The following is a 115343-nucleotide window of genomic DNA, read 5'->3' on the forward strand; positions in this document are numbered from 1 at the left end:
TTTTTTAAAAAATCATTCTCCACTTTAAGCTCCCCAATGACTTTAAGAAGCTGGTCTTTCTTTTCCTCTGCTTCCGATTTTTTTGATTTTTCACCCTTGGAAAAAACAGTATCGGCCTCCTTTAGGAAATCGCGTTTCCAGGTGCCTATTTGCTGAGGGGTGATTTCAAATTTTTGTGCAAGCTCCTTGACAGTTTGCCGCTCCTTCAAGGCTTCAAGGACTACTTTCGTTTTAAACTTGGATGTGAATTTTCTTCGTGTCATAATACAGTAAAATTAAGGTTATTTTTGAACTTAACTTACTGTCCTAATTTTTGGGGGATGATCAGACTCAACTCAGACCTCTTTCAAGCTATTGACCAAAGTAGACAAAGACGAAATAAAGTTATGGATTAGAGGAAATAGATTTGGAAGCAAGCAATTGTATTTTCCAACAACTCAGGGAAATGGTAGATACGTAGCTAAAGATTTTTTTGGCCCACAACAAGTTCTAAAAGAAAATTCAAAAGAGCCATTTCAATTGATGTCAGTAATAACACCAAATAGATCTGAAGACGGTTCAGGATCTTATTGCAGAGTGGCACAATCTGAAATTAATCCGGAGCAGTTCGGAAAGGTTTTTAATATTCCTCATTACTTCTTAATTGAAATAGAATTTACCGAATAAACTTGTACCACCAAACCTCCCTCTAATAAGCAATAATTTCAAATAAAAAAATGCGGTTTATACTATTAATCCTTTTAGGTCTATTTTTTATCTCTGTTTCAACTCAGGAATTCCGCTCCAATCCAGGAATATAGGCAGCAAATAAATTAAATAGCAAAGTCCGGTTGAAACCTACAAAATCCAAATCTTATGAAAGCACCCAATTTAATTCTATTTCTTCTTATTCCAATAATCAGTTTTTCTCAAAATTTCAAGCTAAATGGCGAATTTTCAGGTCAAAAAATTGACGAACTTGTTTTAAGATATATTGATATTGATGGGAAACGTATAAGTGACACTTTGGAAATAGAAAATAATAAATTTCAAGCTACTGGGAATTTAGAAGGGGTACAGAAAGTTCTTCTAACTGGCAATATACAATCTGGAGGAATGGAAGATCCTAATCTTGGGTATTTCTTTATTGAACCGGGAAATATAGAGGTACAGGTAGAAGAAGATAATTTTAAAGAAATTAAAATAGTAGGTTCAAACTCGCAAAAAGAATTCGAGAAAGTTGAAAGTAAAACGAAACCGATACGCCTGAAACTCGATAGTATTTCTAATAATAGATCAGCAAACTCAGTTGATTTACTCATTGCGGGTAATGAAAAAATTCAAAAGATAAAATTGAGTTATGCTATTGAAAACCCGGAATCCAGCTTAAGTCCGTATTTTCTTACTTCCTATCAAAGAAGTATTCCTATGGATTCTGTACAAAACATTTTTAGCTCATTTTCAACTGAAAATAAACAATCAATTTATGGTAAAAACATTCATAGCTTTTTAAAAAAGATGATTGTAAAGGTAGATGATGCTGCTCCAGATTTTAATGTAGTTGATATTTCAGGAAATAAATTATCACTTGATTCTTTTAAAGGCAAATACTTACTTATTGATTTCTGAGCAGACTGGTGTAAGCCCTGTATTGCGAAATTTCCGGAAGTAAAGGTACTCATTAATGAATATTCTGATAAAGGCCTGGAAGTACTATTTGTTTCTTTTGATGAAACTGAAGATGACTGGAAAAAAGGTGTAAAAAAGTATGATCTAAATAATTGGGATCACACATTCGTAGGTTTCAAAAATATTGATTCTAAGGAATCAATAGGATATCAATTTGACATAAAACCCATACCGGCATATATTTTAATAGATACAAATGGAAAAATTATTGGGCGATATGCCTCGGCTTCTAAAGAAGGTAAAACTCTTATTGACTTAAAAGAAAAATTAGAAACTTTATTAAATTAAAGGACTTAAAGTTATGAATGAGCAAATTAATAGTAAATAGAAGGTCTGAATGGGCTAATCGAGCAAGAGCCATCGGGTTATATCTTGATGGACAGAAAATCGGTACAATCAAAAATGGCGAATCGAAGGAATTTGACCTGAAACCGGGCAACTATGAGCTAAAGGCCAAAATTGACTGGTGCGGGAGCCAGGTAAATGATTTTGAAATTAAAGAGAATGAGGATACAAAAATTGAATTAACTGGTTTTAGTAAAAATAAGTGGATTCTGCCGTTATTAATTATAATTCAAATAAGCCTACTTATTTTATCCACCTATTTTGAGGTCCCTGATGTTATAATGATCACATTTTCAACATGTGTATTAATTTATATTCTTTTCCCAATAAGCTTCGGCCGAAACTATTATTTAAAGCTTAATGAGATCTAACAGATAAATTTTTATTAGGAAAAGAAGCTATGAATAAAATAAGGATTATTGGTTTAATAATATTCGTAATTGGAATTATTGTATTCCTTTTTATGGAATGGGAGATAGTAAGGATGGCTGCAGCTACACTTGTAGGACTTGGAGTTGGCTTACTATTAACCGGTGGTTTGAAAATCAGTAAATAAGAAGTAAAATAAAAATTAAGGTAGAAATATGTGAATAAAGGTTTTAGCTTATATTGTTTTGTTTGCTGGCATAGGGCTCTTAATATGGAATATTTTTCATCTGAATTTTGATAAACCCGAAAAAGTTTCAATAATGATTATTATTTCAAATATTTTAATTATTGTAGCGATGATTCTCACGATAATCGGTCAGAAGTAAAACCAAAAATTAACTAGATCAATACCAAACTTGAAAATTAGATGAATAAAATTAGAATAACCGGTATCGCGATACTGCTTTTTACATTTGTATCGAGATATTATTTGGAAACCGATGCTTACGATTTCTGGTACGGTGCTGCAGGCGGAGTAGGAGGAATGCTGGCCATAATTGGGAGAATTAAAAGACCAGCGTGAGAATACTTTTTTAATTAGAAATTCATTCCAAAACTACGCCAACTCCAACCTTACCCAGCAAATACGGGTTATGATCAATAATGAGAATATCATTGGCTTTGCCCAGTTTTTTGAGTATAGCATATAATAGATCTATATCGGCATAATGAAGTCCTGTGCTGGGTTCGTCTAAAATATAAAGCACATCGTTAGCTTTAGCCTGTAGCCAATTCAACAATAATAATCGTTGTTTCTCCCCGGAAGAAAGTGATTGCACCGGCTGGTCTAATCTAAGATGCGCCAACCCGATTTCCTCTAAATGATCCAGGAAGTCCTGGGTTTTAGGATTTACAGTAAGCTTATTCAGCCATTCTTTTAATTCTATGATATTTAGGGCAAGTACTTCTGCTATATTTTTCTTTTCAACAGAATGAGCCAATATATGCGCCTGATAGCGTTGCCCTTTACATACTTCACATTTTTCAATGGCATTGGCTGCAATATCAAGACTGGTCTCCACATAGCCTTTTCCTTTACAGTTTGGGCACTGACTGCTCTTAGTTTTATAGGAGAATTCTTTAGCTTTTAGGCCGGTTTCAGCTGAAAATATTTTACTTACGTCTTTTAAAATATCCAGGTAGGAAATCAATAAAGTGGCCGCGTGAGTATTAAGTTTTTTAGGCTCAAAATAATGCACGCCTGAATAATTTTTTGGGAAATTTATGCTCTTACAATTCACCGGCTGTCCGGTCTCAATGCTGGGCACCAGGATATCTTTCACCAGGGTAGTTTTCCCAATACCAGATTTTCCTGTTAGTGCAGTAATGCCCCCAATAGGCAGGGATAATGAATCCCTTACAAAAGTATGCCTGGCTAGGTTACTAAAACTAATGTACTTTTTCCCTTCTTTAAGTTTTATCGTTTGGGTAGGTGCTTTCAAAAATGGGTGGCAATCGGCTTGTTGCAATAAACCTTCGGTGCTGCCTTCATAAGTGATATAGCCACCTAAATTGCCGGCTTTAGGTCCAATTTGTACTATATGATCTGCCTCATGTATGATGGCCTTGTTGTGTTCAATGACCACAACCGTATTTCCTTTTTCAATAAGCTCTTTTAAGATTTGAATCAGATCCGGAATATTATCATTAGACAAACCAGCTGAAGGTTCATCTAACAAATAGGTGATGCCTTTAAGCGGACTATTTAATTGTTTGATAAGCTCTACCCTTTGATTTTCTCCACCTGAAAGTGTAGGCGATTTTCGGTTTAGTTGCAGGTAATCAATATGTAATTGCTTCGCTCTAAGAATAGTGTTAATTAAATGGGGTTCAATCTTGGTGAGTAGTTTTCCATCTACATCTTTCCTAGTGGCATTTTCTGCTAGCCATAGATCAAGCTCTTTAAAATCCATTGATTTAATTTCGTGAATGGATTTTCCCGCTATTTCAAAAGCTAATCGTTCGGGTTTTAATCCACTTCCCTCACAATGGCTACATTCTCTATGAGAAAAAAGGGTAGTTAGCTGACTTATATTTTTATTCTTTCGGGTCTTGAAATATTCGTCTTGCAAATAGTGGTAGAGGCCTTCCCATTTCATACTTAAGGCTTGCTTACCTTCCCTTGTCTTAGTTTTGTATAGCCAATTGGCTTTCCATACCTTTTCACCTGCTCCGTTCAGTAATATTTCTTTGTGCGAATTGCTCAGTTCTTCAAAAGGGGTTTCCAGAGTAAAACCATATTCTTTACCAACTTCTTTTAAGATCGCCATATGCTTCCCTGCCGGATTGCCGTAATACCCTATTACTTTATTGTGTGCGAAAAGTCCCTGAGCAATGCTTTTATTTTCATCCAGAACAAGTTTGTTGAGATCGGGTAGCAGTTCTTCGCCAATGCCTTCACAAACCGCACATTTTCCTAATTCGTGATTATTAGAAAAATGACTGGCTGATAATTCTTGTCCTCCATACTGCGCCTTTCTGGAAAAGGCAAAGCGTAAAATTTTATCAATTCCCGTTTGCTTTGCAATATCTGAACGTTGAGAATAATTCTTTTGCTTTCTGGTGATACAAATAGTAGGAGTAAGTCCTTCAATATGATTAACCTCTAACTGAAAATTCACGCCCACTCTTGACTGCTGATAACTTGAAAACTGTTTGGTCATTTCTTGTAGCCCAAAACCGTGCAGCGTATCAATTACCAATGAAGATTTCCCGGAACCGGAAATTCCAGTGACTACCGTTAATTGATGCTTGGGCAAATCTAAGTTTAGATCTTTTAGAGAATGCGTACGCGCACCCTGAATGGAAATTTTATCCCTTTGCTGTAGGGGCTCTTCTTTCACTTTAATAGGTTGAACTTCCAGCGCATTGTCCACTAAGGCATCACATTGAGATTGAAAAAGGGAATGATTTTCAAAACAGATAATGCCTGCAGTTTGTTGCTTGAGTTGGTGCAATGCATCCAGCAACTGACTCACATTTTTCTGATGCAATCCTATACTGGGTTCTTCAAGTAAGAGGAGCGTCTTTTTTGATTTTTTGGTGAAATGTTTAGTGAGTTTAATACGCTGCGCCTCGCCACCTGATAAGGTATTGGAGGGCTGTCCCAGTTTGATATAGCCAAGTCCTAATTTCAGCATTAAAGACAGAATTTCTTTGATTTTCTTTTCCTCGGAAAAGAAATCATAAGCTTCTTCAATACTTAGATTATAGAGATCTGCAATATTCTTTTCATTCCAATGAACACGAAGTACTTCCGGCTTAAAACGTTTGCGATTACAGGTAGGACAAACCTGGTTGATACTACCAAGTGCACTCATAGAGAGGGTGATTACGCCAGCCCCTTCACAGGCTTCACATCTACCGGTTTTGTTATTAAATGAAAAGGCTCCTTTGGATAAATTCGATGTTTTCGCTTCAGGAGTTTTTGCTAGTAAATCCCTTATTTTATCTGCTAAGCCTGTATATGTAGCCGGGTTACTTCTAGGAGTTTTACCTATAGGTTGATCGTTTACAGTAAGAAGATTTAGATTTTCCTCCTCAGAAAGTTGGGTAATGCTTTCAATAATTTGAGGCGTTTTGCGGCTCACAACTGTTAGCTCCATGTTGCCTGGTTGAAAGGCTTCCACCGAGACCTTTTTTGGTTGGTTTTTAGATGATTTATCATTTCCGGCTTCTTTCAATGCCTTTAAAGTTGGGCTACTTAGTTCTTTTGCATTTAGAAAATTATTGATGGGACCGTTAAAAACCACTTCGCCGCCGTGTATCCCCGCTTCGGGGCCTAGTTCTACTATCCAATCTGCCGACTTTATAAAATCTAAGTCGTGCTCCACCACCATAACCGTATTTCCCCGGCGAATGAGTCGGTTTAGAATATGAAGCAGATATTTTTGATAATCTTTAGACAAACCGATGGAAGGTTCATCGAATACATATAAAATACCTTGCAGCTTACTATTTACCTGGTTAATGAGTTTGATTCTTTGCCCATCACCAGAGGAAATCTCCATACTTGGTGTGCTTAGCCGGTATTCTTCCATACCCAGCCTAATCAAGTCATATAATTGAGTGCAGATCTTATCTACCAAAACTTGTTCTCCGGTTGTGAATTGCTGAAACTTCAGTTTTTCATATAATTCGCTTAAGGAAAGCTCCATCCATTCTTGAAAATTAAGTCCTTTCCACTTATATTTTAAATGTTCTGCTTTAATGCGCGCACCTTTACAATCAGGGCAAATTTTGGAGCTGGCAAATTTTAAGATATTAGGATTTCTATCACGTCTTAAAATATCCTGCATAATAGGAAGCATTCCTTTATAGAATCCTTCTTCACGAGGCTTGGCTTTAATTCCTTTCCACCTAAGCCTAGACTCCAGGCCGTGTTTACCAAAAAATACTTTGAGGCGATCACTTCCGTTTAAAACCACGTCTTGTTGCTCTTCTGTGAGTTCCTTCCAGGGTATATCTACATTAAAACCGTGCGTCTCACACACTTTATTTAATTCCTCTACGGTTATTTGGGAATAGACGATATAGCCATTGGGCAGGGTAGTGGTAATCGCCCCTTCTCTAAGCGTCTTATTTTTATCTCCTACTAATTTGTTAAGGTCAATATATTCTGCTTCTCCAATACCACGACATACCTCGCAGGCTCCTCTAGGGTGATTAAAAGAAAATAGCGACTTACTCATAGTTTCAGCAGCCGAATAGCGGGCAAATAAAATTCTGAAGACAGAAGCAAGCTCAGAGAGCGTTCCAAAAGTAGTATTGATAGACTGGAAGCGCTTCGATTGTTCTACCTTAATTACCGGGGGAAGGTCTTTTATATCATCTACTTCAGCAGTAGGGATTAACTGACTGTTTTGTTGGTTGTATGCAGGGAGACTCTCTAAAAAATATCGGTAACCCTCATTCGCGATAACACCCATTGCAAGGGAAGATTTCCCCGAACCAGATAGACCAGTCACTACAATCAATTGATTTTCAGGAATACTTAAATCAATATTTTTGAGATTATTTTGATGGGCATTAATTATGTGCATAAAGGCTTACTGTTTCTCTTTTAAAAAAAATAAATATAGAAAGATATTAAGGCTTAGAAGGGGTTTTTCGGGAAAACAAAGCATAAAATTTCTCTTGTGTCCAGATGAATAAAACAATGGTTGATTAACGATAGTTTATCGGTGTAAGACAATGTTTGTTATATATTTATATAAAAAAGAAAATGTTCGGATTATTCATGAAAAAGTCAGAAGTTGAAAAGCTGGAAGTGAAATACAAAAAGCTTCTGGAGGAAGCTCATCAACTCTCCACTACTAATCGTAGTAAAAGTGATGAAAAAATGTATGAAGCAAATGAGGTTTTAAAACAAATCGATCTGATTAAAAAATCGGAAGAAGCTAAATAATGAATTTTGAGATTTTAGGATATTTTCTTAAAAATAGAAATTCAGTATTCGTTTTTCGGAATTTATCTTTTTACATACAATAAAAAAGGGAAGCTAAAAACTTCCCTTTTTCTATTTTAATATAAATCTTCTATGATTATCCACGGGTAAGCCAACCTCTCTTACTTGCGGTAGCAATAGCGTAGGGAGTGATCCAGAATAGCCCAAAGGTATAAAGGATACTATAGGAATACGCCCAGAAAGATTCCGATAAATTATATCGCTTCGCATAGAAAAGTACCGGGAAACTAGACCATATCAGAATACTGAGTAAGGTTGAACTTAAGAATAAAACTGGATCCATAGAGATGAAGAAAAGCATCATCAAGATTGTTGGATAACTCATCACTAATTTCAATACCTGGTTGATGAACAGAAGTCGAGATCCGGCTTTAGAGCTTTCCCTGAAATCTGTGAAAACATATTTCGCCATCGCAATATTCTCACGAACGTTACTTCTTCCCCACCTGATAAACATTTTATAGAGTCCGGTATATTTTTCGGGTACGTTGGTATAAGCGAAAGCATTTCTTTGAAAGAGTACGTGATACCCCTGTTTAAGAATCATATTAGTCATTGCACGATCTTCGCCGATATCTGAAGCCTTACCCATAAAAGTCTGGTTAATCCATTCTTCCAGGCAGCCAAAGACAGCTTTTTTCCTGTAAGCCGCAAGCGCGCCAGGGGTACAAAGCACCGATTCCAGACTACTTTCCGCAGAACGAATAAATTCGAAACTAAGTACAAAGCTTACATCCAGCATCTTAGGCAGCATAGCCTTTTTCTCGTTGTTTAGCACACGAATATTTCCTGCTACAGCGCCGCATTTTTCGTTAACTACAAAAGGACTTACAAGGTTACGCAGTGTGTCTTTAGTAACCTCAGAATCACTATCTACGGTCACAAGAACTTCTCCGGTACTCAAATTGAATCCGCGGTAAAGCGCGTGTCTTTTTCCTTTGTTTTCTGGTTGCTGGTAGATGCTCAATTGATCGCCAAGCTCCTTTTTAGCCTTTAGCATCCAGTCCCAGGTGTCATCTTTACTTCCGTCATCTATTGCCAGAAGCTGTATTTTATGATTTGGGTAATCACTTGTAGCAAGGCTTTTAAGGGTTGCCCAAACCTGTTTTCCTTCATTGTAAGCTGGAACTATTACCGTACAGGTTGGTAACTCTTCATTGCTTACAGAATTAATTGGCTTATATCTAAGGTAGAGGTAAAGGTTATAGAAGAAGAATCCGGCTCTGAATAAAAGCAAAGAACCAGTAATTGCTAAAAATGCTAATTCCCAGGTTGAATCCAGGCCATTAAGATTATAGCGGTTAAAATCACCCTGCAAGACATATACCAGGTATGCAGCGCCAAAAAGCAAAGCCAGGCTGCTTGCACGTACCAAAATTCCTCTTAGATCCCTGGACTTATTCCTTTGATTGTTAATAGAAGATTTTTCAGCAGAAGAAACTGATTGATTTGAAGCTATATTATTTTTCATTTTAATTTCTATTTTAAATTTGATCTTAAAAGTTTAGGTTATTCCTTTAAGACTCCTATTTGGATAGCTTAGCAATCCACGTACCAACTAATTAAAATGCTTATAAAGAGACTTATTTTTAGAAGCTTCAGAAAAAAACTGTAGATTTTTTCTACATTAAGTTTTCAATTCTGCCCCATTCCCGGTTTTTAAGCGTAAAACCGTATTTCTTTTGGAGTTATTTATGGCAAATTAAAAAAGGGTTCAACGCTAAAGTCAAACCCTTCTATGATATTAAAATGAAATAGTTTGAAGTTCTTAAACTTCCTGGGCTTCTGTTTCTTCTGAAACTTCTTCCTTTTGAGTTTCATCTGAATCAAGAACATTAAATTTTTCTAATTGTTCTTCCTCACCGGTAAAATATGGGAATACATCCAGAATTGGAGATTCTGTAATAGATGGAATATTATAATCGCCCATAGTTTCTTCCATCGCCGTGGTAGTATTCTCGAAAGCCTCTTTTACATCGTTGGCCTGAACAAGCAAGTAAATATTTGTCTTTTTTTCCTTTCCGCTTTCCTCATCCATAGCCACCAGGGAAACCTTTGATTTAAACCAACGATCGGAATTCTCAAAAGGATGAACTTCTGAAAAATTCGCAACTTTTATATTCATTATTCTAAAGTCTTCACTAGTATAAGCTGTCATTTCCTTAGTGATTCTCGCTTCGGCTTCTGTGAAAGATACTGCATCAAGTAGGTAGGTATCTGTAGTCATTTTCTGCTCGCCTGTTTCGTGTGTTTTTTTGTATTTCACCTTACATTCAAACCAAGTTACGCTCATATCTTTATTTTTTAGGGAGTCAAAAATAGGGTTTATAACGAGTCTCGAGGACAAAACAAGAGATAGATATTCACAATTTTCTACTTGCTACTTAACCAGATAATTAGTTTCAAAAAACAGGATTTTTATTCAATTAAAATTAAAATCTATAGTAATTATAAATGAATTTTTAATGTTTTCTTTTACTATCTTTATCGGGTTAATTATTAAATAATCAAAGATTATGGCAAAAGAAAAATCACCCTCAAAAAACTCGGCCAGGAAGGAGCCGGTTTTGAGCTTAAAGGAAAAGCGCGCTGCGAAAGCCGCCAAGAAAAAGAACAGAACTTAATGAATGTTTTAAATAAAAATCCCGCTAATTAGCGGGATTTTCTTTTTTAAGTGATATCAATTGTATAGGCCGCCTGAAAATCTTTCCCTGCTGCCAGTGTTTCAATTCCTTCTTTGGTTTTTAGGTTTTGATCTGTGCCTTCAACATCGGCAATTCCCAGCCAGGGTTCAATGCATACGTAAGGTGCTCCCGGTTTCGCCCAAATTCCCAGGTTTTTAAAATCTTTATATTCAACGCTTAAAATGCTACCTGAGTTTTTACTTTTTAGTACCACTTTTTTTGAGGGAATATTCTTGAAAATCAATGCGTCTTTGGCGAAAAGCTCTTTATGTAGTCTAATTTTATCTTCGTTGTCTAATATTCCTTCGGTGGTATCTCTAACCAGCCCTTCTTCGCTTAAAATGTAAGTTCTTAGATCCATTTTTCGATCAAACTCAAGATAATAATCTTCGTAAACTTCATTTTTGCTAATAGGAGCATTAAACGCAGGATGTCCACCTAATGAAAAATATAAAGGTTTATCGTCTAAATTAGAAATTTGATGATGTACAGTGAGCGATTTTTTATTTAATTGGAAAGAAATTTCAAAACGGAATTTAAATGGATAGATCTTCAGAGTTTCTGCTGAATAATCCAATTGAAAAACCAATTTATCATCTGTTTTTTCTTTTAACCGAATATGTTCGTTATGCCTAACAAAACCGTGTTTAGGCATTTGGTATTCTTTATCTTCAAAAATGAATTTCCCTTCTTTTAAAACACCAATTACCGGAAACAAATTAGGCGCCTGGCTTGCCCAGAATTCCGGGTTTCCCTGCCATAAATGTTCAATATCGGTTTCCAGGCTTTTAAGGCTGGATAATTCTGCGCCAATGGGATTTACTTTTATACTTAAGAATTCGTTCTGTAACTCGTGCATCTCAAAAATTATTTTTTCTTTCTTCTGTTCGCATTTTTATCCCCGCGAGTTTTTGGCTTTTTATACTTTTTGGCAATTTCCCTTCGGTAAGATCCACCCAGATTTTCTTTCCTGTTTTTTTCTTTTTTCTCGTGAAAAGCAGGGCCGGGAGCATTTTCGTCTTTATTCTTTCCCGGGTTATTGATTTCAAAAACCTTAGGTTGTTCTTCCGGAATTAATTCTGACGAAATTTCTATTTCCGCCGGTAATTCTTCCTGCGGAACTTCCATTTTCATCAAAGCTTCAATTCTTTCAAGGTATTCCAATTCAGCTTCGGTAGTCATTAATATCGAATTCCCTTCTTTTTCGGCCCTTCCGGTACGGCCAATTCGGTGCATATAATTTTCAGGATATTTTGGAGTATCAAAATTGATCACGTGGCTTACCGATTCAATATCAAGTCCACGCGCCATCACATCGGTTGCAACTAAAATTCGGCAAAATCCGCTGCCAAATTGTTTGATACTACGTAAACGATAATTTTGGGTTTTATTGGAGTGAATTACCGTGCATTCATCCTGAAAATACTGCTCTAATTCCGCGTAGAGTCGGTCGGCCATTCTTTTATAAGCCACAAAGATCAAAACCTTTGAGTAGGTTTCCTTATCGGCTAAAATATGTCTTAACAAATTTACTTTAGTATAGAAATTTGGGATTCTATAACCGGTTTGTTTAATATTATCAAGAGGCGTTCCGCTGGCAGCTACAGAAATAGTTTGCGGACTTTTAAAATTAGCCTCGATTAGATTTTCAACATTTTCAGTGATTGTCGCAGAAAACATAATGTTTTGTCGGTTCTGCGGAAGCAATTCAAAGATATTATTTATCTGAAATTTAAAACCCAGATCTAACATCACATCTACTTCATCTATCACTAATTTCTGAATTGATTTTAACTGAAGCGCGCGCCTAAGCACAAGATCATATAATCTTCCGGGAGTTGCTACTACAATATCCTGGCCCTGTAAAAGCGATTGATGTTGAGTATTCATATTTACGCCACCATAAATACCGGCGATACGAACATTCATATAAGCGGTTAGTTTTTCAATTTCTTCAACTACCTGCACCACAAGTTCTCTGGTTGGCACCAAAACTAGTACCCGCGGATTTTTTTGTTCCGAATATTTAAGCATTCGTAATATTGGAAGCATATAAGCAAAGGTTTTTCCGGTACCGGTTTGCGCGATTCCTACCATATCTTTCCCAGACATAATTGTAGAAAAAGATTCCTCTTGAATAGGTGTAGGCGTGTTAATGCCAATATCTTCCAGCGCGTTGCGCAGGGGAGTGGTAATATTTAAATCCTGAAAAGTCACTAAATGAAGTTTTTATGAACTTGCAAAGTTAGTGAAACTCTAATTTAAAATTGCTCCTGGCAATTTTAAATTAGTTAGTTGAACTAATCCCGCCGCAGGGCGGTAAATAATTTTAACGATCCTGAATTAATTTATTCTTCAAAAACCGTCATGCTGAACTTGTTTCAGCATCTAAGATGAATAAATGTAAAATTCAACTTAGGCGTCCGATAGAAATCGGAGCAGACTCTGAAACTAGTTCAGGGTGACGATGAATTACAAACTAAGAAGAAATGAAAGTTCACAAGTTTTTCAATTCTATCAATAAGGAATCATTTCATTTATTTCGGTATTTTTGATAAAAATCATTTAGATGAAAAAGATCTTAGCCTTTGCCGGTTCTAATAGTAGTACTTCCATTAATTTTCAGTTATTAACACACGTAGCCAATCGCATACAGGGGCACGAAGTGAAAATTCAGGATTTTACCCAGTATGAATTACCTATTTATAGCGCCGATAGGGAAAAGGAAAGAGGTATTCCCGTAAGCGCTAAAATAATTAATAAGATCATCCACGAGCACGAGGCTTTGATAATTGCGGTAAATGAGCATAATGGCAATGTTTCAGCTTACTTTAAAAATATAATCGACTGGCTTTCCCGATTAGACCGTAATTTCCTTGAAGGAAAAAAGATTTTATTGATCAGTACTTCTTCCGGCAAGCGTGGAGCCGCATCAGCTTTAGAATATACTAAGGGAATTTTACCAAGATTTGGCGGCGAGATTATAGAAAGCTTTAGCTTACCTTCTTTTAATGATAATTTTAAAGACGGGAAGGTGCTAAACGAAGTGCTGGATATGGGTATAGAAGATGTGTTAACTACTTTTTCTCATCAATTGGAATCCGGTAACTCAATTTAATTTGCTTTTTTCACTTTAGGGCTGAATTCTTCGTTGGCCTTTCCAATATTGCTTAATTCGGTTTCGGTTTTACCAGTGATTCCCATATCTGCTTTATGCTTGTCAACGGGGCTTCCGAATAAAATAAGCCAGGCTTCTTTTAATGATTTTGCCTTCCAGATATCTTTCCCAACTTCAATCCATTCGTGGAAAACGAGGAAAAAAGGATTGTAGGAGTTTACCGGTTTGGTGATTCCATAACGGGGTTTTTCATCTTCTTCCTGGAAAGTTCCAAAAATGCGATCCCAGAATATAAAAGTAGAGCCATAATTTTTATCCAGATATCTTTCATTTACCGAATGGTGTACCCGGTGATGCGATGGCGTAGTAAAGATATACTCGATTGGTCGCGGTAATTTTTTTATTAATTCGGTATGTATCCAAAATTGATAAAGCACTTCCAGTTGATGCACAATAAAGAATACTAAAGGATGAAAGCCCAACAAAACTACCGGTAAAAAGAAGATGATCTTTAAATTCTGTGTCCAGGATAATCTAAAAGAAGTTGATAAATTATAATGTTCAGAAGAATGATGAACCACGTGTGTAGACCACCAAAAACGTTGTTCGTGGGCAAATCTATGTGCCCAATACCTGCTAAAATCCAATAATATTAAACACAAAACATAAGACCACCAGGTATGTGGTATTTTAAACGGCGCCAGATTGAAAAAGAAAAGGAAAACCATAAAGACTCCTATCTTCATAAACCCGTTTAGGATTAAATTACCAATACCGATAGCTGTAGACGCTAGAAAATCTTTACCCGAATAAAGGTTTTTGTATTTTTTTCTTCCTATTAAAAATTCAAGTAAGACAAAAAAGAACATTAGCGGAGCTACAACCCAGATAACGGTAGTGAAATCAAGGTTTTCTATATCGGCTAATGTAAGTTTTTCAGTATCTGTAAACATTGGTAATATTTGGCTCTTAATCATAAAATGGCGCAGAAAAGCGCATGTTGTATAATTAAGATTTTTTTCTCAGAAATACAAGAAGCATCACCACCTAATTTCTCCAAATTTTGAAAATCCCGATTTAAAGGGTTTTCGAGATAAATTGCAGAAGAATTAAAATAGGCGCTACGTCAAATTGTTTTTACCTTTGCGCTCCAAATTACAAGCAAGGTGCGCACAAAAATTACTTATACTTTAAAGGAGCAATTGAAATTCAAACAGCAACTCTTGCAATGGAGTAAGCAGTTTGAAGAAATTGCCTGGCTGGACAGCAATAATTATCACCAGGATTACGGCGAATTTGATGCTTTACTTGCTGTGGGTGCATTTACCGCTATAAAAACCGATTACCACCAGGCTTTTGCCAAGCTGCAAGAGTATCAGCAAACTACCAAAGACTGGATTTTCGGCTATCTTTCTTATGATCTTAAAAATGATGTAGAAAGACTTTCTTCTAAAAACCACGACGGATTGGACTTCCCGGATCTCTATTTTTTTCAGCCACAAAAACTATTCTTGCTCAAGGGAGACCAGTTGGAAATGCATTATTTAAATATGCTGGATGATGAAATTGAGGAAGATTTTACCGAGATTTCAAATCTGCCAATAAACCAGATTGAGACCAGACAACTGGAAACCGAAAACTCGAAATCAAAAATACAAGCCCGAATCTCTAAGGAAGAATACCTTCAAAAAGTCGGAAAAATGCTCGCTTATATTCAGCGTGGTGATATTTATGAAGCAAATTTCTGCCAGGAATTTTTTGCTGAAAATAGAGAGATTGAGCCTTTTAAAGTTTTTCAGGATCTTAATGAACTCTCGGGCCCTCCGTTTGCGACTTTTCTCAAACTGGAAGAACATTATTTACTTTCGGCTTCACCGGAGCGATATTTAAAAAAATCTGGGGTAAAATTAATTTCCCAGCCTATAAAGGGAACAGCCAGGCGCTCGCAAAATCCAGAAGAAGATCTTGAAATTGCGGAGGAGCTTTCTAATGACCCGAAGGAGCAATCTGAAAACGTGATGATTGTAGACCTGGTGAGAAACGATCTTTCTAAAATTGCGAAAAAGGCCAGTGTGAATGTAGATGAACTTTGCAAGGTTTATTCCTTTAAACAAGTGCATCAAATGATTTCTACAATTTCTGCTGAACTTGATGACGGCATTCCGCCGGTAGAAGCTTTACGGGCAACATTTCCTATGGGAAGTATGACGGGTGCGCCAAAGATTTCAGCAATGAAAATTATCGAAGAACTGGAAGAAACAAAACGCGGACTCTACAGTGGCGCCGTAGGTTATTTTACTCCAAACGGCGATTTCGATTTTAATGTGGTTATACGCAGTATTTTATATAATTCGGCTAAAAAACATGTGTCTTTTTCAGTAGGCGGGGCAATTACTGCCGGTTCTAAACCAGAGAAAGAATATGAAGAATGCCTGCTAAAGGCAGCCGCAATGCGGCAGGCTTTAAAATAATTTTTTCGGATTAAAATTTCGCAAACTGCCAACTGAAACACTGCCAACTGTTTTCGTATCTTTGGTTTTCTATGGAAAAAGCTTTCAAAAACGAGATCAAATCCCAGTTTCCCTACCTCTCTAACAGTAAAATTTTACTTGCGGTAAGTGGAGGTGTAGATAGTGTTGTGCTGGCACATTTATGCAAAATAGCCAAACTGGATTTTACTTTGGCGCATTGTAATTTTAACCTTCGGGACGAAGAAAGTGACGCCGATGAGGATTTTGTGGCAGCCCTTGCCAAAAAAATGAAAGTAGCGCTTTTTGTAGAAAATTTTGATACCGAGCAATACGCTAAAGATAACAGTCTGTCTATTCAAATGGCGGCACGCGATCTTAGGTATGACTGGTTTGAAGAGCTTCGGCTAAAACATCAATTCGATTTTATCTTAACCGCGCACCACGCCAATGATAGCCTGGAAACTTTTTTTATTAATCTAATACGAGGCACCGGTTTGGAAGGTTTAAGCGGGATAAATGCCGATAGTAATTACATTATAAGGCCTCTATTAAATTTTTCCCGGAAAGAAATTTTGGCTTATGCTGAAGAAAATAAGATTTCGTGGAGAGAAGATAGCACTAATGCATCTACAAAATATCTTCGCAATAAAATAAGACACGAGCTTGTACCTGTTTTAGAAGAAATAAATCCGCAGTTTTTAGAGACTTTTCTAAAAACCCAATCACATTTAAAAGAAAACGAAGAATTAATAGAGGATTATTTGAGCTTGCTCTATCCAAAAATTATTGGTAAAACAGAGTACGGCTACAGCCTGGATATAAATTACCTTAAAAAGGTACCTAATAGTTCTGCAATTCTATACCAATTGCTAAAGTCTTTTGGATTTACCGAGTGGAACGATGTTTACCGTTTATTAGATGCACAACCCGGTAAAATGGTTTTTTCAACCTCACACAGACTAATAAAAGATCGGGATTATTTGCTGCTTACAGAAATTGACAAAACCGAAGACAAAGTCTATAAAATCGCAAAAAATGAAGATTTTGCGATGCTTCCTATGGGAACCTTTTCATTTTCAGAAGTAAAGGAAATAAACGATAAAAGATCAAACTGCATTTATATAAACCCGGAAAAACTGGAATTTCCACTCACCGTTAGAAAATGGCAGCAGGGAGATATATTTTATCCTTTTGGAATGAAAGGAAAAAAGAAGTTAAGCGACTTCTTTAAAGACAAAAAATTATCTTTGCCCGAGAAAGAAAACAGCTGGTTGCTGTGCTCTGGCGAAAAAATTGTTTGGGTGATCAATCAGCGGGCCGATAGGCGTTTTTCGATAACTTCATCTGATCAAAAAATTATAAAAATCACTTTCAGTTTATGAAATATCTGGCGAGTCTGCTCTTATTTTTTATTCCATTTATCCAGTTACAGGCACAATATTTTAACGATGGGAGCGAAGAATCCCAAATGGATGATCCCATTACCTGGGAGGCTTCTGTAGAAAAAGAAAACGACAGCATATTTAATCTGGTTTTTACGGCCACCCTGGAAGATGGCTGGCATTTATATTCGCAAAAGGAAGCAGATATTGATATTGCGCCTATTGCCACGACTTTCTCTTATAATAATGCTGAAGAAAATTTTAAGCTCATTGGTGAAACTTCAGAGCCAGATATAGAACCTATCTACGATCAGGTTTTTGAAGCCGATATCACTTATTTTGAGGAAGAAGCAGTTTTTACCCAGCAAATAAAAGTACAACCCGGAAGTAATCCCGGAATTGTTGCCGAGATCTATTTCTCTGTTTGTGATGATGAAAAATGTTTGCCTCCGGAAACCGAACGTTTTAATATTTCTCTTCAGGACAATGAAATAACCGAAGGTTTTACCGACCTGGAAATTTCAGAAAAAGATAAAGAACTTACCGAAGCATTAAATATCAATGTTTCAGGGATGGAAAAATTTGCGCCTGAAGAGGAGGAAGGCAATAACTTCCTGAGTATTTTCTTACTAGGTTTCGTGGGTGGTTTAATCGCTCTTTTAACGCCTTGTGTATTTCCTATGATTCCGCTAACAGTTTCCTTCTTTACTAAAGGAGCTAAAAACCGGCAAAAAGGCCTGGTAAATGCCATACTTTATGGTGTTTTTATATTTGCCATTTATCTTTTACTTAGTTTACCTTTCCACCTGCTAGACAGCGTAAATCCTGAAATTCTCAATAATATTTCAACTAATGTAACGCTGAATATTATTTTCTTCGTCATTTTCATCATTTTCGCTTTCTCCTTTTTTGGGTATTACGAGATCACTTTGCCAAGTTCCTGGAGTAATAAGATGGATGATAAAGCTTCAAGTGTAGGTGGTATTGTGGGTATCTTTTTTATGGCTCTTACTTTAGCTTTAGTTTCTTTTTCCTGTACCGGCCCTATTTTAGGTTCACTGCTTGGTGGATCGCTTACCAGCGATGGTGGTGCGATGCAACTTTCTATGGGAATGGGTGGCTTTGGTCTTGCCCTGGCGCTTCCTTTTGCACTTTTCGCTTTATTCCCCAATTGGCTTAATTCTTTGCCAAAAAGCGGTGGGTGGTTAAATACAGTTAAAGTTACGCTAGGTTTTATAGAATTAGGACTGGCCTTTAAATTCCTTTCTAATGCCGATCTTGTGGAGCATTGGGGACTTTTAAAACGTGAAATTTTCCTCGGAATTTGGATCCTTATAGGTTTAGGTCTTATGGCTTATTTATTTGGTCAAATTCGTTTTCCGCACGATGGCCCTAAACAAAGAATTAGTAAAGCCAGGTTTGGTGTAGGGGTGATAACTTTCTTCTTTGTACTTTATTTAATTCCCGGTTTAACCAATACTTCGGCGGCGAATCTTAAGCTGCTTAGTGGATTTCCACCACCATTGTTTTACAGTATCTATGATAAAGGTACCGAAGCTCCTTTAGGTCTGGAAGCTTATAAAGACTGGGATAAAGGTCTGGAAGCAGCAAGAGAACAAAATAAACCCATAATCCTCGATTTTACAGGTTGGGCTTGTGTTAATTGTCGAAAAATGGAAGAACAGGTGTGGAGTGAACCCGAGGTTTTTGAGATACTTAACGAAGAATATATACTTATTTCCCTGTATGTAGATGATAGAAAAGAACTGCCGGAAGAAGCGCAATTCAATTATATGAAACCAAAGGGGGGAATAAAACCTATTGAAACCATTGGCGATAAATGGGCTACTTTTCAAACCCTGAACTTTAAGAATAATTCACAGCCTTTCTATGTGCTTTTAGATAACGAGGTAAATCTACTTAACGAGCCTGTGGGTTACACCCCAAAAGCTTCAGAATATCTGGACTGGTTAAAGGAAGGTCTTGCCAAGTTTCAGGGAACAGAGAAATAAAATACTTCATAATTCGTGAGACATTTACTGATGAAATATTATTAAAATAAGACTTAAGCTTAGTAGTATTTAATTCTGGATTATTAACATGAATTATTCCTTGTCAAACTTAGAAGGGATTAATTAGAATTCGTCTTTAATTTAGAAACAAGCCCTGATTCATTTAAATCTCGATTATCGAGTAAAATTCTTTTAGGTTTATCGGTGTAATTTCTATCTTAGGGGGCTTAAAATCTCCCTTAACTATGAAATTATTCCGTTTTAGTGTTATCCTTTTGTTTTTGAGTTTCTTACCTGTTCAAATTATTGCGCAGGAAGAATATGATGTTAAAAAACATTATAACAAAACAGAAGTAGATATCCCAATGCGTGACGGCACTAAGCTGCATACTACTATTTATTCCCCAAAAGATACTTCTAAAGAATATCCAATTCTCATGCAACGAACCCCATATAGCTCCAGGCCGTATGGTGAAGATCAGTTTCGTTCGCTTATTGGGCCCAACGAATATTTAATGAAAGAAGGTAATATTGTTGTTTACCAGGATGTTCGTGGCCGTTGGATGAGTGAAGGGAAATACGACAACATGCGTGCGATAATCCCGAATAAGAAAGGCGATGAATTTGATGAGTCTAGTGATACTTTCGATACCATTGAATGGCTTATTAATAATGTAGAAAATAACAATGGTAGGGTAGGAACCTGGGGTATTTCTTATCCCGGTCATTATGCGGTTGCTTCCCTGGTAGATGCGCATCCAGCCTTAAAAGCTGCCTCACCACAGGCAGGAATCGGAGATTTCTTTTTTGACGATTTTCATCATAATGGCGCTTATTTACTAAGTTACTGGAGAGCTACAGCACTTTTTGGCTACGATAAAACCGGCCCAACTACAGAAAGCTGGTACGATTTACCAGATCTTGGAACACAAGATCAATATCAGTTCTTTTTGGATGTGGGACCTCTTAGTAATTTGGACGAATATTACGGCGAAGACAATATATTCTGGCAACAGCTAAAAGAACATCCTAATTATGATGAATTTTGGCAGTCTCGCGGTATTATTCAGCATTTAGAGGATATTAAACCAGCGGTAATGGTTGTGGGCGGATTGTTTGATGCTGAAGATCTTTATGGTCCTTTTAATACCTACAAAAAAATTGAAGAAACCAGCGATAACCATAATATTATGGTTTTTGGTCCCTGGAGTCACGGCGACTGGGCTAGACAAACCGAAAGACAAGCCGTAGGGAATGTATATTTTGGAGATAATATTTCGGAAGATTACCAGAGAAATGTTGAAACTACTTTCTTTAATCACTTTCTAAAGAAAGGCGGAGAAGGTGATTTAGATCTTGCTGAAGCTTATGTTTATGATACCGGTGCAAGAAAATGGAATTCCTACGAAGCCTGGCCTCCAAAAGAAGCAGAAGCTAAGGTATTTTACCTGGGAGATGAGCAGAAATTAACCGATGAAGCTACCGATAATAAAGAAAGCTTTGTAAGTGATCCTGCGAAACCTGTTTCTTATAATAATGAAATTAAGGCGGTGTTCACCCCAAGAGAATATATGACAGGGGACCAGCGTTTTGCCGCAAGGAGGCCAGATGTTTTGGTTTTTGAAACAGAAGTATTGAAAGAAGATATGAAACTAGCCGGTGAAATTGAAGCACGCTTAAATGTAGCAACAACAGGAACCGCGGCAGATTGGGTTGTGAAAGTAATAGATGTTTATCCTCCAGATGCTGAAGATTATGAAGAAACTATGGAGCATTTAGATATGGATAATTATCATATGATGGTGCGTAGTGAGGTAATGCGCGGCCGGTTTAGAAACAGTTTTGAAAACCCGGAGCCATTTGAACCGAATAAAAAAACTTCTGTAAATATTACCCTTCAGGATATTAACCATACTTTTAAAAAAGGTCATAAATTACAAATTCAGGTTCAAAGCACCTGGTTTCCACTTATAGACAGGAATCCACAAACCTATGTGCCTAATATTTTTGAAGCTGAAGAAGAAGATTTTCAGCAACAAACCCACACTGTTTTTGGAGATTCTGCAATAGAATTTTCAGTAATTAAAGAATAGTTTATGCACATCAGATTTATTCATAAAACGCTCTATTTAGGTCTTCTGGTCTTAGTTATTTCCTGTAATCAAAAAAGCGAAAGTTATTCCGAAGAAGAAATAAAGGAGCATTCGGCTGAATTGAACGAATATTTTGAAGAGGAATTTCAAAAGGATGTCGAAGAATCGCCTATGATGCAAACCAGGCTTGGGCAAAAAACCAATTATGGCAAATGGGACGATTTTTCTCATTTAAAATATGTAGAAGATCGCAATAAAGCAAAGAGACGCCTGGAACATCTAAAAAAAATAGATCCTTCATCGCTGGATGAAGATACTCGATTAAGTTACGATCTGTACCTCCAGAAACAGGAAAATCAATTAGAAGATTATGATTTTAGGTTTTACAATTACCCGGTAAACCAGATGTTTGGCTATCATGCAGAGCTGCCAGCCTTTTTAATCAATATGCACCGCATAGATTCAATAAGTGATGCAGAAGCCTATATTTCGAGGTTAAAGGGAATTCCTAAGGTGATGGAAGATGTTATAGGGAATTTAAAAATAAGGGAGCAAAATGGCATAATGCCTCCAATTTTTGTCTTTGATAGGGTTCTGGAATCCAGTAGAAATGTAATTAAGGGTAAACCTTTCGGGAAATCTGTGGAGAATAGTGCCCTGCTGGAAGATTTTAAATCGAAAATAGACGATTTAGAAATTTCTCAGAGAAAGAAGAAGGAACTTATCTCAAAAGCCGAAACTGCTCTTACTAAAGAAGTGAAACCGGCTTACCAAAATTTAATTGTGTTTCTCGAAACTCAGCAAAAGCGTGCAAACAGCGAGGCCGGGGCGTGGAAGTTTCCGAAAGGGGAAGAGTTTTATGCGAATGCTTTAAAAAGAACTACCACTACTAATCTTTCGGCGAATGAAATTCACGAAATTGGGTTAAGTGAAGTTGCGCGTATTCACGCTGAAATGGAAAAGATCAAAAAAAAGGTTGGTTTTAAAGGGACACTTCAGGATTTCTTTGAATTTATGCGGAAAGATAAACAGTTCTATTATGCCAATGATTCTACCGGAAGAAAAAAATACCTTACAGAAGCCAAGACTATCATCAATACGATGAAAGATGATTTGGATAAACTTTTTCTAACCAAACCAGAGGCAGAATTAATCGTAAAAGCGGTAGAGCCTTTTAGAGAAAAAAATGCCGGGAAGGCTTTTTATCAGCAGCCGGCAAAAGATGGATCAAGACCAGGAACTTATTACGCCAATTTATACGACATGTCTGCAATGCCAACTTATCAAATGGAAGCTTTGGCATATCACGAAGGTATCCCGGGGCATCATATGCAAATTGCTATCGCCCAGGAATTAGAGGAAATTCCGCAGTTTAGGAAATTTAGTTTTTATACTGCTTACGTAGAAGGTTGGGGGCTTTATAGTGAATTGTTGCCTAAAGAAATAGGATATTATCAAGATCCATATTCAGATTTTGGAAGATTAGCCATGGAACTTTGGCGTTCTTGCAGGCTGGTTGTAGATACCGGAATTCACGCCAAAAAATGGACTCGTGAAGAGGGAATTGCTTATTATAAGGAAAACACTCCAAACGCTGAAAGTGATTGTATTAAAATGGTAGAACGGCATATAGTAATGCCCAGCCAGGCTACAGCCTACAAAATAGGAATGAATAAAATCCTGGAATTAAGAGAAAACGCGAAGGAAGAATTGGGGCCGGATTTTGATATTAGGGAATTCCATGATGTGATTCTTCTTGATGGAGCCGTACCTTTGAATATTCTGGAAGAAAAAGTTGATAACTGGATTTCAGAAGAAAACATTTAAAAAAAGAGAACTTGAATAGTATAAAAAAAGAAGATCTAAAAACCATAAGCCTTGTAAATAACAAAGGTAGCGAACTCGAGGTTCTTAATTACGGGGCTGCGGTGCTTAGCTTTAAGATTAAAGATAAAAGGGAGAACCCGGTAAATGTAGTGGTTAGTCCGTGGGCAGAAGATTTTATAACTTCGGTCTACAAAGAACATAACAAATGTTTTGGCGCTTCGGTGGGCCGTTACGCAGGCAGAATTTCCAAAGGAGAATTTAAATTGGATGAGACCACGTATAAACTCTTTGAAAAAGATGATGTGCACTTGCACGGCGGAAAAGAAGGTTTTCAGTATAAAATTTGGGAAATTAAAGAAGAGACCACAGCGCCTAATCCATCTGTGACATTAACTTACCTCAGTAAAGATAATGAAGAACATTACCCGGGAAACCTTGAGGTTGAAGTTAAATATACCCTTACCGAGGATAATGAAGTACAAATAGAATATACCGCACAAACCGATAAAAAAACGGTGATTAATCTTACCAATCATACTTATTTTAATCTAAATGGCGGCGGCAGTATTAGCGACCACTTTTTAAAGATTGAGGCGGAAAAAATTCTAGAGGTTGATGAAAAATTATTGCCTACCGGAAATTTGACAAAACTAAAGAAGCATCCCAAAAACTTTAGTGAGAGTAAATTGATTGGCAACCGAAACCTCGATGATACCTTTGTATTAAAATCTGAGGAAGATGAAGTTGCAGCTAGACTTTTTGCTCCTTTAACCGGAATAAAAATGGAGGTGAAAACCAATCAGAAAGCATTGGTGGCCTACGCTCCAGAAAGCCTTCCAGACGATCTAAATTATCAAACCGAAATTGCTGAAGAATATCCTTCTATCTGTTTAGAGGCACAAAATTTTCCTGATGCACCTAATTTCAGGAATTTCCCTGAGGCCGTATTAAAGCCGGGAGAAAAATATTATAACAGAATTTCATATAATTTTTCGGTTGGTGGTAAATAGGAAGATTAAGAGCTGATGAGGCAATAACTCCCAATTAAAATTTTATATTTAACAAAATTTTATATTAAGCTATGGTTGGAATTTTATCATTCGTTGGTTTCACGCTTTTGGTAGCTATAATTGCCTATTTAGCAACCCGAAAAACCGATGAAAGTACAAGTGATGGATATTTTTTAGGAGGAAGAAGCTTAACTGCAGGAGTAATTGCCGGTTCGGTTTTATTAACCAATTTATCTACTGAGCAAATTGTAGGATTAAATGGCCAGGCTTTTAGTGAAGGTATTTTAGTGATGGCCTGGGAAACCCTAGCAGCCATTGCCATAGTAATTACCGCATTATTCTTATTACCACGCTATTTAAAGGGAGGTTTAACCACCGTACCTCAATTCCTGGAAAAACGATTTGATAAAGGGACTAAAACCCTGGTTTCGGCGCTATTCCTATCTGGCTATATGATTATTTTTCTGCCGATTGTGCTATATTCTGGAGCATTGGCGATTAGCACCATGTTCGGTATTCCTGAAATGTTGAATGTAAGTTCAAGCACAGCCTTATGGTTAACGGTGTGGGGCATTGGTATCATCGGGTCTATTTATGCTATTTTCGGTGGTTTAAAAGCGGTTGCAGTATCAGATACGATTAATGCGATTGGACTGCTGATAGGAGGTTTGCTAATTCCAGTATTCGGACTTATGGCTATTGGAGATGGTGGAATAATCAATGGATTAGAAACTTTAGTAGATGCTAATCCGGAAAAATTTAATTCCATTGGAGGGCCAGATGCTTCGGTACCATTTTCCACAATATTTACAGGGATGATGCTGGTACAATTGTTCTATTGGGGAACCAACCAGGCGATTATTCAGCGGGCTTTGGCTGCTAAAAACCTTCGGGAAGGACAAAAAGGATTAATGCTGGCAGCATTTATTAAGATTTTGGGACCAATAATCGTGGTTTTACCAGGTATTATTGCCTGGCATATGTTCCAGGGCGACCTGGAAAATGCCGACCAGGCTTATCCCGCACTTGTAAATGCAGTGCTTCCACCGGTACTAACCGGATTCTTTGCGGCGGTTCTTTTTGGTGCGATCTTAAGTTCTTTTAATTCGGCTTTAAATAGTTCTGTTACCCTTTTTGGAATAGATATTTATAAACAATATTTCAACCCGGAAGCCAGTGAGGCAAAAGTGGTAAAACAAGGGAAACGCTTTGGTATTTTCCTGGCCATTGGTGCTATGCTTATAGCGCCTTTTATTGCAAATGCTCCACAAGGTCTTTTTGGCTATTTGCAGGAAGTAAACGGTAGTTATAGTATTCCTATTCTCACAATTGTAATTGTAGGTTACCTTACGAAAAGAATTCCGGCAATCGCTGCTAAAGTTGCTATATTTAGTGGTGTTGGTTTCTATCTTATTTATTTAGGTCTTAAATATTTTGTTGTGGGAGAAGATGCCCTGCCACACTATCTTCACGTAATGGCTATTTTATTTGTGTTGAATGTGATCATTATGTTTGTGATCGGGAAATGGAAACCGAGAATTGAACCTTTTATTCTAGATTATACAAGGCAGGTAGATATTCAACCCTGGAAACTGGTAAAACCAGTTGGCCTTGGGATCGTTGTGCTTGTAGTTTTTATCTATGCTTATTTTGCCCAGTAATTTCTGATTAATTTTATTTCGATTTTCTATACTTATGCCTGAACATACTTTAGATTATTACAGTAAGAACGACAAAATGTATGTCGCTACCGACTGTATTATCTTTGGTTTTGATGAAGGAAAACTCAAGTTATTAATCTTTAAAAGACGTGTGGAGCCTCTTAAAGATTCCTGGTCTTTAATTGGAAGTTTTGTAAAGTTAGATGAAGACGTAGATCAGGCGGCAAAACGTGTTCTTAGTGAGATTACCGGTTTGGAGAGCGTATTTATGGAAGAGCTTAAAAGCTATGGGAAAGCTGAAAGAGATCCAGGATATCGTACAATTTCTATTGCTCAATATGCGCTAATCAGGTTAGAAGCATACGATAAAGAACTGGTAGAAAAACACGGGGCGCACTGGTATGAGATTGAAGCATTGCCAAATTTAGTTTTAGATCACAATCAGATGGTAAATGACGCCCTTGGCCGCATAAAACGCGAAGCAAGGTATAAACCTATTGGCTTTGAGTTACTGCCGGAGAAATTTACAATACCACAACTACAACAACTTTACGAAGCTATTTATCAAAAGGAATTGGACGCAAGAAACTTTCGAAAAAAAGTGCTGTCTTTAAATGTTCTGGTGAAATTGGACGAAAAAGATAAGTCTACTTCCCGCCGAGGAGCCTTCCTCTATAAATTTGATTATAAAAATTACCAAAAACTTCTGGAGTCAGGATATAATTTTGAAATCGCTTAATAATCGTTCCTAATTTCAGAACTAATGTTAAGAAAAAACAAAAAAATTATAGCTAAAAAAATTTTTTTTCTAGATAATAATTGTAAAATTTACGTTTATTGAAATTGCTTAACTGATTGTAAAGCGATAGGGATAATTTAGACAACCAACAGTGGAGGTTTCACTGTATCTAGTTAACTCCTAAAAGTTTTGACCAACCTAAAAATTAACAATTATGTATAAAAAGTTTTCAAGAAGGGATGCTTTAAAAAGTATTGCCATAGGTTCAGGAATTTTGAGTATTGGTGGCGTGGCATCTTCTTTTGCTGCTATGAATTATATAGATGAAAATACCCTGCCAGCCAGCCAGAAGAATAATATTAAGCATTCGGTTTGTCGTTGGTGTTTTCAGGATATTCCCTTAGACCAATTTGCCAGGACCTGCGCGAATTTGGGAATTCAGGCTATAGATCTTCTAAAACCTTCAGAATGGGAGACAGTTGAAAAATATGGGTTGGTTTGTTCAATGGCTACAGATGTTTTCGCCGATATTGAAAATGGATTTAATGAACCTAAAAATCATAAAGATCTACAGGAAAAATATAAGGGGTTAATTGATAAAGCTTCAAAACATAATATAAAAAACGTAATTGTTTTCTCCGGAAATCGCCGCGGAATGGACGAGCAAACCGGAATTAAAAATTGTTCAAAAGGTCTAAAACCGCTGCTTAATTACGCGAAAAAGAAAAATGTGACTTTGGTTATGGAGTTACTTAACAGTAAAGTTGATCATCCAGATTATATGGCAGATCATACCGAATGGGGTGTTGCCCTGGCTGAAGAAATGGAAGCTGATAACTTTAAATTGCTTTACGATATCTACCATATGCAGGTAATGGAAGGCGATATTATTGCCACTATTAAGAAGCACCACAAACATATTAATCATTACCATACTGCCGGAGTTCCGGGGCGAAATGAAATTGATGATACTCAGGAACTTTTTTATCCTGCAATTATGAGAGCCATTGTAGAAACCGGTTTTGAAGGTTTTGTTGCGCAAGAGTTTATTCCTACCAATCCAGATGAACTTGCTTCATTAAAGAAAGCGATTGAAATTTGCGATGTTTAAAAGTTGTTTATGAAGAAGATTTTTTATTTAAGCCTGTTAATTAGTCTCGTAACTTTTTTCGGACAAGCCCAGGGAAAAGAAGATGTTTACGTAGATGATAACGGCTTAATGCGTTGGGGTCATAACAACGAAGAAGTCAAAGGTTTTGGAGTGAATTATTCGGTGCCTTTTGCACATGCTTATCGCAGCGGGCAGAAATTAAATATAGATCTAAAAGAAGCTATAGATAAGGATGTTTATCATTTTTCAAGATTGGGCTTTGATCTTTACCGAATTCACGTTTGGGATACTGAAATTAGTGATGAAGAAGGCAATTTAATAGAAAACGAAAATCTTGAATTATTCGATTATTTATTAAAGAAACTAAAGGAACGTGACATAAATTTCGTGATTACGCCCATTGCTTATTGGGGAAATGGCTGGCCGGAGCCCGATGAAGATACCCCGGGATTTTCTAATAAATATGGAAAAGCTGGAAGTCTTATTAAACCTGGCGCTATTAAAGCCCAGCAAAATTATTTGAAGCAATTCTTAAATCATGTGAATCCGCATACGGGTGTAGCTTATAAAAATGAGCCCAACCTTATTGCTTTTGAAATCAGTAACGAGCCGCACCATAAGGGAGAGCCTGAAGAAGTGCAGGAATTTATAGAAAAAATGGTTTCGGCTATGAAAAGTACCGGTTCTGAGAAACCAATTTTCTATAATGTAAGTCATAGTATTCACCTTGCCGAATCTTATTTTGATGCTGGAATAGACGGCGGAACTTTCCAATGGTACCCAACCGGACTCGGATTTCAAAAGGAACTGGAAGGCAATCTTTTACCAAATGTAAACGATTATCATATTCCTTTTAATGATGTAATTGAAGAAAATAACGCGGCAAAGTTGGTGTACGAATTTGATGCTGCCGATGTTATGAAATCTTATATCTATCCGGCGATGGCCAGGAGTTTTAGGGAGGCCGGAATTCAGATAGGAACTCACTTCGCTTACGATCCTACTTATTTGGCGTTTGGAAATACCGAATACAACACGCATTATATGAACCTGGCCTACACGCCCCAAAAAGCCCTGGCTTTAATGATCGCGGGAGAAATTTTTCACCAGGTTCCTGTAAATAGTGATTTTGGTGTTTATCCAAAAAACCTGGAATTTCAGGATTTTGAGATCGATTATGAAAAAGATCTGGCGGTATTGAATTCTGAAGAAAAATTCATTTATACGGATGCGAATAAAATTCAGCCAAAATTCTTAAGGAACCTGAAGCAAGTTGCTGGTTTTGGGAATTCTGAAGTGGTTAAATATGAAGGAAAAGGCGCGTATTTTCTGGATAAATTAGAAGATGGAGTTTGGCGGTTAGAAGTAATGCCCGATGCTATTTTGGTAGATAATCCTTTTGGGAGCAACAGCCTTGAAAAAACCCTTGCGGTGATCAAGTGGAATGAATGGAAAATGAGTTTAGAGCTTGCCGGTTTAGCCGATAATTTCACTTTAGAGGCTTTAAACAAAGACAATGAGTTTATTCCGGAAATTGAAGGTAAATCCTTTAAAATTCGTCCGGGAACTTATCTATTGAAAAATAAGGATACTGAATTTGATAAAAATTCAAAGCTGGATCTAAGATTTGACCTGGAAGAATTCACCGCTCCTGAAACAACAGTAGAAAAAACCTATGTTTTGCATGAGCCTATAAATGAAATCACTGAAAATTCTTTAGCAGAAATCACTGCAGAGATCGTTTCAGATAAAGCAATTGAAAAAGTAGAAGCCTGGTTGCAAAATGGGAATACTTATGAAGCTATTGAGCTTAAGAATAACAGCGTTTACAACTATTTGGCAGAAATTCCCGAAAGTGTATTGAAAAATGGCTTTTTGGAGTATCGAATTATCGTTACTACTAATAAAGGAAAAGAAACTTTCCCTGGCGAAGTTAACGGCAGCCCTGAAGACTGGGATTTTTATTCCGAAGAGGTATATAAGACACAGATTGTAAAAGAGATTAAACCACTTTATATTTTTAACGTTGCAGAAGACGAAGATTATATAGTAGGCGAGTGGAGCCCTGAGAATAAGCTAGTGCCAACTGATAAACCCGGCGAGGCAGAATACCAGGTAAAAGTGGAAAAACTCTTTCAGGAAGATGTTGAAAACCCGAAGGCAGAACCTATTTACGATTATTCGTTTCGCTATAATTTCAGCAGAAAAATTGAGGGACGTAAACCGGAATTGTCATCAAAAGATAAAATTATAATTAAGGCGAGAGCGCTAACTGAAAGCACTGATAAATTGCAACTTGCATTTGTGATGAAAAACGGGGCATCTTTTGGAACTCAAATTGATTTAGATTCGGAAATGAAAACTTACGAAATCGAACTTTCCTCTTTAAAACCGGTTAAAACAGTAAGCTTACCAAGACCTTATCCTTCATTTTTACCTTATTATTTTGAGCATTCTTACGATGGGGATTTTGAGTTGGAAAATGCCGAAGCACTGCAATTTTCTATCGGCCCGGGAATTGAAGATAAGGAGTTGGAAAATCCGCACGGTGTGGGGATTATTTCGGTGAGTTTGGAATAGAGAGATCTTTAAGATAGACTAAAAGTCTTATAATCCGTCATCCTGAATTTATTTCGGGATCTAAGATGAGTATAATCAATTCATGTTAGAAGCTGAAACAAGTTCAGCTTGACGAAGCTAAGGAACATTTTCCTTTCCTACAAACAAAAATGCCTTTTGAAAATTTTCAAAAGGCATTTTTTATCTAATCTAAACAAGAGACTATCCGCATTTGGAAGAGCCGCAATCCTGACAGGTAAGGCAGCCTTCCTGATAGATAAGATTAGAAGAATTACAATTTGTACATTTTTGTTTCTTGGCAACGGTACCATCGGCGATGAAGCGTTTTAGCGCTCTCGCAACTCCGTTTTTCCAGGTGTTTATAGATTCACTGTCTAACTGCAGACTGCTTATTAAATCTACTACCTTTTCAATTGGCATACCGTGTCTAAGCGTGGTAGAGATCAATTTGGCATAATTCCAGTATTCCGGGTTGAATTTATGCGATAAGCCTTCTATAGTTGTTTTGTAACCTCGTTTGTTTTCATATTGGAAATCGTAACGAGAAGTTCCATCTTCATTTCTGGCTTTAATAATAGTCCCTTCAGTCACCCAACGCGGAAGCAAAATTCCTTCTTCATCATCTGCAAAACCAGTAAAGATCTCGTAAGGTCTATCGTCTATTAAGCCAATAAATGCAATCCATTTGTCCTTATTATTCTGGAAACGAACCACATCTGCGGTTAAGCTTTGCGGACGAGTAGTTGGGAATGGCGTATTGTTTTCTTCTTCAGCCTCTTCTTTTTTCTCTTCGTTAGAAATTAGAACTCCAGAACGAGAACCATCACGATACACGGTAACTCCTTTACAACCCGCCTGCCAGGCTTCTAAATATAGTTGGCCAACCAATTCTTCGGTAGCATCATTTGGTAAATTAATAGTCACACTAATAGAGTGATCTACCCATTTTTGTACCGCTCCCTGCATTCTTACTTTACTAAGCCAGTCAACATCGTTAGAAGTGGCTTTGTAGTAAGGAGAAGCTTTTACAAGTTTATCTAGTTCGGCTTGTGTATAATCATCGGTTATTTCGTGGCCGTTTACCTTCATCCATTCTTTAAATCGATGGTGGAAAACCACGTATTCTTCCCAGGAATCGCCAACTTCATCTACAAAATCTACACGGGAATCTTTATCGTTAGGATTTACTTTTCTTCTTCGCTTGTAAACCGGCATAAATACCGGCTCAATTCCAGAACTGGTTTGCGTCATTAAACTGGTAGTTCCAGTAGGGGCAATGGTAAGTAAAGCAATATTACGACGGCCGTATTCCAGCATATCGTAATACAATTTTTCATCGGCCTCTTTAAGTCGAAGAATAAAAGGATTTTCTTTTTCTCTTTCTGAATCAAAAATTCCGAAAGCTCCTCTTTCTTTTGCTGCGTAAACTGAAGCTCTGTAAGCTTCAATAGCGATGTGCTTATGGATTTTTACTGAAAAATCTACACCTTCATCACTTCCGTATTTAATACCTAAAGCGGCAAGCATATCACCTTCAGCAGTGATGCCAATTCCGGTTCTTCTACCTTCTTTTGCTTTGGTTTGAATGTTTTTCCAAAGATTATATTCTACGCCTTTAATTTCATCTCCTTCAGGATCTGCTTCAATTTTAGCAAGAATCGCATCGATTTTTTCTAATTCAAGATCAATGATATCGTCCATAATGCGCTGTGCAGCGGCAATATGTTTTTTGAAAAGTTCGAAATTGAAAGAAGCCTCTTTAGTAAACGGATTTTCAACGTAAGAAAATAAGTTTATAGCTAAAAGCCTACATGAATCATAAGGACAAAGCGGAATCTCCCCACATGGGTTGGTAGAAACCGTTTTATAACCAAGATCTGCATAACAATCTGGCACCGATTCGTTAATTACGGTGTCCCAGAAAAGAATTCCCGGCTCAGCCGATTTCCAGGCGTTATGTACTATTTTTTTCCAAAGCTTATTAGCTTCAATTTCCTTTGTTTTTTTCGGATTTTCGCTAAAAATTGGATATTTCTGAACATAATTGCGATCTTCTTTAACCGAACGCATAAATTCATCATCAATTCTTACAGATACATTGGCACCGGTTACTTTACCCTGCTCCATTTTTGCATCTATAAAATCTTCAGAATCTGGGTGATTAATAGAAACAGAAAGCATTAGTGCTCCACGACGCCCATCCTGGGCAACTTCACGAGTAGAGTTGGAATAACGTTCCATAAAAGGAACAATACCGGTAGAAGTAAGGGCAGAGTTTTTTACGGCAGAACCTTTTGGGCGAATGTGGGAAAGGTCATGCCCAACACCACCACGGCGTTTCATAAGCTGTACCTGTTCCTGGTCTATTTTCATGATCCCTCCATAAGAATCTGAATCGCCATCGTTACCAATTACGAAACAGTTAGAAAGGGAAGCTATTTGGTAAGGGTTACCTATACCAGCCATTGGGCTACCTTGAGGGACAATATATTTAAAGTCTTTAATAAGGTCAAAAACCTCATCTTCACTCATTGGGTTTGGGTAGCGTTGCTCTACACGGGAAATTTCTTTTGCAATTCTACGATGCATATCGTTTGGCGTAAGCTCATAAATATTCCCCTGGGAATCTTTAAGCGCATACTTATTTACCCACACCCGTGCGGCTAAATCATCTCCTTTAAAATACTCCAGGGAAGCTTTAAAAGCCTCATCCTGGCTATACGTCTTAGGAGCGGCGGTAGTAGTGTTCACACCCATATTAATTTTAGATTTTGGATTAGTAATAGTTTCAAGCGGAATGTAAATATAGACAAAGATGTAGAAGAATATAAAATCTTGTTAAAAAAAGTTATCAAACAAAAATTGTTAATAAGCTTATTATCAGTTGAATATGAATTTATCAACATTCGAAAGTTGACAAATTTGTAAAAAAAGAGAATTAAAGTTTGTGCAGGAGTAAATTGCTGAAGCTGAAGTAGAGAAAACTATTTTCTATAGATAACACCGGTAGTTCTCGATTATTTTTCGATTGAATCTGCAAAAATTGTAGAAGATATCTAAGTCTGAAAGTAATGAGAAATTGAAGCTAATCGAAATTATTTTGAAGCGAAAAAGTCGAATTAGTATAAAAAAAAGAGGCTGGTTGAATTAACAACCAGCCAGTCTTTGAATTAACACCTATGAAAATTCAAAATAAAACCTATTTCGTGATGGAATATATTGAATATCCATTCGCCGGAGCTTCAATTGTTACCATTCCGTTTTCATCGGAGGTAGGGGTGTATGTTGAGTTGCCACTGTAATCTAACAGGGTAACGTTATTCCAATTAGTTTGAACGTTTCTACGCTTTGTAGTACTTCCGGTGCTAATATATAGAATTAATCCGGGGTTTTCAGCATTCCCTTCTCTTTTCATTAAATATTCGTCATTATCTACATGAAGTACTTCTACATCACCCACAGCCAGACTGTTATGAATCTCGATTAACTGCTTAATTTCTTCTTTAAAAGCTTCATTTTCGTAATCTGAGTAGAATATTGTAGGATATCCATCGTGTGTTAAAATATAGGCATAAGCCTTCATTTTATTTTCTGTAGCGATGCGATTGTCTTCATTTTCGTCTTTTTCGGTGTCATGATTGGCTACAAAAGTCACAGCTTTATCGGGATTAACCTTACGAAGTGTATTTCCGTCTAAATAATTTAGGTCATCAAAACGATCAAAAGCTTCTTCCATTTTATAGAAAGCAGCAAAATCGAAAGCTGAAACTCCAGTGGCATCAACCCAGTCTACTAAAACATCTGCATTTCCATCAAAATTTTCTCCAACGGCAAATCCGCCAACTTCGTTCATCCAGTCTTCAATTACCCAGGTTCCAAAACCTTTTACGTAATCAAATCGCCAGCCGTCAAAGCCCATTTCATTTTTGTAATATTTCGCGACAGAATTATCATTCTTCCACAGCCAATCCTGTACATAAGGAACATCGTGATCTACATCCTGTTCAGAAAAGAAAAGATCGCCATCATCACTTTGGCTCACATCATTTGGATGAAAATGTTCGTAATTCCTATTGAACATTCCCGAGGCATTTCCATTTTCTTCGTTGAATAGGGTGTAGGTATCCTTTTCGCGATATGGATTGTATTCCAGACCGCCACCCGAATTATGATTTAATACGATATCTGCAATTACTTCCAGGCCAAGGTCGTGAGATTTTGAGATAAGATTTTCCAGCTCTTCGCGAGTTCCAAAACGTGTAGGAACAGTGCCATGCTGATGGTATTCTCCAAAATCAAAATAATCTGAAGGGTCGTAACCCATGGAGTAACCACCAGATTGGCCTTTGGTAGCTACGGGAAGCCATATTCTATCTATACCGGCCTCTGCCCAGCCTTCAACTTTATCTGAAAGGTTATTCCACCATTCAAAACGTGGTTCTACATCCCAGTAGAAAGTTTGCATCAAAACTTTTTGCCCGCTGGAATATTGCGAAAGGTCTAAGGCTTCAGGATCATCAGGAGTTGCTTCAGGTTCTTCTCCACCGGTAATATCATCTGTTCCATCAACAACTTCGTCATCGTCTTTAGAGCAACCTGATACTACTAACAGTAAGCTAAAAAGAAAAGGAAATAAAATTTTAGTTTTTTTCATAATAAATAAGAATTAAAAAGGGCTGTCTGAAAGGTTGCATTTGCGTCAAGCTGAACTGGTTTCAGCTTCTAATATGTTTTGATAATCAAAAACTTAGATTCTGAAATTAATTCAGAATGACGATTTAATAACCTTCCAGGCAGCCCTTAAGTTATGGAGTCTTTATTCTTCTACCTGTGGGATAAAAGTATAACGACCATCAAGAGTGTTGAACCAAACATCGTAAGTTCCTGCGGTTACCGGAATATCTGGTCCGCCAGATGTGGTTTGTCCGCTTACCGGAGTTTCTGACCCCCAGTTAATGTCCCAGGCATCATTAGCTCTAAACTTAGCGAAACCATCAACTAGTTCAATTCCCTGGATATACCAGATATGAGGATTGAATTCAGATTGTGTCATATTCGTATCAGCATCCCATCCGTCAGGAGTTGAATCTCCAATTATTCCAATATTTGTTTGAACATCTGCTGCGCTTTCATCTATTGCTTCCCAGGTATAGGTCATTTCATCAACATTTACCATTAAAGAATAATAAGCATCATCTTCTACCGGGAATGCATTAGGATCTTCACCTAAGATGTCACTATTAGTAAGTTCACCATTAGATAATCCCCATTGTGGTTGCCACTCTGTAGTTTGTAGAAATTTGAAACCTTCTACGTCTGCACCTCCGGCAAAACGGCCCTGGAAGTAGTAGATGTTTTCGTTTTCACCATCTCTAAACAAAGGGGTGTTGTTGTTAGCAGGATCCCAACCGGCTGCGGTGGCATCTCCTACAAGATAAAGTTCCATTTTAGGGGCTTCACCTTCTTCTTCAGCTTCAGGAAGTTCTACATTAACACTTAAGATCTCAGAAAATTCTTCCAAAGCATTTCCTTCACCTTCACCGGCAAAAGCACGTACCTTAAAGTAAATGGTACCTGTATTTGGCATTTCGGTTTCAGGATCGTTATCTAAACCTGCTTCTTCTGCAAGATCCAGCATTTGGCCAATAGTTACACCAAGGTTGTTACTTCCAGTGCTTCCTATTACCATATAGCTATCAAAAGCTTCAGAGGCAGATCCCTGAAGTTCGTAAGAGATCGTGGTAGGAGCTTCAAAGTCTACTTCATTCCAAACAAATCTTTCGGCAAGATTATCTGGATTCCCAGATGGTAACACATAGGTGTTTTGCAAAGAATTGCTAAACTGAATTCCTTCAGGGTCTGGTTGTGCAACGAATACAATATCGTCGTCTTGTGTACACGCGTTAAAACTTAGTAGCGCGACAAATGCTAATAATAAAATTGAAAATTTTTTCATTTTAATTCTTTTATAAAATTAATATCCTGGATTTTGTTCTAAGTTGGTGTTTACTCCTAAATCTGAAGCCGGAATAGGCATTAGGTTTCTATAACTTTCGGTTGTGGTTCCCTGGGGAACATTACCTTTCCACGGCCAAACACCATTTTCAGTAAATTGGTTGAATCTAATAAGATCTGATCTTCTATGTGCTTCCCAATATAGTTCACGGGCACGCTCACTTAGAATGAAGTCCAGGTTTAAGTCTGAACTACCAATTTGATTGGCATCAGCTCGCTCTCTTAATTCGTTCACATATCCTAAAGCAGCCGCCTGGCTACCACCGCCACCTCTTAAGTGTGCTTCTGCATACATTAAGTAAGCATCTGCAAGTCTAAACATTGGGAAATCGGTATCAGGAAATTCTCCGGTATCATCAGATCCCTGTTCTCCATTTACAGTTACGTTTTTGAATTTGGTAATTGCAAACCCATCATTAAAGCTGGAAATATCCTCGATTTCTTTTGTTTGTCCTTCAGTAAAGAATAATGCTCTGTTATCTTCAGAATCTGCTCCATCAGGGAATTTATTTACTAATGCAGAAGTAGTTCTAAGTCCGGCCCAGCCGCTGCTTACACCAAAAGCTTCAGGATCCATATCTCCACCAATGGAGGCGTGGATAATAAATGCCATTCCACCGTAAGACTGTGTTTCCTGCCCATCAAAAGTGATAGGGAAGATAACTTCAGATTGTGCTCCATTAGAGTCATTATCCGCAAGGAACAGTTTCTGGTAATCATCAGCTAAAGAATAGTTAGCATTAATTACTCTTTCAGAATAATCTAAAGCTTCAGTATAGTGATCTTCGCCAGTATAAACTTCAGCATTTAGGTAAAGTTTTGAAAGTAACATCCAAACTGCAGCCTGGTCTGCACGACCATATTCATTAGAATTTGCGCTAACAATTTCACTTTCTATAGCTAGAAGTTCGCTTTCTACGTAATCAAATAACTCCGGTCTCTTAATTTGCTGCGGAAGAAATGCACCTACGGCATCCTCTTCGGTTACAAATGGTACGTTACCAAATAGATCTAAAGCGTGGTAATAATGTAAAGCTCTTAGAAATCTAGCTTCTGCTCGGTAACGAGCTATATTTTCTCTTTCTTCAGCAGCAAGGCCTCTGGATTCTAAAAGCTCTGGTGTACTCTGCCTTAAGAATTCGTTGGTTAAAGCCACCTGGTACATAATTCTGGAATACATAGTTCTAATAAACTCGTTTCCTGCAGTCCAGTTTTGGCCGTGTAGATCCTGAATAGTTCCATCGTTCCAGCCAATTACAGCTTCATCTGTAGTAAGTTCCTGCATAGACCAGTATAATCTTAAATACTGGGAGAAACCTTCGTCAAGACCTATAAGGTCTGGATCTCCGGCAGGGCCTTCCTGGCCACTAACCGCAAGACTGGCATAAAGTTTAGCTAAAAACTGCTTGTAAGATTCTGGATCTTCAAAAGTAGTTTCTGCCGTGAGCCTGTTATCTTCAGGCTGCAAATCTAAATCGTCTTCACAAGCCCAGAAGAAACCTGCGCTTATAAAAAGGATAAAGAATGGTTTTATTGTTTTTAACATAACTAATTTATTAAATATTATTTCTTAAAATGAAAGATTTAAGCCAAGTACAACCGTAGTTGATCTTGGATAAAAATTATTGTCAATACCGTTAGAAATTTCAGGATCTAAGCCTTCGTAGTTGGTTATGGTCCATACATTGGTAGCGGTAAGTGAAGTTCTAACATCCAAATCTTCTCCCGGGAATAAATATCCTACAGAGATGTTATCCAATTTCACGAAATCTGCACTCTGGATGTAATAATCTGAAAAGAACTGGTTGTTATTGAAGTTACTTTCTAAAACATTGCTGTTAAAATTAGAATAGTAAGGTTGCGGTGTTACCGTACCTGCTCCAACAAATCCGTTTCCAGACTGCGTGTTATTATACATGTAATTCCCAAAGTTACCTCTGAAGGTAAAGCTGAAATCAAAGTTTTTATAGTTTACCGTATTGGTTAGACCCATAAAGTAATCTGGGGTGGCCTTTTTGTAAGGAACACGATCTTCTTCAGTAATTTCGTTATCACCATTTACATCTACATAAGCACCTTCAATTGGCTGCCCATCTTCATTGTAAACCTGGCGGAACACATTAAAAGTTGTTGGATCGTAACCTTCTTTCCAAAGCTGAATGTTGTTACCAACACCTCCGCTTATTCCACCTTGTGGAATTTCAAAATCTGGATTCTCACCTAAAGTAAGGTTGGTGATCTCCAGGTCCTGGAAAGTGATGTTATAATTTACATCCCAGTTAAAATCTTCCTGCTGAATAATAGCACCGTTAATTGCAAATTCTAAACCTTTACTTACTGTACTACCTACGTTAGTAACCAAAAGGTCGGTAAGGTTAGCTCCTGCAGGTACCGGTACTGTTGCTAGAAGATCTTCGGTTTCACGGTAATAAGCTTCTACCGTACCTGAAATCCTATTGTTGAATAAACCATAGTCAATACCAACGTTATAAGTTTTTAATTCTTCCCATTTCAGGTCAGAGTCAAAAGCTTCAGGACGTAAAGTATTATAGAATTGATCACCAAACTGGTAACGCACTCCACCTACACTAGGGTTGTAAACCCCGAAGTAACCATAATTAGGTCCAATCTCCTGGTTCCCGGTAACCCCGAAACCTGCACGAAGTTTTAACTGGTTTATTACGTTAGAACTTGATAGGAAGTTTTCATTTTGTAATTTCCAGCCTGCAGAAACCGCCGGGAAAATACTCCATTTATTATCGCCTCCAAATCTTGAAGAACCATCTCTACGGATACTACCAGAAAGTAAATACTTATCGGCAATATCAAAGCTTGCTCTCGCAAAATAAGATTCTAAGGCATTACGATTGGTCTCTCTAGGGAAATCCTGGATATCGTTAGAGATCGTTTCAATTCTTTTACTGGTAATATAGAATTCCTGGTAAGAATGTCCTGCAGTAAGATCTAATTCGGTGTTTAGAAAATCTATATCATTTTTATAGTTGAAATAGAAATCAAGCAGTGTGTTTCTGTTGAATCCGCCATAGTCTTCAAAATAGGCAATATCTTGATTATTTGCTGCAGAAGTTAAAGGTCTTCTATTGTAACCATCATTTTCTGAATAATCAAAACCAGCATTGACATTAAACTTCAATTCCGGAAGAAAATGAAATTTATACTCAGCATTTAGGTTTGTGATATTTCTCTTAGTAGTACCACGTCCATCTAATTGCTCTAAAAGCGCTAATGGATTACGGGTAGCCTGTATTTGCTGTTGCTGTGGAGAGGTAGTGAATTCATAATATCCATCAAAATAACTTCCCTCCTGGTAAACCGGCTGCGTAGGATCAAAAGCTACAGCAGAGCCAATAGCACCTTGATCAGCAAAACGGTTTTCATCTACGATCCCTTTAGAAGACAAGGTCAATTTTAAGTGATTATCAAACAAATCCTGATTAAGAGCTATGTTTAACGCATTTCTTTCGTAAACATCGGTTTTTAAAACCCCTGTTTGAGAAGTGTGGTTAAAATTAACACGGTAAGAGAAATTCTCGAAACCTTGTGTTGCTGTAAAGTTATGAATTGCTCCTACAGAAGTTTGGTAAATTTGGTCCTGCCAGTCGGTGCTGGTATCTCCTAATAAAGAAGGATCTGTACCCGGAGTGTTTTCAATTAAGGTTCTGAATTGCTCTGCGTTAAGAACATCCACTTTATCGATAATTCTTCCGGCAGAAACTTTAAGATCATAAGTTAAAGAAAGAGGACTATCCTTTTTACCTTTTTTAGTAGTAATTAAAATAACCCCGTTAGAAGCCCTTGAACCGTAAATAGAAGTTGCTGCGGCATCTTTTAAAACTATAAAATCTTCAATTTCATTCGGGTTAATAGAATTCAACTGGTTTCTTACACCCTGAACTCCTCTTTGGTCTAATGGGATCCCATCTACTACAATAAGCGGCGAGTTATTTCCTGAAAGAGAAGATCCGCCACGAATTCTAATTTCAGATCCACCACCTGGTTCACCGCTTCCGGGAGTAATTCTAACCCCGGCCGATTTACCTGCAATTAATTGCTCTGGTGAAACTACTGCTCCCTGGTTAAAGCTTTCCGAAGAGATTTTTTCTACAGATCCAGTAGCATCCTGTTCTGAGGTACTACCATAACCAATAAGCACTACTTCTTCTAAAGTAGCCTGATCTTCGTCTAGTTGAACATCTAAAGTTTCCTGTCCTGCATATGGGATTTCCTCTGTAGCAAAACCCAGGAACGAAAAGACAAGAATGTCGTCTTCGCTTACATTAGTAATGGTATAATTACCATCAAAATCTGTAACGGCACCATTAGTTGTTCCTTTAACAATAACGTTTGCGCCCGGAATCGGAAGACCGGTTGCGCTTTCGCTAACAACACCGCTCACGGTTTCCTGTGCAAAAAAGCTCATTGGCAGCATAAAGAGCAACATCAACGTGCTTTTAAATAGTGTTTTCATAAATTTTTCTATTGATTTTTACTAAAAATTAAGCTTATATTTTTACTTCCTGAGGTTAAATGTATGTAAATAGAATGTGAAGAAATAGGATCTTCGTTAACACTATTTTGCGAAAACGTTTGAGTGTTGAAAACTTTTGTATTTTAAGGCTTTCACGTAATTTTTGTGGTATTTTTACGACATCTTAAAAATAATACTTCGGTTATTTCTAAATAATAGTTTTATATGAGGCCAAAATTAACTTTAAAGCAAATTGCAAGAGAATTAGATGTTTCAATTTCTACGGTTTCGAAAGCATTAAGGGATAGTTCTGAAATTGGAGAGGAGACCAAGAAAAAAATCAAAGCTTTTGCGAAACTTTATAACTATAGGCCTAATAATATTGCTTTAAGTCTCAAAAACCGAAAAACAAAAACTATTGGAATAATTATTCCTGAAATAGTTCATTATTTCTTTACTACAGTGATTAGCGGAGTTGAGCAAGTGGCCAACGAAAAAGGTTATAATGTAATTGTATGTCTCTCTAATAACTCTTTCGATAAAGAAGTACTCAATATGGAGCTGCTAGCCAATGGTAGTACAGATGGTTTTATTATGTCTATGGCTAAAGAGACCCTTCAAAAAGAAGATTACCATCACCTTACCGAAGTGACTAACCAGGGAATGCCGCTGGTTTTGTTTGATCGTGTAATAGATGAGGTTCATTGCGATAAAGTAATTATAGACGATGTAATTGGTGCTAAAAAAGCGGTGCAATACCTAATAGATAAAGGAGCAAAAAAAATAGGTCTGGTTTCTACCGTAGATTATGTTAGTGTAGGAAAACTTAGAACCCGTGGGTATCTTGAGATTTTAAGAGAAAATAACGTTGAAATTGATGAAAACCTTATCCTTAAAATAGAGGATATGGATCACAGTGAGGCCGAAATAAAAGATTTTATCAATAAAAATGACTTGGATGCGGTATTTGCCGTAAACGAACATTTTGCCATCCACGCCATAAAGGCCGTTCAGGAAAAAGGATTAAAAGTGCCTGACGATGTTTCGGTAATAGGCTTTACAGACGGAGAGCTTTCTAAACGTTTTATCCCGAGTCTTACCACGGTAAGTCAGCACGGCGAGCGAATGGGAGCCGAAGCTGCTCGCTTATTAATTGATAAACTGGAAAGAAAACCAGAGGAGGAGGAATCGTATAAAACCGTAATTGTTGAAACGAGTTTAATAGAAAGAAATTCCACCAAATTGTAAACTACACTTGAATCAAGTGTACAGGCTATTAAGTGATTTTTTTGAGTGTTGAAACAATCCTTATAGTATTTAACTCTAGATTATCGAGTAATTTTGAAGTCTCAGCTTTAAAATTTTGTATATATTTACCGCAGCTTAATTAATTTATCAGAACTTATATTTTTACTTCCTACCTAAAATAAGTTTTGATAAGCCTTACGCTTATCGTAAACGTTAATTGTACGATATGCAAAAACGTAGATTAAGTTTCTGGGAGATCTGGAACATGAGTTTTGGTTTTCTTGGAATTCAGATGGGGTTTGCACTCCAAAATGCCAACGCAAGTAGAATTTTACAAATCTTTGGTGCTGATATTCACGAACTTTCGTGGTTTTGGTTGGTTGCGCCGGTTACCGGTTTAATCGTTCAGCCTATTATAGGCTACTATAGCGACAGAACCTGGACCAGCCTTGGCCGTAGGCGACCATTCTTTCTAACTGGAGCAATTTTAGCGGCAATAGGCCTTATTTTAATGCCTAATGCCGATTGGTTTATCGCCATTTTACCTTCCCTTTGGGTGGGTGCCGGGATGCTCTTTATTATGGATGCCTCCTTTAATGTAGCGATGGAACCCTTTCGCGCCCTGGTGGCAGATAAATTACCTTCAGATCAAAGAACCCTTGGCTTTAGTGTACAAACTGTTTTAATAGGAATTGGGGCCGTAATTGGTTCCTGGTTGCCTTATGTATTGACCAACTGGTTTGATATTAGCAATAGAGCGGTGATAGGGGAAGCTCCGCTAAACCTTCTGCTTTCTTTTGTAATTGGAGCAGCTATCCTGGTTGGGAGTATTCTGGTAACGGTGATTACAACCAAAGAATATTCTCCCGAAGAACTGGAAAAAATGGACGACCACGTTGAAGAACCGGTCGATGAAAAGGAAAAATCCAGTTTGCTGGATATCTTTTCAGATTTTGCTAAAATGCCTCATACTATGCGGCAGCTTAGCTGGGTACAATTCTTTTCCTGGTTTGGGCTTTTTGGAATGTGGGTTTTTTCAACTCCCGCAATTGCTCACCATATTTATGGATTACCACTTTCAGATAGTAGCAGTGAAACCTATCAGGATGCCGGAGACTGGGTTGGTGTACTATTCGGGGTTTACAATGCTGTTTCAGCGGTTTTCGCATTTTTTCTTCCGGCTATTGCCTTAAAAATTGGAAGAAAAAGTACCCATATTATGTCACTATTTATTGGCGCGCTGGGGATGCTTTCCATTTATATTATGCCTAATGAATATTGGCTACTGCTTTCTATGTTTGCTATTGGTATTGGTTGGGCCAGTATTTTAGCAATGCCCTACGCAATTCTTGCCGGATCAATTCCACCGAAAAAAATGGGGGTTTATATGGGGATCTTCAACTTTTTTATTGTGATCCCACAAATTGTAAATGCACTTGTTGGCGGGCTAATGGTAAAATATCTTTACGACGGAAACCCAATCTACGCTTTAGTCACCAGCGGAATTGCCTTTTTAATAGCGGCTATTCTTACTTTTAGAATAGATGATGTGGATGAACCCGTTAAAGCATAAGAATGTCAGTTCGAGTAGATTTGATGAAACATAGTGAAATCAAAACGTATCGAGAACTTCTCGATAAAATCCCGATAATAATCGGGATCACTCGAAGTGACAGTATAAAATAGGATGCAAGTTCTATTAGCAAATGATAATACTACATATTAAACACAGATTGAGAGATAATTTAAAATGATGGAGACAAATAAAGGAGTAATATTCGATTTAGACGGGGTAATTGTCGATACCGCGAAATTTCATTTTTTGGCCTGGCGAAAACTAGCCAATGATTTGGGATTCGATTTTACCAAAGAGCAAAACGAGCAGCTTAAAGGTGTAAGTCGCGAAGACTCATTAAAGAAAATATTAGATTGGGGAGAACTTGAACTTTCTAAAACAGAGTTTAAACGCCAAATGGCGCTTAAAAATGAAAATTACCTCTCTTATGTTGCTAAAATGGACGAGGACGAAATTCTGCCCGGCGTTCAAGAAGTAATTGATTATTTAATTGAAAATAATGTTCCTTTCGCTTTAGGATCGGCAAGTAAAAATGCGCGAAATATTCTAAAAAAGATCAACTTACTGGACAAGTTTGATGCGATAGTGGATGGGACAGATGTAAGCAAAGCAAAACCCGATCCTGAGGTTTTTCTAATCGCTGCAGAAGCACTAAATATTAAACCTGAAAACAGCATCGTATTTGAAGATTCGGTTGCAGGAGTGCAGGCCGCAAATAATGCAAATATGATAAGCATAGGAATTGGGGAACAAAAAACATTGGGCGAAGCCAATTATGTGTTTACCGATTTCACCGAAATAGATATAGAATTTATAAAGAAATTACTCACTAAGTAAGATTTTTTAAAATATTAGAATTTGCACCTTACGGCCTTGTGCCGGTGTTATTTAAATAGAAACGAGACAGAAATAAAGCAATGAACCAAGATTATATACAACCTAACGAGTGGTCCATTCTGGAAGAAGGATTTGATGTAGAACGCGTAAAATCGTCTGAAAGCCTTTTTAGTATAGGTAACGGCGTTATGGGCCAGCGAGCCAATTTTGAAGAAAATTATTCCGGGCCAAGTTTCCAGGGAAGCTACATTGGCGGGGTTTATTATCCCGATAAAACCAAAGTTGGCTGGTGGAAAAACGGCTATCCAGAATATTTTGCGAAAGTACTTAACGCACCCAACTGGATTGGGATTAACGTTTTTATAAACGATGAAGCTTTAGACCTTTTTACCTGTAAAAAAGTAGAAGATTTTAAGCGCGAGCTTAATATGAAAGAAGGTTTTCACCGACGTAGTTTTATAGCCACGCTTCCAAACGACATCGAAATTTCGGTAAAAGCAACGCGTTTTCTTTCTATTGTTGAAGATGAACTTGGTGCGATAGATTTTGAAATTGAAGTTTTGAATAGTGATGCTGAGGTTCGTTTTGAGCCTTATCTAGATGGCGGAATCACAAATACAGATGCCAACTGGGAAGAACGATTCTGGAAAACTTTAGAGGTGAAATCTGAAGGCGACAAAGGTTTTGTACTCTCTAAAACCCTAAAAACCGAATTCCATGTGAATACCTATATGCAATCTGAAGTTTTGCTAGATGGGCAAAAACAAGATGCAGATTTTACTAAAACGAAAACTGAAGATAAACTTACTTTTTCCTATTCAATTAATGCTGAAAAGGGACAAAAAGTAAGTCTTAGAAAATACGCCGGCTACGTGACCGATATGAACCATAAGCGTTCGGATCTCGTGGAAGCGGCTAGTAAAGTATTAGATTACGCCACTAAAGCAGGGTTTTCCAAATTGCTTCAGGAGCAAAAAGAAGCCTGGGAGAAAATTTGGGAAATGGCCGATATCACTATTGAAGGTGATGTAAAAGCCCAACAGGGAATTCGCTTTAATATTTTTCAGCTAAATCAAACTTATTTAGGAAAAGATGAGCGTTTAAATATTGGTCCAAAAGGCTTTACCGGCGAGAAATACGGCGGAAGCACTTATTGGGATACCGAAGCCTATTGTATTCCTTTTTATATGGCAACCAAAGATCAGCAGGTAGCCAGAAATTTATTGACCTATCGTTATAATCATTTGGATAAAGCGATTGAGAATGCCGAAAAACTTGGATTTACCAATGGCGCGGCGTTATATCCAATGGTTACCATGAATGGCGAAGAAAGCCATAACGAATGGGAAATTACCTTTGAGGAAATTCATAGAAATGGCGCGATGGTTTATGCCATTTATAATTACGTACGCTACACGGGCGATTTCGATTATATTCCGGAAAAAGGCCTGGAAGTAATGATCGCGATTGCAAGATTTTGGCAGCAACGAGTGAATTTCAGCGAACAGAAAAATAAATACGTAATGCTTGGTGTTACCGGGCCAAACGAGTACGAAAATAACGTGCATAATAACTGGTACACTAACTATTTAGCGAAATGGTGTATTGAATATTGCTTGGAAACCATTGAAAAGGTTAAGGAATCTCATATTGAAGATTACGAACGGGTAATGGGCAAAACTAAGCTCAATGAAGGCGAAATGGCAAAGTGGAGAGAAGTTGCTGAGAATATGTATTTCCCATATTCTGAAAAGCATGAGGTTTTCCTTCAGCAGGATGGATTTTTAGATAAAGAGATCGTCCCAATCGCCGAATTAGACAAATCTCAGCGCCCAATTAACCAGAAATGGAGCTGGGACAGGATTCTACGTTCCTGTTACATTAAACAAGCTGATGTTTTACAGGGCTTCTACTTTTTTGAAGATCACTTCAGCAAAAAAGAGCTTGAAAAGCATTTTGATTATTACGAACCTATTACCGTTCACGAATCATCGCTTTCTCCTTGTGTACACAGCATCCAGGCAGCACTTTTAGGTAGAACAAAACAGGCTTACGAGTTCTATTTGAGAACTTCAAGATTGGATTTAGATGATTATAACAAAGAAGTAGAGCAGGGATGCCATATTACCAGTATGGCCGGAACCTGGATGAGTATTGTAGAAGGTTTTGGTGGAATGCGAGTGAAAGAGGATCAACTTTCTTTTAATCCTACAATTCCGGAAGACTGGAAAACCTATTCTTTTAAAGTGAATTTTAGAGATCAGATTTTAAAAGTAAAAGTTACTGCAGATAAAACGGTTTTCTTCCTGGAAGGCGATAACGCGATTGAAATTAATGTAAATGGGAAAGTTATAGAAGTGCAACCCAATCAGGAGTGTGTGGTTTAATACGTCCTCCTGAACTTGTTTCAGGATCTAAGTCTAAATAATCGTCATTACGAACGGAGTGAAGTAATCTCTTCCTAATAACAAAAGATTGCTTCTCCCGATAAAAATCGGGATCGCAATGACGAGGATATTGAGAATACAATAATTTAAACAAAAAATCATGAAAAAAATATTAATCACTTTAATTCTCTTCACCGGTTTAACCGGGTTTGCGCAAATAGAACGCGTAGAGCCGCCAAACTGGTGGGTGGGTTTTGAAGAAACCGAACTCCAGTTAATGGTTTATGGCGAAAATATTGGAAATGCCATCCCGAATATCGATTATCCCGGAGTTAGCATTGAAAATGTTGAAAAAGCCGATAGCCCGAATTACCTGTTTATCGATTTGAAAATCGGGGAAGCAAAACCGGGAACTTTTGAACTCACTTTTCAGCTTGAAGACGGTTTAGAAGAAGTGTATGAATATGAATTGAAAAGTCGGGAAAAGCCTGCGTCAGATTACGTGGGTTTTGATAATTCTGACGCGATCTATTTAATCACTCCAGATCGTTTTTCCAACGGAGATAAAGCTAACGATAGCTTTGATTATCTGAATGAAAAAACCAAAGACCGAGACGACGATTATGGGCGACATGGTGGTGATATTCGTGGGATTATAAATCATTTGGATTATATAGAGGAAATGGGCTTTACCGCTATTTGGCCTTCCCCTTTGGTAATTAACGATATGAAATCGGGTTCTTATCACGGGTACGCAATGACCGATTTTTATAAGGTAGATCCGCGGTTTGGAACTTTGGAAGAATACAGAGAATTAGCAGATAAAGCTGCCAATCGTGGAATTAAACTGGTTATGGACCAGGTGGCTAACCACGCCGGAGTGGAGCATTGGTGGATGGATGATCTTCCTTTTGACAATTGGATCAACTATCAGGAGAAATTTGAAAACGGCGAAGATTTGGTGTATTCCAATCATCGTAGAACGACCAACCAGGATTTATACGCTTCAGAAACCGATAAAAAAGGAATGACTGAAGGTTGGTTCGTAGAAACTATGCCAGATCTAAACCAGGAAAATCCGTTTATGGCCAAATATCTTATTCAGAATAGTATTTGGTGGATTGAAACTCTTGGTTTAGGAGGAATTCGCCAGGATACTTATCCATATCCCGATAAGGAATTTATGAGCGAATGGGCCGGCGCGATTATGAGAGAATATCCAAACTTCAATATAGTAGGTGAGGAATGGAGTTTGAATCCCTTGCTTATTCGCTACTGGCAGGATGGCGTGGATAATGGTTATGATTCTAACCTGAAATCTACGATGGATTTCGCGATGCAGGAAAAAATTGTAACCGGTTTAAAAGCCGAAGAAACCTGGGGCACCGGGTTGGTTGAAATCTATGAAGCGCTGGCCAATGATTTCGCTTATGCCGATCCTGAAAACATTATGATTTTCCCCGATAACCACGATAAAAGCCGAATCTACACCCAACTTGGAGAAGACGTAGCCAAAACCAAAATGACGGTGGCTTATATGGCCGTTTTGCCAAGAATTTTCCAAATGTATTACGGTACCGAAATTTTAATGGACGATACCGAAAATCCTGGTGATCATGGTTTAATTAGAACCGAATTTCCCGGTGGTTGGGACGATAGTGAAGTGAATGCTTTTACGGGTGAAGGACTTTCAGAAGAAAAAGCTGGTATGCAGGAATTTGTTAAAAAAGTGATGAATTATCGCAAAAACAGCGAGGCAATCCATTCAGGAGAAACTAAACATTTCGCCCCGGAAGATGGTACCTACTTAATTACCCGAAAAGCCGGAGATGAGGTAATAGTGCTTATTCTTAGTAAAAATAAAGAAGCAGTTACTTTAGACCTTGAACGTTTCAGCGAATTAAATTTAGAAGGAAAAAGCTTTAAAAATCTTATTTCAGAAGAAACATTTCAGTGGGAAGATTCTTTAGAATTACCTGAAGAAGGCGTTTATTTTTTTACTACTAAAATGGAGTAACCTAAATCCTGCGAGGTTTTCAAAACCTCGTAGGTATGTAAAAAAAGGAAAACCTACAAGGTTTTAGAAACCTTGCAGGAGGAAAAATATAGTGCACGTCAAGCTGAACCTGCCCGTCCATTCAGGCGGGCTTGTTTCAGACTTTATCCCGAATTTACTTCGGGGTTCTAATATGATTTTAAATTCAAACATGTTAGATCCTGAAACGAGTTCAGGATGACGTTTAAAGAAAGACTAATGGAAAAACTAAATTTCAACTAAAATAAATAAAAATGAAAAAACCATTAATAATGCTGCTGGCCTTTACGGCCTTGTTTTCCTGTAAAGAAAACGAAACACAAGAGCAGCCAAAACGTGAAGAAGAACAAGCAATCGCACCGGTATCTAACGATGCGTTGGAATCGGCGGTGATTTATGAAGCGAATATTCGCCAGTATTCTCCCGAAGGAACTTTTGATGCTTTTACTGAAGATATTCCGCAATTAAAGGAACTAGGTGTAAAAGTGATTTGGCTAATGCCTATTTACCCGATTTCTATGAAAAATAGAAAGGCCACCGGCGATCTTTCAGTAGAAGATATTGAGGATCCGGAAGAAAGAAAAAAATACCTGGGAAGTTATTATGCAATTTCAGATTATACCGATGTTAATCCTGAATTTGGAAACTTTGAGGATTTTGAAGAACTGGTGGAGACCGCCCACGAAAACGGAATGTATGTAATTCTGGATTGGGTTGCTAACCATACCGGCTGGGACCATAAATGGATTGAGGAAAAGCCTGAATATTATCATAAAAATGACAAAGGCGAAGTTACAGACCCTATAAATCCTGCAACCGGGGAATCCTGGGGATGGACAGATGTAGCTCATCTAAATTTTGAAAACGAAGAACTACATGAAGCTATGGGTGAAGAAATGAAGTTTTGGGTAGAAAAGTACAATGTAGACGGTTTTAGAGCCGATGTTGCGGGAGAAGTACCTACCGAATTTTGGGAAAGCATTGTTCCTCAATTAAAAGAAATAAAACCGGTTTTCATGTTAGCCGAGTCAGAAGACAAGGATCTTTTTGAAAATGCATTTGATATGGGTTACAACTGGGAAGGTCACCATATTATGAACGAGATGGCGCAGGGTAAAAAGACCGCGAAAGATTGGGACGCATATATGCAGAAAATCGATACTACTTATCAGGATGACGATTATTTGATGAATTTCGTGACGAATCACGATGAGAATTCCTGGAACGGGACGGTAAAGGAGAGAATGGGAGATGCTTCAGAAACTATGATGGCGCTTACTTACACTTTACCGGGAATGCCGCTAATTTACAGCGGGCAGGAGTATGATATGGATAAAAGGCTTTTATTTTTTGAAAAAGATACTATTCCGAAGGAAAAAGGAAAGGTTTGGCCATTATTGGAGAAACTTGGAGAGTTAAAAAATGAGAATAAAGCCCTACACGGTGGAAAAGAAGCGGCTTCTTATGAGAATATTGAAACTTCAGAAGAAGAAAAAGTTTTGGCCTTTAAAAGGGAAAAAGATGGTGCTGAGTTAATTTATATTGCTAATATGAGTGATGAGAGTACCAATTTCAGCATAAAAATAGAAGGGAATTTTGAAGACTATTTATCGGGTGAAATGATAGAAATTTCCGAAGATAAAAATATGGATTTGAAACCCTGGCAGTTCTTTATCTTAATAAATAAGTAATAAATTTACTAAAATAGTAAAAACAGCCCTCTCAAAAGGGCTGTTTTTGTTAGTTATTAACCGAAAACGTTTTAGTTTTTTAGTAAATTAGGTTATATTGTAGAATTAAAATAGCTTTGGCCTAATGGCGAAGAAAATTAATAAAATTGCAGTCTTAACATCCGGTGGTGATGCACCCGGAATGAACGCCGCTATAAGGGCGGTTGTTAGATCCTGTTCATATTATAACCTGGAGTGCGTTGGTGTTTACCGCGGCTACCAGGGACTTATAGAAGGAGATTTTGAAGATCTTACTGCAAGATCTGTTAGAAATATCATTAATAAAGGAGGAACTTTCCTAAAATCTTCCCGATCTGAAGAATTTAAAACCGAAGAAGGACGAGCAAAAGCTCATGAGAAACTTACCGATGCCGGTGTAGATGCTTTGGTGGTGATTGGTGGAGATGGAACTTTTACCGGAGGCCTTTACTTTAATAGAGAATTTGATTTTCCTATTGTGGGAATTCCCGCAACTATAGATAACGATATTAACGGTACCGATTATACCCTTGGTTATGACACCGCTTTAAATACGGTGGTAGAAGCCATAGACAAGATTCGGGATACCGCAAGTTCTCATAACCGTTTGTTTTTAATTGAGGTTATGGGTCGGGATGCAGGTGATATTGCTTTAAATAGTGGTATTGGTGCAGGAGCCGAAGAAATATTACTTCCGGAAGAAGACCAGGGAATTCAGCGTATGATGGATTCTTTGGAAAAAAGTAAGAAATCCGGAAAAACCTCCAGTATTATAGTGGTGGCTGAAGGTGAAAAGAGCGGAAAGAATATTTTTCAGTTAGCTGAATTTATCTCGCAAAGCCACAAAGAATATGACATTAGAGTCTCTGTGCTGGGTCATATTCAAAGAGGAGGTTCTCCAAGTTGTTTTGATCGCGTTCTGGCCAGTAAACTTGGTGTTGGTGCGGTTGAAGCATTAACCGATGGTAAAACCAACATCATGGTAGGTGTACATCATCAAAAAGTGGTGCACGTACCTTTGGAAACTGCTTTAAAAGAAGACAGGGAATTTGATCAAGAATTGAGAAGGGTGGCAAACATCACTTCCGTGTAAAATTTTTAAAATTTAAATTATGAGTACAAAAATTGGAATTAATGGTTTTGGCCGAATTGGACGTATCGCGTTTAGAATCGCGGCTGAAAAGAGTGACGTAGAAGTTGTAGCAATAAACGATTTACTGGATGTTGATCATTTGGCTTATTTGCTGAAGTATGATTCTGTTCACGGTAGATTTAAAGGAGATGTTTCTGTTAAAGACGGAAATCTTGTAGTGAATGGTAAAAACATTCGTATTACTGCAGAGAAAAATCCGGAAGACCTTAAGTGGGGAGATGTTGGAGTAGACGTTGTGGTAGATTGTACCGGAATTTTCAAAGAAAAAGATAGCGCTAGCGCACACCTTAAAGCAGGAGCTAAGAAAGTTGTAATTTCTGCACCTTCTAAAACTGCACCTATGTTTGTAATGGGTGTGAATCACCAGGACGTAAAACCAGAAGATACGATAGTTTCTAACGCTTCTTGTACAACCAACTGTCTTGCACCACTTGCGAAAGTGATAGATGATGAGTTCGGACTTGTGGAAGGTTTAATGACCACGGTTCACGCAACTACGGCTACTCAGCTTACCGTAGATGGCCCATCAGCAAAAGATTTTAGAGGAGGAAGAAGTGCTCTTATGAATATTATCCCTTCTTCAACCGGGGCAGCTGTAGCTGTAGGTAAAGTAATCCCTAAATTAGATGGTAAACTTACCGGGATGGCTTTTAGAGTACCAACTGCTGATGTTTCTGTAGTAGACCTTACGGTTAAGACAGAAAAGTCTGTAAGTTATGACGATGTAAAAGCTGCATTCAAAAAAGCTTCTGAAGGTTCTTATAAAGGAGTGATTTCTTATACAGATGATGCGGTGGTTTCTCAGGATTTCGTATCAGATGCACATACTTGTAATTTTGATGCTGATGCTGGAATCGCACTTAATGATAACTTTTTCAAATTAATTGCGTGGTATGATAACGAATATGGTTATTCTGCTAAGCTTTTAGAATTGGCAGCACACGTTAATTCAATTTAATATTTTATTTTAGAGCCTGAAGAAAGTTACGCTTAGGTTATTTTAATCTTTTAGCGCTTTCCTCAGGCTTTTTAATTTAAACCATATTCACACACATGATATTAATAGCGGACGGTGGATCAACAAAATGTGACTGGATCTTACTTAGTGCAACAGGGGAAGAATTACTTAGAACCCGCACTAAAGGATTAAATCCGGCAGTATTTCCTGAAGTAGTACTGGAGCAACGTGTTGAAGAGAATGCCGATTTAAGGGAAGTAAAAGATAAAGTAGAACGGGTGCATTTTTATGGTGCCGGTTGTGGTACCGAAACTCCTAAAAAACTATTGGAAGGGATTTTCACTAATTTCTTTACCAATGTAGAAGAAGTCATTATTTTGGAAGATATGGTTGCTGCCGTTTATGCTGCTACCACAGAGCCCGGAATTGTTTGTATTCTTGGTACCGGATCTAACAGTTGTTACTTTGACGGTAAAGATATACATCAAGCCGTGCATTCCCTGGGATATATTCTAATGGATGAGGCCAGCGGGAATTACTTCGGAAAAAGGCTAATAAGAGATTATTACTATAAAAGAATGCCTCCGGAACTTTCCGAAGAATTTGGCAAGATATATAATATGGAATCTGATGAGATTAAGAAAAATCTTTATCGTAAAGAGAATCCAAATACTTACCTCGCTTCTTTTGCTGAATTTATTTTTTCTAATGAACGTAATGGGTATTTCTACAAATTAGTACACGAAGGAATTACCGATTTTATGCATTCTCGTGTAATGTGCTATAAACAAGCACAAAATACACCGGTGCATTTTATAGGAACCATCGCTTATTTTAGCGAAGATATCATTCGAGCTGTAGCGCAACCTTACGGGATAGAAATTGGAAATATTGTTCGTAGGCCAATTGATTCCTTGATAGAATATTATAGAAAAGAAGTGCTTATCGATAAATAATTATATTTTTTCATAATTTTTAGTACATTTAAGAAATTCAAGGCTTAGATGTTGACAAAAGTTTATGGAAGTGCCGTATTTGGGGTGAAGGCTACTACAATTACCATAGAGGTAAATGTAGCAACCGGCATAGGTTACCATCTGGTAGGTCTGCCCGATAACGCGGTGAGGGAAAGCAGTTTTAGAATTGCAGCTGCCCTTCAGAATAACGCTTATAAATTTCCGGGTAAAAAAATTATCGTCAATATGGCGCCAGCCGACCTTAGAAAAGAAGGTTCGGCTTACGATCTTAGTTTAAGTCTCGGGATTCTGGCCGCTTCAGGCCAAATTAAAGCAGATAATATATCAGAATATCTTATTATGGGTGAGCTTTCGCTAGACGGAAGCTTGCAACCCATAAAGGGCGCCTTACCCATTGCTATTAAAGCTAAAGAAGAAGGTTTTAAAGGTTTTATTCTTCCGAAGCAAAACGCTAAAGAAGCCGCCATTGTAAGCGGAATCGAAGTTTACGGAGTCGAAAACATCACAGAAGTAATCAATTTTTTTGATAAAGATGAAGCTTTAGAGCGAACTATTATCAATACCCGCGAAGAATTCTACAAAAACCTGGATCACCCTGAACATGATTTTGCCGATGTTAAAGGCCAGGAATCTATAAAACGTTGTATGGAAATTGCCGCTGCGGGCGGTCATAATATTATTCTAATTGGTCCGCCGGGAGCCGGTAAAACCATGCTTGCCAAACGCCTACCCAGCATTTTACCACCAATGACTTTACATGAAGCCCTGGAAACTACAAAAATTCACAGTGTAGTTGGTCGTGTTAAGGAACACGTGGGTTTAATGTCTCAAAGGCCTTTTAGGAGTCCGCATCACACAATTTCAGATGTCGCACTTGTCGGTGGCGGGGCTTATCCGCAACCGGGAGAGATTTCCCTTTCGCATAACGGTGTTTTATTTCTCGATGAACTCCCGGAATTTAAACGTGGCGTTTTAGAAGTAATGCGTCAACCTTTAGAAGATAGGGAAGTAACTATTTCCAGGGCTAAATTTACGGTAACCTATCCATCAAGTTTTATGTTGGTGGCCAGTATGAACCCCAGCCCAAGCGGCTATTTTAATGATCCCGATGCGCCAGCAAGTTCGTCCCCGGCAGAAATGCAACGCTATTTAAGTAAAATTAGTGGCCCATTATTAGATAGGATAGATATTCATATTGAAGTCACTCCTGTGCCATTTGAAAAATTGAGTGAAGAACGCCGGGGAGAAAGCAGCGTTGAAATTAGAAAAAGAGTTACAAAGGCACGCCAATTTCAGACCGAACGCTTCGCAGATTCTGATTCTGTGCATTATAATGCGCAAATGAGTGTACGGCAAATTCGAAAATTTTGTGCACTTGATGATGCTTCAAAAGCTTTACTTAAAACCGCAATGGAACGTTTAAACCTATCTGCTCGTGCTTACGATCGCATTCTTAAAGTTTCCAGGACTATCGCCGATTTAGAGAATTCAGAAAACATTAAAGGTAACCATATAAGCGAAGCTATTCAGTATAGAAGTCTGGACCGCGATGGCTGGTTGGGATAATTTTCTTCTCTTTTAAGTTAATTTTGATATTTTTGAAAACCTTAGAGGTTTAAATATGTCAACTTTTAAATTTATATTTACTCGATAATCTAGATTGAATGCTCCGAGGCTTGCCTCGAAATCAAATTATTTTTCCAATATTAATGCTTCGCGAGCTTGTTCCGAAGTTGTTTACTCACTTTGGAAATAATAGAATCAAAAATATTATATTTCGTTTCCGGGCTGAGTTTAATAAGACCAAACTATGATGAAGAGAAGTTTATCCTTACTAATATTAGTTTTTATAGTTGCGTGTAAAGGCGATCCTGAAGTTAAAGAAGTTTCAGAAATGGAAAGCGATAGTATTAAAGAGAAGAGTATATTAAGCGGGGAATTGCTTGGGGAAGATCGGGTAGAATTTACTGTTAAGCAAGCGAATAGCCTGGCTGAGCTTCCGTTAAATTGTATTAATACTCAATATCCTAACAAACTGGGCCAAACGCTGGAAAACAAAGAGGCTATAGGTGAGCCTTCAGAATTACACCCGGCATTTTATGGTTGTTTTGATTGGCACTCTTCGGTACACGCACATTGGTCTCTGGTAAGTTTATTAAAACAGTTTCCTGATCTTAAAAAAGCCGAAACTATTAGAGGAAAATTAAAGGAATCTCTTTCTGCGGAAAATATTCAGGGTGAGATCGATTACTTTAAAAGGGAGCAAAGCGATTCTTTTGAACGTACTTACGGTTGGGCCTGGTTGCTGAAACTGGCGGAAGAAATTGAAACCTGGAATGATCCCCTGGCCGTGGAACTTGGTCAGAATTTAGCCCCTTTAGCCGATCTTATAGTTAAGAAATACATAGAATTCCTACCAAAATTAAATTATCCGATAAGGGTAGGGGAGCACGCAAACACGGCCTTCGGACTTAGCTTCGCTTACGATTATGCGGTTGCAGCAGAACACACGGAATTGAAAGAACTTATTTCAAAACGTGCGAAAGACTTTTATTTAAAGGATGATGATTGTCCTTTAACCTGGGAGCCTAGCGGGTTCGATTTTCTTTCACCTTGTTTAGAGGAGGTGAGTATTATGAGCCGTGTTTTGCCAAAGAATGCCTTTGAAATGTGGCTGGAAGACTTTCTTCCACAGTTGAAATCTGAAGATTTTGATATGGAAGTAGGAGAGGTGTCAGATAGAACCGATGGAAAACTGGTACACCTTGATGGACTTAACTTTAGTCGTGCCTGGGTTTTCTACGGACTTATAAATCAATACCCTGAGAAATTCTCGCATTTACAGGAAATTGCCGATAGGCACGTGGCTTATTCTTTTCCTAATTTGGTAGGAGATAGTTACGAAGGCGGCCATTGGTTAGGCACATTTGCTATTTATGCTTTGCAGGAATCTAAAGATATGTAGTGCGAAATTTCTTGAAAAACCTTGGGCCGGGAATCCTGGTTTCGGCGGCATTTATTGGTCCGGGAACGGTTACGGTTTGTACGCTCGCCGGGGTTGAATTTGGTTATAGCCTGCTTTGGGCTTTAGTGCTTTCCATATTTTCATGTATAATTTTACAGGAAATGGCAGCCAGGCTGGGCGTAGTCTCTCAAAAGGATTTAAGTGATGTTATTCGGGAAGAGATCAAAAAACCGATTTTCAGGGTTTTAGCGATTATCCTTATTTTTTCAGCCATAGTTATTGGGAATGCTGCTTACGAAGCAGGTAATATTACCGGCGCTGTTCTTGGAGCCGAAGCTATCTTCGGAATTCAAAATCTGCAAATTGGCGATTTTAAGCTTAATTTATGGAGTATTTTTATTGGCGCAGTCGCGTTTGTACTTTTATTCACCGGAAGCTACAAAACCCTCGAAAAGATCTTTATTGGCCTGGTTTTGTTAATGAGTATAAGTTTTGTGCTAACTGCTATTCTAACCAAACCTGATATTTTAGAAATTTTAAGTGGACTTGTCCCAACAAGCAATGCTGCCGGATTGCTTACGGTGATGGCTATTGTAGGGACTACGGTTGTTCCTTACAATTTGTTTCTACACGCTTCTCTCGTTAGTGAAAAGTGGAAAGAAGCTTCTTATTTGCCAATTGCCAGGAAAGAACTAATAGTTTCTATAATCCTTGGTGGTACAGTTTCTATGGCAATTCTAATTAGTGCTGCTTCTTCCGGCTTAACTAATGTGAATTCTGCAGCTGATATGGCGGTAAGCCTAGAGCCACTTTTTGGGAAATTTGCTACCTGGTTTATGTCTTTGGGACTTTTGGCTGCCGGGATCACTTCTTCTATTACCGCTCCTTTAGCCGCAGCTTACGTAGTAAAAGGCTGCTTTGGTTGGGAAGGCGGAATGAAGTCAGCGAAATTTAAAACTGTCTGGGCCGTGGTTCTTATTTTGGGTGTGTTCTTCTCTTCCCTGCAAATTAATCCTATTGAGATTATACGCTTTGCCCAAATCGCTAACGGAATCCTCTTGCCGGTAATTGCTATTTTCTTATTTTGGGTAGTCAATAAAGCTTCGGTACTGGGTAAACACCGCAATTCTAAGCTTCAAAATGTATTGGGAATACTTGTTATTGCACTTTCCGTATTTTTAGGAATTAAAGCGATTCTAAGCGTTTTACAAAGCTTTTAATATATCTACTCTATTTTCCTGCAAGGTTTCTAAAACCTTGTAGGTATAAAGTTCCTGATATTGTATAGAAGTTTAATTAGTAGAAAGTTGCATAACTTAAAATAAAAAAGATGAAAAAAATCCATATAAACTGCGATTTAGGTGAAGGTGGCGATTTTGATGCAGATCTAATGCCGCATATTTCTGCCTGTAATATTGCTTGTGGCGGCCACGCCGGAAACCTTGAAACCATGCAGCAAACGATTAAACTTGCTGTGGAACATGGAGTAGAAATAGGAGCGCATCCTTCTTATCCCGATAAGGAGAATTTTGGAAGAAAAACTATGAAGATTTCTGCGGAAGAATTGCAGCGTTCCATTGTTGCGCAAATTTTAAGTTTAAAACAATTGGCGGAAGCAGAAGGGATAAAACTCACCCATGTAAAACCTCATGGAGCACTTTATAATGAAGCCGCAAAAGATGAAAAAACAGCTCAAATTATCATAGATTCTTTACTGGAATTCGATCAAAATTTAGCGCTTTTTTGTCCGTTAAATTCGGTAATTTCTAAACTTGCGAAAGGGAGGATTCCGATCGTTTTTGAAGCTTTTGCCGACCGTAATTATAACCCCGATTACAGCCTGGTTTCGCGTTCAAAATCCAATGCTTTAATAAGCGAAAAAGAAGCCGTTTTTGAACATCTTTTTTCTATGTTTTCTGAAGGGAAAATTACCTGTGAAAATGAAGCTAAAATTAGTTGCAGCGCCACTACTTTTTGCCTGCACAGTGACACGCCAAATTCAGTTGAAATTATGAGTTTTTTACAGCAGAAATTTGCTGAGCATAATATTAAAATTAAGAATGCAAAATGAATGATTTTCCTAAAATAACACCGATGGGAGAGCGGGGAATTCTGATAGAATTTGAGCCTGAAATCAGTGAAAAGCTTCTCGGAAAACTCCTTTTTTATAAAGATAAACTAGAAGAATTTTACGATGAAGTAAATGTTGAGGTGATCAATACATATAACTCGTTATTAATTAGTTATATGTTCAGTATAGAAAACGTCTATAATGAGATTTCAGCAATTAAAGAGCTGTTTGGAGAGGCTAAGATAGGAAAAACAAATAACCAACAAATTTTCCATTTACCTGTTTGCTATGAGGAGGAATTCGGTTGGGATCTGGAATACATTTCCAAAGAAAAAAAACTCTCAAAAGAAGAAATTGTCGAGCTGCATACCAAACCATTTTATACCGTATTTTTCACAGGTTTTTTACCCGGATTTTTATACCTGGGAGGGCTTGACGAAAAGCTACAAATTTCGCGTAAAGATCAACCCCGAATGAAGATCGAAAAAGGGGCTGTTGGAATAGGCGAAAACCAGACTGGGATTTACCCGAAATCAAGTCCCGGCGGATGGCAAATTTTAGGCAACTGTCCGGTTCAATTTTTTGATAAAAATAACGATCCGCCTTGTGAGATTTCGGCGGGTGATAAAGTGAAATTTTATTCGGTTTCTAAAGAAGAATTTGAAGAAATTTCGGAGCAAATTTCCGAAGGAACTTTTCAACTAAAAAAAGAAAATTATGAAGGCTGAAGTTGAAATTTTATATCCGGGATTATTTTCCACCATCCAGGATTTTGGTCGTCGTGGATTTCAAAAATATGGGGTTCCTTTAGGTGGAGTGATGGATAGGATCGCTTTAAAAACCGCCAACCTTATTTTGCAAAATCAGGCCGATGCCGCGGTGATGGAAATTACCCAAATGGGACCAAAACTTAAATTTTCGGCAGCGACAAAAATAGCCATTAGCGGAGCACATCTTTCTCCAAAACTAAACGATACTGAAATTGACAATAATGAAGTGGTAAAAATTCATGAAGGTGATATTTTATCTTTTGGAAGACCGGAATACGGAATGCGTTCCTATCTAGCAATCCTTGACGGATTTAAAACGGAAAAGGTTCTGGGAAGCCGTAGTTGGTACGAAGATATTACCAGCCACGAAAAGCTAGAGAAAGGGATGAAACTTCAATACGAAGCTTCTGAGGAGGAAAAATATGAGACTCACGCCGCGATAAAATTTGATGAGGAATATTTGAATTCTGAAGAAATAGAAGTTTTTCCCGGCCCTGAATTTGAAAAACTGCCTGAAACTTTAAAAAGTCATTTAAGACAAAGTAAGTTTAGTATTGATAAAAATAATAATAGAATGGCGATTCAGCTGAGTGAGATCTTAGAAAACGAACTGGAGCCAATTATTACCGGCCCGGTGCTTCCCGGAACCATTCAACTTACTCCCGGCGGAAAGTTAATCGTGCTAATGCGCGATTGTCAAACCACGGGTGGTTATCCACGGGTTTTGCAATTAAGCGAGAAAGGAATTAATATGATGGCACAGAAAAAGGCGGGGGATAAAATTAGGTTTAAAAGCCCCCCGACCCCCAAAGGGGGAGAAGCATTATCCTAAAAAAGTTGTGTTATACTTTTCTTTATACTTACGTCAACCTGAACTTGTTTCAGGTTCTAACACGATAAACATTCGAATAAAGTTCATTTTGAAGAATTATTTTAAGCAAAGAGGGTGAAAAATTCCCCCTTTGGGGGCTAGGGGGCTTTTGTCCCGATGTGAAATCGGGATTAGTTCGCTCTAATATTTTAAATGAGGCCGGAGGCCTTTTTAAAAATAGGCTCACTAAAAATAAAAAAGTGCCGCCTTGGTTACGAGAAGCTTGATTACCCTACCAATCAAACTCCTCACCGTTGACGACACTTTTTTGCCCCAAAACACTTTAGCTAACTAAAATGACTATGTCAAAAGTAGAAGATAAGTACGCTCGTCACAAGGGGAAAAATCCCCTTTCTAATGAGATCGCATTTTTAAAAGCCGAAGGCGCTTAAAAAATGCTGATCGAATTATCCCGACTTCAGTCGGGATCTTCATTAACGTCATCGCGATTGAGCCGTCACGTTGGCTATCGAATGGTTCTCGATAAAGCCTTATTTTCGCTCGCGCTCAAATAAAGTCACTCGAATTGACAACTATAACCCACAACCGAGAACTCATCCAGAACAGATTACCACGTCGGCTACCGCTTCCCCGCAATGACGCTGCTTTTTCTTTCCGTCATCGCGAACGAGGAACGAGTGCGGCGATCTTTTGTTTGGAGGTCCCCGTCACTTCAAGTGTTCCGACCGACAACCGAAAACTCATTACCCACAACCGAGAACTCATCCAGAACAGATTACCACGTCGGCTAACGCTTCCTCGAATTGACAAAACAAAAAATATTAGTGTATTCGTGGCGAAAAACAACAAACCTCAAACAATAAACACCAGACTGCCACTTAACCCGATTAACCAAAAAACAGGTAACTCACAGCTGAGAACCGATAACCGAAAAACAACTGACAACCAAAGATTTGCCAAAATGAAAAATTCTCCTAAATTTACCTTAACAAAAAATTAAGTTTTTAACCAACCAGCTTAAAAATGAAAAAACCAAAAAAATGCATTAGCGTTGAAGAAGCGCGTAAGGAACAGGACGAATGGGTGAAGACCCGTGGAAAAGATATTAGGGAAGCCGAGGGTTATGAAGATACCCGCGAATTCTGGTATAGCCTGGACGAATTACAGGAATACCTGGATTATGTTCGCGAGAAATCTAAGGAGCAGGGAGTAGAAAAACCGGGGATTCGGTTTTATTTAGGGGCTTACCCTAAAACCAAAGAGAAAAAAAGTTATACTACCATGTTTCTCTCACCTACCAAAGAAGCCCAGGGAGACACAGAAAGTGCCGGGGAAGACTCTGACCCTAATAATTATGAAATTGAGCCAATGAATATTATCCAGGGTGGTGAGCCTCCAATGAATTATTAATGCAAATTCTTATTTTTTTAATAATTCTACTTGAAGGTTTTGCTGCAATTTCCGGATTATATTATTATCAGAAAAAGCCGACTGATAAAGCGGTCGGTTTTTTTTCCTATTTTTTATTACTTACTTTTTTTGTAGAAGCGCTAGCTGCAATCCCCAAAATAATTTATTGGAATGAGCCATTACATTTTCTAAAAGAAACTTTTCTTTACAATAATTTCTGGATTTATAATCCTTATTTGATTATCAGTTTTGTGATTTATATTCTATACTTTACCTGGAATATTTCGAATAAAAAAATAAGACGGATTATCAATCATTGTTTGATTTTATATGTTATAATCTGTATTGCCAATTTATTATTTTCAGATGTATTTTTTCAAAGTCATTCTGTAATAACTTATATGCTAGGAAGTTTTTTGCTGTTAGGAGTAATTTTCTATTATTATTTTGAAATTTTATTGAGTTCAAAAATACTGAGTATAAAAAGGGAGATCAGTTTCTATATTTCCTTTGCTGCCCTCCTGTTTTTTTTAACTACTACTCCTATTTTAATTTACTATAACTATTATACTACTCAAAGTCCGGAATTTGTTGAACTTAGTAGATCTGTTCTAATTGGGTTGAATATTTTAATGTATAGTTCCTACAGTTTTGCCTTTTTAAGCCTGGCCAATAAGAAAAAACCGTCTACTAAGAATTTAAAAAATGCTTTCTAAAGAAGAAATTTTACTTATTATCTACTTTGTGGTAGTGATCCTGTTGTTAACAGCTTTTGTGATCGTTTTTTTTGTGGTGTACCAAAGGCGCAAGAATAAAATGCTACAGGAACAATTTGAAGCTAAACAGCGCTTTGAACGGGAAATTGCGAATTCGCGTTTAGAAATGCAGGAACAAACCTTAAAAAACGTGGGCTGGGAGTTGCACGATAATATTGGTCAGTTACTTTCAGTAGCCAATATGCAGCTTAATATTTTCTCTAAAAATGTTTCAGAAACCGAAAAAAACTCAGCTTTAGAAATTAAAGAAACCGTGGCGAATTCACTTCAGGAAGTGCGTTCGCTCTCAAAGTCCTTAAACAACCAGGTAATTGGTTATGCCGGTTTGGTGGTTTCAGTAGAAAATGAACTGGCTAGGTTTCAGCGTATGGGCGTTATTGAAACCCACTTGGAAATAACCGGAGAAAAACAGGAAATTCCGCAGCAACACAGTATAATTTTATTCAGGATACTTCAGGAATTCTTTTCTAACGTGATCAAACACGCGAAAGCTTCAGCATTAAGTGTTCATATTAGTTTTACTTCCGAAGAAATTATTATAACCGCAAAAGATAACGGGCAGGGATTTGATATGGAAGCGGTAAAGAAGAATTCGGGATTGTTCAATATGGAAAGCAGGGCAGCGCTGATACAGGCAAAGTTTGAACTGGAAACTTCTATAGGCGCAGGAACTTCCTTATCTTTACGCTATTCTTTAATGAGGCAACAAGATGAATAATACCGTAGCAATTGTAGACGATCACACTTTATTTTCACAATCGTTAAAAAACCTGGTGAATTCTTTTGAGAATTACGAGGTTAATGGCGTGTATAAAAACGGGCAGGAACTGGTGACTAAATTTAAAGCTAACCAGCCTAAACCCGATTTGGTGTTGTTGGATATTAGAATGCCTATAATGGATGGTCCTGAAACGATGGCCTGGCTTAAAGAGAATTATCCTGACCAAAAAGTTTTGGCGCTTACTATGGAAGACGATGAGGAAACCGTGCCTTTTATGGTGAAGTTGGGTTGTCGCGGGTATTTGCTAAAAGATATAGATCCAGATGAGTTTAAGTTTGCCATGGATGAGGTGATAAAGGAAGGCTTTTTCTATAGCGATGCGGTTTCTGAAGCCATTAAAAATAAGGATAAAGAAAATAAACTTGCAAACCTTACTAAACGCGAACTGGAATTTCTTAGCCTGGCCTGTTCTGAAATGACCTATAAAGAAGTGGCGAACGAAATGAATCTTAGCCCAAAAACCATAGACGGATATCGAGAAAGTTTGTTTCAAAAACTAAACGTAAGAAGCCGTACCGGTTTGGTGCTTTATGCGATTAAGCACAGGATTTTGTTGTTGTAAGGCCCCCCAGCCCCCAAAGGGGGAGTTACGGAAATTTTAAACAGAATTAAGATTATTTGGATCTGTTTCTAATAATTCTGATCTTATCATAGAACGTCATGCTGAACTTGTTTCAGCATCTAAGATGAAGAGCACTTAAGATTAGCTTAGACCCTGAAACGAGTTCAGGGTGACGATAGCTCGAACAATGATTAAAATTATAAAATGTAACAATTCCGAAAAACTATTCGCGAATTCGAGCCAAATCACTTTCTCATTTTTAATAGATAACTTTCTGCTGTATCTTCGCAATCTCAAAAAAATAATGTCGTGAACGAAACTCCCAAAATTGAACTTCGAAATTTAAAACTAAAAGATTATCAGGAACTCAAAGTTTCTATGATAAAGAGCTACCAGAAAATGCCAGAGGAATACTGGAGTAAAGATGAAATTAGGAACCTGGTCAATAAGTTTCCCGAAGGACAATTCTGTATTATTATAGATAATAAAATTGCGGGCTGTGCGCTTTCTATCATTATAGATTCAAAAAAGTTTGATGAAGATCATACTTATGATGAAATAATTGGCGGCGAAAACTTTTCTACACATACTAAAAACGGTGATATTTTATACGGAATAGATGTTTTTATTCATCCAGATTACCGCGGAATGCGCCTGGGTAGACGTTTATACGAAGCCCGAAAAGAGGTTTGTGAACAGCTTAATCTAAAATCTATTGTGTTTGGTGGGCGTATTCCTAATTACGCGACATATTCTAAAGAACTCACGCCTAAAAAATATATTGAAAAAGTAAAACTTCAGGAAATTCATGATCCTGTTTTGTCTTTTCAGCTTTCTAACGACTTTCACGTAAAAAAAGTGATTAAAGGCTATTTGCCCGGCGATGCCGAAAGCAAGGAATATGCGGTGTTAATGGAGTGGAATAATATTTACTACACCAAAACCACCAAATTGATCGATACACCTAAAACCGTGGTTCGCCTTGGTTTGGTGCAATGGCAAATGCGACTTTTTAAGGATTATGACGCGCTGGTTTCCCAAATTGAATTCTTTGTAGATGCGGTAAGTGATTATCAGAGTGATTTTATCCTTTTTCCTGAATTATTCAATGCGCCACTTATGGCCGAATTCAATGAATTAACTGAACCTGAAGCCATCCGCGGACTTTCTACCTATACCGAACGTTTGTTGGAAACCTTCCAGCAGTTCGCGGTGAATTACAATATAAATATCATCACCGGAAGTATGCCTATGGTTATCGGCGAGCATATGTATAACGTGGGCTTTTTATGTCGTCGCGACGGAAGTTATGAGCGTTATGAAAAATTACATATTACTCCGGCTGAAGAATCCGCCTGGGGAATGAAGGGCGGTAGCAAACTCCAAACCTTTGATACCGACTGTGGGAAAATAGGTGTACTAATTTGTTATGACATTGAATTCCCTGAAGTAGGCCGAATTTTAGCCGAAGAAGGAATGAATATTCTTTTTGTTCCGTTTATGACCGATACCCAAAACGGTTATTCCCGCGTAAAAATTTGCGCGCAGGCCAGGGCGGTAGAAAATGAATGTTATGTGGCTATTGCGGGGTCTGTTGGGAACTTACCTAAAGTGAATAATATGGATATTCAATATGCGCAAAGCGCGGTATTAACGCCATCAGATTTCGCATTTCCCGTAAACGGAATAAAAGCCGAAGCTACGCCAAATACTGAAAGTACATTATTGGTTGATGTAGACCTGGATCTGCTAAAAGAACTACACGCTTTTGGAAGTGTAAGAAATATGAAAGATAGAAGGAAGGATTTGTATTCTTTAAAAAAGAAAAAGTAGATTTCAGTAAGCAGTCTCAGTTATCAGTTGGAAGTATTTGCGATAGGGACCTTACATTAACTTGTTTTTCATCCTTGCGAGGCCTCAGGCCGTGGCAATCTTTTCTAAAATGTGAATTATTTCGAGAACCTAGTATAATTATCAAATTATTAGAAACTTCGCTTAAAACACTCAAAAAACAAAAATTACCTCAATAAATTAAGAATTTTTCAAAAGCCCGAAATTCCACCAATTTCGGGCTTTTTCTTGCTATAATTTTTCTTCTTCAAAATGACTTTTCAGGTATCGTAATTAAAACACAGTTAAAATACTGTAAAACAGTTATTTAGGTAAATTGTTTTTATTCCGAAAGTAGTGCTTTCTATACTGCAACTTACCTGTTGAATTCTTATCGGCTTACTTTTAATCTTTAAATCACACGAAGAAGAATAAGTAATGCATAATAAATTCAGTAAAGTTTTAACACAAAGCGATTCGCAACCGGCATCACAGGCCATGTTGCACGCCATAGGTTTAACCAAAGAAGATTTTAAAAAACCATTTGTGGGTATTGCCAGTACAGGTTACGAGGGCAATCCTTGTAATATGCACCTTAACGATTTGGCCAAATTGGTTAAAAAGGGCGCTAATGAGAATGAACTTGTTGGTTTAATTTTTAATACCATTGGCGTAAGCGACGGGATTTCTATGGGAACCCCGGGAATGCGTTATTCGTTGCCATCCCGTGATATTATAGCCGATTCTATGGAAACGGTAATTCATGCGATGTCTTATGATGCGTTGATCACCGTGGTAGGATGCGATAAAAATATGCCGGGTGCACTTATGGCAATGCTGCGAATTAACCGTCCGGCAATTCTGGTTTATGGCGGTACAATTGCTTCCGGTTGCCATAACGGTAAAAAACTCGATGTGGTTTCCGCTTTTGAAGCTTGGGGCGCAAAAACTGCCGGGGATATAGACAAAGAGGAATACGATAGTATTATAGAAAAAGCCTGTCCGGGTGCAGGTGCCTGCGGTGGAATGTACACCGCGAATACTATGGCTTCTGCAATTGAAGCTTTGGGAATGGCCTTGCCTTATAATTCTTCAAACCCTGCGGTGGGAGAAGAAAAGAAAACTGAAAGTGAAGAAGCCGGAAAAGCGGTGCGTTTGCTAATTGAAAAAGATATAAAGCCTCGTGATATTGTAAATCGTAAATCGCTAGAAAATGCCATTCGATTACTTACGGTGCTAGGTGGTTCTACCAATGCAGTATTACACTTTTTGGCCATTGCGAAATCGGCCGAAGTTGATTTTAGCTTAACCGATTTTGAAAAAGTATGCGATAGCACTCCGTTTTTAGCCGATCTAAAACCAAGCGGAAAGTATGCGATGGAAGATGTGCATAGAATAGGCGGAATTCCTGCGGTTCTAAAATATATGTTGAAAAACGATATGCTTCACGGCGATTGTTTGACTGTAACCGGAAAAACCTTAGCCGAAAATCTTGCTGATGTTCCAGATATGGAAGAAGGCCAGGATGTGTTCAGGCCTTTGGATAACCCAATCAAGAAAACAGGGCATATCAGGATCCTCTACGGGAATCTTGCTGAAGGAGGATCGGTAGCAAAAATCACCGGAAAGGAAGGTTTGCAATTTACCGGAACAGCAAAAGTATTTAATAGTGAATATGATGCTAATGATGGGATTTCAGAAGGAAAAGTAAGAAAGGGTGATGTCGTCGTCATTCGGTATGAAGGGCCAAAAGGTGGTCCGGGAATGCCGGAAATGCTGAAACCAACTTCAGCAATAATGGGAGCAAAACTCGGTAAAGATGTGGCTTTAATTACTGACGGAAGGTTTTCTGGAGGAACCCACGGTTTTGTCGTCGGGCACATTACGCCGGAAGCCCAGGAAGGTGGTTTGCTGGCATTTCTGAAAGATGGAGACCAGATTACCATAAACGCTGAAACCAATAAAATTGAAGTCGCGCTTTCAGCAGAAGAAATAGAGAAAAGAAAAGAAAACTGGAAAGCCCCCGCTTTAAAATTTAATAAGGGTGTGCTTTACAAATATGCAAGAACGGTTTCTTCGGCCTCACAAGGTTGTGTTACCGACGAATTTTAATAAGGTGAATTATGGAAGTTAAAACAGCTAGTTTCGAAAAAACGGCTTCCCCAAAAGCAACCACGGTTTCAGGAGCTGAAGCAGTGATAAAATGTTTGCTGGAGGAAGGGGTGGATACGCTTTACGGCTATCCCGGCGGAGCAATTATGCCCGTTTATGATGAATTGTATAAATATCAGAAACAAATTCACCACGTCCTCACCCGTCACGAACAGGGTGCAACCCACGCTGCACAGGGTTATGCCAGAGTTAGTGGAAAAGTAGGGGTAGCGATGGCAACATCGGGTCCCGGAGCCACGAATTTGGTAACAGGAATTGCCGATGCACAAATAGATTCTACACCTATGGTGTGTATCACCGGGCAGGTAGGCTCGCATTTGCTGGGAAGTGATGCTTTTCAGGAAACCGATATTATTGGTATTTCAACGCCTATTACTAAATGGAATTATCAAATTACAAAAGCTGAAGAAATCCCGGAAATCTTGGCAAAAGCTTTTTTTATCGCCCGTTCAGGAAGACCGGGTCCGGTTTTAATAGATATTACCAAAGATGCACAATTTGCTTCGCTGGATTTTACTTATAAAAAATGTTCAGGGATTAGAAGTTATAAACCTACTCCTGAAATAAATTTAATAGAAGTTGAAAGAGCTGCTGAAGCGATCAACAATGCTAAAAAACCAATGATCGTTTTTGGGCAGGGAGTGATTTTAGGTGGCGCCGAAGAATTATTTAAGCAGGTAGTAGAGAAATCTGGCGTGCCGGCTGCCTGGACTATTTTAGGACTTTCAGCAATGCCAACCGATCATCCACTTAATGTTGGAATGGTTGGAATGCACGGGAATTATGGCCCAAACGTGTTAACCAACGAATGCGATGTGTTGATCGCTATAGGAATGCGTTTTGACGACCGGGTAACCGGAAATTTGGAGAAATATGCAAAACAGGCCAAAGTGATCCATTTTGAAATAGATCCGGCTGAAATTAATAAAAACGTTTATGCCGATATTCCGGTTCTGGGAAATGTAAACGAAACGCTTAAAGTCTTATTAGAACTTTTGAAACCAAACAAGCACGAAGCCTGGCATCAAAAATTTAAAAATCATCATCAAATAGAGTTTGATAAGATCATTAAAAATGATTTGAACGCTGAACGCGGTAAAATTGGAATGGCGGAAGTTATTGATGAGATCAATAAATGCTCTAAAGGAGACGCGGTAATTGTTTCAGATGTTGGTCAGCATCAAATGGTGGCTTGCCGTTATTCAAAATTCAATCAAACCCGGAGTAATGTAACTTCAGGTGGACTCGGAACGATGGGATTTGCGCTTCCGGCAGCTATTGGCGCTAAAATGGGCGCACCAGATCGGGATGTTGTAGCTGTAATTGGTGATGGCGGTTATCAAATGACCATACAGGAATTAGGAACTATTTTTCAGACTAAAGTTCCTGTGAAAATTGTTGTTTTAAATAACGATTTCCTAGGAATGGTGCGGCAATGGCAGCAATTATTTTTTGAGAAACGATATGCTTCCACAGAAATGATAAACCCCGATTTTATAACAATTGCCAAAGGATATCATATTAAGGCAAAACAGGTTAGTAAGCGGGAGGATTTAAAAGAAGCAGTTACCGAAATGATGCAATCTAATGAGGCATATTTCCTTGAAGTAAAAGTTGAACAGGAAGAAAATGTTTTCCCAATGGTTCCTACCGGGGCTTCAGTTTCTGATATAAGATTAGAGTAATGGAAAAGAAAAATTTTACGGTTTCGGTGTATACCGAAAACAACATAGGTTTGTTGAGCCGAATTGCGGCTATTTTTCAGAAAAGGCACATCAACATAGAGAGCATCACCGCTTCCAGAAGTGAAGTGAACGGAGTGATGCGCTTTATAATCGTGGTGCAGGTTACCGAAGAGCAGATTAAAAAAGTCGCTGGGCAAATAGAAAAGCAAATTGAAGTAATTAAAGCTTTTTATCATACCGATGATGAAATGATCTACCAGGAAACGGCGCTTTACAAGATAAATTCAGCCGATTTTGTTGAAGATCTTAATATCCAGGATTTTATAAAGGAATCTAATGCGCGCATTGTCACGGTTACTCCAAAGTTTTTTGTGATTGAAAAAACCGGAAAACGACATGAAACCGATAGTCTTTACGAAAAATTAAAACCTTATGGATTGATGCAGTTTGTACGTTCGGGCACTATTGCAGTGACTAAGAACGAAATGCCAATCTCGAACATTTTAGAACAATTTGATACAACCAATTAAATAAAAGTGATGACGAATTATTTTAACAGTCTTTCTTTACGTGAACAATTAGCCCAATTAGGAACCTGTAGGTTTATGGGTAGTGATGAATTCAGCGACGGAGTGGCTGCTTTAAAAGGAAAAAAGATAGTGATTGTGGGCTGCGGCGCTCAAGGCCTTAACCAGGGCTTGAATATGCGAGATAGCGGCCTTGATATTTCTTATGCGCTTCGGGATGGAGCTATTAAGGAAAGGCGCCAATCTTATAAAAACGCTTCAGAAAATAATTTTAAAGTCGGGACTTACGAAGAATTGATTCCCACAGCTGATCTGGTAATTAACCTAACGCCAGATAAACAACATACTTCGGTAATAAAAGCGATTCAGCCGCACATCAAAAAAGACGCGGTGCTTTCTTACTCTCACGGTTTTAATATGGTGGAAGAAGGAATGAAAATTCGGGAAGATATTACCGTAATTATGGTGGCGCCAAAGTGCCCCGGAAGTGAAGTTAGAGAAGAATATAAAAGAGGTTTTGGAGTGCCGACTTTAATTGCCGTACATCCAGAAAACGATCCACATGGAATTGGTTTTGAATGGGCTAAAGCTTATGCCGTATCCACTGGTGGTGACCGTGCCGGAGTTTTGGAATCTTCTTTTGTTGCTGAAGTAAAATCAGATCTTATGGGTGAGCAAACCATATTATGTGGAGTGCTGCAAACCGGGTCTATTTTGAGTTTTGATAAAATGGTGGCTGAAGGTGTGGAGCCTTCTTATGCTTCAAAATTGATTCAATATGGTTGGGAAACCATCACCGAAGCCTTAAAACACGGCGGAATCACCAATATGATGGATAGGCTATCAAATCCTGCCAAGATAAAAGCTGATGCGATTTCCGAAGAATTAAAGCAGATATTGCGTCCGCTTTTTCAAAAGCATATGGACGATATTATTTCGGGAGAATTTAGTAGCCGAATGATGCGCGATTGGGAAAATAATGACAAAGAATTACTGGAATGGCGTGCCGCAACCGGAGAAACCGCTTTTGAAAAATCTGAAGCCACTTCTAAAGAAATAAAAGAACAGGAATATTTTGATAAAGGTGTATTGTTAGTAGCTTTTGTGAAATCCGGTGTAGAACTGGCTTTTGAAACTATGGTAGAGGCAGGCATTGTGGCAGATTCGGCTTATTACGAATCGTTGCACGAAACTCCTTTAATTGCCAATACCATAGCCAGAAAGAAATTGTTCGAGATGAACAGGATAATTTCTGATACGGCAGAATACGGTTGTTATTTATTTGATCATTCGGCGAAACCACTTATTAAAGATTATGTGAACGGCTTACCAAAAGAGGTGATAGGCCATTCTTTTGGAACCGATTATACCGGAGTTGATAATCAGCAGTTAATAGCCGTGAATGATGAAATTAGACAACATCCGGTAGAAAAAGTAGGCGGAAGGTTACGAAAAGCGATGACCGCAATGAAAAAAATACAGGAATAAAATGGATACTTTGCTGGCAGATAAAAAAATATACAAACCTCAAGTTGAAGCTGTAAAGGAAGCGGCTGAGCGAATTTCTAAAGTGGTGGTAAAAACACCGCTTATGCAATCTTTTACTTATACTAACAAATTTTCAGCTAATGTGATGTTGAAAAGAGAAGATTTGCAACAGGTTCGTTCTTATAAAATTCGTGGGGCTTTTAATAAGATTTCAAGCCTACCACAAGAACAACTTAATAAAGGGGTTATTTGTGCCAGCGCCGGAAATCACGCGCAAGGTGTAGCTTTTGCCTGCAATAAACTGCAGGCAAAAGGCGTGATCTATATGCCAATTACCACTCCCAGGCAAAAAGTGGAACAAACAAAAATGTTTGGCGGAGAATGGGTTGAGGTAGTTTTAAAAGGGGACACTTTTGATGATTCTTTTAAAAGCTCGATGAAGCACGCCGAGAAATTCGGATTGGTTTTTATTCATCCTTTTGACGATGAAAAGGTAATTGAAGGCCAGGCTACTATTGGTTTAGAAATTCTGGAACAGGCAAACGAACCTATAGATTATGTTTTTGCTCCTCTTGGAGGTGGCGGACTGTTAGCCGGAATATCTTCTATGTTCAAAGAGCTTTCTCCCAATACTAAAATAATTGGCGTAGAGCCCGAGGGTGCCGCGTCCATGACCTCTTCTTTGAAAGAAGGGAAACTGGTAGAATTAAAATCTATAGAGCGATTTGTAGATGGCGCTGCCGTGCAAAAAGTAGGTAGTCGCAACTTCGAGATTTGTAAAGAAAATCTTGATAAAATGATTACGGTTCCTGAGGGTAAAATTTGCCAAACCATTCTTGATCTTTATAACCAGGATGCTATTGTGGTAGAACCCGCCGGGGCAATGGCCATAAGTGCGCTCGATTTTTTTGCTGAAGAAATTAAAGGTAAAAATGTTGTGTGCATCGTTAGCGGAAGTAATAATGATATCACCAGAACAGCTGAAATTAAAGAACGTGCTTTATTGTATGCAGGCTTAAAACATTATTTTGTAATAAGCTTTCCGCAACGGGCAGGTGCATTAAAAGATTTTCTGGAAAAAGTTTTGGGACCAAAAGACGATATTACTCATTTTGAATATTCTAAAAAGCATCATAGGGAAAACGCTCCCGCGGTTGTGGGTATAGAAATAAACGATCCGGCAGATTTTGAGCCATTAGTTGATAGGATGAAAGCGAATAATTTTTACGGGGAATATCTTAACGATAAGCCTAATTTGTTTCAGTATTTAGTATAAATATTTTGTTGGTTAAAATAATTATGTACATTTACAACATGCTTTCAATGAGACAAATAGTATTTCCCGTTTTTCGCTTCTTCCCGCGCCGCCGCAGGTAAGAAAAACACCCTTATTTTCTTTTTTTAATATTATTTGATTTTAATTATAATTTGAAAGATTCACAAAACATACCGTCCAATTTAGATTTCAGAATTACTTCTGAAATCACACCTATTCGCCGCCGCTACCCGCGTCGCACGTTTGTGCGTGTATAATTTATATGGAACTTAGGTGAGTCCGGTTCCCCTTTCAAAAAGACCAAATCAAATTTTATTTTCTCATTAATTTCTTAGCAAATGAAGATTATCATTGCTAATAAATCTCACGCTCCATATGCTGAGATTATTTGTACAACTATAGAAGAATCTGCAAAGGTTCGAGGCACGGGTATTGCCCGCCGAACTCCCGAATATATCATTGGTAAAATGGAAAAAGGGAATGCGGTTATTGCTTTAGACGGTGAAAAATTTGCCGGCTTCTGCTATATCGAAACCTGGAGCCACGATAGGTATGTGGCAAACTCAGGCCTAATTGTACACCCCGATTTCAGGAACCAGGGTTTAGCTAAAGAGATCAAAGAAGTGGTTTTTAATCATTCCAGAAAAATGTATCCCAACGCAAAGATCTTTGGGATCACTACCGGTTTGGCTGTGATGAAAATAAATTATGAGTTGGGCTATCAACCCGTCCCTTTTTCTGAATTAACCGATGATGACGCTTTTTGGAAAGGTTGCCAAACCTGCAAAAATTACGATATCCTTACCAGGACTGAACGTAATATGTGCCTTTGCACCGGGATGATGTATGATCCTGAGAGAAAAAAGGACACTAAGAAAACACAGAAAAAGGAAAGTTTAAATGATAAAGCTTTTAAAAGGCTGAAGAATATTAAACAAACCCTGTTTTACAAAAAGGAGAAAAACGAGAATTGAATAGTTCCTTCCCTTTCAAGGGAAGGTGGCAGGCGAAAGCCTAACGGAAGGGTTCAACCACCCCGCAAGCCTTTCAGGGAGGAGAAATATAAAATATTAGTGAATTCGTGGCGAACCCCACGTTTTAAATTTAAAAAATGAAAAAAGTAGTTATAGCATATAGTGGAGGTTTAGATACTTCCTACTGCGCAAAATATTTATCTAAAGAAGAAAATTTTGAAGTCCACGCGGTAAGTGTGAATACCGGAGGATTTTCAGAAGAAGAAGTGAAGAAAATTGGAGAAAACGCACAAAAAATAGGGGCAAAGACCTATAAGAATATCGATGCAGTTTCCTCATTTTACCATAAAGTGGTGAAGTACCTAATCTTCGGAAATGTTTTAAAGAACAATACCTATCCACTATCGGTTAGTGCTGAAAGAATTGTACAGGCCATAGAGATCGTGAATTACGCAAAAAGTATTGATGCTAAATATATTGCTCACGGTAGTACAGGAGCGGGAAACGACCAGGTGCGTTTTGATATGATCTTTCAAATTATTGCTCCGGAAATTGAGATTATTACGCCAATCAGGGATAAGCAACTCAGTAGACAGGAAGAAATTGAATACCTTAAGCAGAATGGCGTGGAAATGAATTGGGAAAAGTCAAAATATTCAGTGAATAAAGGTCTTTGGGGCACCAGTGTTGGTGGAGCCGAAACTTTGACGTCAGAAAAACCTTTGCCCGAATCGGCCTTTCCTTCCCAGCTTCAGGAGGAAGAACCGAAACAAATCAGCTTGACATTTTCACAAGGTGAACTTTCCGCGGTAAATGGAAAAGATAATTCTCCTGAGAAGAATATTGAGATCCTGGAAAATATCGCTTCCAAGTATGCAATTGGGCGAGACATCCACGTAGGTGATACAATTATTGGAATTAAAGGTAGAGTGGGGTTTGAAGCTGCCGCAGCCTTAATTACTATTAAAGCGCACCATTTACTGGAAAAACATACGCTAAGTAAATGGCAATTGCAACATAAAGATTATTTGGCTAACTGGTATGGTACGCATTTGCACGAAGGCCAGTATTTAGAACCTGTAATGCGAGATTTGGAGGCTTTTTTAGAAAGTTCACAAAAGCAGGTTAGCGGAGAAGTTTTTATCACTTTGCATCCTTACAGATTCACTTTAGACGGAATTAAATCTGAAAACGATTTAATGAATTCCGGATTTGGAAATTATGGTGAAGAAAATAAAGCCTGGACCGCCGATGATGCTAAAGGATTTATAAAGATTCTATCGAATGCGGGAAAGATCTATCAACACGTTAATGCAGAAAAATGATAAAAGCAGGAATAATAGGTGGCGCCGGTTATACGGCCGGAGAACTCATCAGGATCTTAATAAATCATCCAGAGGTAGATCTGGACTTTGTGTATAGCACCTCCCAACCGGGGAAACCTGTTGCAGGTGTTCATCAGGATTTACTGGGTGAGATCGATCTGCAGTTCAGCGGAGAGATCAATAAAAATGCAGACGTGGTTTTTCTATGTCTGGGACACGGAAATTCGATAAAATTCCTTGCTGAAAATCAGTTTTCAGAAAAAACAAAAATTGTAGATCTAAGTACCGATTATCGAATGAATGGCGAACATGCTTTTGTTTACGGTTTACCTGAATTCAATAAAGAAAAGATCAAAAAAGCTGATTTTATAGCTAATCCCGGATGTTTTGCCACGGCTATCAGTTTAGCAATTTTGCCACTTGCGAAAGCCGGATTGTTGCAGGATGAAGTGCATATCAATGCGGTAACCGGAGCAACCGGAGCGGGAACTTCACTTTCGGCTACTACGCATTTTACCTGGAGAGATAATAATTTTTCCAGTTACAAAGCTTTTGAACATCAGCATTTAAATGAAATAGGGCAGAGCTTAAAGCTACTTCAGAATAACAAACTCCCGGAAATTAATTTTATTCCAAATAGGGGGAATTTTTCTAGGGGAATCCACGCAACTGCATATACAATGTTTGAAGGAAGCCTGGAGGAAGCCAAGGCGATTTATTCTGAAGCCTATAAAGATTCGGTATTTACGTTTGTGGTAGAGGAAGAGCTGCATTTAAAACAAGTAGTAAACACCAATAAATGCCTGCTGAAATTACAGAAATTCGGTAATAAGATTTTAATAACCAGTGTAATTGATAATTTACTGAAAGGCGCTTCCGGGCAGGCAGTTCAAAATATGAACTTGATGTTTGGTTTTGAGGAAACTACCGGATTAAAATTAAAAGCGAGTTATTTTTAATGAGATATGCCACTAATACACAAATATAATTGATCGAATAAAAATGAAAGGCGTCATCCTGAACTTGTTTCAGGATCTAATTCCCTTAGGAACCGGAATTAAAACCTGTAAGGTTTCATAAATATTCGTGAATTCGTGGCAAACCAACTAAAACCAAAAATATGAAAATAGCCATCATAGGAGCCGGAAACCTTGGACTTTCCATAGCCAAAGGACTTATTGTGAACAATGCGTTTACCACGCTTTACCTCACAAAACGAAAGATCGAGGAGCTTCAGGAGTACGAAGAATATTCAAAAGTTACGGTAACTAAAGATAATCGGGAAGCCATTCAAAATTCCGATATCCTTGTTTTTGCGGTTCAACCTATGCAAATGGAGCGCATTTTGGAAGAGATTAAAGATCAGCTTACCGAGAAACATGTTCTTATTTCTACCGTCACAGGCTTTAAGATCGCTGCTATGGAAGCTATTGTTGGCAGGGATCAGTTTATTGTGCGTTCTATGCCCAACACGGCAATTGCCGTGGGTAAATCAATGACCTGTCTTTGCAGCAACGAAAAAGGTGAAAAACGCATCGCGATCGCTGAGGCTATTTTTAATCGATTGGGCACAAGTATTATTATTCCGGAAAACAAAATGCAGGCTGCTACGGTGATTTGCGCCAGTGGAGTCGCTTTTTGGATGCGACTGATTCGCGCTACCACCCAGGGCGCTGTGCAACTTGGTTTTGATGCTAAAGATGCGCAGCAACTGGCTATGCAAACCTGTTTGGGTGCTTCCAGCTTGCTTATTGAATCTGGAAAACATCCCGAAGAGGAAATCGATAAAGTAACTACGCCACGAGGTTGCACTATAGAAGGCTTAAACGAAATGGAACACAACGGACTTAGTTCTTCACTGATAAAAGGAATCCAGGCTTCCTTCAAGAAAATAAACACCATTACAACCGACTAACTATGGAATTATTTGATGTTTATCCGCTTTACGATATCACCCCGGTGAAGGGCAAGGGCGCTTTTGTTTATGATAAAGAAGGAAATAAATACCTCGACCTTTATGGCGGTCACGCGGTAATTTCTATTGGTCATTCTCATCCTGCTTATGTGAATTCAATTTCTAAACAGGTTTCAGAACTGGGTTTTTATTCAAATTCGGTCAAAAATCCTTTGCAAAATAAACTTGCCGATAAGCTGGAAAAACTTTCAGGAATAGAAGATTACAGTCTGTTTTTATGTAATTCGGGGGCTGAAGCAAATGAAAATGCGCTCAAAGTTGCTTCTTTTCATACCGGGAAAGACCGCGTGATTTATTTTAAAAATGCTTTTCACGGAAGAACTTCTGGAGTGGTTTCGGTGACTGACAATGAAAAGATTAAAGCACCCTTCAATCAAAATCATAGAGCGACGAAAATAGCTTTTGAAGATTCTGAAGCGCTTGAAAATGAGTTGAAAAAAGGCGATGTGGCCGCAGTTATTTTTGAAGTGATCCAGGGCGTTGGTGGCCTGGACGAGGCTTCTTCCGAATTTTATCAAAAAACAGCTGAATTATGTGAAAAATATAATTCAGTTCTAATTGCAGACGAGGTGCAGTCCGGTTACGGTAGGACTGGTGATTTTTTCGCCTTTCAGAAGCACGAAATTCGACCTGATATCATTTCCGTCGCCAAAGGAATGGGGAATGGATTTCCAATTGGCGGTGTTTTAATCGATAAAGCTATTGAAGCAAAACGCGGAATGCTGGGAACTACTTTTGGTGGAAACCATTTGGCTTGTGCCGCGGGGATTGCGGTTTTGGAGGTTATTGAAAAAGAAAATCTTTTAAAGAATGCTGCTGAATTATTTGAATATGTAAAGCAGAAAGCGTCTGATATTCCACAGATCAAAAAGATCAAAGGACGTGGATTAATGATTGGTTTAGAATTCGATTTTGAGATCGCACAATTGAGAAAAGAGTTGTTGTATAAACATCAAATTTTTACCGGTGCTTCTGCCAACAAAAAACTACTGCGGATTTTACCGCCTTTAAATATTAAAAAAGAGCATTTTGATGAGTTATTTAAAGCTTTGAAAATTGTTTTAAATTGAACAACTACCACGTCGAACAAAGGCGAGATTTAGTTAATTAAGTGATTTCAGTATTAAAAGAATCACTTTCAAAAAAATCGTCAAGCTGAACTTGTTTCAGCTTCTAATATGTTCGATCCTGAAATAAATTCAGGATGACGAGATTGAGAACTTTTAGATTGCATCAAAAGAAAGAAAATAGAATGAAAAATTACACTGAATTATCAGACATAGAAGATTTACAGCAATTAATTACTGAAGCGCTAGAGCTGAAAAAAAGCACATCTACTTTAGAAATTGGTAAAGGGAAGACCCTGGGAATGCTGTTTTTCAATCCCAGTTTACGTACGCGTTTAAGTACCGAAAAAGCCGCGAAATTGTTGGGGATGGAAGTGATGGTAATGAATGCAGGAAGTGATAGCTGGAAGCTGGAGTTTGAGGATGGGGCAATAATGGATTCTGATAAAGCTGAACATATTAAAGAAGCAGCCGCCGTATTATCACAATATTGTGATATTATCGCAGTACGGGCGTTTCCTGATTTAAAGGACAAAGAAAAAGATGAGGCTGAAACGGTATTGAATAGTTTTAAAAAATATGCTTCTGTACCTGTTGTAAATCTGGAAAGTGCTACCGGACACCCATTGCAGGCACTTACCGATGCGATTACTATTTCAGAATTAAAGAAAAAAGACAGACCAAAAGTTGTGCTTAGCTGGGCTCCACATCCAAAAACTTTACCGCAAAGTGTACCCAATTCTTTTGCTGAAATTATGCAAAAACTGGATGCCGATTTTGTGATCACCAATCCGGAAGACTATGATTTGAACCCAAAAATCACTAAAAATATTCCAGTTATGCACGATCAGGCTGAGGCTTTAAAAGATGCCGATTTTGTGTATGTAAAAAACTGGAGCAGTTATGAAAGTTACGGTCAGAAATTAAGTGAAGACCGAAACTGGACTTTTTCTGCGGAAAAATTAAAACTTACCAATAATGCAAAAGTGATGCATTGTTTGCCGGTTAGAAGAAATATGGTAATTGCTGATGAGGTTTTGGATTCAGAAAACTCCGTGGTGATTCAACAGGCGGGAAACAGAACTTTTGCTGCGCAGGCGGTTTTAAAAAGGGTTTTAAAAGAAAAAGTAAAGGAAACAGAATTGGGGAAGAATGCTTAAGCTCTTGTAAGTTCGAAAGCAGTTGAGAAAACATTTAACTAGGTTTGCCATCTCGACTCCGCTCGATGTGACATATAATTGAAGACCAAAATTTAAAAAATGAAAAACGAGCTTTTAAAAGTTGTAAAAATAGGAGGGAAGCTTATTGAAAATGAAACTAAGTTTTCAGCCTTCCTTGAAGATTTTGTTGCTTTAGAAGGTCCCAAAATCCTGGTTCACGGCGGCGGAAACCTCGCTACCGAAATTGCAGGAAAACTCGGTTATAAAACCCAAATGTTCGAAGGGCGGAGAATCACCGATGCCGATTCTATTAAGGTGATCACTATGGTTTATGGAGGCTTCATCAATAAAAATATTGTTGCTAAACTTCAGGCACTTCAAAACAATGCAATTGGTTTAAGTGGTGCCGACGGGATGAGTATTACTTCCAAAAAACGTCCTGTTAAGGAAGTCGATTTCGGTTTTGTAGGAGATGTCGAGAAGGTGAATTCTAAGTTTATCGATTCCCTATTAAAACAAGATATTACGCTGGTTTTTTCGGCAATTTCCTGTACAAAAGAGGGTGTGCTTTTAAACACAAATGGTGATTCTGTTGCCGCGGAAATCGCCAAGGCGATGAGTTCAATTTATGAAACCGAACTTTATCTCTGCTTTGAGAAAAAAGGCGTTTTGGCCGATACAAAAAATGAGGATTCGGTAATTGAAGAAATTAATCGGGAAAAATACCGGGAACTACTTGAAGGAAAAATAATAAATGATGGAATGCTTCCTAAACTGCACAACAGTTTTCATGCTTTGGGAAACGGGGTTAAGAATATATTCCTGGGAGATTTCAGGTTATTAAAGAAAGAATCAGTTTATACTAAAATCACGAATTGATGATGCTCGAAGAATTACAAAGGGATGCTTTAGCATTACTAAAAAATCTTATTAAAACGCAATCCTTCTCAAAGGAAGAAGATAAAACAGCCGAATTACTGGAAGAATGGTTTCGAACTAAAGAGATGACCTTTTATCGGCATTTGAACAATGTTTGGGCTACCAATAAATATTTTGATCCGACTAAACCAAGCTTGTTGCTGAATTCTCATCATGATACGGTAAAACCTAATTCAGCATATACTCGAGATCCATTTGAAGCCAAAATTGAAAACGGTAAATTATATGGTTTGGGTAGTAATGATGCCGGTGGTTGCCTGGTTTCTTTACTCGCTACTTTCACCTGGTTTTATGAAGCCAAAGATCTGGAATATAACCTGATTTTTGCAGGAACTGCCGAAGAAGAAATAAATGGCAAAAACGGGATTTCCTGTATGTTGCCTAAAATGCCCAAAGTTGATGTTGCCATCGTTGGGGAGCCTACATTAATGCAATTGGCAATTGTCGAAAAAGGCCTGGTAGTCTTTGATGCAAAAGTAAAGGGAACTCCTTCACACGCCGCTCATCCCAATGATAATAATTCGATCTACAAAACAGCAGAAGCTTTAAAATGGTTTCAGGAATTTGATTTTCCGAAGGAATCTGAAGCTTTGGGTAAAGTAAAACTTACGGTAACCCAGATCAATGCCGGTAGTCAACATAACGTTGTGCCGGGACACGTAGATTTGGTAATAGATGTACGGGTGAATGATGCTTATTCCAACGCTGAAATTGAACAAATTTTACAGGAAAAAGCTCCAGTAGATGAAATATTTGCGCGCTCGCTTCGGTTGAATTCTTCTTCAATTCCTAAGAAGCACGAGTTAGTAAAGGCTGGAATTGCTTTAGGAATGGAAACTTATGGTTCACCTACACTTTCCGACCAGGCGATGTTAAGTTGTCCTTCTTTGAAATTGGGTCCGGGGGATTCCACCAGGTCGCATTCCGCAGATGAATTTATTTATGTGAAAGAAATTGAAGAAGGGATTGAAAAGTATATAAAATTGCTTGATAAGGCTTTTAGATGATAACCAGGAAAAAGACTGATTAATGATGTATACTTTCGTCAAGCTGAACTTGTTTCAGCTTCTAATTTCTTCAGGGTTCTAAAACATTAGATCCTGAAATAAATTCAGGATGACGCTTGCAACATGTTTCAAATGACTTGAACAAAAAAATAAAACTATGAAACTCTGGGATAAAGGATTAGCTATAGATAAAAAGATCGAAAAGTTTACGGTGGGAAATGACCGGGAACTTGATATGCACCTTGCTGAATACGATTTAAAAGCTTCAAAAGCTCACGCAAGAATGCTAGGGAAAGTTGATATTCTGACTTCAGAAGAAGTGAAAAGTATAGAAATAGAATTAGAAAAACTTCAGCAGCAACTTGAAAATGGAAGTTTTGAGATTGAAGAGGATTTTGAAGATGTACATTCTAAAATTGAATTTGAACTTACAAAAGTGCTTGGGGATACCGGTAAAAAAATCCATACAGCCCGATCCAGGAACGACCAGGTTTTGGTAGCTATGCAATTGTATTTCAAAGAAAATTTGAAAGAGATTTCTGGTAAAACAAAACAATTGATAGATGTTCTTTTAGGCCTTGCAGATAAACATCAGGAAAAATTGCTTCCTGGATATACGCATTTGCAGGTAGCGATGCCCTCGAGTTTCGGTTTATGGTTTTCAGCTTACGCAGAATTGCTTATCGATGATCTTTATTTGCTCGAAGCCGGGTTGAAAGTTGTAGATCAAAATCCGTTAGGTTCTGCGGCAGGTTATGGCTCTTCTTTTCCTATAGATCGGGAATTCACCACCAAAGAGTTAGGGTTTTCTACTCTAAAATATAATGTAGTGGCGGCGCAATTGGGACGTGGAAAATGTGAGCGAACAGTGACTTCGAATATTTCTTCAGTAGCAAATACACTGGCTCGTTTCGCTATGGATATTTGTTTATATATGAGTCAGAATTTCGATTTTATCACCTTCCCCGATGAACTTACCACAGGCTCCAGCATTATGCCACACAAGAAAAACCCCGATGTTTTTGAATTGATTCGTGGGAAATGCAACAAGTTGCAGAGTATCGCCAACGAGATGATTTTAATTACTAATAATTTACCGAGCGGTTACCACCGGGATTATCAACTGATAAAAGAAAACAGTATTTATGCGGTAGAAAATATTAAAGAAATCCTTGATGTTTTTATTCACTCCATCGCTTTAATTAAGGTGAAGGATATCAATTTACAGGATGAAAAATATAAATATCTTTTTACGGTAGATAGTATTAACGATTTGGTGATGCAGGGAAAATCTTTTAGAGAGGCTTATCAAATAATTGGCGGCCAGGTGCAGGAAGGAACTTATGAAGCTGCTAAAGGAAAAAAGCATTCACATTTAGGAAGTAAGGATAATCTGGCGCTGGAAGAAATTAGGAGAAAAAAAGATCAGGCCTAGGTTTTTGAATTTTTATGTGAGTTTAGATTAAATTAATAAGATCCCGACAAAAAAGTCGGGATAGTTCTACCAACAGATCCTGGAAGCTATTCAAGCTCCCAGGATCTGGGTATCACTAAAAAACCCCCCACAAAACCACACGAAATGCGAAGGGTTCAAAACATAAATGAAGAAAAATAATCTTAAATAATAGTCATTTGCCCAAGGTTCAGGTTTTCGTTGTTGATACTAATATTATCAACTTCACTGATAAGTCCCTCAAGGAAATCACCCACTTTTTCGGTGGTATAATGGTTATCTTTGTTAATATCTATGGTGCAAACATTTAGTTTAATACTAAGTTCCACCGCCTTTTTTACTGCCTCGGCTTCTTCTACCAAACCGAAATGCTCTAAAAGCATTGCTGCCGATAAAATGGAAGCTACAGGGTTTGCAATTCCTTTACCGGTTGCCTGCGGATAGGAACCGTGAATAGGTTCAAACATTGCGTTTTCTTTTCCTACAGATGCCGATGCCAATAACCCGATGCTGCCACCAATTACACTGGCTTCATCTGAAAGAATATCGCCAAACATATTTTCGGTAAGAATTACATCAAATTGAGTTGGGTTAAGAATCATTTGCATGGCCGCGTTGTCTACAAAAAGGAAGTCCAGCGCCACATCTGGATATTCTTCGCCAATTTTAGTTACTGTTTTTCGCCATAACCTGGAAGTTTCCAGAACATTGGCTTTATCTACCAGGGTTAATTTTTTAGATCGTTGTTGTGCAGCTTTAAAAGCAAGGTGTGCCATCCTGGAAATTTCTTCGACAGAATAGGTGCAAATATCGGTGGCGCTTTGGCCATCTTCAGCCGTAAATTTATCGCCAAAATAAATTCCGCCCGTAAGTTCCCGGTAAATCATCATATCTGCACCTGCAATACGATCGGCCTTTAATGGCGATTGTTCTATAAGTTTATCATAAGCTTTTACGGGTCTAATATTGGCAAAAAGTCCGAGGCCTTTTCTTAGGTGCAAGAGCCCTTGTTCAGGTCTAACTTTTGCATCGGGATCATTGTCATACTTTGGATGTCCTATGGCCCCAAATAACACAGCATCAGATTTCTTGCACAATTCCAGCGTAGCTTCAGGTAACGGATTGTCCAGCAAATCTATTGCTGCCGCACCTACCAAGGCGTCTTCAAATTGAAAGTGGTGATCAAAACGATCTGCTACAGCTTTCAAAACTTTAACTGATTGCTGTGTGATTTCAGGACCTATCCCGTCTCCGGGCAAGACTGCTATTTTTAATTTCATTTTTCTTCTTCTTTATGTGTGGTTATTTTTTAATCCGAAATTACCTCCGAATTTTTATCTCGTCAAGCTGAACTTGTTTCAGCTTCTTAAGTGTTTATTCAACTTAGATCCTGAAACAAGTTCAGCTTGACGTTTATTCCAGGTATCTACTCATATTCAAATCTACAAGGCTGTGGTCCCTTCTAGTTTTTGTGATCTTTTCTGTTCATATTCTTTTATTGCATCCAGTTTGCTTACCAGAAAATCTATATCGTCAAAGCCATTGATCATACAGGTTTTTTTATACGGATCTATCTCAAAGCTTTCTGAAATATCTCCCTTCGGAATACTAATTTTCTGGGCTTCCAGATCTACATTAATTTCTACGGAAGGATCTTTGGTGATTTCAACAAAAAGCTGGTCTAAAAATTCCGGACTTACCTGAACGGGAAGCAGGCCATTATTTAGCGCGTTTCCTTTGAAGATATCGGCAAAATAACTGGAGACCACTACCGTAAAGCCATAAGCTTTAAGAGCCCAGGCCGCGTGTTCCCGGCTGGAGCCGCAACCAAAATTATCTCCTGCAACTAAAATAGATCCTTTATATTCTGGTTTGTTTAAAGCAAATTCGGGATTTGGCTCGTCATTGTTATCAAAACGCCAATCACGAAATAGGTTTTCTCCAAACCCCGATTTATCGGTTGCTTTAAGAAACCTGGCAGGAATTATCTGATCGGTATCTACGTTTTCTATTTCTAAAGGAACCGCTGTATCGGTTAATGTGATAAACTTTTCCATTTAATTTAAGTGTTTTGTAAAGTCGGTTAATTTGCCTGAAACTGCAGTGGCTGCCGCCGTTAACGGACTTGCTAATATGGTTCTGGAACCCTGGCCCTGTCTTCCTTCAAAATTTCGGTTACTGGTAGAAACGCAGTATTCGCCGGCGGGAATCTTATCGTCATTCATCGCTAGACACGCAGAACATCCCGGTTGCCGGAGCGTGAAGCCCGCATTTTCAAATACTTCGCGAAGACCTTCTGCTTCAATTTGTGCGGCCACCTGGCGTGAACCCGGTACAATTAAAGCATTTACATTTTTCGCTTTTTGTTTACCTTTTATATAAGCTGCTGCCTGGCGAAAATCTTCGATTCTTGAGTTAGTACAACTTCCGATGAAAATCCAATTAATAGGTTTTTCCAGTAAAGATTCTCCCGGTTTAAAGCCCATATAGGCCAAAGCTTTAGCGTCGCTTTTTCCACCTTCCATAGGGATTGCACCAGTAATTTTAATTCCCATCCCCGGATTTGTTCCGTAGGTGATCATGGGTTCAATATCTTCGGCATCAAATGAATATTCCTGGTCAAAATCAGCATCTTCATCGGTTTTTAAAGTTTCCCAGTAAGCTTTTGCTGATTCAAATTCTTCACCTTTCGGTGCGAATTCTTTACCTTTTACATATTCAAAGGTTGTTTCATCGGGAGCGATCAAACCACCACGGGCACCCATTTCAATGCTCATATTACAAACCGTCATGCGGCCTTCCATAGACATTTCTTCAAAGACATTCCCCGCATATTCGCAGAAGTATCCTGTTCCGGAATTTGTGCCGAGTTTACTTATTATATAAAGAATCACGTCTTTTGGTAAAACCCCTTTTTTAAGTTTTCCATTTACGTTTACCCGCAATTTCTTTGGTTTCTGGACCAAAACACATTGGCTGGCAAAAACCTGGGAAACTTGGCTGGTGCCAATTCCAAAAGCAATAGTACCAAAAGCACCGTGAGTAGAGGTGTGGCTGTCGCCACAAACCATCGTCATTCCCGGTTGGGTAATCCCGAGTTCTGGTGCCATTACGTGAACAATCCCGTTATAAGGATGACCCAGGTTGTAAAGTGTAATATTATTTTCCTCGCAATTTTGGGTTAACTCCTTAAGTTGCTTTCTGGACAATAAATCTTTAACCGGTAAATGCTGATTTTCGGTGGGCGTATTATGGTCTGCCGTAGCAACAATCTGATCTGGTCGAAACACCGAAATGTCACGTTCCTTTAGCTCATTAAAAGCTTGCGGACTCGTGACTTCGTGAATTAGGTGTTTATCGATATATAAAATATCCGGCCCATCTGGTACAGATTCCACCACGTGGGAGTCCCAAATTTTATCGAATAAAGTTTTCTTCATTTGTTTATAAATTCAATCCCATCCCGGGAATTCATCACAGGTTAATAGTCCTTTCCTGTGCTGCCATTTTGCGTTCTGCCTTTAGGCGATTGCTCTAATTCTTCTTTCTGAAATTTCCATAATCTCATGGATATCCTGATCTTCTACGCATCTTCTCGCATCAGCATAATTCAAGAATTCAGAATAAACCTCATCTAATTGAAGTTTTGTTAAATTGTAGCCCATTTTTTTGGCTTTATGTGCTAAAGCTGCTCTACCGCTTCTTGCAGTTAAAACAATAGCCGATTCGGTAACCCCAACTTCTGCAGGATCAATAATTTCGTAGGTTTCACGATTTTTGATCACTCCGTCCTGGTGTATCCCTGAGCTATGAGCAAATGCATTAGCGCCTACAATAGCTTTATTTGGCTGCACGAACATTCCCATTTCTTTAGAAACCATACAACTGGTATCAAAAAGGAATTTTGGATCTATTAAGGTATTTAAATTCAAATTCGGATGTTGTCTCAAGATCATAACAACCTCTTCTAAAGCCGTGTTTCCTGCACGCTCGCCAATACCATTAATGGTACATTCTATTTGGCGGGCACCGTTCATCACTCCAGCGATGGCATTTGCCGTGGCAAGACCTAAATCGTTATGGCAGTGACAGGAAATTCTAACCTTGTCAATATCTTTAACATTATCTTTTAAGTACTTTATTTTTCTTCCATATTCTTCAGGAAGGCAATATCCTGTAGTGTCGGGAATATTTAATACAGTGGCTCCGGCTTTGATCATCTCGGTACAGACACGAGCTAAAAATTCGTTATCTGTTCTTCCAGCGTCTTCCGCATAAAATTCAACATCATCTACAAAATTTTTGGCGTGTTTTACCGCGGCAACACCACGCACAATAATTTCTTCTCGTGTTGAATTGAATTTGTATTTAATATGAGAATCTGAAGTGCCAATCCCGGTATGAATACGTGGTTTTTTGGCGGGTTTTAAAGCTTCAGCAGCAACTTCAATATCTTTTTTTACAGCACGGGTGAGTCCACAAACGGCGGCGTTCTTAGCCAATTTAGAGATTTCGTAAACCGATTGAAAATCGCCGGGACTGGAAACAGGAAAACCTGCCTCAATAACATCTACTCCCAGCTCATCAAGGCGCGCAGCGATTTTAAGTTTTTGGGCTGTATTTAATTTACAACCTGGAACCTGCTCTCCGTCTCGTAACGTCGTGTCAAAAATTTCTACCTTTTCTGTGCTCATAAGAGATTTATTTTACTTTATCTTTAACTAAAGTATTGCTAATCTATACACTCCAGACCTTCGCGGATTAGGTCATTACGATAATTAAATTAAAAATAAAAATGTAATATCACTGTAAATCAGTGTTTTATAAACGATTGTGTTACAATGACTAATGATTTAACCGACAACTTATTTTCTTTAATAAAGTCGCTTTCCCCTTCAGAAAAACGACAGTTTTCGTTGTATGTAGGAAGAATTGGTGTGAATACCGATAGTAAATTTCTCAATTTATTTAAGGTAATGACCAAGCTGAAGAAGTATAATGAGAAGGAAATTCTTCAGAAAACCAAAATTAGCAAGCAGCAGTTATCTAATGTTAAGGCGCATTTATATAAGCAAATTCTTATTAGTTTAAGGTTGAATCCTGCCCATCAAAGCATTCCGGTGCAAATTAGGGAGCAATTCGATTTTGCTTATATTCTTTACCGAAAAGGTTTATATAAACAAAGTCTGAAATTACTAGATAAGATAAAGGGGCAGGCGCTGGAATACGAAGAGAAAAACCTGGCCTATGAGATCCTGGAGCTGGAAAAGATAATAGAGTCGCAATATATTACACGAAGTATAGAAAACCGGGCCGAAAGTCTTATTCAGCAAACAGAAGATTTGAGCAAGCTAAATTTAATATCCAGCAAGCTTTCAAACTTATCTTTACAATTATATGCTATCTTCTTAAAAATGGGTTACGCCAGGACACAGGAGGAAGCTGATAGTATCAGAAATTATTTTTACCAAAATCTTCCGGAATATAAGATCAAAGATATAGGCTTTAGAGAAAAACTATGGCTTTATAAGGCTCATCTTTGGTTTAGCTTTATCACACAGGATTTTTTAGCCTGCTATCGCTATTCTATGAAATGGATAGACCTTTTTAACGAGCATAAGCATTTAGTATCTATTCACCCTGTTTCGTACTTAAAGGGTAATCACTATTTACTAGAATCTCTATTTTATCTAAATCATACCAATTTATTTGAAAAGACGCTGAAGAACCTTGAAGGTATGCTCAAAGAGTCTAAGATTCCAGATGATGATAATATAAAAGCCCTTGCTTTTCTTTATTTATATTCCAATAAACTAAATTTACGTTTTATGCAGGGGAATTTTGCTAATGGGGATGATTTGGTTGAAAAAATTCAGAAGCGAATAAAAAAATATAAAGACCGTATTGACGAACATCACATTATGGTTTTTTACTATAAAATTGCCAGTCTTTATTTTGGGGACGGAAATAATAAAAAGTGTATTGAATATCTAAATAAGATTATTAATAATAAATCCCTGGAAATGCGGGAAGACTTAATGTGTTTTGCCCGAATTTTAAGTTTGGTCGCGCATTATGAAGCCGGCCTAGATTATCATTTAGATCGCCTGGTAAAATCTACCTACAAGTTTTTGATTAAAATGAACGATTTGCACGAGGTACAAAAAGAAATGATTCGTTTTCTTAGAAATTTACCCGAAGTATCCCCGCTTGAAATTAAAGATGAATTCAAAAAACTGCATAGTAAACTAAAGGAATTTGAAGATCATCCTTATGAACGCAGGGCCTTTTTATATCTTGATATAATTTCCTGGCTAGAAAGTAAAATACAAAACCGCCCTGTGGCTGATGTGATCGCTGAAAAAGCGGCTTTGGTGAGTAGATAGTGATTATTGAAACACAAGAGGAAGACCATAACTTACATTTACCTCCTTTCCAAATCGCTTCCCTGGTTTCCAATTGGGCATTTCATCTACAACCCGGTATGCTTCTACCATATATTCTGCAGGGGCTTTCTCTTTTATTTTTATATTAGTTGTGTTTCCATCAGTATCAATAGTAAATCTTACTACTACTCTCTGCATAGAATTATGATAACTAGGTATTTTAATATTTTCTATTAGATACTTTTTTAAAGCTTTTTGCCCTCCAGGAAATTCAGGTGGAATCTGAAAATGAAAGTATTCAATTTCTTCTCCAGCTTCATTCCAAACCTTCCCTTTTTTTAGCTTGTTTCGCTTAAAATAATCGTGTCTCCTTTTGATTCCATTTTTCCAATATGCAACTAATTCTCCGTGCATTTTTCCTTTCTTAAATTCTATCGAATGAAATAATTCTCCAGATTCATAATAATGTTTATGTAACCCTTCATAAACTTTCTTTTCATCTTTAAGATCATAAGATTGCTCAGCTTTTTTTGTGCCATCCGCAAAATACGTGGTTCTTAAAAATTCGTAGTCTTTATCTGGAGTAGGAATAACAATTTTAAAATATTTAGCACCTTCTTTCGTATCCAATTCCTGGTAATTATTGTCCATATAAATAGTATCCTGGGCAAATGCGGAAAATGAAATTACTGTAAAAATTAAGCTGAGGTAAAAGTTCTTCATAGGTGATTTAGGTAGTTTTTAGTTGATACAGTTATTCCAAAGTACTTCATCTGGAGGAGGTGCAAGAATGTGAATTTCTTCTTTTTTTACAGGATGGATAAATTTAAGTGCCCTGGCGTTCAGATGAATACTGGCATCTTTGTTACTTCGGTCAAATCCATATTTTAGATCGCCTTTAATCGGGCTGCCTATCGCGGAAAGTTGACTCCTAATTTGATGATGCCGCCCTGTATGCAAATCTATTTCCAACAAAAAATAGTTATCGAGTTTTTTTATAAGTCGATATTCCAGAATAGCCTTTTTACTTTCAGGAACTTCTTTAATATGTGCGTAAGATTTGTTTTGTTTCGGATTTCTCTTTAAAAAATGAATTAAAGTATCCGACCTTTTTGGTGGCTCATTTTTTACAATAGCCCAATAGGTTTTTTGCGCTTTCTTTTCCTTAAAAAGTTTATTGAGCCTGGGAAGGGCTTTAGAGGTTTTCGCAAAAAGTACAATTCCGCTAGTTGGCCTGTCAAGACGATGAACTACACCCAAATAAACATTTCCGGGTTTATTATATTTTTCTTTTAAATAAGATTTTACGACTTCGCTAAGCGGTTTGTCACCGGTTTTGTCTCCCTGCACAATATCACCGGGTCGCTTATTTACCACGATGATGTGATTATCTTCAAAAAGTACCTGGAGGTTATTTTTATCTGAAATTGTTTTTCCCAAACTGGATATTTTATTTGCCTGTAACCTACAATTTTTTACTGCTTACTGAACTAATATTGTTCGTCATCAGACGGGAATTTTTTGCTTTTTACATCGTCTCTATAACCTTCAAAAGCTTTAGTCATTTCGGTATGTAAATCGGCGTATCTTCTTAAGAATCTCGGGTTGAATTCGTGTGTCATGCCCAGCATATCGTGAACAACCAAAACCTGGCCATCTACACCGTTTCCTGCGCCAATTCCTATAACAGGGATATTTATACTTTCAGCTACTTCTTTTGCCAATTTTGCCGGAACTTTTTCTAAAACTATGGCGAAACAACCAAGGCGTTCTAATAATAGCGCATCAGATTTCAATTTATAGGCTTCTTCTTCCTCTTTTGCTCTAACGGTATATGTACCAAATTTATAAATTGATTGCGGGGTTAGCCCTAAATGTCCCATTACCGGAATTCCTGCGTTAAGAATACGTTTCAGCGATTCTTTAATCTCTTTTCCGCCTTCAAGTTTTACAGCGTGTCCGCCGCTTTCTTTCATAATTCTAATAGCCGATCTCAAAGCTTCTTTAGGATCACTTTGGTAACTTCCAAAAGGAAGATCTACAACAACAAGCGCACGATTTATAGCTCTTACCACGCTGGTTGCGTGATAAATCATTTGGTCTAAAGTAATAGGAAGCGTGGTTTCATGTCCTGCCATCACATTACTGGCAGAATCTCCCACAAGAATTACATCTATTCCAGCGCCATCTACAATTTTTGCCATCGAGTAATCATATGCGGTAAGCATAGCGATATTCTCGCCATTCTTTTTCATATCTACCAGTGACTTAGTGGTAACTCTTTTATATTCTTTCTTAGCTACAGACATATTTTCAATTTTGGAAGGTAAAAGTACAAAAACACTCGGTTTTTAGGCAAGAAGCTGGTTTTATTGTTTTTTAAGTTCAGAATATAGCGTTTTTAATAATTCGCCATCGTCTCCATGATATTGCCAAAACATTGCTCCGCCAAGATCATTCTCTTTAATAAATTGAGCTTTTTTCTTTATAGACTCGGGATCATCATACGTGATAAAGGTGCCGGTATCTTCGCGCCATAAATACGGTGCTTTAGCCGTTTCATCCCACAAGCGCCTATAATTACTTGTTTTTAAACTGTCTTTTAATTCTCGATAATTTATACTGAAAGAATTTCCGAAAGCTTTTTGGTGAAGACCTGAGTTTTGATTTTGGGTTTCGTGCCAACCTCGCCCATAAAAAGCCATTCCTATAACAAGTTTTTCTGAAGGAGCACCCGCTGCCAAATGTTCTTTTACCGCAGTTTTAGTACTCTGTTTATAATCATCAGGATCGGTTTCTGAAACATATAAATTGGTATGATGTGAAGTAGAATCGTTCCAGCCACCCTGGTAATCGTAACTCATAATATTTATAATATCCAGGTGAGGATGAATCTTATTTAATTCAACGTGCTTTAAATATTCTTCATTTGCAGCAGTGGCAATAGTTAGTAGGTAGTTTCGATTATCGATTTTACCAATTGAATCTAACTTTTTCCTAAATAGTTTCAGGATAGCGGTGAAATTTTCTTTGTCATTAGGAGAATGAATATTTCCTGCTCCCGGTTGTCCTGGGTATTCCCAGTCTAGATCTATCCCATCAATTTTATGTTTTTGAAGAAAGGAAATTCCGCTATTGGCAAATCGCTCCCTGTCATTTTTGGTAGCCACGGCTTCAGAAAAGCCACCAGACCAGGTCCAGCCTCCAACTGAAATCAGGATTTTTAATTCAGGATTATTCTTCTTTAAACTGTTTAGTTTTTTCAAGCGTTCTACATCTTTTGCATTTCCCTCTATAATTTTTCCGTCTTTAATATTCGCAAAAGCGTAGTTAATGTGAGTAAGCTTATCTGCAGAGATTTCATCGAATTTATCATCTACATTGCCGGCAACAATATAACCTACAATCTTCTTTGAATTTTGTTCCTGAGCTTGTAATTGGCAGTTAGCGAGAATTATTCCTACCGATAGTATAAGCAGCATGTTTTTTACAATTTTCATAATCTAAAACCTTGAGAGTGATATTTTAAAATACTAAGTTAGCGTTTAAATAAGAAGATTTAATGAAGAAGTTATTGTTAATAGGTTTATTCCTGATTTACCAGTGCGCGTGGAGCCAAAAGAATACTGACACGGAAGATATTAAGGTTTTAATTGAAGACTTTTTTGAAGCTTTTCACGCCCAGGACTCTACTGCGCTAAAAGAATTTGCCCATCCAGAAATTAAAATGCAATCGGTGGCCATTGATGCAAAAGGGAATACTATTCTATCTACCGAAGAATACACTGCTTTCTTGAAATCTATTGCTTCTATCCCAAAATCTACCAAATTCAGAGAGGAATTAAGCGACTTTAAAATCAATACTAACGGAATTATCGCCAATGCAAGTACGCCGTATAGATTTTTTTTAAATGATGAATTAAGTCATTGCGGGGTAAATACTTTTCAATTGATGAAGTCTAAAGGCGAATGGAAAATTATTTACCTGGTAGACACTCGCAGTAAATTAGGTTGTAAATAAATTTTCATTCTACATCTTTTACACATCTAAAGCCTAAATGTTCCAGGCCGCTTTCGGGTGTAGAACTCATTCGGGCGGCAGTTCTATAGCCGGTACAGTAAGATTCACTGCATAAAAAAGAACCACCCCGAATAACTTTTTGTTGTTCTTCATTAAAATATTCCTTGAAATAGCCATCGGTGCGTTGTTCCAGTTTTGAATAGGCATTGGGATAATAAGTGTCTAAAACCCATTCCCAGACATTCCCGGAAACTTCATAAAGTCCGAAAGCATTAGGAGGAAAGCTTTTTACGGGTGCTGTTTTTTCAAAATTGTCTTTTACTTCATTAGTAAGTGGAAAATCGCCCTGATGAAAATTAACAAACTCGATAGCTTCTTCAAAGTCATTTCCCCAGTGATAGACTTGATTTTCTTTTCCGCCTCGAGTCAGGTATTCAAATTCTGCTTCAGTAGGTAAACGTTTTCCCACCCATTTCGCATAGGCCATAGCATCATACCAGGAAACCTGCACCACCGGATGATTTTCTTTACCTTTAATATTGCTCTCGGGCCCTTGCGGATGTTTCCAGTTGGCACCTTCTCTAAACTTCCACCAGGCCTGCGGATTTTCGGCATCAAAAACCATTGCGCCGGTAGTTACGTATCCGGTTTTTTCTACAAATTTTCTGAACTCAGCATTAGTCACCTCAGTTTCATCTACCCAAATTGTTTCAATTGTTTCGTTATGCTGCGGAAATTCATCGCGCCGGGCTTGTTGCGAATTTCCACCCATCATATATTCCCCTCCTTCAATTTTTAGCATTCCAGAGGTTGAAACTGAATCGCCTTCTTCTATTTCGGCAATTTCTTCCAGATATTTTTCGTGATAGGATTTGTCAGTTCTTTCAATCTTTTCTTCGGAAGTTTTAGCCTTCTCTTTTTCCTGATTTTTACAGCTGAAAAATGAACAGAAGAGACAGGCGACGACGAAATATTTTATGAAGAAGAAATGCATTAATCAATTTTCGGCTAAAGATATAGAAGTGTTTCTAACTAAAGATTGGCCATTGGTAAAAATATTTTCCAGCCACAAATACACTAATATTATACTAATTAAAGGAATAAAAACTTTAAAGTGGTTTTCTGCAACTTAGATGTAAGGCCTTTATAAAATTATTATTCGTGAATTCGTGGTAAAATCGCACAAATAAAAAGCCACGAAATTCAAAATTAGTATTTGTAAATTCCGTGGCAGTTTTTATAAAAATCAAAGTTTATTAAGGCTTTAAAACCACTCTAAACCTCGCTTTATTATTGATTATTTTATCATAAGCTTCACTGACTTTATCTAGCGGATATTCTTCTATTTTTGGTTTTGTACCGGTCATTGCACTAAACTTTAAAGTATCTTCAGAATCCATTGCGGTACCGCTAGGCCAACCCGCAACCGATTTTCTTCCCATTAAAAGTTCCATTGGCGAAACCTCAATAGGATCTCCGGTTGCTGCCACCATTAATAGTTTACCGTCTATTCCCAGGCCACCAATTACCGAGGTAATTGCTTCGCTATTTGGTGCAGTAGCAAGAATGAGTTTTGCACCGCCCATATTTTGCAGTTCCTTGGCCGCATCTTTTTGTTTTGCATTTATAAAATGATGTGCGCCTAATTCTTCAGCTAGTTCTTTTTTGCTGTCACTGGTAGAAATGGCTACGGTGCGCATTCCCATTTTTGCAGCATACTGAATGGCTAAATGGCCCAAACCGCCAATTCCCTGAACAGCAACGGTATCTCCGGCGGTAATTCCTGAATTTCTCAAGGCATTAAAAACGGTGATCCCGGCACAGAGCAGGGGAGCAGCTTCGGCAGAAGATAGATCTTCCGGAATACTTGCTACCGCTTCCTGTGGCGCAGTCATAAATTCGGCATAACCACCATCGTAGGAAATCCCGCTTATTTTTGCGTTTTCGCAGCTAATAAAATCGCCACGACGGCAAGGTTCACATTCAAAACAATGTCCGCCGTGCCAACCTACGCCAACGCGCTGGCCTTTTTTCCAGTTGTTTACACGACCACCAACTTCTTCTACAATTCCTACCACTTCGTGGCCGGGAACCCGTGGATATTCAATCCCCGGAAATGCGCCATCTTTTACGAAGGCATCGCTATGGCAAATGCCACAAGCTTCTACATTGATTAAAACTTCGTTCTCTTTTGGTGATGGTTTGTCTATTTCAACAACATGAAAATCACCGCCTTTTTCTTTTACCTGTATAGCTTTCATAACATTTTTTTAATTAGATGAAGTTACAAAAAGGCTAAAAGCTTCTGTTTTAAGTCTTTGTTAAATAAGTTTATAAGAGCTTTGGAAGCAGGAAGAATACTACAATTCCGTTATTCATGGCGTGCATTGTAATTGGCCAGATAAGGTTTCCGTTTTCGACTTTTATTTTTCCGAAGAAATATCCGGCGATAATTCTTGGGAAAATCAATAGGAATAAAATCAGGTCAAATTGCCAGCCTTCAACATAATTCCAGATATGAACCAGGCCAAAAAGAGCAGCAGTAAGTAGCCATATAAACCTATAATTTCGGTATAAAATTATACGAAATATTCTAAGGAATCTTGAAGGTTGAAGAGATTGTAAAAAAAGAAAAATGATAATAGCAGATAATATTACCAGGCCGTATTTAAGTAAAGAATGAGCTTCCTGAGGAATAAAACCGAGGCCTACAAAAGCAAGCACCGCACAAATAAAAATATAGATTTCGGCAAAAGAAGGCTTGATGAGTGTCCTAAACATACTTTCTTCCAAAATGGGCGCTATAATAACCGCCATAAGAATAAATGCCAGCGGACTCTGATCCATTAAGTTGAATAGTTCAGTTTGCTGGTATTTCTCGAGGTCTAATTCTGGTAAAAATGTATTTAAAAATCCCAATAAAAAGAAAAACAGAAAATAGGTCCCTATCATGAACCAGTAATTGCGAAAGAGGTTGCTGACTTTTGGTGGGATGTTTAGGAGCTGCAAGGGATTGAATTTGATTATTGCTGCAATTTAATACTGTATGATATTTTAAGCCACGAATTCACGAATTTTTATTTCTGAAATAATAAAAACTGTAATTAAAAAATGAACAATAACCGAAAACCGAGAACAGATCAAAAACAGATTGCCGCATCGCTTTGCTCTTCGCAATGACGGCTTTTGTTTTTGCCGCGAATTCACCAATTTTTCTTTTTGAATGACAGGTAATCTAAAACGGAACTAGAAACCAACAATCGATAACCTTCAGAGAGCAGCAAAAGAACAGATTGCCGCATCGCTTCGCTCTTCGCAATGACGCCAGGATTAACAATCACTTAAACTCACCTTTACAGCGAGCCCGCCTTCGGAGGTTTCTTTATATTTAGAATTCATATCTTTTGCGGTGTCCCACATTGTTTCAATCACCTTATCTAGTGGAACTTTTGCTTTGGCAGCATCGCTTTCCAGGGCGATCTCAGCTGCATTAATGGCTTTTATGGCGCCCATTGCGTTTCTTTCAATACACGGTACCTGTACTAAACCGGCAATAGGATCGCAGGTTAATCCAAGGTGATGCTCCATTGCGATTTCTGCGGCCATTAGTACCTGTTCCGGTGTGCCACCAAGTAGTTCTGTTAATCCGCCGGCAGCCATTGCAGAGGATACACCAATCTCTGCCTGGCAACCACCCATAGCTGCAGAAATCGTGGCTCCTTTTTTAAAGAGACTGCCAATTTCACCGGCAACCAGCATAAAGCGTTTCATATCTTCAAAAGTGGCTTCGTGGTTTTCTATCACCATATAATACATCATTACTGAAGGTACGGTGCCGGCACTACCATTTGTTGGTGCAGTAACTACACGACCCAAAGAGGCATTTACTTCATTTACGCTAATGGCAAAACAACTCACCCACTTAAGGATTTGTCTGAACTTTACTTCGGTTCTTCTAATAGCGGTTATCCAATCTTCGGGCGAATCATATTTTTCTTCGCCAATAAGGCGTTGGTGCATTTCAAACGAACGACGTTTCACATTCAGTCCGCCGGGAAGGGTTCCTTCGGTATGGCAGCCAATGAACATCGATTCCAGCATCACATCCCAAATTTGTTTTAAGCCGGCATTTATTTCTTCTTCGGTTCTAAGGGATTTTTCATTTTCCAGAACTATTTCAGAAATAGGTTTGTTTTCAGCTTTACAATAGGCGAGGAGTTCCGTAGCTTTTTCAATAGGAAAAGAAAATTCCAAAAAGCTTTTCATCTTCTTGCTGGCATTTTTACGCTCTTTCTTTACAACGAAACCGCCACCGATAGAATAAAAAGAAGAGGAAGTTTTTTTACCGTTTTTCAGTTTAGCCCGAAATGTCATTCCGTTAGGATGAAACTCAAGGAATTTCTTGTTAAACTTTACATCGTCAGCAATGCTAAAATCGATCTCTTTTTCGCCGTTAAATTGAAGTTTTTTTGTTTCCCTAATCTTTTGAATTTCAGGATCAATTACCGAAATATCCATAGTTACAGGATCGTGACCACAAAGTCCTAAAACAGTAGCAACATCTGTGGCGTGACCTATTCCGGTAAGGGAAAGAGAGCCATAGAGATCTATATGTATCTGTTCTACGTCCTCAAAAGTGCCTTTTTGCTTTAATTCTGCAATCCAGCGTTGTGCTGCACGCCAGGGTCCTAAAGTATGAGAACTGGAAGGGCCCACGCCCACCTTCAACATATCAAAAACACTAATACATTCAATTTTTCGCATCGTATAACTCCTATTTTACTGCAAAAATAAGGATTTGTTAGTATGAAGTAGAATGAATTGAAGAAATATTAAAACGATTTCGTAGCGAGTAACTTACTTCGGGAAAGGTTAGAGAGCTTCCTTTGAAATAATATTTTTGATTTATAGGCGGATTTAGCTGCATTTAAAATTCGGTTACCGATTAAAGCGCAGATTTGGCAAGTACTTTCAGGAAAAAATGACAACCTGTCATAAGTTTTCTGCTGGCATAATGATTGACTTTAACACATCGAAGAATTGAAATCAATAATATAAAATTCAACGTATAAAGTTATGAGTAAAATAATTGGAATTGACTTAGGTACTACCAACTCTTGCGTTGCCGTAATGGAAGGTAACGAGCCTACGGTAATACCTAATGCCGAAGGAAAAAGAACTACACCTTCTGTAATCGCATTTGTAGAAGGTGGCGAAATAAAAGTTGGTGACCCGGCTAAGCGTCAGGCAGTAACTAACCCAGAAAAAACTATTTCGTCTATTAAACGTTTTATGGGGAACAAATATTCTGAATCTTCTAAAGAAGCAGGAAGAGTTCCTTATAAAGTAGTGAAAGGTGATAATGATACTCCACGTGTAGATGTGGATGGAAGAAAATATACTCCGCAGGAACTTTCTGCAATGGTACTTCAGAAAATGAAGAAAACCGCAGAAGATTATCTTGGACAGGATGTAACAGAAGCGGTAATTACCGTACCTGCATACTTTAACGATTCTCAGCGTCAGGCTACAAAAGAAGCCGGTGAGATTGCTGGTTTAAAAGTAAGCCGTATTATAAACGAGCCTACTGCAGCAGCATTGGCTTACGGACTTGATAAAAAATCTCAGGATCAGAAGATCGCTGTTTATGACCTTGGTGGTGGTACTTTTGATATCTCTATCCTTGAATTAGGTGATGGTGTATTTGAAGTATTGTCTACAAATGGTGATACTCACCTTGGTGGAGATGATTTTGATGAGGTATTAATCGACTATCTTGCAGATACTTTCCAAAAAGCTGAAGATATTGATTTAAGAAAAGATCCAATGGCACTTCAGCGTTTAAAAGAAGCTGCTGAAAAAGCTAAAATTGAGTTGTCTTCTTCAAGTCAAACTGAGATCAATTTACCTTATGTAACGGCAACTTCAAGCGGACCAAAACACCTCGTTGAAACAATTAGTCGTTCTAAGTTTGAGCAGTTAGCTTCAGAATTAGTAACCCGTTCTATGGATCCTGTTAAAAAAGCACTTAGCGATGCAGGACTTTCAAAAAGCGATATCGACGAAGTAATTCTTGTTGGTGGTTCTACTCGTATTCCTAAAATTCAGGAAGAAGTAGAAGCATTCTTTGGTAAGAAACCTTCTAAAGGTGTAAATCCAGATGAGGTTGTTGCAATTGGTGCAGCTATCCAGGGTGGTGTACTTACAGGAGATGTAAAAGATGTATTGTTACTTGATGTTACTCCACTTTCTTTAGGTATTGAAACTATGGGAGGAGTTAACACTAAGTTAATTGAATCTAATACTACGATTCCAACCAAGAAATCACAAACATTCTCTACCGCGGCAGATAATCAGCCTTCAGTAGAAATTCACGTGTTGCAGGGTGAGCGTCCAATGGCGGCAGATAATAAAACAATTGGTAGATTCCACTTAGATGGAATTCCGCCAGCGCCAAGAGGAACTCCTCAAATTGAAGTGACTTTTGATATTGATGCCAATGGTATCATTAAAGTAAGCGCTACCGATAAAGCAACTGGAAAATCTCAGGATATTCGTATCGAAGCTTCTTCAGGATTAACAGAAGAAGAAATCGAGAAAATGAAGAAAGAAGCTGAAGCAAATGCTGATGCCGATAAGCAAGCCAAAGAAAAAGTAGATAAGCTTAATGAAGCTGATGCTATGATCTTCCAAACTGAAAAGCAGTTGAAAGAATTTGGTGATAAGATTTCTGAAGATAAGAAAAAGCCGGTTGAAGAAGCTTTAGAAGAATTGAAGAAAGCTTATGAAACCAAAGAGCTGGATCAAATAACTCCTGCTTTAGACAAATTGAACGAAGCCTGGAAAACAGCTTCTGAAGAAATGTATAAAGCACAAGCTGAAGCTCAAGGCGGCCAGGCAGGACCACAACAAGGTGCTACCGGAGCTGAAGGCGGACAGCAAGCTGGACGAGACTCTAAAAGCGGAGACGACGTAGAAGATGTAGATTTTGAGGAAGTTAAATAGATAGCCTGTCTCGAGCGGAGTAGAGAGACTTATCCCGAACTCGCTTGTAACTAAATCACATCAATAATAAAAAAAGCGCAATCATTAGTTTGATTGCGCTTTTTTCATTTTCACACGCAACCATTTTGTGATTTTTACATCTACTATATAAATACCAACAATTATGAAGAAATTTATTCTATTAACATTATTCTTTTCAGCAACGATAATTTCTTGTACCAATAATGATAATGAAGTAATTGCAGATTCACAACTAAAAGCTCAAAACGCGTGTACTGCAGATAATCCATTAGAATTAGAGTGGATGCAAGATTTAATTGCCGAGTTAAATTGTGGAGAATATGCCTGTAAGGTTGCTATTTTAAAAAGTGAATATGAAGGCGAAACAGTTTTTTAGATCCTAGTAAACGACCCGAGATGTAATTCTGTTGGCGTTAAGCACCTATATAACTGTTTTGGTAAAAAAGTAAAAGATTTTACAGACGAAGAAAGCCGGGCGTTTTCAAATAACCCAGAACGAGAAGTTGAGGAAATCTTTAGTTGTAATGGATAGAGGATTAAATCTTAAGAATTTCAAACTTGTAAGAATCATCTTTTAACTCAAAAATGTATAATACAAATACACAAAATTAAACACCACTAAAAGCCCAAAACAAATCAAGCTAAAAACTCTATAACTCTTTCCCGGGCGGTGTTCTTCCCGCATTTGTTTTCCTGTTACCAGTTTATAATTAAACCAGGCCAAAAATGGTGCCGATAGAAATGAAAGTCCGGCGGCGAAATCTACCAAAATGGTAAAAGAACCGGAGAGAAAATACAAAATAGAAAGCGAAAGAACCGGAATAATAAAGATGGAAATTCGGTAAATTTTCCATTTCTCTTTTTTGTCTTCAGGTTTGTCCTTTTCAGGATCTTTTAATTCAGAAATTACTCTCGGGTAAGCATCAGTAACTGTTAGAACGGTACTTAGCATGGTAACAAAAGCTGCTACAGAGATCAAAGGTTTGCTCCATTCCCCAAGGGTTTTTCCGTAAAGCTCCACTAACTGGCTCGAGAACTCTACACTGTTGTCGGAAAACGAAGTGCCGCTGCCAAACATTACTAAAACACCTAGCAAAAAGAAAAGTAAACCTATAAATGCAGCCGAAAGATAGCCCACGTTAAAATCGGCAAAAGCACCTTTTACTGAAATTTTCTCTTTGTTTTGTACTGCCTTTTCTTTAGTCCAGATGGAGTGCCAAACCGAAGCATCTAAAGGAATAGGCATCCATCCCATAAAAGCGATTATAAAACCTAAACTGGCAGTAGTCCAAAGCGAAGGCGATTCGGTAGTTACCGCATCATTCACAGTACCGGCACCAAAAGCCATAATTACGGCAGCAAGAGTGGCAAAGGTCAATAAAGTGACGATCACCTTCATACTTTTATCGAGGCCTGGATATTTTCCTATTAAAAGTAAAGCGATACACGCAATGAGGATAATCCCACTCCAAAGAAAAGGCGACCAGCCAAAATTGAAGAGTCGCTCGGCTAAACCCGCGGTAACGATTGTTACTGCGGCCTGAATAATAAACATACTTCCCAGGGTGATCAAAATATAGATCCGATAAGGAAATTTACCGAGCTTTTTATAACCGGTAATTAGGTGATTTCCGGTACCGGCGGCAAACCTGGGACCAAATTCAAGAAAAGGATATTTTGAAATGCAGGCTACAATCAAAACCCAAATTAAAATAAATCCATAATCTGCACCTGCGCGAGTGGCTTGCACCAAATGAGAAACTCCAATAGCTGCTCCCGCCAATAAAAAGCCGGGACCAATACTTTTTAAAATAGATGTTTTAGAAGAAGTATTTTTATGTTTCATTTAGAATTTTAATCGTTAAAACGATTATGTCACTTCGAGCGTAGTCGAGAAAACAATTTAAACAAATTCAGCAATTATTTCGGTATTAACTTCGTGACCGCCGTTATATCTTTTTATTTCAAAATTATTAGGAAATAATTTTTTTAGTCTTTTTTCCTCTACTTCAATAATTCCATTTTTCAGATATTCATCTTCGGTTCCATAGATAAAGGTGAAGTTTGTATTTTTTAAAAATTGAAAGTCTTCCCTCTTTAATTCCGCAGGAACTTTTCCCGAATGCATAATTAATTCGTTACAATTAATCTTTCGTTTGGCAATCCAACGTGTTGCCACCGAAACTCCTTGAGAATATCCTAAAATAATAAGGCTGGGAGCGTTTTTAAGATCTTCCGCCCTATAAACTTCGTCCAGATAGTTAAGAACATTTTCTGTTTCGGCTTTAGTACGCTCTTTGGTTAGCCAGGAGGCACCCACATGTTTATACTCGTTTTTGAGATAATATTTAGACTGCGCCTGCGGAGCGATAATATAATTTTCTTCGGTGTTTAAATGATAAAAATGCCTTAAGAAATACCTGCTCAAATAACCAATTCCGTGGCAAACCAACCATACCGTTTTTGTTTTTTCAGTAAAATTATTTAAAACGCTATAGGTATTGGTGATGTGGTAAGAAAGCTGCTTTTCGGTACTCATTTTTCGTAGTTAGTTTTTATCAAAAAAAATCATTTTTGGCAATATAGGCAAGGGTCGGGTATTATCATCTATAAAATTTTTAAAGCTTTTTTAATTTCTGGGGTAAACCCCTATATGTTTTTCTTCTAAATCATTCTAAATTTATTCAAGTTTTTACTACCCTGTATATTAATGCTTTACATCTTGCCTCAATATTGTTATGCAGGTATTTCAATTTATAAAGTATCGTTTCATTGATTAAGATTTTATCCCTCTTTTTTTAGTACGTGAGGGGACTAAGAACAGAATATTTATTAACCATTTAAATAATTTAGATATGAGAAATTTTAAATTCAACGTGATGATTTTGGCGATTTTCGCCCTTATTTTCACCTCTTGTAGTAAAGATGAGAACTCTGGAGTCGAGCAACAAGTTTCAGAGGGAGTAGCAGAGCTCTACTTAGGTCCAGTGCTTAATGCTGAGATAAGAAAAGCTCTCCAAAAACAAGAGGCCGAACTTCCTGAATGTTCAGAAGATGCGCCAGCTTATGCACAAATTTCTTTGGTATATGGTGATGCAGAAACTCCTGTAGATGTTATTGTTCCCATTATAATTGATGGAACTGATTTGTTTACCGATTATGATGAAGCTCTGGAAATTCCTGTAGCTTCCGGCGAAACAACAGTTTCTGTTACCTTAAACGATTTTCTTGTATGGAATGATGATGGAGGTGCTCCAGGAGAAGTAATATGGGCAGCTCCCAAGACCGGAAGCGATTTTGCTGGTATCGTTTCTCAATCCCTTCCTTTTAGCTGGGATTTGAGAGCAGGATCCAAAACCTATACCGATGTTGAGGTATTATGCTTTGATGACCGAGATGTAAATCTGTACGGCTATCAATTCTTTGATATTATACCTGTAGAAATTTATGAATTCTGCGTATTTGCTAATTACTGTAACGATGCAGGAAGACATTTTACCGCTAATTATACATTTGATATAACTTATATAGGTGATGATAACGATATACCTTTATATACCGGCGAAATGCCAATGACAGGGAATACAGAAGATGACGATTCTGGCGACTGGTATGCCGATCCTTTATGTTTAGCTATTCCAGCTCCTATATATGGAGAGGGACCCGATACTGATTATATTAGGGTTACTGCTACCCTGGCCAATTGGGATGCTAATTATCCTGCACCAGGCGCTGTAGATCCTATTTCTGAAGATTTAAGCTGGAACGAGGTGCAGAGTTTCTTTGTAGATGGTGATAACATAAATTACTGGCATATATTCTTTAATTGCGAAGATGATGATGGTGGTCAAACCGGCTCGGACGATGATGGGGATGGAGTACCCAATGATATTGATGAATGTCCCGGTACAGATCCAGGAGTAGAAGTGGATGAAGTTGGTTGTGAAAGTATTCAAGTTCCGGGTAGAGACATTGTAGTATTAAATGATATAAATGTTATTGATAATACGGCAATGCAAGATCCCGATAATGTTCAATTTGTAAAAAACCTGGTTAATTTCACTACATCTGGTTCAAGAAATAATGGTTCAACATTTATGTTCGATTTTGGAAGAGGCTCCTCTTGTGGTAGTTGTGCAGGTACCTGGAGTACTATGAGAGATGTTGTTCAGGGTGAAGGGTTCACCATTTCAGATATTAGTTCAAGTAGTGGTACATTAACTAGTATTGATTCAGATGTAAAAATAATCTTGCTAGCATTACCTAATGTTCAATACACTTTAGAAGAGATTAATACGCTTAAACAGTTTGCTTCAGAAGGCGGAAGGATAATTTTTATGGGTGAACACGAAGGTTTTTACGGGTCTTCGGGTATCGGCATTGAAAATCAATTCCTGGTTAATATTGGAGCAGTACTATTTAATACTGGAGGTTCCATAGATTGTGGATATGTTGAATTACCAACGGAATCTAACCGAGTTCATCCTATAATGCAGGGTGTCGAAACTCTTACAATTGGATGTGCTTCTGTTATAGAACCTGGTGAAGGAGATTTTGCTTTATTTTACGATTCAACAAATGAACTAGTTTTAGGTGGAGTGGCAAAAATTGATACAGCTCCAATTGCTGAGCTAGCACAGGTTGAAAGATCGAAATCTAGACAGTCTAATATTAAATTGCCTAAACCTTCCTCGTCCACAGGATATTAATAAAACATTTTTAAATTTTACAAAGCCGCTTTAAAGCGGCTTTGTTTTTTCTAGAGATTTAGCATCAATAACTTTCATTTCGCTTTTTCCCACCCGGTTTTGTACTTTTACAAAATAACCAAGCTTTCAAATGATGACCAAAGAAGAAATTTTGGAGCTTTCTAAAAAAGTGTGTAAAAACACTTTAATGGAAACTCTGGAGATAGAATTTACTGAGGTAGGAAAAGATTACCTTATTGCAAAAATGCCGGTTACATCCAGAGTGCACCAGCCAGATGGTGTGTTACACGGCGGTGCCAGTGTGGCTTTGGCAGAAAGTGTTGGAAGTATGGCAAGTTATGTTTTTCTGGATACTGAAAAATTTTATGTTCGTGGAATTGAAATTTCGGCAAATCACTTAAAGAGTATATCAGAAGGTTTTGTTTTTGCCAGGGCTTCGTTTATTCATAAAGGCAGAACTACTCAACTTTTTGAAATTAGAATTACCGATGAAGACCAAAATCTTATTTCTATTGTAAAACTTACTACCATAGCGTTGCCTAAAAAGAAATAGAGAAATGAATACCGAAGATTTTTTTACAAAATTAGAAAAGCAAATCCAGAATGGAAATCCATTTGTGGCCTATAGAAATCCTAACGACAAAAACGGACTAACCAAAGCTTTGCTTCAGGATTCGGGTAAAGTCTACAGAACCTCTGTTTTTAATGAAAGCGGATTTGTTTTTGCTCCTTTTGAAAGTGATAATAATACATTTTTTATTCCTTCCGAAAATGCTGAAAGTATTACCACAGAATATGCGGCTGATAAGGATTCTGAAGTAAATAAAGAAAATCAGGATTTTCCGCCAGTGTTTACTAATGCTGAAGCTAAAATACAACACGAAAAACTAGTTCAGCAAGGTATTGAAGCCATTCAAGAAGGAGAATTTAAAAAAGTGGTCTTATCAAGAAATGAAGACGTACAAACTCAACTTGAAGCGCTTGGTATCTTTAAGAATTTGCTTAAAAAATATGAAACTGCTTTCGTGTATTACTGGTTTCATCCGGAAACCGGGATTTGGCTTGGTGCCACACCCGAAACACTTTTAAAGGTAGAACGCGATAAATTTAAAACCATGTCTCTCGCCGGTACACAGTCATTCCGGGGGACCAGTAACGTGAATTGGGGAGAAAAGGAGATTGAGGAACAGCAAATAGTCACCGATTCTATTTTAGAAAACCTACAAGATAAAGTTTCCGGCACTATTCATAGATCGGAGCCATACACTACTAAAGCAGGAAATCTACTGCATTTACAAACAGATATTCAGGGCATATTAGATTCAGAAAAATCGAACCTTAAAAGTTTGATTTTAGCCTTACATCCAACTCCGGCAGTATGCGGACTTCCTAAGAAAAATGCGAAAGAATTTATCTTAAAGAATGAAGGTTACAATCGCGAATTCTATTCGGGATTTTTGGGAGAAATGAATATGAAAAAGGAAATAAAACGGAATAGTAATCGTAGAAACCAGGAAAACCAGGCTTATGCGAGTATTTTAAAACAAACTTCTTTATTTGTGAATCTACGCTGTATGAAGCTTGAAGCGGGAAAGGCCAGGCTATTTATCGGAGGCGGAATTACTAAAGATTCTAATGTAGCCGATGAATGGCAGGAAACAGTAAATAAATCGCATACCATAAAATCGGTGCTTGTTAAATAAGGGTAAAACCTGCGCTTAAAATACTTTTGAAATTGTAATTTTGAGTTGATCATAATGACCAATTAGGTTTTTAATACTTTAAGGTCTACTGTAAAATTTCTCGTCATTCTGTCCCGATGCTTCGGGATTCTTTCAGAATCTATGTTGTTATTCAGCTTAGAACCTGAAACAAGTTCAGGTTGACGTGATTAAAAATAAAGGCCTCACAGGTTTTTTAAATTTGTGCGGTCTGGTTACCACTACAAAATAAACTTTGTGAAATACTCCAAAATACCCGTTGCCAGATCTATCGTAGCGCTTTGCGTTGCTAAAAATATAAATCACGTAGTAATTTCTCCCGGCTCAAGAAATGCTCCCCTAACCATTGGGTTTACACACCATCCAGATATTAAGCCGTACAGTATTGTAGATGAGAGATGCGCGGCTTTTTACGCGTTGGGAATGGCGCAGCAGCTGCAAAAACCGGTAGCACTGGTTTGTACTTCGGGATCGGCTTTGCTCAATTATTATCCTGCAATTGCTGAAGCTTATTATAGCGATATTCCTTTAGTAATTATTTCGGCAGACCGGCCTGTAGAGAGAATAGACATTGGCGATGGACAAACCATTAGACAGAAAAACGTTTTTGAAATTCATATTTTATATTCGGCCAATTTACATTCAGAACTCGTGTTAGATTCTGAAGCGATTGATAAGAAACTTCAGCAAAAGCAGTTTGAGTCACAAAAACATAACGAACGGGAAGTTAATCTTGCGCTCAATAGGGCGATAGAAGGGAAGGGCCCCGTTCATATTAACGTGCCTTTTTACGAGCCTTTGTATGATTTGGTAGAGAATGTAGACGTAAATCCATTACAGATCTTACCCGAAATTAAGGAACGCACCTATACAGAAAATCAGCTGCAAGGTTATGCCGAGCTTTGGAATAAAGCGAAGCGAAAAATGGTAATAGTTGGGGTTGCACAACCTAATATTGTTGAACAGGAATTTTTAGAAAAGTTAGCCCAGGATGAATCGGTTATTGTGCTTACCGAAACCACTTCTAATTTAAATCATCCTGAATTCTTTACTCGGATTGATACCTTGATAGGTCCAATTGAAAAAGATGAAAACAGCGAAGCATTGTTTAAAAAGCTTCAGCCTGAAATTCTGCTCACTTTTGGAGGAATGATCGTTTCTAAGAAGATCAAGGCATTTTTGAGAAATCACCAGCCACAGCAACATTGGCATATTGATCCTAAAAAAGCTTACAACACTTTTTTTTGTCTCAATAAACATTTTGAAACTACGGTAAATTCTTTTTTTACTCATTTTTTTCCGCTTACTGAAACAGTTAAAAGCGATTACGGAACTTATTGGAAAGAAATTAAGAGTAAACGGCAAGTTCGTCACGAAGAGTATATGGATGAAATCCCGTATTCTGACTTAAAAGCAATGCAGGAAATTGTTCCGGCTATTCCCGAGAATTATATTGTGCACCTTGGTAACAGTTCTACGATTCGGTATGCGCAATTATTTAAATGGAAAGAGAGTTTGCGAATTTTTTGTAATCGTGGTACCAGCGGAATTGACGGTAGCATTTCTACCTCAGTGGGTGCTGCTTGCGTTAAGGGCGAACCTACCTTAATGATTTCCGGGGATCTCAGTTTTTTCTATGATAGCAATGCGCTGTGGAATAATTATATTCCTAAAAATTTCAGGATAATTATTTTAAATAATAATGGCGGCGGAATTTTTAGAATCCTTCCCGGAAATAAGAATACAGAGAATTTTGAAACTTATTTTGAAACCACGCATCAACTTCAGGCGAAATCTTTAAGTGAAATGTATGGGTTTCAGTATTACTCGGCTAAAACTTCCGAAGAGATAGAAACACATTTAGAAAAGTTTTTTAGTAATTCCGAGAAACCAAAACTCATGGAAATTTTTACACCACGAAAAATTAACGATGAGGTGTTATTGGAGTATTTTAATTTTATGAAATCTTAAGATTTTAAATTCGTGAAAAAACACTCATTTAAGTAACTTGTTGAGAAATAAACCAAAAACTTAATTATGAGTACGAAAACCGATGAAAAAGTAGGAAAATACATCCAGGATGTAAAAGACAAAACAGGAGATGAACCCGATGTAGATTTGTTACGAAAAGTAACCGAATCTTGTGGCCCAAGTATCTTTAGAAGTGATGCGGAAACTGTTTCCAGTTCTTCAGAATCAGAATTGGAAACCGTGAAACGCAATTTTCTTATTAAAAAGTTAGGGCTAAAAGATGATGAAAAGCTGGATGTGGGATTAAATGCTGTGATGGAAAAATATGGGAAATCTAACCGTAATAAATATCGTGCAGTAGTTTACTACCTGCTTACTAAACACTTTAAAAAGGAAAGTGTTTTTAAATAAACTTCAGTTTTATAAATTATATAAGAATCCGTTTTTCCAGTATAAAAACGGATTTTTTTGTTTTATTGAAAAGCCGCAAATATAAAGTATCTTTGCACTCAAAATATAGATTATGCTTAGAATTGGCGAAAATCATACGCTTAATATTGTAAGGGAAACCGAACCCGGGCTCTTTTTAACAGATGCTGAAGGGAATGAAGTTTTACTTCCAAATAAATATATTCCTGAAACTTTCGAAATTGGAGACGAGATAGATGTTTTTATTTACCTGGACCACGAAGAAAGACCGGTTGCCACTACATTAGAACCTTTGGTAAAGTTGGATGAATTCGCATTTCTAAAATGTGTAGAAACCACTGAATTTGGCGCTTTTCTAGATTGGGGTCTTGAAAAACACTTGTTTGTTCCGTTTAAAGAACAGGCTTACCCTATGAAAAAGGGCGGCCGTTATCTTATTTTTTGCTATTTAGATGAGGAAACCGATCGTTTGGTAGCTTCCAGTAAAGTACACGCATTTTTAGATAATTCTGAATTAACCATAGAGCCTTTTGAGGAAGTAGATCTTATAATAAGTAATAAAAGTGATTTAGGTTATAATGTGATTATTAATCAATTGCACTTAGGCTTGATCTATCACGACGATGTTTTTCAGGAAATAAACGTGGGTGATGAAATGCGCGGATTTATTACTAAAACACGTCCCGATGGTAAAATTGATGTGAGTTTACAAAGGCCCGGTTACAGAAGTATTGAGCCAAATGCAGATCTTATTCTCGATAAACTGAAGCAAAACGAAGGTTATCTAAACCTTACCGATAAATCTTCGCCTGAAGCAATTCACGGTCAATTGGGGATAAGCAAAAAGAGTTTTAAACGTGCTGCCGGAAATCTTTATAAGCAAAGAAAAATAGATATTAAAGACGACGGACTTTATCTTAAAGAGGAGGCTTAGTAATAATTCCCTCTTGGCACGTAATAAGAAGACCCATAATACATTCTGCGTTGGGTTTGCCTGTGTAACGCGTTTTGATAGATTCGCTGGTTTTGGTAATAAGGATTGGAGTTAAGCGCATCGTTATACACTTCATCATTATCTCTAATTCTGTAATTATTAGAAATCTCAAAAGCTTGAGTAGTTGTAGGTAAAGGCGTGCCAATATCTACGGTGCGTTTTTTCATATTGCGTTGCTGCTCTAGAATCCCAACCATATCTACCGTAGTACGTTTATTTTCGTCTACATTTAGAAAATCTCCACTGGGGAGATCAAAACTTCCTTTAAAAAATTGCTGGCCAAAACTAAGGTCGCTCCAGGCCGGATCAATACTGTAATTACTAATTTCAAAGTCAGCCATATCCCAATATTCCTGGGCAGAAACAGGAGTTATTATTAACAAGAATAAGCTTATAAACAGGAGACGAAATTTCATTATCAGGGCTTTTGTTTTTAATATAGCAAAAACAATGCAAATCTATTTGTAGTACAAAGATATTAAGATAAATTGAAAAGCTTATTTTTGAGTAAAATAAAGACTTATGAGTGAAATTAACTGGAAAATTGCAAAAGAATACGAAGATCTAACTTATAAAAAATCTAATGGTGTAGCGCGAATCGCCTTTAACCGACCAGATGTTCGGAATGCATTTAGGCCTAAAACTACGTCAGAACTTTTAGATGCCTTTCACGATGCTCATGAAGATACCTCAATTGGTTGTGTTTTACTTTCTGCAGAGGGGCCATCAACTAAGGATGGGAAATGGGCGTTTTGTAGCGGTGGCGATCAAAAAGCCCGCGGTCGCCAGGGTTATGTTGGCGAAGACGGTTATCACCGATTAAATATTTTAGAAGTTCAGCGTTTAATTCGGTTTATGCCTAAAGCCGTAATTTGTGTGGTACCAGGCTGGGCTGTAGGCGGTGGTCATAGTTTACACGTAGTTTGTGACCTTACGCTTGCCAGTAAAGAACATGCTATTTTTAAACAAACAGATGCCGATGTAACCAGTTTTGATGCCGGTTATGGCTCAGCTTATTTAGCTAAAATGGTAGGGCAGAAGAGAGCAAGAGAAATCTTTTTCCTCGGAAGAAATTATTCGGCACAGGAAGCTTACGAAATGGGCATGGTAAACGCAGTAATTCCGCATGATGAATTGGAAGATACCGCTTATGAATGGGCCCAAGAAATTATGGCTAAATCCCCAACTTCTATAAAAATGTTGAAGTACGCCATGAACATGACCGATGACGGAATGGTTGGTCAGCAGGTTTTTGCCGGAGAAGTTACCCGCCTCGCTTATATGACCGATGAAGCTAAAGAAGGGCGTGATGCCTTTCTAGAAAAGAGAAAACCAAATTTTGATAAAAAATGGATCCCATAGCCAAAGATTTTAGCAACGAGCAGCTTGATTTAGCTTCCTTACCAAAATATGAGTCGGTGGCTTTTTCTTCAGTTTCGTCTAAATATCTTATAAAAATGAATATTCAGACGGGCATTTTAATGCTCGTCTTGTTTATTATGCTTGGTGTTTTGTGGTTTTTTCAACTAAATCAATTACAAACAGGTATTATCTTAGTCCTTATTTCAGCAGCTTTTATATTTAGGTTCTGGAATAATTATAAATTGCTACACAGCCTGGGTTATGCTGTAAGAGATAAAGATGTGGTTTACAAAAGAGGTTTTATCTTCAATAAAACAACAATAATTCCATTTAATAGGGTGCAGCACGCCTCGATTTCAAGAGGAGTTTGGGATAAGCTTTTAGGTATTTCCAGTCTAAACATTTTTACCGCGGGTGGAAGTGGTAGCGATATCACTATTCCCGGTTTAGATCCTGAAATGGCAGTGCGATTAAAAGAAGCCATTGCGGTTAAGATCTCAAAAGATGAATTCTAAAGCATACGACAGCGCTCAACGTCAATCTATAGCAGGAATTCTACTCATCTTTGTTTCCAGCTTATATAAACTGGTTAAGATATTTTGGGCTATGGGTGCTTACTTATTATTGAGTGGCCCCAGCAAAAGTACTTTAATTTATACAGCCATAGGCCTGGTGGTAGTGACGGGATTAACTTTAATCTACAGTTACGTCTATTACCTTAAATTCATTTTTTATATTGATTATGAGCGGGAGGAATTCGTATTGGAAAAAGGAATTTTTTCTACTGAAAATTCAGCGATTCCTTTTGATAAGATTCAGCAGGTTTATTTTAAGCGGTCTATCCTTCAGCGGGTAATCAATGTCTATAGCCTGGTGATAGATACCGCCGGAAGTAACCAAAAAGAAGTAGAAATAAAAGCTATTTCAGAAAATGATGCTAATAGACTTTCAGAAATTCTTTTAAAAGCTAAATCTAAAAAAGTTGAAGAAGATCAAATAGAAGAAGAATGGGTAAAGGTCGAAGGTCCTGAAGTCTGGACGCATAAAGTTGATATTCTTACCCTGCTTAAAATTGGAATAAGTACAAATTACCTGCGCGGTTTATCTCTTGTTTTTGCTTTTGTGGTAAGTATTTACAACAGGATAAATACTTATTTTAAAGACAGGATTGAGGATGTTGAAGTTTATTTTAGTCAATTCTCAGGAGTACTGCAGTCCATTGGATATTTAGTGCTGCTTTTTGTAGTACTTTTATTGCTAAGTATTACCATTACAATTGTTGAAGTTTTTATAAAGTATTATGGCTTAAAAATTCAGCAAACTAAAGACAAACTGGAAGTGGAAATGGGATTAAGGACCAATACCAAGGTGTCGCTTCAACCCAGAAGACTTCAGTTAATGCGAATTAGCACGAATCCGGTTCAAAAACGTTTTAATCTATATGAAGCTCAAATATCCTTATCCAGCAGCGAAAATGAACTTCAGAAAAACAAAATAAAGATTCCCGGCTTAGGAAAGGAAATTGTAAAAAAGATAAAGTCTTTTCTATACAGCGAATCTTCAGAAGCTCAATTTAGAACTACTTTTAGTCCAGATAAACTATTACTCTTCCGCAAAATTTCACTGGCAATGGTCCCTGCATTGATTTTCCTGGCTGCTTGGTATTTTACTGCTTTAGTAAGCTTACAATTGTGGGCGGTTTTAGTTTTAGCTGGGTTATACGTTTTCGTCGCAATAGCCGTACAAATACTCTCTTTTAAGGCTCGAAAATTAATATTTACAGAAGATTTTTTACAAAAGAAAAGAGGTTTGTGGAATAAAACCGAAGAAACCCTTGAGTTATTCAAAATTCAATCTATAAGTGTGAAGCAACCAATTTGGTATCGCAGACGAAATTTAGTGAATATAGTTTTTCATACCGCGGGAGGTGATCTTAAGTTTTACGCGGTTAGCAATGATATTTTACTGTATATAAATTATGTCTTGTACAAAGCGGAAGTTGGTAAGCGAAACTGGATGTAAAAGTCAAATTAAAACTTAATTCTCAAATAGTTTGTAAATGGCACGCAACCAAATATACTTTTCTGCATCTTATAAATAGTCACTTAAAACTGAGACTATGAAGATTTCAAACTGTTTTATCCTATTTTTATTTTGTATTACTCTTTTATCTTGTTCCACGAGTGATAATGATAGAGGTGAAATTACCGGCGAAAGTGGTATTAGTTACAATGATAGTAAAACAATGTGGAAGGAATTAAAAACACAGAATGAAGAAACCTATAGCTACACCGTGAGTTTTATTTCCTAATCGGGATTTGGCAGTAGAACTACCATTACTGTAAAAGATGGCCTTTTTAGCAAAAGAGAATATCTTTATTTTGAACAGGTACTTAACGCGGAAAGCGAACTGGAAGAAGTAGAAATTGAATCATACACAGAAACCGGAGAGGAAATCGGTAGTCACTCTGAAGGTTTTGATCCTTTGCTTATAGATGAATTATATGAAACCTGCATTTCAGAATATTTAAGGGTGAATAACGGTGAGAATGATGTTTACTTTAATACAAACGATGCCGGAATTATTTCTAATTGCGGTTTTGTTGAAAAAGGCTGTGTAGACGATTGTTTTATCGGCTTTAGAATCAGTGAATTTCAATGGCTTTAAACCTTGAATACAAGGTTCATCCTGAATTTATTTCAGGATCTATTATGTGAGAAAATCAAGAAATAAAAAATCCCCAATCTAAAGCTAGATCGGGGATTTATATTTTAAACATTCAATAAGATTTATCTTATCGCCGGATATTCCTCAGGATTAACCTCGTTAAAAATCGAGTAAACCTTTTCAAAAATATCTTCTGCTGAAGGTTTGCTGAAGTAATCCCCATCGGTTCCGTAAGCGGGACGATGTTCCTTAGCGGTTAGTGTTTGTGGCTTACTGTCAAGGTATCTCCAGGCGTTTTGTTCGTTTAAAACCTTATCCAGAATAAATGCAGAAGCTCCACCCGGAACATCTTCGTCTATAACCAGAAGTCGGTTGGTTTTCTCTACACTTTTTACGATATCGTGATCCAGATCAAACGGAAGTAAAGATTGTACGTCAATTACTTCAGCATTAATGCCGAATTCACTTAATTCCTCTGCAGTTTGAGCTACAATTCTTAAAGTAGAACCGTAAGAAATCAAGGTGATATCGCTTCCTTTCCGTACTGTTTCAACTTTTCCTATTGGCGTTCTAAGTTTAGGCAGGTTACTTGGTTTTTTCTCTTTTAAACGATAGCCATTTAAGCATTCTACTAATAATGCAGGGGTATCCTGTTCTAATAAAGTATTATAGAATCCTGCAGCTTTAGTCATGTTTCTAGGTACAAGTACATACATACCTCGTACGAGATTTAAGATTCCGCCCATTTGCGAACCACTATGCCAGATTCCTTCTAAACGGTGGCCACGAGTTCTTATAATTAGCGGCGCTTTTTGTTTTCCTTTAGTTCTATACTGAAGGGTAGCAAGATCATCACTCATTCCCTGTATAGCGTACATCACGTAATCAAGATATTGAATCTCGGCAATAGGCCTTAGTCCTCTCATTGCCATTCCAATTCCCTGGCCAAGAATAGTAGCTTCGCGAATACCAACATCGGCTACACGTAGTTTTCCATATTTATCCTGAAGTCCTTCCAATCCCTGGTTTA

Annotated in this window: 94 protein-coding genes and 1 pseudogene (1 of these 95 running past the window's edge); 67 read left to right on the forward strand and 28 right to left on the reverse strand. The window is 37.8% G+C overall.

Features of this window, described 5'->3' with window-relative positions:
• A partial coding sequence (locus B5440_RS00005) for a transposase (protein ID WP_079711031.1) occupies positions 1 to 263 on the reverse strand: 263 nt, incomplete at its 3' end.
• A 91-nt stretch (positions 264 to 354) separates the two neighbouring features.
• On the opposite strand from B5440_RS00005, the gene B5440_RS00010 reads away from it, so the two are divergent.
• The 6 genes and pseudogenes from B5440_RS00010 to B5440_RS15540 all read left to right on the forward strand — a co-directional run bounded on the left by B5440_RS00010 (position 355) and on the right by B5440_RS15540 (position 2965).
• Positions 355 to 666 carry a hypothetical protein gene (locus B5440_RS00010; protein WP_070052741.1) on the forward strand — a complete coding sequence of 104 codons (312 nt, stop codon included), beginning with the start codon at positions 355 to 357 and terminating at the stop codon, positions 664 to 666.
• A gap of 189 nt (positions 667 to 855) precedes the next feature.
• Positions 856 to 1608: a DUF4369 domain-containing protein gene (locus B5440_RS00015; RefSeq protein ID WP_070052739.1), complete on the forward strand. Its 753-nt coding sequence runs from the start codon at positions 856 to 858 to the stop codon at positions 1606 to 1608.
• A gap of 12 nt (positions 1609 to 1620) precedes the next feature.
• Positions 1621 to 1956, forward strand: a pseudogene (locus tag B5440_RS15865) (TlpA family protein disulfide reductase); the annotation flags it as partial.
• Positions 1957 to 1973: 17 nt separating this feature from the next.
• The gene (locus B5440_RS00025) at positions 1974 to 2384 is read left to right on the forward strand and encodes a hypothetical protein (RefSeq protein WP_070052738.1); all 411 of its coding nucleotides are present in this window, start codon (positions 1974 to 1976) and stop codon (positions 2382 to 2384) included.
• Positions 2385 to 2413: 29 nt separating this feature from the next.
• The gene (locus B5440_RS15535) at positions 2414 to 2569 is read left to right on the forward strand and encodes a hypothetical protein (protein WP_157823632.1); all 156 of its coding nucleotides are present in this window, start codon (positions 2414 to 2416) and stop codon (positions 2567 to 2569) included.
• A 240-nt stretch (positions 2570 to 2809) separates the two neighbouring features.
• Positions 2810 to 2965, forward strand: coding sequence for a hypothetical protein (locus B5440_RS15540; protein ID WP_157823631.1), 156 nt, complete (start codon positions 2810 to 2812; stop codon positions 2963 to 2965).
• A gap of 22 nt (positions 2966 to 2987) precedes the next feature.
• Here B5440_RS15540 and B5440_RS00030 read toward each other — a convergent pair whose 3' ends face one another.
• Complete coding sequence (locus tag B5440_RS00030) at positions 2988 to 7484, reverse strand: excinuclease ABC subunit UvrA (RefSeq protein ID WP_070052736.1); 4497 nt, start codon at positions 7482 to 7484, stop codon at positions 2988 to 2990.
• A 182-nt stretch (positions 7485 to 7666) separates the two neighbouring features.
• Between B5440_RS00030 and B5440_RS00035 the strand changes: the two genes are divergently transcribed.
• Complete coding sequence (locus B5440_RS00035; RefSeq protein WP_070052735.1) at positions 7667 to 7849, forward strand: Lacal_2735 family protein; 183 nt, start codon at positions 7667 to 7669, stop codon at positions 7847 to 7849.
• A gap of 136 nt (positions 7850 to 7985) precedes the next feature.
• On the opposite strand, the gene B5440_RS00040 is transcribed toward B5440_RS00035, so the two are convergent.
• The 4 genes from B5440_RS00040 to B5440_RS00055 all read right to left on the reverse strand — a co-directional run bounded on the left by B5440_RS00040 (position 7986) and on the right by B5440_RS00055 (position 12810).
• The gene (locus B5440_RS00040) at positions 7986 to 9380 is read right to left on the reverse strand and encodes a glycosyltransferase family 2 protein (protein WP_070052733.1); all 1395 of its coding nucleotides are present in this window, start codon (positions 9378 to 9380) and stop codon (positions 7986 to 7988) included.
• A gap of 297 nt (positions 9381 to 9677) precedes the next feature.
• Positions 9678 to 10202, reverse strand: a complete 525-nt coding sequence (locus B5440_RS00045; protein WP_070052731.1) for a DUF4494 domain-containing protein — start codon at positions 10200 to 10202, stop codon at positions 9678 to 9680.
• 377 nt (positions 10203 to 10579) lie between these two features.
• Complete coding sequence (locus B5440_RS00050; RefSeq protein ID WP_070052728.1) at positions 10580 to 11452, reverse strand: aldose 1-epimerase family protein; 873 nt, start codon at positions 11450 to 11452, stop codon at positions 10580 to 10582.
• An 8-nt stretch (positions 11453 to 11460) separates the two neighbouring features.
• On the reverse strand, positions 11461 to 12810 hold the full coding sequence (locus B5440_RS00055; RefSeq protein ID WP_070052726.1) for a DEAD/DEAH box helicase: 1350 nt from the start codon (positions 12808 to 12810) through the stop codon (positions 11461 to 11463).
• A gap of 352 nt (positions 12811 to 13162) precedes the next feature.
• Between B5440_RS00055 and B5440_RS00060 the strand changes: the two genes are divergently transcribed.
• Entirely contained in the window at positions 13163 to 13711 is a 549-nt protein-coding gene (locus B5440_RS00060) for an NADPH-dependent FMN reductase (protein WP_070052724.1), read from the forward strand.
• On the opposite strand, the gene B5440_RS00065 is transcribed toward B5440_RS00060, so the two are convergent.
• The gene (locus tag B5440_RS00065) at positions 13708 to 14664 is read right to left on the reverse strand and encodes a sterol desaturase family protein (RefSeq protein ID WP_070052722.1); all 957 of its coding nucleotides are present in this window, start codon (positions 14662 to 14664) and stop codon (positions 13708 to 13710) included. The two genes, B5440_RS00060 and B5440_RS00065, sit on opposite strands and share 4 nt — an antisense overlap.
• A 213-nt stretch (positions 14665 to 14877) precedes the next feature.
• Here B5440_RS00065 and pabB point away from each other — a divergent pair, with 213 nt between their 5' ends.
• From pabB to B5440_RS00115, 10 genes are all read left to right on the forward strand, one after another.
• Positions 14878 to 16182, forward strand: a complete 1305-nt coding sequence (gene pabB / locus B5440_RS00070) for an aminodeoxychorismate synthase component I (RefSeq protein ID WP_070052720.1) — start codon at positions 14878 to 14880, stop codon at positions 16180 to 16182.
• Between the two features lie 71 nt (positions 16183 to 16253).
• On the forward strand, positions 16254 to 17564 hold the full coding sequence (tilS, locus tag B5440_RS00075) for a tRNA lysidine(34) synthetase TilS (protein WP_070052718.1): 1311 nt from the start codon (positions 16254 to 16256) through the stop codon (positions 17562 to 17564).
• Positions 17561 to 19576 (forward strand): protein-disulfide reductase DsbD family protein, encoded by a 2016-nt coding sequence (locus B5440_RS00080; RefSeq protein ID WP_070052716.1) that lies wholly within the window; start codon positions 17561 to 17563, stop codon positions 19574 to 19576. The genes tilS and B5440_RS00080 overlap by 4 nt, the downstream gene beginning before the upstream one ends.
• A gap of 245 nt (positions 19577 to 19821) precedes the next feature.
• Positions 19822 to 21669, forward strand: a complete 1848-nt coding sequence (locus B5440_RS00085; protein ID WP_070052714.1) for a CocE/NonD family hydrolase — start codon at positions 19822 to 19824, stop codon at positions 21667 to 21669.
• Between the two features lie 3 nt (positions 21670 to 21672).
• A complete protein-coding gene (locus B5440_RS00090; RefSeq protein ID WP_070052712.1) occupies positions 21673 to 23496 on the forward strand; it encodes a DUF885 domain-containing protein in 1824 nt (607 codons plus the stop codon).
• A gap of 11 nt (positions 23497 to 23507) precedes the next feature.
• Positions 23508 to 24506, forward strand: coding sequence for an aldose epimerase family protein (locus B5440_RS00095; protein WP_070052710.1), 999 nt, complete (start codon positions 23508 to 23510; stop codon positions 24504 to 24506).
• A 71-nt stretch (positions 24507 to 24577) separates the two neighbouring features.
• Entirely contained in the window at positions 24578 to 26167 is a 1590-nt protein-coding gene (locus B5440_RS00100; RefSeq protein WP_070052708.1) for a solute:sodium symporter family transporter, read from the forward strand.
• 34 nt (positions 26168 to 26201) lie between these two features.
• The gene (locus B5440_RS00105) at positions 26202 to 26906 is read left to right on the forward strand and encodes an NUDIX hydrolase (RefSeq protein WP_070052704.1); all 705 of its coding nucleotides are present in this window, start codon (positions 26202 to 26204) and stop codon (positions 26904 to 26906) included.
• A gap of 214 nt (positions 26907 to 27120) precedes the next feature.
• The gene (locus tag B5440_RS00110) at positions 27121 to 28017 is read left to right on the forward strand and encodes a hydroxypyruvate isomerase family protein (protein ID WP_070052702.1); all 897 of its coding nucleotides are present in this window, start codon (positions 27121 to 27123) and stop codon (positions 28015 to 28017) included.
• Positions 28018 to 28026: 9 nt separating this feature from the next.
• Positions 28027 to 30597, forward strand: a complete 2571-nt coding sequence (locus B5440_RS00115; RefSeq protein WP_070052700.1) for a cellulase family glycosylhydrolase — start codon at positions 28027 to 28029, stop codon at positions 30595 to 30597.
• Between the two features lie 201 nt (positions 30598 to 30798).
• Here the strand turns inward: B5440_RS00115 and B5440_RS00120 are convergent, their stop codons facing one another.
• The 5 genes from B5440_RS00120 to B5440_RS00140 all read right to left on the reverse strand — a co-directional run bounded on the left by B5440_RS00120 (position 30799) and on the right by B5440_RS00140 (position 41101).
• On the reverse strand, positions 30799 to 33354 hold the full coding sequence (locus B5440_RS00120; RefSeq protein WP_070052698.1) for an adenosylcobalamin-dependent ribonucleoside-diphosphate reductase: 2556 nt from the start codon (positions 33352 to 33354) through the stop codon (positions 30799 to 30801).
• Positions 33355 to 33796: 442 nt separating this feature from the next.
• Complete coding sequence (locus tag B5440_RS00125; protein WP_070052697.1) at positions 33797 to 35251, reverse strand: alpha-amylase; 1455 nt, start codon at positions 35249 to 35251, stop codon at positions 33797 to 33799.
• 162 nt (positions 35252 to 35413) lie between these two features.
• On the reverse strand, positions 35414 to 36553 hold the full coding sequence (locus tag B5440_RS00130; RefSeq protein ID WP_070052696.1) for a SusE domain-containing protein: 1140 nt from the start codon (positions 36551 to 36553) through the stop codon (positions 35414 to 35416).
• Between the two features lie 18 nt (positions 36554 to 36571).
• Positions 36572 to 38158 carry a RagB/SusD family nutrient uptake outer membrane protein gene (locus B5440_RS00135; RefSeq protein ID WP_070052695.1) on the reverse strand — a complete coding sequence of 529 codons (1587 nt, stop codon included), beginning with the start codon at positions 38156 to 38158 and terminating at the stop codon, positions 36572 to 36574.
• Positions 38159 to 38182: 24 nt separating this feature from the next.
• Positions 38183 to 41101: a SusC/RagA family TonB-linked outer membrane protein gene (locus tag B5440_RS00140; protein ID WP_070052693.1), complete on the reverse strand. Its 2919-nt coding sequence runs from the start codon at positions 41099 to 41101 to the stop codon at positions 38183 to 38185.
• 225 nt (positions 41102 to 41326) lie between these two features.
• Between B5440_RS00140 and B5440_RS00145 the strand changes: the two genes are divergently transcribed.
• The 34 genes from B5440_RS00145 (at position 41327) to argH (ending at position 83008) form a co-directional block, all read left to right on the forward strand.
• Entirely contained in the window at positions 41327 to 42349 is a 1023-nt protein-coding gene (locus B5440_RS00145; RefSeq protein WP_057481538.1) for a LacI family DNA-binding transcriptional regulator, read from the forward strand.
• Between the two features lie 226 nt (positions 42350 to 42575).
• Positions 42576 to 43922, forward strand: coding sequence for an MFS transporter (locus B5440_RS00150; RefSeq protein ID WP_070052691.1), 1347 nt, complete (start codon positions 42576 to 42578; stop codon positions 43920 to 43922).
• Between the two features lie 180 nt (positions 43923 to 44102).
• A complete protein-coding gene (gene pgmB / locus B5440_RS00155) occupies positions 44103 to 44762 on the forward strand; it encodes a beta-phosphoglucomutase (RefSeq protein WP_070052690.1) in 660 nt (219 codons plus the stop codon).
• An 80-nt stretch (positions 44763 to 44842) separates the two neighbouring features.
• On the forward strand, positions 44843 to 47149 hold the full coding sequence (locus B5440_RS00160) for a glycoside hydrolase family 65 protein (RefSeq protein ID WP_070052688.1): 2307 nt from the start codon (positions 44843 to 44845) through the stop codon (positions 47147 to 47149).
• Between the two features lie 160 nt (positions 47150 to 47309).
• Positions 47310 to 49166 carry a glycoside hydrolase family 13 protein gene (locus B5440_RS00165; RefSeq protein ID WP_070052682.1) on the forward strand — a complete coding sequence of 619 codons (1857 nt, stop codon included), beginning with the start codon at positions 47310 to 47312 and terminating at the stop codon, positions 49164 to 49166.
• A 272-nt stretch (positions 49167 to 49438) separates the two neighbouring features.
• Entirely contained in the window at positions 49439 to 50875 is a 1437-nt protein-coding gene (locus B5440_RS00170; protein WP_070052680.1) for an alpha-amylase family glycosyl hydrolase, read from the forward strand.
• Between the two features lie 124 nt (positions 50876 to 50999).
• Positions 51000 to 51986 carry a 6-phosphofructokinase gene (pfkA, locus tag B5440_RS00175; protein WP_070052678.1) on the forward strand — a complete coding sequence of 329 codons (987 nt, stop codon included), beginning with the start codon at positions 51000 to 51002 and terminating at the stop codon, positions 51984 to 51986.
• A 19-nt stretch (positions 51987 to 52005) separates the two neighbouring features.
• Entirely contained in the window at positions 52006 to 53004 is a 999-nt protein-coding gene (gene gap / locus B5440_RS00180) for a type I glyceraldehyde-3-phosphate dehydrogenase (RefSeq protein ID WP_070052672.1), read from the forward strand.
• 95 nt (positions 53005 to 53099) lie between these two features.
• Positions 53100 to 53960 (forward strand): N-acetylglucosamine kinase, encoded by an 861-nt coding sequence (locus tag B5440_RS00185; protein ID WP_070052670.1) that lies wholly within the window; start codon positions 53100 to 53102, stop codon positions 53958 to 53960.
• 48 nt (positions 53961 to 54008) lie between these two features.
• Positions 54009 to 55547: a YifB family Mg chelatase-like AAA ATPase gene (locus B5440_RS00190; RefSeq protein ID WP_070052668.1), complete on the forward strand. Its 1539-nt coding sequence runs from the start codon at positions 54009 to 54011 to the stop codon at positions 55545 to 55547.
• A 247-nt stretch (positions 55548 to 55794) separates the two neighbouring features.
• Positions 55795 to 56946 (forward strand): DUF2891 domain-containing protein, encoded by a 1152-nt coding sequence (locus tag B5440_RS00195; RefSeq protein WP_070052666.1) that lies wholly within the window; start codon positions 55795 to 55797, stop codon positions 56944 to 56946.
• Complete coding sequence (locus tag B5440_RS00200; RefSeq protein WP_070052664.1) at positions 56946 to 58166, forward strand: Nramp family divalent metal transporter; 1221 nt, start codon at positions 56946 to 56948, stop codon at positions 58164 to 58166. The genes B5440_RS00195 and B5440_RS00200 overlap by 1 nt, the downstream gene beginning before the upstream one ends.
• A 110-nt stretch (positions 58167 to 58276) precedes the next feature.
• Positions 58277 to 59017, forward strand: coding sequence for a 5-oxoprolinase subunit PxpA (gene pxpA, locus B5440_RS00205; RefSeq protein WP_070052662.1), 741 nt, complete (start codon positions 58277 to 58279; stop codon positions 59015 to 59017).
• Positions 59014 to 59745 carry a 5-oxoprolinase subunit PxpB gene (gene pxpB, locus B5440_RS00210; RefSeq protein ID WP_070052660.1) on the forward strand — a complete coding sequence of 244 codons (732 nt, stop codon included), beginning with the start codon at positions 59014 to 59016 and terminating at the stop codon, positions 59743 to 59745. Before pxpA ends, pxpB begins: the two co-directional genes overlap by 4 nt.
• Entirely contained in the window at positions 59735 to 60619 is an 885-nt protein-coding gene (locus B5440_RS00215) for a 5-oxoprolinase subunit C family protein (RefSeq protein WP_070052658.1), read from the forward strand. The genes pxpB and B5440_RS00215 overlap by 11 nt, the downstream gene beginning before the upstream one ends.
• 1023 nt (positions 60620 to 61642) lie before the next feature.
• Positions 61643 to 62029 (forward strand): hypothetical protein, encoded by a 387-nt coding sequence (locus B5440_RS00220; protein ID WP_070052656.1) that lies wholly within the window; start codon positions 61643 to 61645, stop codon positions 62027 to 62029.
• A complete protein-coding gene (locus tag B5440_RS00225; protein ID WP_070052654.1) occupies positions 62029 to 62745 on the forward strand; it encodes a hypothetical protein in 717 nt (238 codons plus the stop codon). The genes B5440_RS00220 and B5440_RS00225 overlap by 1 nt, the downstream gene beginning before the upstream one ends.
• Positions 62735 to 63523, forward strand: coding sequence for a sensor histidine kinase (locus B5440_RS00230; RefSeq protein WP_070052653.1), 789 nt, complete (start codon positions 62735 to 62737; stop codon positions 63521 to 63523). Before B5440_RS00225 ends, B5440_RS00230 begins: the two co-directional genes overlap by 11 nt.
• Positions 63516 to 64148, forward strand: a complete 633-nt coding sequence (locus B5440_RS00235; RefSeq protein ID WP_070052651.1) for a response regulator transcription factor — start codon at positions 63516 to 63518, stop codon at positions 64146 to 64148. The genes B5440_RS00230 and B5440_RS00235 overlap by 8 nt, the downstream gene beginning before the upstream one ends.
• A 309-nt stretch (positions 64149 to 64457) precedes the next feature.
• Complete coding sequence (locus B5440_RS00240; RefSeq protein ID WP_070052649.1) at positions 64458 to 65981, forward strand: bifunctional GNAT family N-acetyltransferase/carbon-nitrogen hydrolase family protein; 1524 nt, start codon at positions 64458 to 64460, stop codon at positions 65979 to 65981.
• A gap of 435 nt (positions 65982 to 66416) precedes the next feature.
• A complete protein-coding gene (ilvD, locus tag B5440_RS00245; protein ID WP_070052647.1) occupies positions 66417 to 68090 on the forward strand; it encodes a dihydroxy-acid dehydratase in 1674 nt (557 codons plus the stop codon).
• An 11-nt stretch (positions 68091 to 68101) separates the two neighbouring features.
• On the forward strand, positions 68102 to 69835 hold the full coding sequence (gene ilvB, locus B5440_RS00250; protein WP_070052645.1) for a biosynthetic-type acetolactate synthase large subunit: 1734 nt from the start codon (positions 68102 to 68104) through the stop codon (positions 69833 to 69835).
• The gene (ilvN, locus tag B5440_RS00255) at positions 69835 to 70365 is read left to right on the forward strand and encodes an acetolactate synthase small subunit (RefSeq protein ID WP_070052643.1); all 531 of its coding nucleotides are present in this window, start codon (positions 69835 to 69837) and stop codon (positions 70363 to 70365) included. The genes ilvB and ilvN overlap by 1 nt, the downstream gene beginning before the upstream one ends.
• Positions 70366 to 70374: 9 nt before the next feature.
• Positions 70375 to 71850: a ketol-acid reductoisomerase gene (ilvC, locus tag B5440_RS00260; RefSeq protein WP_070052641.1), complete on the forward strand. Its 1476-nt coding sequence runs from the start codon at positions 70375 to 70377 to the stop codon at positions 71848 to 71850.
• A gap of 1 nt (position 71851) precedes the next feature.
• A complete protein-coding gene (ilvA, locus tag B5440_RS00265; protein WP_070052640.1) occupies positions 71852 to 73126 on the forward strand; it encodes a threonine ammonia-lyase IlvA in 1275 nt (424 codons plus the stop codon).
• A gap of 338 nt (positions 73127 to 73464) precedes the next feature.
• Positions 73465 to 74100 carry a GNAT family N-acetyltransferase gene (locus tag B5440_RS00270; RefSeq protein WP_070052638.1) on the forward strand — a complete coding sequence of 212 codons (636 nt, stop codon included), beginning with the start codon at positions 73465 to 73467 and terminating at the stop codon, positions 74098 to 74100.
• A 137-nt stretch (positions 74101 to 74237) separates the two neighbouring features.
• Entirely contained in the window at positions 74238 to 75425 is a 1188-nt protein-coding gene (locus tag B5440_RS00275) for an argininosuccinate synthase (RefSeq protein ID WP_070052636.1), read from the forward strand.
• A complete protein-coding gene (argC, locus tag B5440_RS00280; protein WP_070052634.1) occupies positions 75422 to 76384 on the forward strand; it encodes an N-acetyl-gamma-glutamyl-phosphate reductase in 963 nt (320 codons plus the stop codon). Before B5440_RS00275 ends, argC begins: the two co-directional genes overlap by 4 nt.
• A gap of 161 nt (positions 76385 to 76545) precedes the next feature.
• Positions 76546 to 77340, forward strand: coding sequence for a pyrroline-5-carboxylate reductase (gene proC / locus B5440_RS00285; RefSeq protein ID WP_070052632.1), 795 nt, complete (start codon positions 76546 to 76548; stop codon positions 77338 to 77340).
• Positions 77341 to 77342: 2 nt separating this feature from the next.
• Positions 77343 to 78470, forward strand: coding sequence for an aspartate aminotransferase family protein (locus tag B5440_RS00290; protein WP_070052630.1), 1128 nt, complete (start codon positions 77343 to 77345; stop codon positions 78468 to 78470).
• A gap of 182 nt (positions 78471 to 78652) precedes the next feature.
• Entirely contained in the window at positions 78653 to 79627 is a 975-nt protein-coding gene (locus B5440_RS00295) for an N-acetylornithine carbamoyltransferase (protein WP_070052628.1), read from the forward strand.
• Positions 79628 to 79726: 99 nt separating this feature from the next.
• Positions 79727 to 80506 carry an acetylglutamate kinase gene (gene argB / locus B5440_RS00300; RefSeq protein WP_070052626.1) on the forward strand — a complete coding sequence of 260 codons (780 nt, stop codon included), beginning with the start codon at positions 79727 to 79729 and terminating at the stop codon, positions 80504 to 80506.
• Positions 80506 to 81573, forward strand: coding sequence for a M20 family metallo-hydrolase (locus B5440_RS00305; RefSeq protein ID WP_070052624.1), 1068 nt, complete (start codon positions 80506 to 80508; stop codon positions 81571 to 81573). Before argB ends, B5440_RS00305 begins: the two co-directional genes overlap by 1 nt.
• Positions 81574 to 81730: 157 nt before the next feature.
• A complete protein-coding gene (gene argH, locus B5440_RS00310) occupies positions 81731 to 83008 on the forward strand; it encodes an argininosuccinate lyase (RefSeq protein WP_070052622.1) in 1278 nt (425 codons plus the stop codon).
• A 182-nt stretch (positions 83009 to 83190) separates the two neighbouring features.
• On the opposite strand, the gene leuB is transcribed toward argH, so the two are convergent.
• The 4 genes from leuB to B5440_RS00330 all read right to left on the reverse strand — a co-directional run bounded on the left by leuB (position 83191) and on the right by B5440_RS00330 (position 87720).
• Positions 83191 to 84306: a 3-isopropylmalate dehydrogenase gene (gene leuB, locus B5440_RS00315; protein ID WP_070052621.1), complete on the reverse strand. Its 1116-nt coding sequence runs from the start codon at positions 84304 to 84306 to the stop codon at positions 83191 to 83193.
• 162 nt (positions 84307 to 84468) lie between these two features.
• The gene (leuD, locus tag B5440_RS00320) at positions 84469 to 85083 is read right to left on the reverse strand and encodes a 3-isopropylmalate dehydratase small subunit (protein ID WP_070052620.1); all 615 of its coding nucleotides are present in this window, start codon (positions 85081 to 85083) and stop codon (positions 84469 to 84471) included.
• Positions 85084 to 86466 (reverse strand): 3-isopropylmalate dehydratase large subunit, encoded by a 1383-nt coding sequence (gene leuC, locus B5440_RS00325; RefSeq protein ID WP_070052619.1) that lies wholly within the window; start codon positions 86464 to 86466, stop codon positions 85084 to 85086.
• Positions 86467 to 86547: 81 nt separating this feature from the next.
• Positions 86548 to 87720, reverse strand: coding sequence for a 2-isopropylmalate synthase (locus B5440_RS00330; protein ID WP_070052615.1), 1173 nt, complete (start codon positions 87718 to 87720; stop codon positions 86548 to 86550).
• A gap of 147 nt (positions 87721 to 87867) precedes the next feature.
• On the opposite strand from B5440_RS00330, the gene B5440_RS00335 reads away from it, so the two are divergent.
• Entirely contained in the window at positions 87868 to 89412 is a 1545-nt protein-coding gene (locus B5440_RS00335; protein ID WP_070052614.1) for a hypothetical protein, read from the forward strand.
• Positions 89413 to 89415: 3 nt separating this feature from the next.
• Here B5440_RS00335 and B5440_RS00340 read toward each other — a convergent pair whose 3' ends face one another.
• The 4 genes from B5440_RS00340 to B5440_RS00355 are packed head-to-tail and all read right to left on the reverse strand — an operon-like array spanning position 89416 to position 92912.
• A complete protein-coding gene (locus B5440_RS00340) occupies positions 89416 to 90135 on the reverse strand; it encodes an energy transducer TonB (RefSeq protein WP_070052612.1) in 720 nt (239 codons plus the stop codon).
• 18 nt (positions 90136 to 90153) lie between these two features.
• On the reverse strand, positions 90154 to 90852 hold the full coding sequence (locus tag B5440_RS00345; protein ID WP_070052610.1) for an RluA family pseudouridine synthase: 699 nt from the start codon (positions 90850 to 90852) through the stop codon (positions 90154 to 90156).
• Positions 90853 to 90902: 50 nt separating this feature from the next.
• Positions 90903 to 91721, reverse strand: coding sequence for a 3-methyl-2-oxobutanoate hydroxymethyltransferase (gene panB, locus B5440_RS00350; protein WP_070052608.1), 819 nt, complete (start codon positions 91719 to 91721; stop codon positions 90903 to 90905).
• Between the two features lie 60 nt (positions 91722 to 91781).
• Entirely contained in the window at positions 91782 to 92912 is a 1131-nt protein-coding gene (locus B5440_RS00355) for a glycoside hydrolase family 18 protein (RefSeq protein ID WP_079711033.1), read from the reverse strand.
• A gap of 62 nt (positions 92913 to 92974) precedes the next feature.
• Here B5440_RS00355 and B5440_RS00360 point away from each other — a divergent pair, with 62 nt between their 5' ends.
• Positions 92975 to 93433: a nuclear transport factor 2 family protein gene (locus B5440_RS00360; RefSeq protein WP_070052606.1), complete on the forward strand. Its 459-nt coding sequence runs from the start codon at positions 92975 to 92977 to the stop codon at positions 93431 to 93433.
• Positions 93434 to 93437: 4 nt separating this feature from the next.
• Here B5440_RS00360 and B5440_RS00365 read toward each other — a convergent pair whose 3' ends face one another.
• The 4 genes from B5440_RS00365 to B5440_RS00380 form a co-directional block, all read right to left on the reverse strand.
• Complete coding sequence (locus B5440_RS00365) at positions 93438 to 94427, reverse strand: formylglycine-generating enzyme family protein (RefSeq protein WP_070052605.1); 990 nt, start codon at positions 94425 to 94427, stop codon at positions 93438 to 93440.
• Between the two features lie 262 nt (positions 94428 to 94689).
• The gene (locus B5440_RS00370; RefSeq protein WP_070052604.1) at positions 94690 to 95694 is read right to left on the reverse strand and encodes an alcohol dehydrogenase; all 1005 of its coding nucleotides are present in this window, start codon (positions 95692 to 95694) and stop codon (positions 94690 to 94692) included.
• A gap of 70 nt (positions 95695 to 95764) precedes the next feature.
• The gene (locus tag B5440_RS00375; RefSeq protein ID WP_070052603.1) at positions 95765 to 96385 is read right to left on the reverse strand and encodes a CPBP family glutamic-type intramembrane protease; all 621 of its coding nucleotides are present in this window, start codon (positions 96383 to 96385) and stop codon (positions 95765 to 95767) included.
• A gap of 378 nt (positions 96386 to 96763) precedes the next feature.
• Positions 96764 to 98197: an L-serine ammonia-lyase gene (locus B5440_RS00380; protein ID WP_070052601.1), complete on the reverse strand. Its 1434-nt coding sequence runs from the start codon at positions 98195 to 98197 to the stop codon at positions 96764 to 96766.
• A 312-nt stretch (positions 98198 to 98509) separates the two neighbouring features.
• On the opposite strand from B5440_RS00380, the gene dnaK reads away from it, so the two are divergent.
• Both dnaK and B5440_RS00390 read left to right on the forward strand, forming a co-directional pair.
• Positions 98510 to 100438: a molecular chaperone DnaK gene (dnaK, locus tag B5440_RS00385; RefSeq protein WP_070052599.1), complete on the forward strand. Its 1929-nt coding sequence runs from the start codon at positions 98510 to 98512 to the stop codon at positions 100436 to 100438.
• Positions 100439 to 100601: 163 nt separating this feature from the next.
• On the forward strand, positions 100602 to 100835 hold the full coding sequence (locus B5440_RS00390) for a hypothetical protein (RefSeq protein ID WP_070052597.1): 234 nt from the start codon (positions 100602 to 100604) through the stop codon (positions 100833 to 100835).
• Between the two features lie 198 nt (positions 100836 to 101033).
• Here B5440_RS00390 and B5440_RS00395 read toward each other — a convergent pair whose 3' ends face one another.
• Positions 101034 to 102305: an NRAMP family divalent metal transporter gene (locus B5440_RS00395; RefSeq protein WP_070052595.1), complete on the reverse strand. Its 1272-nt coding sequence runs from the start codon at positions 102303 to 102305 to the stop codon at positions 101034 to 101036.
• 57 nt (positions 102306 to 102362) lie between these two features.
• Complete coding sequence (locus tag B5440_RS00400) at positions 102363 to 102998, reverse strand: alpha/beta hydrolase (protein ID WP_070052593.1); 636 nt, start codon at positions 102996 to 102998, stop codon at positions 102363 to 102365.
• Between the two features lie 316 nt (positions 102999 to 103314).
• Between B5440_RS00400 and B5440_RS15575 the strand changes: the two genes are divergently transcribed.
• The 6 genes from B5440_RS15575 (at position 103315) to B5440_RS00430 (ending at position 110223) form a co-directional block, all read left to right on the forward strand.
• Positions 103315 to 105168, forward strand: a complete 1854-nt coding sequence (locus B5440_RS15575; protein ID WP_198550871.1) for a hypothetical protein — start codon at positions 103315 to 103317, stop codon at positions 105166 to 105168.
• A 133-nt stretch (positions 105169 to 105301) separates the two neighbouring features.
• Positions 105302 to 105721, forward strand: a complete 420-nt coding sequence (locus B5440_RS00410; RefSeq protein WP_070052590.1) for a PaaI family thioesterase — start codon at positions 105302 to 105304, stop codon at positions 105719 to 105721.
• A 4-nt stretch (positions 105722 to 105725) separates the two neighbouring features.
• Positions 105726 to 106871, forward strand: coding sequence for a chorismate-binding protein (locus tag B5440_RS00415; RefSeq protein ID WP_070052588.1), 1146 nt, complete (start codon positions 105726 to 105728; stop codon positions 106869 to 106871).
• 255 nt (positions 106872 to 107126) lie between these two features.
• The gene (gene menD / locus B5440_RS00420) at positions 107127 to 108860 is read left to right on the forward strand and encodes a 2-succinyl-5-enolpyruvyl-6-hydroxy-3-cyclohexene-1-carboxylic-acid synthase (RefSeq protein ID WP_070052586.1); all 1734 of its coding nucleotides are present in this window, start codon (positions 107127 to 107129) and stop codon (positions 108858 to 108860) included.
• Positions 108861 to 108926: 66 nt separating this feature from the next.
• Positions 108927 to 109271 (forward strand): DUF2853 family protein, encoded by a 345-nt coding sequence (locus B5440_RS00425; RefSeq protein ID WP_070052584.1) that lies wholly within the window; start codon positions 108927 to 108929, stop codon positions 109269 to 109271.
• 112 nt (positions 109272 to 109383) lie between these two features.
• Positions 109384 to 110223 carry a CvfB family protein gene (locus tag B5440_RS00430; protein ID WP_070052583.1) on the forward strand — a complete coding sequence of 280 codons (840 nt, stop codon included), beginning with the start codon at positions 109384 to 109386 and terminating at the stop codon, positions 110221 to 110223.
• Here the strand turns inward: B5440_RS00430 and B5440_RS00435 are convergent.
• The gene (locus B5440_RS00435; protein ID WP_070052582.1) at positions 110220 to 110699 is read right to left on the reverse strand and encodes a hypothetical protein; all 480 of its coding nucleotides are present in this window, start codon (positions 110697 to 110699) and stop codon (positions 110220 to 110222) included. The two genes, B5440_RS00430 and B5440_RS00435, sit on opposite strands and share 4 nt — an antisense overlap.
• A gap of 106 nt (positions 110700 to 110805) precedes the next feature.
• Between B5440_RS00435 and B5440_RS00440 the strand changes: the two genes are divergently transcribed.
• The 5 genes from B5440_RS00440 to B5440_RS00460 all read left to right on the forward strand — a co-directional run bounded on the left by B5440_RS00440 (position 110806) and on the right by B5440_RS00460 (position 114313).
• Positions 110806 to 111645 carry a 1,4-dihydroxy-2-naphthoyl-CoA synthase gene (locus B5440_RS00440; protein WP_070052581.1) on the forward strand — a complete coding sequence of 280 codons (840 nt, stop codon included), beginning with the start codon at positions 110806 to 110808 and terminating at the stop codon, positions 111643 to 111645.
• The gene (locus B5440_RS00445) at positions 111633 to 112160 is read left to right on the forward strand and encodes a PH domain-containing protein (RefSeq protein ID WP_070052580.1); all 528 of its coding nucleotides are present in this window, start codon (positions 111633 to 111635) and stop codon (positions 112158 to 112160) included. Before B5440_RS00440 ends, B5440_RS00445 begins: the two co-directional genes overlap by 13 nt.
• Positions 112150 to 113667: a PH domain-containing protein gene (locus tag B5440_RS00450; protein WP_070052579.1), complete on the forward strand. Its 1518-nt coding sequence runs from the start codon at positions 112150 to 112152 to the stop codon at positions 113665 to 113667. The genes B5440_RS00445 and B5440_RS00450 overlap by 11 nt, the downstream gene beginning before the upstream one ends.
• A 97-nt stretch (positions 113668 to 113764) precedes the next feature.
• A complete protein-coding gene (locus tag B5440_RS00455; RefSeq protein ID WP_070052577.1) occupies positions 113765 to 113956 on the forward strand; it encodes a hypothetical protein in 192 nt (63 codons plus the stop codon).
• Between the two features lie 174 nt (positions 113957 to 114130).
• Entirely contained in the window at positions 114131 to 114313 is a 183-nt protein-coding gene (locus B5440_RS00460; RefSeq protein WP_070052575.1) for a hypothetical protein, read from the forward strand.
• Positions 114314 to 114435: 122 nt separating this feature from the next.
• Here B5440_RS00460 and B5440_RS00465 read toward each other — a convergent pair whose 3' ends face one another.
• Positions 114436 to 115343 carry the 3' portion of an alpha-ketoacid dehydrogenase subunit alpha/beta gene (locus tag B5440_RS00465; protein ID WP_070052573.1) on the reverse strand. It continues 1495 nt past the right edge of the window, so only the last 908 of its 2403 coding nucleotides appear in the window; its start codon lies beyond the right edge, outside the window; it ends in the stop codon at positions 114436 to 114438.

Source organism: Salegentibacter salarius (assembly GCF_900168265.1).
GTDB classification, from domain to species: domain Bacteria; phylum Bacteroidota; class Bacteroidia; order Flavobacteriales; family Flavobacteriaceae; genus Salegentibacter; species Salegentibacter salarius.

Excerpts from the sequence above, each read along its gene's own strand:
- B5440_RS00440 (WP_070052581.1), top strand. The coding sequence starts at position 110,806 with ATGAGTGAAATTAACTGGAAAATTGCAAAAGAATACGAAGATCTAACT.
- B5440_RS00445 (WP_070052580.1), top strand. The coding sequence starts at position 111,633 with ATGGATCCCATAGCCAAAGATTTTAGCAACGAGCAGCTTGATTTAGCT.
- B5440_RS00295 (WP_070052628.1), top strand. The coding sequence starts at position 78,653 with ATGAAAAATTACACTGAATTATCAGACATAGAAGATTTACAGCAATTA.
- leuD (WP_070052620.1), bottom strand. The coding sequence starts at position 85,083 with ATGGAAAAGTTTATCACATTAACCGATACAGCGGTTCCTTTAGAAATA.
- B5440_RS00170 (WP_070052680.1), top strand. The coding sequence starts at position 49,439 with ATGAAAAAACCATTAATAATGCTGCTGGCCTTTACGGCCTTGTTTTCC.
- argH (WP_070052622.1), top strand. The coding sequence starts at position 81,731 with ATGAAACTCTGGGATAAAGGATTAGCTATAGATAAAAAGATCGAAAAG.
- B5440_RS00340 (WP_070052612.1), bottom strand. The coding sequence starts at position 90,135 with ATGAAGAACTTTTACCTCAGCTTAATTTTTACAGTAATTTCATTTTCC.
- B5440_RS00290 (WP_070052630.1), top strand. The coding sequence starts at position 77,343 with ATGGAATTATTTGATGTTTATCCGCTTTACGATATCACCCCGGTGAAG.
- B5440_RS00430 (WP_070052583.1), top strand. The coding sequence starts at position 109,384 with ATGCTTAGAATTGGCGAAAATCATACGCTTAATATTGTAAGGGAAACC.
- B5440_RS00090 (WP_070052712.1), top strand. The coding sequence starts at position 21,673 with ATGCACATCAGATTTATTCATAAAACGCTCTATTTAGGTCTTCTGGTC.
- B5440_RS00270 (WP_070052638.1), top strand. The coding sequence starts at position 73,465 with ATGAAGATTATCATTGCTAATAAATCTCACGCTCCATATGCTGAGATT.
- B5440_RS00380 (WP_070052601.1), bottom strand. The coding sequence starts at position 98,197 with ATGCGAAAAATTGAATGTATTAGTGTTTTTGATATGTTGAAGGTGGGC.
- B5440_RS00140 (WP_070052693.1), bottom strand. The coding sequence starts at position 41,101 with ATGAAAACACTATTTAAAAGCACGTTGATGTTGCTCTTTATGCTGCCA.
- B5440_RS00135 (WP_070052695.1), bottom strand. The coding sequence starts at position 38,158 with ATGTTAAAAACAATAAAACCATTCTTTATCCTTTTTATAAGCGCAGGT.
- dnaK (WP_070052599.1), top strand. The coding sequence starts at position 98,510 with ATGAGTAAAATAATTGGAATTGACTTAGGTACTACCAACTCTTGCGTT.
- B5440_RS00035 (WP_070052735.1), top strand. The coding sequence starts at position 7,667 with ATGTTCGGATTATTCATGAAAAAGTCAGAAGTTGAAAAGCTGGAAGTG.
- B5440_RS00375 (WP_070052603.1), bottom strand. The coding sequence starts at position 96,385 with ATGATAGGGACCTATTTTCTGTTTTTCTTTTTATTGGGATTTTTAAAT.
- B5440_RS00235 (WP_070052651.1), top strand. The coding sequence starts at position 63,516 with ATGAATAATACCGTAGCAATTGTAGACGATCACACTTTATTTTCACAA.
- ilvC (WP_070052641.1), top strand. The coding sequence starts at position 70,375 with ATGACGAATTATTTTAACAGTCTTTCTTTACGTGAACAATTAGCCCAA.
- pxpB (WP_070052660.1), top strand. The coding sequence starts at position 59,014 with ATGAATGATTTTCCTAAAATAACACCGATGGGAGAGCGGGGAATTCTG.
- argB (WP_070052626.1), top strand. The coding sequence starts at position 79,727 with ATGAAAAACGAGCTTTTAAAAGTTGTAAAAATAGGAGGGAAGCTTATT.
- B5440_RS00065 (WP_070052722.1), bottom strand. The coding sequence starts at position 14,664 with ATGTTTACAGATACTGAAAAACTTACATTAGCCGATATAGAAAACCTT.
- B5440_RS00215 (WP_070052658.1), top strand. The coding sequence starts at position 59,735 with ATGAAGGCTGAAGTTGAAATTTTATATCCGGGATTATTTTCCACCATC.
- proC (WP_070052632.1), top strand. The coding sequence starts at position 76,546 with ATGAAAATAGCCATCATAGGAGCCGGAAACCTTGGACTTTCCATAGCC.
- B5440_RS00450 (WP_070052579.1), top strand. The coding sequence starts at position 112,150 with ATGAATTCTAAAGCATACGACAGCGCTCAACGTCAATCTATAGCAGGA.
- B5440_RS00165 (WP_070052682.1), top strand. The coding sequence starts at position 47,310 with ATGAAAAAAATATTAATCACTTTAATTCTCTTCACCGGTTTAACCGGG.
- B5440_RS00305 (WP_070052624.1), top strand. The coding sequence starts at position 80,506 with ATGATGCTCGAAGAATTACAAAGGGATGCTTTAGCATTACTAAAAAAT.
- B5440_RS00160 (WP_070052688.1), top strand. The coding sequence starts at position 44,843 with ATGAACCAAGATTATATACAACCTAACGAGTGGTCCATTCTGGAAGAA.
- leuB (WP_070052621.1), bottom strand. The coding sequence starts at position 84,306 with ATGAAATTAAAAATAGCAGTCTTGCCCGGAGACGGGATAGGTCCTGAA.
- B5440_RS00400 (WP_070052593.1), bottom strand. The coding sequence starts at position 102,998 with ATGAGTACCGAAAAGCAGCTTTCTTACCACATCACCAATACCTATAGC.
- pxpA (WP_070052662.1), top strand. The coding sequence starts at position 58,277 with ATGAAAAAAATCCATATAAACTGCGATTTAGGTGAAGGTGGCGATTTT.
- B5440_RS00415 (WP_070052588.1), top strand. The coding sequence starts at position 105,726 with ATGAATACCGAAGATTTTTTTACAAAATTAGAAAAGCAAATCCAGAAT.
- B5440_RS00105 (WP_070052704.1), top strand. The coding sequence starts at position 26,202 with ATGCCTGAACATACTTTAGATTATTACAGTAAGAACGACAAAATGTAT.
- B5440_RS00370 (WP_070052604.1), bottom strand. The coding sequence starts at position 95,694 with ATGAAAGCTATACAGGTAAAAGAAAAAGGCGGTGATTTTCATGTTGTT.
- pfkA (WP_070052678.1), top strand. The coding sequence starts at position 51,000 with ATGGCGAAGAAAATTAATAAAATTGCAGTCTTAACATCCGGTGGTGAT.
- B5440_RS00195 (WP_070052666.1), top strand. The coding sequence starts at position 55,795 with ATGAAGAGAAGTTTATCCTTACTAATATTAGTTTTTATAGTTGCGTGT.
- pgmB (WP_070052690.1), top strand. The coding sequence starts at position 44,103 with ATGGAGACAAATAAAGGAGTAATATTCGATTTAGACGGGGTAATTGTC.
- B5440_RS00015 (WP_070052739.1), top strand. The coding sequence starts at position 856 with ATGAAAGCACCCAATTTAATTCTATTTCTTCTTATTCCAATAATCAGT.
- B5440_RS00145 (WP_057481538.1), top strand. The coding sequence starts at position 41,327 with ATGAGGCCAAAATTAACTTTAAAGCAAATTGCAAGAGAATTAGATGTT.
- B5440_RS00030 (WP_070052736.1), bottom strand. The coding sequence starts at position 7,484 with ATGCACATAATTAATGCCCATCAAAATAATCTCAAAAATATTGATTTA.
- B5440_RS00435 (WP_070052582.1), bottom strand. The coding sequence starts at position 110,699 with ATGAAATTTCGTCTCCTGTTTATAAGCTTATTCTTGTTAATAATAACT.
- tilS (WP_070052718.1), top strand. The coding sequence starts at position 16,254 with ATGGAAAAAGCTTTCAAAAACGAGATCAAATCCCAGTTTCCCTACCTC.
- ilvD (WP_070052647.1), top strand. The coding sequence starts at position 66,417 with ATGCATAATAAATTCAGTAAAGTTTTAACACAAAGCGATTCGCAACCG.
- B5440_RS00120 (WP_070052698.1), bottom strand. The coding sequence starts at position 33,354 with ATGGGTGTGAACACTACTACCGCCGCTCCTAAGACGTATAGCCAGGAT.
- B5440_RS00360 (WP_070052606.1), top strand. The coding sequence starts at position 92,975 with ATGAAGAAGTTATTGTTAATAGGTTTATTCCTGATTTACCAGTGCGCG.
- ilvA (WP_070052640.1), top strand. The coding sequence starts at position 71,852 with ATGGATACTTTGCTGGCAGATAAAAAAATATACAAACCTCAAGTTGAA.
- argC (WP_070052634.1), top strand. The coding sequence starts at position 75,422 with ATGATAAAAGCAGGAATAATAGGTGGCGCCGGTTATACGGCCGGAGAA.
- B5440_RS00190 (WP_070052668.1), top strand. The coding sequence starts at position 54,009 with ATGTTGACAAAAGTTTATGGAAGTGCCGTATTTGGGGTGAAGGCTACT.
- panB (WP_070052608.1), bottom strand. The coding sequence starts at position 91,721 with ATGTCTGTAGCTAAGAAAGAATATAAAAGAGTTACCACTAAGTCACTG.
- ilvB (WP_070052645.1), top strand. The coding sequence starts at position 68,102 with ATGGAAGTTAAAACAGCTAGTTTCGAAAAAACGGCTTCCCCAAAAGCA.
- B5440_RS00080 (WP_070052716.1), top strand. The coding sequence starts at position 17,561 with ATGAAATATCTGGCGAGTCTGCTCTTATTTTTTATTCCATTTATCCAG.
- B5440_RS00335 (WP_070052614.1), top strand. The coding sequence starts at position 87,868 with ATGACTAATGATTTAACCGACAACTTATTTTCTTTAATAAAGTCGCTT.
- B5440_RS00115 (WP_070052700.1), top strand. The coding sequence starts at position 28,027 with ATGAAGAAGATTTTTTATTTAAGCCTGTTAATTAGTCTCGTAACTTTT.
- B5440_RS00355 (WP_079711033.1), bottom strand. The coding sequence starts at position 92,912 with ATGAAAATTGTAAAAAACATGCTGCTTATACTATCGGTAGGAATAATT.
- B5440_RS00275 (WP_070052636.1), top strand. The coding sequence starts at position 74,238 with ATGAAAAAAGTAGTTATAGCATATAGTGGAGGTTTAGATACTTCCTAC.
- B5440_RS00045 (WP_070052731.1), bottom strand. The coding sequence starts at position 10,202 with ATGAGCGTAACTTGGTTTGAATGTAAGGTGAAATACAAAAAAACACAC.
- B5440_RS00365 (WP_070052605.1), bottom strand. The coding sequence starts at position 94,427 with ATGCATTTCTTCTTCATAAAATATTTCGTCGTCGCCTGTCTCTTCTGT.
- B5440_RS00110 (WP_070052702.1), top strand. The coding sequence starts at position 27,121 with ATGTATAAAAAGTTTTCAAGAAGGGATGCTTTAAAAAGTATTGCCATA.
- B5440_RS00390 (WP_070052597.1), top strand. The coding sequence starts at position 100,602 with ATGAAGAAATTTATTCTATTAACATTATTCTTTTCAGCAACGATAATT.
- B5440_RS00230 (WP_070052653.1), top strand. The coding sequence starts at position 62,735 with ATGCTTTCTAAAGAAGAAATTTTACTTATTATCTACTTTGTGGTAGTG.
- B5440_RS15535 (WP_157823632.1), top strand. The coding sequence starts at position 2,414 with ATGAATAAAATAAGGATTATTGGTTTAATAATATTCGTAATTGGAATT.
- leuC (WP_070052619.1), bottom strand. The coding sequence starts at position 86,466 with ATGAAGAAAACTTTATTCGATAAAATTTGGGACTCCCACGTGGTGGAA.
- B5440_RS00425 (WP_070052584.1), top strand. The coding sequence starts at position 108,927 with ATGAGTACGAAAACCGATGAAAAAGTAGGAAAATACATCCAGGATGTA.
- B5440_RS00060 (WP_070052724.1), top strand. The coding sequence starts at position 13,163 with ATGAAAAAGATCTTAGCCTTTGCCGGTTCTAATAGTAGTACTTCCATT.
- B5440_RS00455 (WP_070052577.1), top strand. The coding sequence starts at position 113,765 with ATGAAGATTTCAAACTGTTTTATCCTATTTTTATTTTGTATTACTCTT.
- B5440_RS00130 (WP_070052696.1), bottom strand. The coding sequence starts at position 36,553 with ATGAAAAAATTTTCAATTTTATTATTAGCATTTGTCGCGCTACTAAGT.
- B5440_RS15540 (WP_157823631.1), top strand. The coding sequence starts at position 2,810 with ATGAATAAAATTAGAATAACCGGTATCGCGATACTGCTTTTTACATTT.
- B5440_RS00125 (WP_070052697.1), bottom strand. The coding sequence starts at position 35,251 with ATGAAAAAAACTAAAATTTTATTTCCTTTTCTTTTTAGCTTACTGTTA.
- B5440_RS00395 (WP_070052595.1), bottom strand. The coding sequence starts at position 102,305 with ATGAAACATAAAAATACTTCTTCTAAAACATCTATTTTAAAAAGTATT.
- B5440_RS00040 (WP_070052733.1), bottom strand. The coding sequence starts at position 9,380 with ATGAAAAATAATATAGCTTCAAATCAATCAGTTTCTTCTGCTGAAAAA.
- B5440_RS00150 (WP_070052691.1), top strand. The coding sequence starts at position 42,576 with ATGCAAAAACGTAGATTAAGTTTCTGGGAGATCTGGAACATGAGTTTT.
- B5440_RS00025 (WP_070052738.1), top strand. The coding sequence starts at position 1,974 with ATGAGCAAATTAATAGTAAATAGAAGGTCTGAATGGGCTAATCGAGCA.
- ilvN (WP_070052643.1), top strand. The coding sequence starts at position 69,835 with ATGGAAAAGAAAAATTTTACGGTTTCGGTGTATACCGAAAACAACATA.
- gap (WP_070052672.1), top strand. The coding sequence starts at position 52,006 with ATGAGTACAAAAATTGGAATTAATGGTTTTGGCCGAATTGGACGTATC.
- B5440_RS00220 (WP_070052656.1), top strand. The coding sequence starts at position 61,643 with ATGAAAAAACCAAAAAAATGCATTAGCGTTGAAGAAGCGCGTAAGGAA.
- B5440_RS00085 (WP_070052714.1), top strand. The coding sequence starts at position 19,822 with ATGAAATTATTCCGTTTTAGTGTTATCCTTTTGTTTTTGAGTTTCTTA.
- B5440_RS00100 (WP_070052708.1), top strand. The coding sequence starts at position 24,578 with ATGGTTGGAATTTTATCATTCGTTGGTTTCACGCTTTTGGTAGCTATA.
- B5440_RS00225 (WP_070052654.1), top strand. The coding sequence starts at position 62,029 with ATGCAAATTCTTATTTTTTTAATAATTCTACTTGAAGGTTTTGCTGCA.
- B5440_RS15575 (WP_198550871.1), top strand. The coding sequence starts at position 103,315 with ATGAGAAATTTTAAATTCAACGTGATGATTTTGGCGATTTTCGCCCTT.
- B5440_RS00410 (WP_070052590.1), top strand. The coding sequence starts at position 105,302 with ATGACCAAAGAAGAAATTTTGGAGCTTTCTAAAAAAGTGTGTAAAAAC.
- B5440_RS00330 (WP_070052615.1), bottom strand. The coding sequence starts at position 87,720 with ATGAGCACAGAAAAGGTAGAAATTTTTGACACGACGTTACGAGACGGA.
- B5440_RS00185 (WP_070052670.1), top strand. The coding sequence starts at position 53,100 with ATGATATTAATAGCGGACGGTGGATCAACAAAATGTGACTGGATCTTA.
- B5440_RS00050 (WP_070052728.1), bottom strand. The coding sequence starts at position 11,452 with ATGCACGAGTTACAGAACGAATTCTTAAGTATAAAAGTAAATCCCATT.